Consider the following 113,198-nt stretch of genomic DNA (forward strand, 5'->3'; position numbering starts at 1 on the left):
CGCCGTGATCGTCCGCGAGCACTGCGAGACCCTCAAGGTCCCCTACACCGAGGTCGGCGTCGGCGCCTCCTACGCCGCCGTGGTCACCTACCTCAACCGGGTCGGCCTCGCGGCCCGCGACCCCTTCGACTGCCCCCTGGTCAACAAGTACCGCCGGCAGTAACCTCCGCTTTCAAGGACGTCCCGCACCCCTGGTGCGGGACGTTTTTGGGTTAAGGCACCCGGACAGGCGGCGGCAAGTCAATCATCAGCATGCTTTCTATTTTCTTCGGGTTAGGGGTAGCGTGGATCTCTCGGACCAATCCCGCGCCATTGAAGGAGCACGATGTTTTTCCTGTTCGGCCTCACCACGCGCGAGCGCGTCCTGTTCTCCCGCTCCGCCAGCTGCCACTTCTGCGGGCGCTTCGCTCCGCAGCAGGTTATCCAGCGGGCCACGAAGTTCACGCTGTTCTTCATCCCGCTGCTCACGGTGCGGCGGAGCCGCCTTCTGGTTTGCAGCAACTGCGGAGGGGCTTCCCCGCTCAGCGCACAGCAGCAGAGGGCCATGGCGGTCTAAGCCGCCGAAGCGCGACCTACCGGCTCAGGCGTTCCAGAGTCCGTAGGAGTCGGCCAGTGACGAGATCTTCTGCGCCCGGGCCAGCCGCGGAAGGTAGGAACCGTCCCCGACGACGGCGCCGGCGGCATGGGCGCTGAGCAGCTCAACGGCCCACTGGATCTCCGATTCACTCGGGGAGAGCGCCCTGTTGATCGTGTCGGTCGCCTCGGGTGAGAGGCACAGCTTGCCGGTCATCCCCATCGAGGCGGTGACCTTGCTCGCCTGCAGCAGGTCCTCACCGAGCGCCCCGACGGTCGGCCCGTCGATGGGCCCCGGGAGCTGGCCGACACGGGAGGCCACCACAAGCTTGGACCGCGCATAGGCCAGGGCCATGGGGTCGTCCGAGGCTCCGGTGTCCCGGCGGAAGTCACCGACACCGAAGGCCAGGCGGAAGGTCCCCGGAGCGCTCGCAATGGCCGTGGCATTCTCGATTCCAAGCGCCGACTCGACGAGGGCGAGGACCGGCGTGCCGGCCTTGAGGCGCATCGCGGTGTGGGTCACCTGCTCGGGCTTCTCGGTCATGGCCAGCATGACCCCGCGCAGCCCGGGCAGGCCGGAGAGGGCCGCGAGGTCATCGGCCCAGTACTCGGTCTCGATGCCGTTGACCCGCACCCAGGCGGTCATGCCGGAGGACAACGCCTCCACCACCCGCGCGCGGGCCTCGGCCTTCGCCTCAGCGGGCACCGCATCTTCCATGTCGAAGATGACGGAGTCGGCTTCGGAGGCCAGGGCGGGTGCGAAGTTGGCCTCGGAGGCCGCTGACGCGAGCAGCCAGGAGCGGGAAAGTTTGGCTGGGAGCGCAGCGGCGCGGCTGTTTCGAAGGGAGGCCATAGGGAAACACTACTGAGGGGGACTGCCCATTATCCAACGGGGCCGGGGCAGGCCCGGAAAAGCCCGGTCGGCAAACCGTTCCCAGGGCCCTCTTGCTCCTTGGGGAATTGAGTCGGGCGCGGTTCATCAACGGCACGCAGACCGCGGCCTCGGTAGTCTGAATGCCATGGCAAAGGATGAGACCGTTCTCGACCTCCTCGGAATCGACGAGGCCAGCGAGCGCATCTACCACCTCGTCCTGCGGCAGGGCGCGGCGAGCGTCCAGCTGGTGGCCGAGCAGCTTGGCATTCCCCACGCCGAAGCCGAACAGCGGCTGGACCTGCTGCGCGGCATGGGCCTGGTTGCCCGGCGCGCCACGGCGGAGGGCGACTACGCGCCGGTGGACCCCCGCTTTGCCCTGCGGATCCTCACCGACCGGTACAGCGACGGCCTCGCCCGCATCCGCGACTCAATCGGCGCCCTCGCGGACCAGTTCGACGCCGGCCGCTCGAGCCAGGCCGAGGCGCCCCAGACCCAGGTGCTCAGCGGCGCCGATGCCCTGGCCTCCTGGTATGTACGGCTTCAGCACCAGGCGGGCAGGGAGTTCCTTGCCTTCGACCGGCCCCCTTACGTCTCGGCCTCCTCGAACCCGCTCGAACCCGTGGTGCTGGACCGGGGCGTCTCGTGGCGGGCCGTCTACTCGGCGGCGAGCTTCGAGCACCAGGGCAGCTGGGAGGAGGTCCAGCAGCTCGTCGCCCGCGGCGAACAGGCGCGGGCGGTGCCCGAGCTTCCCCTGAAGCTCGCGATCGCCGACCGCTCAATGGCGATGGTCTCCCTCACTTTGGAGGGCGAACGGTTCGATGCCCTGGTGACCGAGTCTCCCCCGCTGGTTGACGCCCTGTGCAGCTTGTTCGAGTTCTACTGGCGCTCGGCCATCCCGGTTGCGGGGACCACCGAGGCCCTCGCGCGGGAACTGGCCACCCCGGCACAGCGGACGGAGCGGGCGCCCACCCCGGAGGAGCACGCGATGCTCACCCTGATCGGAGCTGGCCTGAAGGACGAGGTGATCGCCCGCCAGCTCGGCATGTCGGCCCGCACCCTGCGCCGCAGGAGCCAGGACCTGATGGCGGAACTGGGCGCGGCCAACCGGTTCCAGGCAGGGGCGGAGGCGGCCCGCCGCGGCTGGTTGTGACGGGTTGATGACACATTGGGCGCAGTGCAGGATGCGCAATTCTGGCCTCCTGCGGCCAGAGGCCGTGCGCGGCCAGTTTTCTGGTGAGGGGACACGTAGAGTTACGGCACGCCAAATGGCGATCGTGACGAAGGATGCCCATGTCAATGCTCGGTTCCCGTTCCCTAACCCATCTTGCCGGAGGCACGGCGGTCCTCGCTGTCATCGCGAGCGGCCTGGCCGCCGTCGACGCCCCTCCCGCCGCCGCCGGCGGTGAACCCCAACGCGTCATCATCGAATTCGAGGGGGAGCACGCGCTCGGTCGAATCGGTGATGCCCAGGCCGGCGCGCTGCGGGGAGGCGCCGGAAACGCCCGCTCCTCGGCGCGGGAGGCCTACCGCTCGGCCCGCACCGAGGTCACCGGAGCCCAGGAGGCGGTCCTCGCCGAGGCCGGGGCCCGCGGCATCCGGCTCGACGAGCCACGGCACGTCGCCGGCGTCCTGAACGCCGTCATCGCCACGGTCGATGCGGATCAGCTCGAGTCCCTGCGCGGGATTCCTGGGGTCGCCCGGGTGGAGCTGGACCGCCGGGTCCACCTCCTGGAGACCGCCCCCGCCACCCCGCCGGCCGAGCCTTCGGAGGAGCCGGCGGCAACCGACGGCCCCACCGCACCGGCCGGCGAGACGAAGGCAACAGCAGAACCCACCGCTCCCACCGGGAAGCCGGAAGCGACCGCGAAGCCCTCCCCCACGCCTTCCCCCTCGGCTCCCGCCGAAGCATCCGACCCGGCCGAGCCGGAGAAGAACGCCGAGACGCCAGCCGACGCCGCTGCCGGCGGAGGCTCGGTCGTCGCCATCCTCGACACCGGGGTGGACTACACGCTGCCCGAACTCGGCGGCGGCCTCGGTGAGGACTTCACCGTCGTGGGCGGGTACGACTTCGTCAATGAGGACGAAGACCCGATGGATGACCATTACCACGGCACGCACGTGGCGGGCATCGTGGCCGGGACCGGCCCCGCAGCCGGTGTCGCGCCGGAGGCCTCCCTCACCGCCTACAAGGTGCTCGATGCCAAGGGGGAGGGCTGGGAATCGACGATCATCGCCGCCGTTGAGGCCGCGGCCGACCCGCTCGGCCGCCACCCCGCCGATGTCATCAATATGAGCCTGGGTGGCGCAGGCGACGGCTACGACGCGCTCGGTGCCGCCGCCTCAAACGCCACCAGGAGCGGCTCCCTCGTGGTCGCCGCCGCCGGAAATGAGGGTCCCGGCGAGGGGACCGTCGGATCGCCCGCAGCGGCCCCTGACGTCCTGGCCGTCGGCGCATCCGTGACCGACTTCCGGGTCGCTACCGCAGCGCTCGCCGCTCCCGTGCAGCGTGGGCTTTCCACCTGGCGGGCGCCGTTCAGTGCGAATCCGCCCGAACAGGACATCACCGCACCGGTGGTCGCCGTCGGAGGGTCGGGAGGCCCGGCCGACTTCGACGCGGCCGGGGATGTCTCCGGAAAGATCGTCGCCTTTATGGGCGACCTCCCCCGGAGCGCGACCGAGTCCGCCGGCCCCCACATCACGAGGGCCCTGCTCGCCGAGGAGCGCGGCGCGGTGGCGATGGTCTTCTACTCCGCCCCCCCTACGAACGACACGGAAACGCCCGGCCCACCCCCGATTGGCGAGCCGGAGCCCGGCATCATCAACGTCGCTCCAAGCGGCGCCGGCTCCCTCGCCCAGGCCAACGATTCACGGCTGGAGTCGCTGGTAGTCCTTGGCATGAAGCACTCCGAGTACACCGCGTTCGCCCCCTCCGTGGAGGACGGGACGGCACGCGTGACAATTTCCTCGGTTGACGCGACCGACACGATCGCCGGCTTCAGCTCCCGCGGCCCGACGGTCCGCGGTCTGCTCAAACCCGAAATCGTGGCCCCCGGCCTGGACATCCTCTCCACGGTCCCTGCCTTCCAAGGGTTACCCGGCAACGTCCTGCGGCTCTCCGGAACGTCGATGGCCTCCCCGTTCGTTGCGGGAGCCGCGGCCATCGCACGTGCCCAGCATCCGGACCTTCCGCCGGCATCGCTCAGGTCGCTCCTGGTGGGCAGCTCCAAGGAGCTCACCGGAGCATCGGCACGGCTTTCCCCGACCGTGCAGGGCGCCGGCCGGGCGGACGTGGGAACCCTGGCGGCGGCAAGCGTCCTCGCCTCGCCGTCGTCCCTCGGGTTCGGCCAGGCCGATGCCGGTGAAGATCAGCCGGTCTCCCTCGGGTTCACTTTGGAGAACCTTTCGGGCGAGCCGGTCTCTGCCCGGCTTGAGGTCCTTCCCTCCAAGGACAGCGCCGGGAACCTGACGCTCAGCAGCACCGAACTCACTCTTGGACCCGGCGCCTCGGTTCCGGTCGAGGCACTGGCCTCCGCCGTGGTCGGTGATGCCGACTCCGAGCTCTCCGGAGTGATTCTCGCCCGCCTGAGCAATGGCACCGAGGTGCGCATCCCCTACCTTGAGCACTCACGCCGCCTCTCGGTTATCGCGACGCCACAACCCGCAGCGCCCGGAACGACGCAGGTCCTGGTCTCCTCCTTCCTCCGCCTCGACGAAGCACCGACCCTGACCGTCGCGCGCACCACCGATGGCGGCACCGAACCGTTGACCGTCGCCACCGTCCCGTCCCCCACCATGCCCGGCTGGTTCAGCGCCGACGTCGAGGCGCGCGATCTCGGTGCCTACACCGTGACTGCCGCCTCAACCACCGGCGGCCGGCAGATCGTCGGGACGGGCACGTTGGAGGTCGTCTCGGGCGAAACCGACGAAAGCACCTGGAAGCAGGTTGGCCGCAACGCCAGCTCGTACCAGTTGGCCGTGTCCCCGGCCGCACCCGGAACGGCCATGCAGACGACGTCGACCTCGGTCCGCCCGTTCGTCACCACCGACCGCGGCGCCTCCTGGCGCCAGGTGAAGTCCCTGCCGGTCGCGGACGGCGCCGGCGTCCCCATCGCCGATCCCAAGAACGGCAAGGCATTCTGGTACGCCGTCAACGGCGCGCCGGGCCAGCCAGCCCTCGATCCCAGCTACGCCGGGCGCCTGCTGCGCACGGAGGACCTGGGCAAGACCTGGAGCGTCCTGCCGATGCCCGACAAGCACTTCTCCGCGGTCGTCAATGACGGCAGCAAACTTGCCGTCCTCACGGCCGACGGCGTCGAGACCAGCCTCGACGGTGGGGCCAGCTGGTCCCACGTCCCGTTCCGCTGGCCCGGCCTCGTGAACGGAGCCACCCTGCAGCACGGCAACCTGCTCGTCGCCGGACGCAATACGGTCTGGCGGGTCGAGGGGATCTTCGGGAAGCCCGGCACCCCTGAGCAGGTGTACGAATCCCCCGACACGGTCTTCACCGGCATCGCCGCGACCGGATCGGTGGTGGCCGTGAGCGAGCGCGAACGGGTCTCCACCTCCACCGACAAGGGCACCACCTGGACGACGTCCGATCCGCTCGGGTCCTACTCCGTTGACATCCACGCCGTGGGCAATGAACTGATCCGGGCCACGAGCGACAACGGCTACGCCCGGTCCTCCGACAACGGCGCGACCTGGCAGACGTCCCCCTACCCGATCTACGGTGTGGGCAGCGATTTCGATCGGTGGCCCGATGACCGGCGATCCCTGCTCGTGGCCATGGAAGCCGGCGGCCTCTACGCCTCCGGCAACGACGGCCGCTCCTTCAAGCGGCTTGGGGTTTCCGCGACGACCGTCGGTGACGTGATCGCCTCGACCGATGCCAAGGGCAGTCCGCGGGTGTTCATTTCCGACGACCAGGGGACGGGGTCGCGGGACCTCCCCGCCGGGCGCACGCTGCCCGCCAACATCGTCGAATGGGGCAGAACGGGCGGAGAGGGCATGTTCGGTGTCCGCTCGGATGAACTTGAGCAGGACGCCGGCGATAGGAACACCCTGTGGCGGAGCCGGGTGGACGCCTGGTTCTCCCACGAAATCCAGGTGAGCACCGATGCGGGATCGACCTGGACCCAGCTCGGCCGCAAATCCGGCGGACAGGTGATCCACGACCTTGAGGCCAGCCCGACGGTGGCCGGCCACGGCGCGGGAAGCTACTCCCAGTTGGGCGACACGGGACTCTGGGTCACCCACGACGCCTGGCAGACCTGGACGACGTACGAGCACCCGATCACCATCCGGAACATCACGATCGACCCCTCCAACGACTCCCGGATGTGGCTTGCCGCCGACGAGGGACTCTACGTCTCGGACGACGACGGCCAGACGATCCGACGGGTCCAGGAGGGTGAGACCTCGACCGTCTGGGTCGATCCGGCCGATCCGCTGCACATTGTCGCCGGGGGTCGGGGTATCTCGGTCTCGACCGACGGCGGGAAGAGCTTCACCCGCTCGGACGTCGGCGGGATCGACATGTACACCAGTTCGATCACCTCGGCCACGGTGAAAGGCAAGCACGGAAACGAGACGGTGCTCTTCGCCGGATCGACGACGTTCCGCCCCAGCCCCCTGTGGGTCCACGGCCGCGGCGTGCTGGCAAGCCTCGACGGCGGTGCCACCTGGAAGAACGTGTCCGCCGGGCTGGCCTCCACCTCGGTGACGGCGCTCGATGCGAGCGACGACGGGAAGTGGCTGTTCATTGGAACCCGGCAGGGCGGCCTGTTCCGCGCCGCCACAAGCGAACTGATCAGCGCCGCCCGCTGATCGATTCGTGAGCACAGGGGCCCGTCCGGCAGCAGCCGGACGGGCCTTTGTGTTTCCCACCCCGGTGCCCGGGTGTGCGGGCGGGTCTCAGCCAAGCACCTCATCGAGGTAGCACCAGCGCCATGACTCACCCGGCTCGACGCTGCGCATCAGCGGATGCCCGGTGTTCCGGAAATGCCGTTCGGCGTGCAGCCCTGGCGAGGACTCGCAGCATGCGACTTCCCCGCATGAGAGGCACATGCGCAGGTGCACCGGCGTCGTTCCCTCCCGGAGGCACTCAAGGCACCGCGGCCGCTCCGGCGCCTGCTGGTCCGGTGCGTCCCGGAGGTGTGAACACCCGTCCCGGGCGGGCCCGGTCCGCGCGTCCACCGGGACCGGCGGAAGCGCCGTCGGGACGGCTTCGCCGGCCTCGTCCGCCTCCTCGGCGAGGAAGGTCTCAAGCATCGCCTCCTCGGAGTCGAGCCGTTCGAGGACTTCGTCGACCACCTCGGCGGCATAAGCGCCCGAACGGCGCAGGTTCAGCACCTCCCGCCGTTCGGCGTCGAGCATGACCATCCGCAGTTCGAAATACCGCTGGCTCGGCGTTTGGAGTTGGGATTCCGGCGGGCCGAGCCGCTCCCAGGCCGCGGCGCTCCACTCCCTGGTGCGGCCGCGGAGCATTCCGAGCATCTCGGGGGAATCCCCGTCAAGAATCCTGCCCTCGAGCTGCCCCAGCCCGGCGGCCGTCGACTGGCGCACCAGCAGGGCCCGCTGCAGCGCGTCCTCGCGGCGGTCGGGGCCGCGCAGCCCGAGCCGGCGCACCACCCAGGGCAGGGTAAAACCCTGGACGGCCAGGGTCCCGGCGGCCACCACGAGGGCGGCGAGGACGAGCACCGCCCGGTGCGGGACGTCCGGGGGAAGAACGAACACCGCCGCCAGCGTGACGACCCCGCGCATTCCGGCCCACGAGACGACGGCGGGCAGCTGCCAGGGCAGCGGGGGCTCGCTCTTCCGAATCGGCGGCAGGAGCCGCGGCAGGTAGCTGGCGGGGAAGATCCAGACCGGGCGCAGCACGATGACCGCCAGCAGGATGACCAGGCACACGGTCCAGACCCGCGGCGGGCCCATCGGATCCATCAGGGCGGCGTCGACGATCGAGCGGACCTGCAGCCCGATGAGCAGGAACACCGCGTTTTCGAGGAGGAACTGGACCGTGGCCCAGTTGGTGCGCTGGCTCAACCGAGAGGCGCTGCCGGGCATGGCAGGAGTCCGGGTGCCGATGATCAGGCCGGCCACGACGACGGCGAGCACCCCGGAGGTATGGAGGGCCTCGGCGGGGAGGAACGCCACGAAGGGAGCGGCCAACGACATCGCCGTGTTGATCGGCACGTTCAGCACCCGCCGGCGGATCGCCAGCAGCAGCAGCGCGGTGCCCGCGCCGATCAGCGCGCCGCCGGCGGCGGCCACCACAAGTTCGAAGGCGACCTCCAGCAGGCTGATACTTCCGGCGAGCGCGGCGATGGAGGAGCGCAGCAGCACCAGGGCCGTGGCGTCATTGATGAGTGACTCACCCTCCAGGATCGCCACTGCCCGCCGGGGCATTCCCACCCGGCGCGCGATAGAGGTCGCCGCCACGGCGTCCGGGGGCGCTACGACGGCGCCCAGGGCGAAGGCGGCCGGCAGGGGCACCTCGGGGATCAGCCAGGCGACGAGGAGGCCCACGGCGACCGTGCCGAAGATGACGTAGCCGACGGAGAGCAGCGCGATGGGACGCCGAAGGGCCCGGAACTGCACGACCGAGCTGCGCAGCGCCGCCGCGTAGAGCAGCGGCGGCAGGATGCCGATCAGCACCAGCTCCGGGATAAGGCGCACCGGGGGGATGAAGGGCAGGTAGGAGCCGATCACTCCGATCACCACGAGCAGCAGCGGGGCCGACATCCGCCACCGGGCGGCCAGGGCGCTTCCCGCGCAGATGACCGCCACGATGGCGAGCAGGACCAGGGCGGTGTTCATGCGGATCCGGATCCGGGTGCCACGGCGGGGCCCGCGCCGTTGTCCTCCGCGGCCTGGCGCAGCGGCAACCGCACCTGGAACCTGGTGCCCGGGCCGTGGACGAGCTTCAGGGAGCCGTGGTGCTTGTTCACGACGATCCGCCAGGAGATGTCGAGGCCCAGGCCGGTGCCGCGGCCCACCGGCTTGGTGGTGAAGAACGGCTCAAAGATGCGGGCGCGGATGTCCTCGGGGACGCCGGGGCCGGTATCCGCGATCTCCACGAGGACCGCCTCGCGCTCGCGGACCGCGCTCACGCTCAGCCTTCCCTGCCCTTCCATGGCGGCGACCGCGTTGTCGATGAGGTTCGTCCACACCTGGTTGAGTTCGGCCGGGTAACACTGCACCGGCGGCAGGTCGGCGTCATAGGTTTTCTCGACGGCGATACCGGAACCGATCCTCTGGTTGAGCATGACGAGGGTGCTGTCCAGCAGCATCCGCACATCGGCCACCTGGTAGGGCGCCCGGTCCAACTGGGCATACTGGGAGGCGGCTTGAACGAGGGAGGAGATGCGGGAGGTCGAATCCTGGATCTCGGTCATCAGCTGTTCCGTGGCCATCACGTTGGCCAGCCAGTGCAGGACCCCGTTGATGTCGCCGTCCGGAGCTGCTGTTGCGGCCTCCGCCAGCCACGCCTCGTCGACGCCGGCCTGGACGAAGGTCGCCGCGAGCTCCCAGCTTCCCTCGACGCCGCGGTCCTCCAGCCACTCCGACAGCGCGTCCTCCCGGTCCGAAACCCCGAGCGGGCTGAGTGTTCCGACGCGCCGTGACCGGCGCAGGCCCTCCTCCTGCAGGACGACGAGCCGTTCGAGGGCTTCCGGGGCCACGGTCAGGCCCGCCGCGAAATGGATGGTGTCGCGCAGGTCGGCGACCCGTTCGCGCAGTACGGCGGTGGCCCGCAGCGCCGAGGCGGCGGGGTTGTTGAGTTCGTGGGTGAGCCCGGCCGACAGTGAGCCAAGGGCGATCAGGCGCTCCCGCTGGGCGATCACCTCCCGCGTGTTCTCCATGCCGAGGAACAGCCCCTCGAGCAGGTGCAGGGCCATGGGGAACCAGTTGGCAATGAGGTTCCCGAAGTCGTCCGCCCCGATCTCCAGGAACCTGCTGGGCCGGCTCGTTCGGAACGACGTCGCGTATCTCTGCGGCACCCGGTCGCCCAGGTAGGCCTGCACCGCACCGGCGTACACGCCGCGCTGGCTTGTGCGGATGAGCTCGACGTCGTCGTCGCCGACCCGCCTGGTCAGGACCACCTCGCCCTCGAGCAGGACGTAGAAGCGCTCCGCCGGGGTGTTTTCCCCGTAGATCAGCTCCGCCCCGTAGGAGTGCACCCTGCCGATTTCGCAGATCCACGCGAGCTGCTCCTCGGTGAGCTTCTCGAACAGGAAGAGCGTGCGGATCTCCCGGGGATCGCAGCGTTCCGACCCGGTCACTGCGCGGCCAGGTAGCGGTGGGCGAGGGTGACGGCCATGGCGCCTTCGCCAACGGCCGAGGCCACGCGCTTCACGGAGCCGGCCCGCACATCCCCGGCCACGAACACTCCCGGGACGCTGGTCTCCAGGGGGTAGGGCATGCGGTCCAGCGGCCACCCCGCCGGGGGCCTGCCGTCGGTCAGCAGGTCATTGCCGGTCACAATGAACCCGCGGCTGTCGCGGACGAGGACGCCCTCCAGGCTGCCGGTATGGGGATCGGCTCCGATGAACACGAACAGCCAGTTCGCCGGCACCTCCACGGTGCCGCCGGTCCCCCGGTTCAGCAGGGTGAGTCCCTCAAGGTGGTCCTCCCCCCTCGCCGCCACCACCTCCCTCCGCAGCAGGAGCTCGATGTTGTCCGTCGCCTCGATCTGGTCGATGAGGTAGGAGGACATGGAGAGCTGGAGTGTCGAGGCGCGGATCACCAGCTTCACCGAGCGGGCCGAGCGGGCGAAGTAGACGGCGGCCTGTCCCGCGGAATTGGCGCCGCCGACGATGTACACGTCCTCACCGGCGAGGTCGGCCGCCGAGGCCGTGGCCGCACCGTAGAAGACCCCCCGGTCCGTCAGGTGGGCCAGCCCCTCACCCTCAAGGGTCTTGTACGCCACACCGAGGGCCAGGACGACCGCATGGCCGGCGATCTCGCTTCCATCGGCGAAGGTCACCACCCGCGCACCGCCCCTCGCCTCGAGCCCGGTCATGGTGCGGGTGGTGAGGACCTCGGCGCCGAACCGGGCGACCTGCCGCCGGGCACGGTCGGCGAGCTGGGCGCCCGAAACCCCGTCCGGGAAGCCAAGGTAGTTCTCGATCCGTGAGCTCTGCCCCGCCTGACCGCCGGTGGCGCTCTTCTCGACGAGCACGGTCCTCAGCCCCTCGGAGGCGCCGTAGACGGCGGCGCCCAGGCCCGCCGGGCCTGCCCCCACGACCACGAGGTCGTAGAAGTCCTCGAGCGGGGCGGTGCTTAGCCCCACGCGCTCGGCGAGTTCGGCGTCGGTGGGGGCGATGAGCACGTCGCCACCGGCGGTGACCACCACCGGAAGCACCGAGCCGTCGGTCCCCGCCGCCGCCATGATCCGTTGGGCCTCCGGTTCGGTGACCGACAGCCAGCGGTACGAGAGCTGGTTCCGGGCGAGGAACTCGCGCACCTCGAAGGACCGCGCGGACCACCGGTGGCCAACGAGGGTCGTTGTGTGGACCGGCCGGCGGTCGGCGGTGCGCCAGGACTCAAGCAGCGTGTCGACCACCGGGTAGAGCTTCTGCTCCGGCGGGTCCCATGGCTTGAGCAGGTAGTGGTCGAGGTCGACGACGTTGATTGCGTCGATCGCCGCGCTCGTGTCGGCGTAGGCGGTCAGCAGCATCCGTCGCGCCGCCGGGTAGATGTCGATGGCGGCTTCGAGGAACTCGATGCCGTTCATCTCGGGCATCTTGTGGTCGGCGATGAGGAGGGCGACCTCGTCGCCGCGGAGCTTCAGTTCCCGCAGCGCCTCCAGCGCCTCGGCTCCGGAATCGGCGCGTACGATCCGGTAGTGCTCACCGAAGCGCCGGCGCAGGTCCCGGGCGACGGCCCGGGAGACGCTCGGTTCGTCATCGACCGTGAGGATCGCGACGAGTCCCCTCGCGCCGTCGGCCCGCCGCTGGCCGGCCGCCTGCGCCGTCACGGCCGCCCCGGCGCCGGCCCGCGGCCGGATCCCGCACTTTTGTGTTGAGCAGCTTTCCTGCTCCCGCCCCCTGGAACAACAGTCGATCCCATTTCGGGGCCTCCCACCTTCGGTGCGCTTCGGGGCGCACGCGATCATCGAACCACCTGTTTCAGGGAGGGTCAAGAGCGCCGGCCCCGCCGGGCGCCTCCGGATATTCCGGAGGCGGTGCGGCGGGGCGGCCATTGGCCGGCTGCGGGCTCCGCCGGACCGGCCGCAACGCAGATGCGGCCTAGAGGTTGGCCTCGGCGTAGGCTTTCAGGGCATCCCGGACGAAGCCGGCCTTCTCCGGGCCCCCGTAGACGGCGCTGAAGCGGGGATCGGCGACGTACATCTCCCCCAGGCCGAGGATGTAGCCCTTCGCCGGCCTGCCGTCTTCGCGGGGAATCCCCGGCGCGTCGGACAACCAGGCGACGTGCCGGGCGGCCAGCTCCTGGGCGCGGGATCCCCCGGGCCGCTCGGAGCCGGACGCCGCGGCGGCCCAGTCCTCCGCAAGCTCCTTCGCCGCGGCCGAGTAGTCCCTGCGCTCCCCCTCGCTCTTCGCACGCCACCAGGCGTCCGCCGAGGCGTACGCGTCGGCGCCCCACCGCTGCTCCACCTCCTCCTTGAACTGGGTGTGGTCAAAACCGTCGAACATGTTCTCCGCCATCAGGGGTTCCCCTCTCTCAAGACTCCGCACGGTGCCGAGCACCGATTCGATCTGTTGCCCGATCCGCTGTTGTTCACGGCGCAGTTGTCCCAGGTGGGTGCGCAGGGCAGCGGCCGGGTGTTCACCGCCATCGAGGATCTCCTTGATGGCGGGCAGTGCCAGCCCGAGTCCGCGCAGGAGGAGGATGCGCTGGAGGCGGACCAGGGCGCCGTCGTCGTAGTACCGGTAGCCGTTGGCGCCCACGCGCGAGGGCGGCAGGAGTCCCAGCTGCCCGTAATGGCGCAGGGTCCTGCTTGTCGTGCCGGCAAGGCGGGCGACGTCCTGGATCGATCGTTCCACTGCGTGTTCTCCCGTTTGGATTCGTGCTTCATCCAACGTAGGAGTTGACGCAGCGTCAAGGTCAAGGGCGGTCCCCCGGGGCGGGGGAACCGGCCGGGGAGGGATCAGCTGTACCAGAACCAATGCGGCGGGCTCCAGTCCCCGGGCACCGTGTGCGCCGCGAAGCTGCCGCACTCCGAACACGAGTAGCCGGCGCTGGCGGGCAGGATGGCCCCGCCGCCGATCGGCAGCCGGGGTGGAACGTACTCTTCGAAGATCAGGAACTCGTCGGTGCCGCAGCCGTGGCACCAAGGCAGTTCGCCGGCTTCGATGGGGACGGTGCCTGTCCGTGCGGCACCCGGTGTGTGCGTGGAGTCGATTGTGGTCATTGCCTTCACCATCTCGCTTCAAGCGGCCGGAGCCGGCCGCGAACGGTAGTAAGGATACTGATCAACATAGGATACTCCCGGTCCAGACCAGCTGGTAGTCCGCGGTCCGGGAGTGGCCCTCCGTTCGGGCGCAACCCGGGGAACGGGTTTGCGGGAAAGTCCCGAACGGCTCCCTTCTTTGGCACAATGTCCCCATGCCGCCACGAGCCCCCCGCACCACCGACGCACTTCCTGCCGCCGAGGCCGCCCGGCTGGAGCGCGCACTGGCCGACAGCGCCGATGTCACGGTGTTCGTCGACGGCACGGCCTACCGCCTGCCGGCAGGAGCCCGTGAGGCGGTGGTCGACCTGCTCGGCCGGCTGGGGGCGGGAGACACCGTGCAGTGCACCTCGGTGGCCGAGCTCCTGACGACCTCGCAGGCCGCGGAACTGGCCGGGATCTCTCCGACTTACCTGCGGAACCTCACCGATGCCGGGGAGATCGCCGCCGAATACCGCGGCTCCCACCGGCGCATCCGCCGCAGCGACATCGAACAGTGGGTCCACCGGCAGGGTGCCCGCAGGGCCGGCTCAGAACCTCGGGCGGAGCATCCAGCGGCGGGCCTTTAGCGCAAGGTGCAGTTCGAGCCGCACGGCGCCGCTGAGCGGATCGGCCCCGATGATGGCACGGATCCGCGCGAGGCGGTTGTAGACGCTGCTGCGGTGCAGGTGCAGCTGCGCCGCGACATCCTGCACCGACCCGTTCTTGTCGTACAACAGCTCGAGCACCGGAAGCAGCTCCCCGGCCCGGTCCTGTTCCTCCAGCTCGGCGAAATAGATGCTGCGGGCCGCCGCGGCCTGCCACCCGACGGCCGCGAGCATCTGGTAGGCGCCGATCGAGCGGTATTCCACGATGGTGCCCAGCTGGGGTTCCACACCGGCCGCCTGCGCGGCGCGGCGGGCCTGGGCGTAGGAGTCGGCGAACCCGTCCAGGCCGGCGAAGGGCTCCCCCAGCCCCAGCACCAGCCGGTCGGCGGGGCGTCCCGCCCGCTTGGCCAGGCCCTCCCCGTAGCGCCGGAGGACATCGGTGTGGGCGGCATATCCGACGCCGGGCCGCAGGAGGAGCACCGCGTGCGTCGCGGTGCCGGCGCTGAACAGGAACGGCTCGACGCCGACCGTCGCCTGCAGGGCGGCCGTCCGGTGCACCAGCGTGCCGGCCTCGGCCGGGCGCGCGCGCTGGCTTCCGGCGTCGGCGATCACCGCGAGCTGCCACGGGCCGCCGTCGTCGATCTCCGGCCATCCCCGGAGGTCTTCGAGGGCCGCGGCGGTGCCGCCGCACGCGGCCAGGAAGTCGGCCTCCCGGCGGCTGCGGTGCTCCGAATCGGCGGTGTTGCTCTCCAGCAGGAGTTCGGCGAGCCGGTCCAGGTCCGGGCGGACCCGGGGAAGTGCGGCGAGGATTCCCGCGGCCGGGTCGTCCTCCGATTCCTGCTGCACCCAGAGGTACCCGACCCGGAAGCCCTTGACCAGCAGGGGGACGCAGACCCGCCCCAGCATCCCCAGGTCGGCGTTGGCCGGAACCACCACCGGGCGCACCGCGGTGCCAACGCCGTGCCGGAGCTGCCAGGCGCCGACGTCGGCGGGCACCTTCTTGCTCAGCAGGAAATTGACCCGGACGCGGTCGGCGGAGGTTTGGTGGCTGCTGTACGCCACCAGCACCCCGTCGAGGTCCTCCAGGGACAGGCCGCGGCGCAGCGTCCCGGCAATCCGCTCCACGACGGTCTCGATGGCGGGGGTGTGCATCCGGCCAGCCTACGGGCTGCGCCGGCAGCGGGGCGACATTTGCCGCCCCCGGACTCGACAATTGTCGATTGATTCCGGACGGCGGCGCTGGTAGTGATCCAGGGCACATTCCCTCCTCCGAGGAAACGCACGGCCGCGGCGGCCCCGCGAATGCGCGCCACCCCGGGAGCGGGTGCGCCCGCCGGCCGTGCGTGCGCAACCCCGGCGCGGGGCAGCGCGGCGCCGGCCGTGCGTGCGCAACCCCGGCAATGCGGCAGACAGCCGTTTCGGTGCCGCTCATACTTGAAGCACGCCCCACCGGGCGCCTGCCCGAACGACACCTGGAGAATCCCATGATCATCGGCGTCCCGAAAGAAGTTAAGAACAACGAGTTCCGCGTGGCCATCACGGCCTCCGGGGTCCACGAGTTCAGTACCCAGGGCCACACAGTGCTCATCGAAAAGGGCGCAGGAACCGGTTCGAACATCACCGACGCGGAGTACCAGGCCGCGGGTGCGCAGATTATTGAGGACGCCGACGAGGTCTGGGGACGCGCCGACATGGTCCTCAAGGTCAAGGAGCCCATCAAGGAGGAGTACCACCGCTTCCGCGAGGGCCTGATCCTCTTCACCTACCTTCACCTGGCGGCCGAGGCCGAGCTCACCCGCAACCTGCTGGATGCCGGGGTCACCGCCATCGCGTACGAGACGGTGCAGGACGGGCGCACCCTTCCGCTGCTCGCCCCGATGTCGGAGGTCGCCGGGCGGCTGTCGGTCCAGGTCGGCGCGCAGGTCATGACCGCGCCGGCCGGCGGCCCCGGCCTGCTGCTGGGCGGAGTCCCCGGGGTGCGTCCGGCCAAGGTCACGGTGCTGGGGGCCGGTGTCGCCGGCACCAACGCCACGGCGATGGCCGTGGGGACCGGGGCGGAGGTCACGATCCTGGACATCAACATCGCCCGGCTGCGTGAGATCGATGCGCAGTACGCGGGACGGGTGAAGACCGTTGCCTCGAACGCGTTCGAGATCGAGAAGTCGGTACTCGAGGCCGACCTCGTCATCGGCTCGGTCCTGATTCCGGGGGCGAAGGCGCCCAAGCTCGTCACCAATGACATGGTGTCGCGGATGAAGCCGGGCAGCGTCCTCGTGGACATCGCGGTGGACCAGGGCGGGTGCTTCGAGGACTCGCACGTCACCACGCACCAGGAGCCGACGTTCAAGGTCCACAACTCGCTCTTCTACTGCGTCGGCAATATGCCCGGCGCCGTACCGAACACCTCGACCTATGCGCTGACCAACGTCACCCTGCGCTACGCGGTGGCCCTGGCGAACCGGGGCGTGCGGGCGGCCTTCGAGGCCGATCCGGCCCTGGCCCGCGGGCTCAACACCGCCGCCGGCCGGGTGGCGCACTCGTCGGTCTCCGAGGCGCATGGGCTTGAGCTAGCGGCGGACTGGCGCGAGCTGGTCTAGGCGCCCGACAGCCGGTGGGCCTGCTCAATGAGGCGCAGGCCCGCCAGGGAATCCTCAGGATCCACCGGAACGGCTCCGCCGCGGCGGATCGCGCCGGCGAGCTGCCGGTAGAACGCGCAGTAGTCGCCGCGCTCGGTCTCAACCGGTTCGGCGGACGGGTCCAGGCCGAGCCTGCCCCACAGCTCCTGCGGTTCGCGCCCGTACTGCGGGTCCCCGGGAAGCATCCCCGCCTCGATCGAGGCCTCCTGCGGGTCCACCCCCCACTTCGTGTAGGACGCCTCCGTGCCGGTCAGGCGGAACCGGGGTCCGGCCTGGGGTGCGAGGAAGTTCATCGCCAGGTGGGACACCACGCCGTCCCGGTGGCGCAGGACCACGAACGCGTCGTCGTCGGGCCCGTCGGCGGAGCGCGCCGTTGCCAGCTCGGCGTGCTCAAGGGTCGCCGGGCCGAAAAGCCGCAGGGCCTGGTCGATCAGGTGCGGGCCCAGGTCGTAGAGGATGCCTCCGCCCTGGTCCGGGCCGGCACTCCTCTTCCACGGCTTGGCGACCTCGGGCTTGAAGAATTCCATCCGCGATTCGAACCTCCGCACCCGTCCCAGCGACCCCGCCCGGAGCAGCCGCTCGACGGTGAGGAAGTCGCCGTCCCAGCGCCGGTTCTGGAAAACGGTCAGCACCCGGGAACGGGACGAGGCAAGCTCGACCAGGCGCACGCCTTCGGCGCTGTCGACAACGAAGGGCTTATCGACGACCACGTGGAGCGCGGCCTCCAGTGCCGCCTGTGCCAGCGCTGCATGGGTGGCGGGCGGGGTGGAAATGACCGCCAGGTCGAGGTCCGCCGCCCCGGCGAGGGCCTCCTCCGCCGAGGAGACCACGACGGCCCCCGGGTACGCCAGCCGGGCCGACGCCGCGCGCCCCGGGTCGGAGGTGACGATGACCTTCAGCTCGAAGCGGGGATCGGCGGCGAGGAAAGGTGCGTGGAAGACCCTTCCGCCGAGACCGAAACCGAAGAGCGCCGTGCGGATCTTATGCATGGCCCCAGCCTACCGGGCCGGCCCCGGCCGCCCGCCTGGCCGCTCGGGGCCGGCGGGGACCGGGCCGGGCCGGGGTGCCCGATCAGCCCGGCAGGAAGCGCTCGACGAGCTCGTCCCAGCCGGCGATCAGGCGTTCGTTCGGCATCCCGCGTTCCTCCTTGAGATGCATCAACAGTCCCGCATTGAGGTAGGCGGCGAGTTCGTAGGCCGCAAGCTCAAGATCTCCGGCCGTGCCGGCCTGGCGGAGCAGCAGTGCAAGGTGCTGCCGCATGAGCTGCTGCGTGGGGTGGCCGTGCGACGCGGCGTCCTCCTGCGCGGCCCGCAGCAGGTGGCCCTCGAAATCGCACCGCCGGATGAACGCCGCACCGAAGGCCTTCAGCCGCTCCCCCGGGGGTGCGCCGGGGCCGAGAGGAGGCGGTCCGAACATGAAGGCCGCCTGGAAGTCCTTCCCGGACTCATTGAGCAGTGCCTGGATCAGCCCCGTCTTGCTCCCGAAGCGGCGGAACAGTGTGCCTTTGCCCACACCGGCATGGCGCGCCACCTCCCCCACCGTGAGTTTTTCGGCTCCCTCGAACTCCACGATCCGCATGGCGGCTTCCAGCAGCAGCCTGCGGTTTCGCGCAGCATCGGCCCGCTCACCGTCCCCGCCGGAGAACCGAAGCACTGTGTGACCGCCCGACATGGACCCAGCATAGCGGCGGAATAAAGTGGACCGCGGTCCGGTTACAACACTCAGCGGCCTCCGGGCCGGCCAGTTGACCCACTCAAGGAGTACCCATGACCACGACCATTCTCACTCTTGTAGGAAGCCTCCGCGGAGATTCCAACAACCGCCAGATCGCCGAGGCCGCCGCGGCGGTTGCCCCGGCCGATGTGAATCTCGTGACCTACGAGGACCTGACCAGCCTCCCGTTCTACAACGAGGACATTGACGTTCCCGGCAGCGTTCCCGCCGCCGCCGAGAAGTTCCGTGCCGCCGTCGCCGAGGCCGACGCCGTGCTGCTGGTGTCCCCCGAGTACAACGGCACCATGCCCGCCGTGCTGAAGAACGCCATCGACTGGGCCTCCCGGCCTTACGGCGCGAGCTCCATCTCCGCCAAGCCGGCCGCTGTGATCGGTTCCTCCGTGAGCCCCTACGGCGCGACCCGCGCCCACGATGACGGCCGCCGCTCGCTCGGTGTTGCAGGCGCCTCGGTGCTTGAGGACGCCCAGCTGTCGATCGGGGCGAGCATGGAGCGCTTCGCCGAGATCCACCCCAAGGACGACGCCGAGCTCGTCGAGCAGGTCACCGCAATCCTGCGCGCGCTCTCGGGTGCCGCCAACACGCCGGCCGCCGCGTAACGCAGCCGCGCAACTGGAAGGCCGGGCATCCGCCCGGCCTTCCGCCGTTTAAGGGGCGGGGAGGGCCCCGGGGCTCAATGCCACAGGCTGTCGGCCCAGGCCGCGTCGCGGAGGTAGTCCCGGGCCGGGCCCACCTCCCACAGCTCGCCGGAACTCGCCAGGACCCCGCGCTCCCGCAGGGAGGCGAGCGCCGCGGCGGAGCAGCCAAGGGCCACCGTCAGGTCACGGTCGTCGGCGGCGAGAACGATATCGGTGCGGTCGCTCATGGGAACCTTCTTCTGGTGGAGCAGGGGCGCTTCCGGGAGTGTTGGTCAGGTGGTGCCGGGCTGCCGGCGCCGGGGCCCGGCGGGGGACTGCGGGTTCCAGGACCGTGCATGCAGTCCCAGCGCGGCCTCCTCGCGGGGCACGAAACCCATCCGGTTGATGGTCATGTGGGCCTGGTAGACGGTCAGGTGGCGGGCGCCGCGGCCCACGCCGGCCTTTTCGGCGCTGCTGAGGTAGCCGTCGAGTGCCTGGAACCACCGCCGGCGCCAGTGTTGGACGCTCGCTTCCGCCGCCGTTGCGCCCATGAGGCAGTGGAACGCAGGACTCTTGGTGCGGACCTGCTCCGCCATGGCTTCGCGGACGGCCGCGCCGCGGACGCCCAGCTCGGCCGTGCAGGCCGCCAGGTGGTTGTCCCAGTAGGAATCCCAGGAGTCCCGCCGCCGCTCGGGCCAGCCGCCCGAGCGCGGGCCGCGCATCATGGCCTGGGCCGAATCGAAAAGAATCATCGCCCCGAGGGCGGACCGGCTCTGCATCCGGGCAAACCGCTGGACGGCCCAGAGGCCGAGTTCTGAACTGAGCTCGAAGATCTGTTCGGCCAGCTCGAGCCCGGCCGTTCCGCCGTAGGTGATCAGGTCCGCCTCGAGCTGGGGATCGGGCTCACCGGTCCCGCCGAAATAGTAGAGGTCCGCTGCCGGGCTGGAGGTGTGCTGCCGGACCGTGATCTTCGACCTGGCGCCGTTCCGGGTGGAATTCAAGTCCCGCTGGAGTCCCTGGAGCTTGTCCAGGACGCGGGGATGGGCCTGGATGTTGACCTGCACCTGGGTGGCCGGATCCCCGCTGCGGGAGAAGTACCAGCGCTTCGCGCCGAGTGCACGGGCCTGCGCCACCAGGGGGGTAACCAGCTCTTCGACGATGCCGTCCGCTACATCAAAGCCACCCGTTGTGAGGGTGAGGTGCCACCACTGAGTGCTCCCGGCCGTTCGTGAGGCGGTTCGAACGGTGGTGAGCTGACTCATGGGCCCTCTCCTTCAGGGTTAGTGGTTACCCCGCTGGGGCGGGATCGGGGGGAACGCCGCCGCACCAACTCGCACGGCGTTCCGTCTTACTTCGGCCAGTCCCAACTGGTGGCGGCAAGGTCTCCGCTCGGCGACTCGGCGCTGCCTGCCGCGAGGGCCGGACCCGCCGGTGACACCGTGCCCATGAGGATAAGGAATCCGGCGGCTGTGCCGAGGAGCTTCTTCATGGAGATCACCTTTCGCAGTGGGACTGAGTGCCGGAACGGATGGCCGACGGACCTGCGTGTCGTGCCGTTCGGTGCCGGCGAACCACCAGCACCGCCTTTCCGGTCTACCCAGAATGGTTGGAGAAGCCCCGGTGTGTCCAGCGCACCGGATGGCCGCTTCAGGACATGGCCGGAAGCGGACTCCGGGCCGTTCGGGCGGGTGCCGCGCGCCCCGGGAAACCCGCCGGAATCCCCGTCCTGGCGCGGGAAATCCGGGCCGCCCGGACGCCGCGGTTGCCCGCCCGATGCCGATGTCATTAACTGGACATGCCATGTTTTGCCACCCCGCGTCGGAGTGCTGCGCGCGCTGGTGGCCGGGCCCGACGGGCCTCCTCTGTACTCTGGGGAGGGGCGCCGGGACGCGCCGCCCGCCGTCCGTCCAAAAGGAGGTCTCGTGCTCGATGGTTCCTGCCTTGAGCTGTACCGCTACGCCGTGTCCAACCCCGGCTGGACCAAGGAGCAGGCCTCCGAGGCGCTGGGGCTGACCCTCCGCGAGATCGACAAGGCCATGGACGAACTGCGGGCCCGCAGGCTCCTCGGCCCGCAGGCCGCCGGCACGGCCGGCTTCGTCGCCGTCTCCCCCGACGTCGCACTTGCGGACCTCGTGGACGCCGACGAACGGTCACTGCAGGAGCTGAAGATGCGCATCAGTTCCCGCCGGCGGGAACTTTCAAGCCTTGTGCCGATCTTTCTCGAGGCACGCAAGCAGAGCATCTCGAGCACCTCGGTGGAGACCCTTGAGGACCCCCACCTGATCCACCGCGTACTGATCGACTACGGCCGGGACGTCTCCGAGAAGGTGCTCATCGCGCAGCCCGGCCAGGGCTCGACGGCCGACGTGCATGAGGAGAGCATCCGCAAGGACCTGGACCTCCTGAACCGGGGCGTCCAACGGCGCACCCTCTACGACGTGAGTACCCGGGACCACGTGCCCACCCGCAAGGCCGTCACGGCCATCCAGGCCGGAGGCGGCGAATTCGGGGCGCTCCCCTTCGTGCCGCTGCGCATGATGGTCTTCGACCAGAAACTGGCCCTGGTCGCCCGGCAGCTCGACCCGGGCGACAAGGCGGCCCTGGTGATCCGCGACCCGAGCCTCATCCACATCTTCACCCTGCTGTTCGACGTCGCCTGGGAACTGAGCGAGCCGTTCCTGGCCCCGGCCAAGAGCCAGACGCCCCTGAACAGCATGCAGCACGCGATCCTCCAGGGGCTGGCCGCCGGCCTGTCCGACGAGTCGATCGCTCGGCGCCTCGACATCAACGTGCGCACCTGCCGCCGGCACATCGCGTGGATGCTGGAGACCCTGCGCGCCGAGAGCCGCTTCCAGGCCGGGGTGAAGGCGCGCGACGCCGGGTGGATCTGACCCCGCGGCCCCCGCGGTTCCGTCGGACCCGCCGGCCGCGGCCGGAAGGGCCCCGCCTGCGCCGGTCTCCCCCCGGGCGTCACAGGGCAACAGCTGTTGCCCACCGGTGAACCCGCCGCCTAGACTCGGAGCGTGACGAACTCCAGCAATCCCAGCCACGAAGTGATCCCCGCCGAAACCGAAGCAGCCCTGGAGCGGGTTGCCGACTACGCGGCCCGCCACGATGTGCTCTACTCGGCCCGCGCCGCCAACATCAAGCAGTCGGCCGTCCGCGATGTCTTCGACATCTCGATCAGGCCCGGCCTGGTCTCCCTGGCCGGCGGCAGCCCGTACCTGCGCTCGCTGCCCCTTGAGGAGCTCGGCCGCACGGCCCAGCGGATCATCGCCGAGCAGGGCCTCGAAGCCCTCCAGTACGGCGGGGGCCAAGGCATGGAGGAACTGCGCGAACTGATCTGCGAGGTGATGGCCGCCGAAGGCATTGCCGATGCGGACCCGGCCGACATCGTCGTCACGACAGGATCCCAGTCCGCCCAGGACGTCGCCGCCAAGGTCTTCTGCAACCCCGGCGACGTGATCCTCTGCGAGGACCCCACCTACGTCGGGGCCCTCAACACCTTCGAGGCGTACGAGGTCGACGTCGTCACCGTCCCCATGGACGGCCAGGGCCTCGTTCCCGAGGAGCTCGAGCGCACCATCCTCCGCCTGAAGGAGGAAGGCCGGGCGATCAAGCTGCTCTACACAATCCCCAGTTTCAACAACCCCAGCGGGATCACGATGGCCGCCGACCGACGCCAGCGCGTGGTCGACATCTGCCGGGAACACAACATCCTGGTGCTCGAGGACAACCCCTACGGCATGCTCCGCTTCGACGGCCACCCCCTGGCGCCGATGCGGGCAGGCAACCCGAATGACGTCATCTACCTCGGCTCGTTCTCGAAGATCTTCGCCCCGGGTGTCCGGCTGGGCTGGGCGCTGGTGCCCCGCCACCTGCACCGCCGGTTCTATCTCGCCTGCGAGGCCGTGGTCCTGTGCCCGTCCCCGCTGACCCAGATGCTCGTCAGCGCCTACCTGACCGACTATGACTGGCGCGGCCACCTCGAGACCATGCGGGTGCTGTACCGCGAGCGGTGCGAGGCGATGCTCACCGCCCTCGCGGAGCACCTTCCCAAGGGTGTCCACTGGACCACCCCCGACGGCGGCTTCTTCGTGTGGGTCACCCTGCCGGAGGGTATCGACACCTATCCCCTGCTCTACGAAGCGATCGACGCCGGAGTCGTCTTCATCCCCGGAGCGGCGTTCACCCCGTCCGACGAGGCGTCGAACAAGCTGCGGCTGGCCTTCAGCGCCGTCTCCCCCGAGGACATCGCCGAAGGCGTAAGGCGGCTCGCGCCGATCCTGCACCGGGCCCTCGAGTCGGCCCCTGCGCGGGCAGCGGAGGCCAACAAACCCTGACGGGTGCCTCCCCGGGCGGGGGCCCAGGCCGCCCGGCGGCCCCGGCCATGCGGGTGCACGACTGAGCGTCCCACCGAAGTTCCTGCCACCCGGGTGGCAGCCTCGGCCCTGCCGCCGCCGGGCGCACCGGACCGGCGGAGGTGAAGATCACAGCGGGATCACAAACCCGCCCTCCCAGTTACAGTTCGGTGACAGTGGTTGTTGCCTCCCGACGAACGTGCCTAGGGTTGACGGACACAACAGGAGCCGCACCCCTCCAGCGGCGGCTTCGGGTCCGGCCTTGAAGACCGCATCAGCGTGGCCGGAAACATCAAAGAGGGCCAATAACGACACGCGCCCTGTCCATCGACCAGATCGAGCACCCTCGCCGTAAGGGCCGAGCAGTCAGCGTTCGCCCTGGGCTTCGAACTTCAACCAGCCACGGTGAAACCACGCAGGGAGAAGACAATGGACAACCAGCACACCACCGGGGCGTCGTCCCCTGAAGGCAGGCGGGACTCCGTCGTGGCCGAGGAACGGCGTCAGTTCGGCGGGATCAAATTCGGGTCGGCCTTCTTCGGTTGGATGACGGCCACCGGCATCGCCGTGCTCCTGACGGCGCTGCTCACCGCCCTCGGCGCGGGCGTCGGCGTCGCCAACAATGCCGAACCGGCCCAGGTCGCGGAGCAGGCCACCCAGAACGCACAGACCGTCGGCGTCGTCGGCGGTGTCCTTCTCGCAGTAATCCTGTTCATCGCCTACTACTGCGGCGGCTACGTCGCAGGTCGAATGGCCAGGTTCGACGGCCTCAAACAGGGCCTTGCCGTCTGGTTGTGGGCCATCGTGGTCGCCATTGTGCTGGCCATCATCGGCGCCGTCGCAGGCAGCGAATTCAACCTTCTCAGTGGCCTGAACGGGTTCCCGAGGATTCCGATCAATGAGGGCACGCTGACCACGGGCGGCATCATCGCCCTGGCTATAGCGGTGATCGTCCCGCTCCTCGGCGCCCTCCTTGGAGGCAAAGCCGGGATGCACTTCCATCGCAAGGTCGATCAGGCCGGCGTGGACCACCAGGTTGGCCTGAGCCGATAAGCCGGCCCCGCGGGACGGCCGGAGCGGGCGCGCGTCCCGGCACCCGCGGAAGTCCCGCCCGGCGCCCAGCCCCGGCGCCAGGAACCACCTGTTAATCGAGCAGCAGCGCCGGTTCCTCGAGGATCGAGGCGACATCGGCCATGAAGCGGGCGCTGAGGTCGCCGTCCACCACCCGGTGGTCGAAGGAGCCGCCGAGCGTGGTGATCCACCGTGGGATCACCTCGCCGTCCAGCACCCACGGCTTCTGCTTGATGGTGCCGAACGCCACGATTGCCACCTCGCCCGGATTGATGATCGGGGTTCCCGTGTCGATGCCGAGGGCGCCGATGTTCGTGATGGTCAGGGTGCCCCCCTGCATCTGGGCCGGCTGGGTCTTCCCGGCCCGCGCCGTCACCGCCAGGTCGTTCAAAGCAAGGGCAAGCTCCTTCAGGGACAGGTCCTGCGCGTCCTTGATGTTCGGCACCATCAGCCCGCGGGGGGTCGCTGCGGCGATGCCGAGGTTCATGAAGTGCTTCACGAGGATCTCGTCGTCGGTCCAGGTGGCGTTGACCGAGGGGTTGCGGGCGGCCGCCCAGATCACGGCCTTGGCCAGGATCAGCAGCGGTGACACCTTGATGCCCTCGAAGTCGCGCGACGCCTTGAGCCGCTTGACGAACTCCATGGTCCGGGAGGCATCGACGTCGACGAAGATGCTGACGTGGGGAGCGGTGAAGGCGCTCTGCACCATGGCCTTGGCGGTGGCCTTGCGCACGCCCTTCACCGGGATCCGCTCGATCCGGCCCGTGCCGGACTTCTTCTTATCGGCCCAGAACGTGTCCGCGCCGTCCTGCTCGGCGTCACGCTGGGCCTGGTAGCTGATCAGGTCCTGCTTCGTCACTTCGCCGGAGGACCCGGTGGCGGGCACGTCGGCGAGGTTGATGCCAAGGTCCCGTGCGGCCTTGCGCACCGGGGGTTTGGCCAGGACCCGGTTGATCAGCTGGTTCAGCGGCCCCGGCCGGGAATCCGGCGTGCCGGCCGGAGCGGCGCCGGCGGGACCGGTGCCGTCCGGTGCGGGCGGCACGGGTGGGCCCGGCGCGGCCGGCTCCGGCGTCGCGGGGGCCTGGTCTGCGGGGATCGGGCCTGCGGAGGTTTGGCCTGTGGGGCTCCCGCCGTGGGCGCGCCGCGGCCTCCGGCGGACGGCATCGGCCTTGGGCCCGGTGCCCACGAGGGGGCCGGCCTCCGGCCCGGCCACCGGCTCGGCGGGCGGCGGCGTTGTCAGTTCACCGGGCATCTCGGGTGCCGGCGCCTGGGCGGCGGGGGAACCGTCCTGAGAGGGCTGCCCGGCCGCGTCGGCGTCCTCGACGGCGATGATCGGGGTTCCGACCTCCACGGTTTCGCCTTCGGCCACCAGCAGGGCCGAGACCACTCCGGCGAACGGGGAGGGCAGTTCAACGAGGGACTTCGCCGTTTCAATCTCGACGATGGTGTCGTTGACGGCCACTACGGCGCCGGGCTGGACCTTCCACTGCACGATCTCGGCCTCGGTGAGCCCCTCGCCGACATCCGGGAGGGAGAAAGTGTTAAGTGCCATTCGGGTTGTCCTTAGTAGGCAAAGGCCCGGTCAAGGGCCTCGAGGATTCGGTCGATGTCGGGGAGGTAGTGTTCCTCGGTGCGTGCCACCGGGTAGGGCATGTGGAAACCGCCCACCCGGATCACCGGCGCCTCCAGGGACAGGAAGGCCCGTTCGGAGATGCGGGCGGCGATCTCCCCGCCGATGCCGCCGAAGGTCGGAGCCTCGTGCGCCACCACGAGCCGGCCCGTCTTGGCCACCGAGGCGGTCACCGTGTCGAAGTCGATGGGCGAGATGGAGCGCAGGTCGATCACCTCGACGCTGCGCCCGTCCTGCTGCGCGGCCTCCGCCGCCGCCAGTGCCACCGGGACCAGCGGCCCGTAGGCCACGACTGTGGCATCGGAGCCCTCCCGCAGGACCGAGGCCTCGAAGGGGCTGGCCGGGGCGTTGGCGGTGTCGACCTCACCCTTGAGCCAGTACCGGCGCTTGGGTTCGAAGACGATCACCGGGTCCTGGCAGTCGATGGCCTGCTGGATCATCCAGTAGGCGTCCTGCGGGTTGGACGGGGTGATGATCCGCAGCCCCGCGGTGTGGGCGAACAGGGCCTCGGGCGACTCGGAGTGGTGCTCGACGCTGCCGATGCCGCCGCCGTAGGGGATGCGGATGACGACGGGGGCGCCGAGCATCCCGTCGCTGCGGGTCCGGAGCTTGGCCAGCTGGGTGGTGATCTGGTTGAAGGCCGGGAAGACGAAACCGTCGAACTGGATCTCGCACACGGGCCGGTAGCCGCGCAGGGCCAGGCCGATGGCCGTGCCGATGATCCCGGACTCGGCAAGCGGCGAGTCGATCACGCGGTCCGCACCGAAGTCCCGCTTCAGGCCCTCCGTGATCCGGTAGACGCCGCCGAGTTCGCCGATGTCCTCGCCCATGAGCAGGGTCTTCGGATCGTTCCCAAGGGCCGCGCGGAGCCCCTCGTTGATCGCCTTCGCGACCGTCATTACTGCCATCAGGACGTTTCTTCCTCTCCGATGAAGCCTGCTTCATAGTCCCGCCACGCCTGCAGTTCCTCCTGCACCAGCGGGTGCGGCTCCGCATACACGGTGTTGAAGCGTTCCTCGAGTCCCGGGGCCTGCATGGCCTGCACATCGCGGCGCAGCTCGACGGCCATCGCCTTCGCCTCCGTGACCAGCTCCTCGAAGAAGGCGTCGTCGGCCTTCCCGCTGGTGCGCAGGTGCTTCTCCAGGCGGGCGAGGGGGTCGCGGGGATGCCAGTCCTCTTCCTCGCGGGAGAGCCGGTACTTGGTGGGGTCATCGGCGGTCGTGTGGGCGCTCATCCGGTAGGTGAACGCCTCGATCAGGACCGGGCCCCTGCCGCTGCGGGCGTGCTCGAGCGCCCAGTTCGTGACCGCCTCGACGGCGACGACGTCGTTGCCGTCGACACGGATGCCCGGGAACCCGTACCCTTCGGCCCGCTGCGCCAGCGGCACCCGGGTCTGCACGGAGGAGGGCACCGAGATGGCCCAGTGGTTGTTCTGGCAGAAGAAGACCACCGGTGCGTTGAAGGAGGCGGCGAACACCATCGCCTCGTGCACGTCGCCCTCGGAGCTGGCCCCGTCGCCGAAGTAGGCCACCGACGCGGCCGGCGCCAGGGTGGGATCGGCGGCCTGGTCGCGCTGAAGGCCCATGGCGTAGCCGACGGCGTGCAGGGCCTGGGCGGCCAGGACGAGGGTGTAGAGGTGGAAGTTGGTCTCGCGCGGGTCCCAGCCGCCGTTGGTGATGCCGCGGAAGAGGCGCAGCACCTGCGGAAGACGGACGCCGCGGGTCAGGGCAACCCCGTGTTCCCGGTAGGTCGGAAAGACGTAGTCCTGGGGGGCCAGCGCCCGCCCGGAGCCGATCTGGGCGGCTTCCTGTCCGGTCAGCGGCACCCAGAGGGCCAGCTGGCCCTGGCGCTGCAGGGCGGTGGCCTCCTGGTCGAACCGCCGGATGAGGTACATGTCACGGTACAGCTCCCTGAGCCGCCCGGCGTCGGTGCCGCCCGAGAAGGCGCCGAACTCGGCATGGTCCTCCAGGCGGCCGTCGGGGTCCAGGAATTGGACCATCCCCGGCCCGCCGTCGGGGACCGCCGGGGCGGCGGCGAGGGCGATCTCCTCCGATTCGAACTCAGCCGCAGGCAAACGGGTGCCACTCATGACCACTCCTCAGTCGACGTATGCCCTTGATGGAATGTCTCGTGGACGCATACACCGGGATACATATGTTCGTTAAACGTACGGCTCCCAGACTAACCAGTGACGGCGGTTGAACCTATTTGTGTCTGGTCAGGAGCGGCCCGGCGCAACCGGGTATCCTGCGCACAAGGCAAGAAACCGGGTGTTCGCCTCGGGCTCGCCGATGCTGACCCGGACGCCCTCGGTGCCGAAGGCGCGCACCGACAGGCCCTGCCGGTCGGCCTCCGCCGCGAAGTCCGGGGTGGATTCGCCCAGTGCGAGCCACACAAAGTTTCCCTGGGCCTCGGGAATCTCCCACCCCAGGGCCCGGAGGCCGTCGACGACCCGCACCCGTTCGTCGACGATGCCCTGGACCCTCGCGGCCACGTCGTCGAAGTGGCGCAGCGAGGCCACCGCGGCGGTCTCGGCGATCTGCGACACGGCGAAGGGCACGGCACTCATCCGCAGGTGGGCCGTCAGGCCCGGCTGGGACACCGAGTATCCAACACGGAGGCCCGCCAGTCCGTGTGCCTTGGAGAAGGTCCGCAGCACGATGACGTTCGGGTACCGGCGGTACATCTCGAGGCCGTCCACGACGCCGGCGTCCCGGACGAATTCCTGGTAGGCCTCGTCGATGACGACGACGACGGAGGACGGCACCCGGGCGAGGAAATCCTCGACAGCGGCGGCCGACAGCGCCGGGCCGGTGGGATTGTTGGGGGTGCAGAGCAGGATGACGCGCGTCCGGTCGGTGACCGCGGCGGCCATGGCGTCCAGATCGTGGGTGCCGTCGGCACGGACGGGTACCGGCCGCGACTCGGCGCCGGCGAGCCCGACGCAGATCGGGTAGGCCTCAAAGGAGCGCCACGCGTAGATGACCTCGTCCGGGGCATCGAAGTCGTTCTGCCCGGCGAACGCGGCAAGGATCTGGTTCAGGGCACCAAGGCTCCCGGCGCCGGTCACGATATCCTCGGCCGGCACGTCGAGGAAGGAGGCGAGTTCGGCGCGCAGGAGGGTGGTGGCGGGGTCCGGATACCGGTTGATGTCGGTGCGGGCCGAGATGGCGTCCAGGACCGCCGGCAGCGGGGGTAGGGGGTTCTCGTTGGAGGAGAGCTTGTAGCTCTGGACCCCTTCAAGGACCGTGGGGGGCTTGCCCGCGGCGTAGCGCGGAAGTTTTCCCAGCACGCTGCGCGGATGGATACCGGCGGCGGCCCCGGTGCTCTGGCTGTTGCTCGACGTCATGCCCATAGCCTAACGCCGCCCCACCGGGGAGGGGCGGGGGCCGGCCGGCGGTTCCGGTCCCGGGAGGCCCGGTGTGGGCCCGGCACCCCCGGCCGGAGGGCGGGGACGGGACGGCAGGGCCTGCCGGCCCTCCGCGGGGCTCCGGACCGCCCGGTAGAGGCGGCGCTGCGCCCCTCCCCCGGCGGCCGCCAGGACCGCCGCCGCCGGAGCGAGGGAGGGCAGGCTGCTGGCATCGACGAGCGCGGCCGCCTCCGTATAGGTGCCGAGCTTGTGTGCCGCGCCGAAGCCCTTGCCCTCCGCGCCGGGGCCGGTGGGCAGGGCGGGAACCGGGGAGTCGACCACGACGCTGACCCGGTTCGGTTCGTCCGGGCCGGGGCCGCCGTCCAGCCCCGGCACGGCGTCGGAGGCGTGTTCGAGGTGCAGGTACTCGGCGGTCCCCGTGGGTTCCCAGGCCGTTGGCGAGCCGATGGTGACGACGAGCCGGACGTCGTAGACGCCGCCCACTGCGTTCCCGGCGGCGAGGTTCATCGCGTGCAGCCCGCCCTGGCTGTAACCGGCGAGCAGCACCCGGTCGCCCGGCCGGGCCCCCGCGTCGGCGAGCGCCTGCGCGACGGCGGCCTCCACGAAGCGGCTGTCCTCGTTGACGGCCTCCGCGATGCCGGCGGCATCGAAGGGATTGCCGCCGGCCCCGGTGGGCTGGGTGCCGGGAAGGATAACGAGGTGCGCCGGCCCGTCGGGCCCGTCGGTGCGCAGGATTTCGAAGGACCCGGGGGGCGCGGCCTCGATGGCGGTGATGCGCCCGGAGAGCGCCTCGATGGTTCCGCCGAAGGGTACATGGTCGACCGCCGCCGGCGCGGAAAGGGCAAGCGGGCCCGGCACCAGCAGCCCCTCCCGGGCCGCTGCCGAGGCCGCGGCCCGCGCCGCGGCCTCGGCCGACCGCGTGGCGGCCAGGACCGCGAGTCGGGCGGCGGCGTCCGCGGCGAGATAGGCGAAGCGGCTCCTGGCGATCCGGTCGGCGGTGTCCCGCAGCTCGCTGCCGGACACCGCGGCGCTCCGGCGGGCCGCCTCGAGTGCCTCCGAGGCGGCCCTGCCGGCGGCACCGGCAGCCCCGGCGCCGGGGTGCCACGCAGCAGCCAGGCGGCTCCGCTCAAGCTCGGCGGCGAGGTAAAGCAGGCCGGAGCAGACCTCCTCCACCTCCCCCGCCAGCCGCCCCAGCACCTCCGCCGCCCGGTCGAGTTCCTCCCACTGGAACCGGATGCCGCCCACCCCGCCACGGATGCGCAGCTTCGGTTCGGACGGGGGAACCGGCGCCGGATCGAATCCCTCGGGTGGCCTCATGGAAAGGCGCTCCCACCCGGCCGGCCGGGTGTTTCGCCCAAGGCCGCGGCGTACGCCTCGGCCAGCCCGGCTGCGTGCTCGAGGAGGTCGGCGGCCGCCCCGATCGCCCGGGTGCGCTCCGCCAGGTACGACCGGAAGTTGCGGCCCGCCGGCGACTCCCAGTCCAGCGCCGCCACCGCGGCAGCCCGGTCCCGGATCTCCCGGAGCCCGTGGGCCTGCCGCCGCAGCCTGTCCCCGAGGCCGGCGGCATCGCCGAAGGCGGGGAAATCGCCGAAGGCGGGGAAATCGCCGAAGGCGGGGAAACGGGGAATCTCCTGGGCCGCCAAGGCTGCCTCCTGCGTCGTGCCGCTGCTGGGCTCCGATGCTAGGCCCGGGCGCCCCCGGCCGGGGCGGCCCCGCGGCCTATGTGGACGCCGGACGGCCGGCCCGCGCGCCCTGCAGGGGCGGTGCCGTGAAAGAATCGGGGCATGGCTGATACTTCCCTGTCCCGTGTTGACCTTGCATCCATCCCCCAGGGAGAGGCCCCCTCACTGGCCCTGGGACCGTTGGACGGCCGGTACCGGGAGGCCTCCGCCCCCCTGGTGAACCACCTGTCCGAGGCCGCCCTGAACCGGGACCGCCTCCACGTCGAGATCGAGTGGTTCATCCACCTCACCCGCAACGCCGTCGTCCCCGGCGCCGGGCCGCTCGAAGCCGGACAGGAGGACGCGCTGCGCGCCATCGTCGGGTCGTTTGACGCCGCCGCGGCCGCCGAGCTGGCGGACATCGAGAGGGTGACGGTCCACGATGTGAAGGCCGTGGAATACTTCATCGGGCGCCGGCTCCCGGGCCTCGGCCTGGAGCGCCTGAAGCCGCTCGTGCACTTCGGGTGCACCTCCGAGGACATCAACAACCTCTCCTACGCGCTGGGCATCAAGGGCGCGGTGCAGGATGTCTGGCTCCCCGCGGCCCGCCGCCTCGTCGGGGCGATCGAGGACCTCGCAAGGGACTCCCGCGCTGTGGCAATGCTCTCGCGCACCCACGGCCAGCCGGCGACGCCGACCACCCTGGGCAAGGAGATGGCCGTCACGGCGCACCGGCTCTCCCGGCAGCTGAGGAGGATCGAGGGCACCGAATTCCTCGGCAAGATCAACGGAGCCACCGGAACCTACGCCGCGCACTACGCCTCGGTCCCCTCCGCGGACTGGGAGCAGGTGGCGCGCAGCTTCGTCCAAGGGCTGGGCCTGACCTGGAACCCTCTGACCACGCAGATCGAATCCCATGACTGGCAGGCGGAGCTGTACTCCGACATCGCCCGGTTCAACCGGATCCTCCACAACTTCTGCACCGACGTGTGGAGCTACATCTCCATCGGCTACTTCGCGCAGGTGCCGGTCGCCGGAGCCACCGGGTCCTCCACCATGCCGCACAAGGTGAACCCGATCCGGTTCGAGAATGCCGAGGCGAACCTCGAGATCTCCTCCTCGCTCCTTGACGTGCTTGCCTCGACCCTGGTGACCTCCCGGTGGCAGCGCGACCTCACCGACTCCTCGAGCCAGCGCAACATCGGGGTGGCCTTCGGCCACTCCCTCCTCGCGCTGGGCAATGTCTCCAAGGGCCTGCAGCGGCTTGACGTCGCCGAGGCGGCCATCGCGGCGGACCTTGAGGGCAACTGGGAGGTCCTCGGGGAGGCGATCCAGATGGTTATGCGGGCCGAAGCCGTGGCGGGCACCGCCGGCCTCGACGACCCGTACGAGCGGCTCAAGGACCTGACCCGCGGCCGGCGGGTCGATGCTGCCCGGATGCGCGAGTTCGTCTCCGGGCTTGGCCTCGGGCCCGAGGCGGAGCAGCGGATGCTCGGACTGACCCCGTCGACCTATACGGGGATCGCCGAGCGGCTGGTCGACCACCTCGGTTCCGGCCGGGGCTGACCGGCGGCGCGGCCCGGAACCTCCTACCCGCTGAGGGGAACAGTCACCCGTGCGTGGCTGTCCCACCGGCGGGCTGCGACGGCGGACGCGGGGGCCGGCTCCGCCTCCACGGCCGCCACGGCCTCTCCCAGCTGACCGCCGGACAGGCTCCGGGCCAGCGTGACGTGCGGTGTCCAGTTCCCCGCTACGGTGGTGGCGAACTGCCCCGGCAGGCCGGCGAGGGCTTCCCCGACCCGCCGGTGCAGTTCGGTGAGCGCCCCGGAGACGACGACCTGACGCACGAGGATGAATTTCCGGCCGCCCCCGCCGAAGAGCAGGAGCCCGCCGAAACGCACCTCTTGGGGCAGGTCACCAAACGCGCCACGCAGGGCGGGGTCGAAGGCGCCGTCGATCACCGGCGCCGCGGCAAGGGTGACGTGGGGGCGGTTGCTCGCCGCAGTGTGCCGCGCCTGGCTTGGCAGTCCAAGCTCGAGCAACCGCTCCCAGTCACGGCGCACCGCCTCCTCCGAGGCGGTGTCCAGGAGCAGTTCGACGCTGTCGCTCACGCCCTCAGCGCGGCGGCCGCCGGGGATCGCCGATGCCGACGGATCCGTCCTGTTCGGTTGCCCCGGTCCGGGGGTTGCGCTGGGGCCGCTGGACCGCGAACTCCCCACCGTTGCGTCCGCCGAAAGGCCGGCCGTGGTCGGCGTACTCCTCCCGAAAGAAGGCGAAGCACCAGGAGCCCAATTGGACCCGCGCCCCGGTGCGCAGCACCGACGGCCCGGCGCCCCCGGCGCTGCCGCTGACGGCGCCGTGGGGAACGAGGACGTATTCGTCATTGGCGTCGTGCAGGATTTCCGCGTGCAGGTCATCGAGGCCGGCCAGCACGAGATCCGATCCCGGCGAGCTGCCGATGGTGGTCCTCTCCTGCCCGAGCGCGAATTCCCGGGGCACCTGGCCGTTCCACCGGGCGGAGTCCTGGACGAAAATCAGCCGGGGGCGCCCTCCGCCCGGGGCGTAGTGGGTGGTGGTGATCCGGCGGCTGATCCGCCGGTTCACCGTGGGCACCAGCGGCAGCGGTGTGGGCGGCGGGAGCAGGCTCCCCTGTCCGGAGCGCTCGAGGGACCGCCGCCCGAGGTGCAGCAGCGGGGCGAGGACCGAGGGCGAGCCCAGCCGCAGGTGCGGTGAACGGGTCAGGAGCCGCTGCGCCATTGAGCTTTCCACGGCGCCCAGGCTGATCAGGGGACCCTGCGGGCCGCTCACCGTCACGTCCAGGCCGGCGGCGGCCAGGACCTTCGCGAACGCCCGCACCCCGGACACTGAGGGAATGTCCCCGCGGAAGGCGCCGGGGTTGTCGCAGAAGACCTGGACGCTGGTTCCGGCCGCTGTCACCGTCCCGGAGATGGCCTCGTCCTGCCGACCGTCCCGCCCGGGTTCGGTGAGGGAGAAGGCGAGGTCGATGTCCAGGCGGAGCTTTGCCACCATGGCGGTGCCTCAGCCGCGGTGGGGGTCGGAACCGGGCGCGTCGTTGTCGCTCGTGGTGACGCGCAGGGTGCCATTGAACTTCCAGGTGGCGCGCGGGGCGTCCGGTCCGACGTCGCGCGGCACCTCGACGGTCATGTCGATCAAGCTGTAGTTGACCGCGGCGCCCTTCCCGGTGAGGTAGCTCCACATCTCTTCGGCGAGGTCTGCCCAGTCCCGGATGGAGCGCTCCCGGTCGGCGGCGGAGATGGGCGAGGTGAATTCAGTCATGGTTGATTCCTTAGGTGGATCGAACGATGACAGACGTCCTCTAACTCCGTCTGACGGGTGGTTCAACGATAGCCGACAGCGCCGGGGCAGGGAACCCCTCCCGGCTGCCCGGGGTCACCAGCGGGGTGGACGGCGGACAGGGGGTGGCGGTCGTACAGTTCGGTGACACCGCCGTGGAGTGCGCTTTCGAGAGCTGACCGACGCCCCTCACTTCAACCGGCTCTTCCGGGCAACATACGGCTGCGTGCCCGGTGAGTACCGCAGCTCGACGGCGGAGCCGCACGGACTGCTGAGGGCGGGCTGATCCCTGGTTTGGGGTAACGAGTGTTGCGTCCGCCACGGCGGATCCCGAGCCGCTCCAACGCGGGTCGTTCAGCGCGAGGGAGCTCGCAGTCGAGCCGATCTACGTCGCCCTGACGGATGCGGGATGCGGAGTTGGTCGACGCCCTGAAGGACACCCCGCTCGGGACCAGCAGCGGTCGTGCGACCGCTGCTGGTCCGGAGGTTGAGGCAGTCAGGGACGACCGCCTCGCGCTGTTCGTCGATCACGCGTCAGGCAGCGGAGTCCCACGAGTCGCTCAAGGCCGCGCGGTAGAGGTCCTGCATCTCATCGGGTGTCGGAACTCGAGGGTTCAGTCCAGGCCCTCCAGTCAGGAAGGCCTGCTCGACCATCGAGCCAAGGATCCCCAGGTAGCGCTCCTTGTCCACGCCATACTCCTGCAACGACGGCAGACCGAGATCGCGGTTCAGCGCACGCAGCGCCCGGCCGATCCCTGCTGCCGCCTCCTCGTCACCGACGGTCGAGTCCGCGAAGCCGAGGGCGCGCGCTGCGGTCGCATACCGAGCGACCGACGCCCCGGCGGACCACTCATGCACTGTCGGCGCGAACATTCCGTTGGAGACGCCATGCTGGATGTGGAACAGCCCACCGACCGGCGCCGTCATGCCATGGACCAGGGTGACGCCGGCGCTGGTGAATGCGTAGCCAGCCTGCGTCGCGCCGACCATCATCCGCTCACGCGCAGCCCGGTTCGTTGGCTCTCGCACGGCAGTTCGCAAGGACGGCCCGATCAGCGCCATGGCGCTCAGCGCCATGGCATCGCTGAACGGGTTGGCGCCCGTCGAGGTGTAGGCCTCGAGTGCATGCGAGAGCGCGTCGATGCCCGTCGACGCGGTCAGCTTGGCGGGCATGTCGAGCGAGAACTCGTAGTCGATGAGCGCGACCTGCGGAACACACGCCTGGCCCAGGTAGACCAGTTTCTCACCGGATGTGGAGTCCTTGAGGATGCACGCGTTGGTGACCTCGGAGCCCGAGCCGGCAGTCGTCGGGACGCAGATGATCGGCATCACCGAGCCATCGGGTGTGTTGGGAACGACATGGTCGGCATACGTCCCGCCGTACGCCTCGATGATGGCCAGCGCCTTGGCGGAGTCCATCGAACTGCCGCCACCGAAGGCGATGAGACCGTCGTAGGTCCCGTCCGCATAGTGGGCCCGCAGTGCGTCGATGGAGTCGGTCGTCGGCTCAGGGACCGTCTGGCTGAACACCCCGTACTGGATGCCTGCGGCGTCGAGGGGGCCGGTAAGGCGCTTCAGCAACGGGCTTGCGGCCATGAATGCATCGGTCACGATCAATGGTCGGGCGACTCCGACCGCGGCGCAGATGTCCGCGATCCGGTCGCTGGCCCCTTGGCCGAACTCGACCAGTTCGGGGGATCTGAAGGTGGTGAGCATCTCTTGCTACCTTTCTCGGTGTGTTGTACGGGACTTTCCAGCTGGGGCGAGCGCGGCGGACCCGGTCACTCGCCCCAGCGTGGAGTGCCAATCGCCACTTGGCATGCTCGAGCGCCGCTGAGCAGGGTGCACCCTCTCGGGGCTACGGCCAATCCCGGGGCTGGGCGACGGCGTCGGTGGCGGGGCGGCAGTGAGTGCGGGAGTCGGGCCTTTCGGTTAGGCCGCGTGGGTGAGGACGGCCTTGGCCGTGCGGCCTGCCTTCACATCGGCGACGGCGGTGTTGATGTCGGCCAGCGGGTAGGTGCTGATCATGCGGTCGAAGGGGAAGCGGCCCTGGCTGTGCAGGCCGATCAGGCGGGGGATGAGGACGCCGGGGGCCTGGTGTCCCATGACCGAGCCGGTGACGGTGCGGCCCTTGAGCAGTTCGAAGACGTTGGCGTGCAAGGCGGCGTCCAGGGCGGCGACACCGAGGATGGCGGCGGAGCCCAGGGGGGCGAGGGCGGCGATGGCGGTGTTCATCACCGCGACGACGCCCGTCGACTCGACGCTGTAGTCGACCCCGCGTCCGCCGGTCAGGTCGGCGATGGCCTCGGCGGTGTCGGCGGTTGCTGCGTTCACCAGGTCGGTGGCACCCAGCTCCTTGGCCAGGGCGAGGCGTTCGGGCTTGGTGTCCACGGCAATGACACGCGCGGCGCCGCAGGCGACGGCCGCCATCAGCGCGGAGAGTCCGACCGCTCCCACGCCGAAGACGGCGAGAGTGCTGCCTGCCTGGACCCGGAGGGAGTTGAAGACCGCTCCGGCGCCGGTGATGACGCCGCAGCCGAGAGGGGCCAGTGTCGCGAGCGGCACCTCGCCGTCCACCTTGATCAGGCCGCGCGGGTGGGCGAGGCCGTGGCTGGCGAAGGAGGACTGGCCGAAGAAGTGATCATGGACCGGCCCGGCACTGTCCGTGAGTCCGACCGAGCCGTCCGCGCGGCGGGCCTCGAAGTTCAGCGGGGTGTGTCGCTCGCAGTAGGCAGGCTGCCCGGACAGGCAGTTGGGGCAGGTGCCGTCGGAGTCGAGGCTGAGCACGACCCGGTCGCCGGGCTGGAAGCCGGTGACCCCGGAGCCGACGGCCTCCACGACACCGGCACCCTCATGGCCGAGGACGACCGGGAGCGGGGTGGGCAGACGACCCGCGGCGGCTTCCAGGTCGGTCTGGCACAGGCCGGCCGCGGTGTAGCGGACGAGGACCTCATCCGGACGCGGGTCCTCAAGTTCCAGCCGCTCGATCGAGAAGCCGTCCTGTCCGGTCCGGGCCACTGCAGCGGTGACGGTCGTGGGCATGGTCTTCTCGCCTTCTGCTCAATGGGTTTGCGGTGGTGAAGGTGCCGGTGCACGATCCGTCGGGCATCGCGTATCGCGCCCGGTAGGTGACGAGGCCCGCGGCGCCGCGCCGCCGCTCCACCTCGCCGAACCCTCTTCGCCGTGCCACCTCGATAGTTTAACCTCATAACGCTCTAGTTGTATCGACCTGAGAGGTTGATGACGCGGCTGGCCGGTGGAAGTCCTTTGAGTGAGGTGTGGCCTCAGTGGTGAGTGTAGTGGTGGAGCCAGCCGCTGAACGCGGTGATGCGTTCGGTTTCTGAGCGGTCGGGGTAGGGGTAGGCCCATTCCTCGAGCAGAGTGCGGTTGAAGCGCTCGACTTTGCCGTTGGTCTGGGGCCGGTAGGGACGGGTGCGTTTGTGCGTGATGGCCCCGCCCAGGGCGTCGGTGAAGGTATGGGAGCGGTAGCAGTTCCCCTTATCGGTCAGGACGCGGCGGACCGTGATGCCGCAGGAGGCGAAGTACGCGTTGGCGCGGACCCGGAACCCGGCGGCGGTTTGCCGTCGCGGATCCGCCCGAGCTTTTTGATGTCCACGTGCACCAGGTCCCCGGGGCGGGGGTGTTCGAAGCGGCGGATCACCCGGCCGGTGCCCCCGTCCAGCCGAGCGTCCGCTGTTCCATCCTCCGCCTATAGGCGGTGGCCCTCCCTTGACTGTAAGCATGATTAGTAGTGGGGTGGGAACCACCTACGGAGGGACGACGATGAGATCACTGTGGCTGGATACCGCACCGGAAATACCCGCAGAGCCGTTCTCCCCCGGGGCCGGATACGACTCCGTGGTGGTCGGCGGCGGGCTCACAGGGATGACCACCGCGCTCCTGCTGGCCCGGTCCGGGCACAACGTGGCGGTGCTGGAGGCCCGCCGGGCCGGAGCGGTCACCACCGGCAACACCACGGCCAAGCTGTCGCTGCTGCAGGGCACCGGAATCTCGCGGATCACCTCCCACCACGACGCCGATCTCGCACGGGCCTACGTCACCGGCAACTTGGAGGGACAGAGCTGGATCCTGCGCTTCTGCGACGAGAACGGTGTGCGCTACCAGCGCCGTGACGCCGTGAACTACGCCACGACGGCCAGCGGCGCGAAGAGCCTCGATGCGGAGCACGAAGCCTGCACGCAGGCGGGCCTGCGGACCGAACTCGGCAATGCCTCGACCCTTCCCTTCCCGGTGCGCCGCACCCTGCGGCTCGCCGACCAGGCGCAGTTCCACCCGCTGGAGGTGCTTGCCGCCCTGGCCTCCGAACTGCGCCGGCACGGCGGACGCCTCTTCGAGGGGGTGCGGGTCCAGGGCGCCTCCACCCCGAAGTCGGGCGGTGTGGAACTGAAGACGGACGCCGGGGTCGTGACGGCCCGCAACGTCGTGCTGGCCACAGGCATCCCCGTCCTCGACCGGGGCGGATACTTCGCCCTCCTGTCGCCCCAGCGCTCCTACTGCCTTGCCCTGGAGGTCACGGACCCGGTACCGCCGGAGATGTACCTCTCGGTGGACACGCCGACCCGTTCCCTGCGCACCGCACAGGTCGGCGGCAGGGACTACCTCATCGTTGGGGGAAACGGCCACAAGGTCGGCCACCACTCCAACACCCAGGGCCTCGTCGAGGACCTGACCCGGTGGGCGCGCGGTTATTTCCCCACCGCCCGCCCCGCCTACTCCTGGTCGGCGCAGGACTACCAGCCGGCCGCCGCGGTGCCCTACGTGGGCAGGGTGCCCGCCGGCGGCGGGCACATCTACGCCGCGACCGGCTACAACAAGTGGGGCATGACGAACGCCGTGGCCGCCTCGCTGGCCCTCTCGGCCAAGATCCTGGGCGGGCACATGCCGTGGGCCGACACCCTGTACAAGACCCGGGTGAGCCCGGCCGACGCCCTGTCGACGGCACGGGTTAACGCGGCGGTGGGCACGGATATGGTGACCGGTTGGCTGTCGGGCTTGGCGAAGACCAGCCCGGGGTCCCCGCCTGAGGGCCAGGGCGTGGTGATCCGCGGGGACCGGAGCCCGATCGGGGTCTGCACCGTGGACGGCGTCGAGCACCGGGTCTCTGCGGTGTGCCCGCACCTGCGCGGCATCGTGAGTTGGAATACCGCGGAACGGACCTGGGACTGCCCCCTGCATGGGTCCCGGTTCACCGCCGACGGGACGGTCCTCGAGGGGCCGTCAACCTCGAATCTGCGCGGCGGAACCTGACCACAGGCGGCGCCTTTGTGCCATAGAGTGGATCGCCTATGGAAAGATGGGGGTAATTATTAAGATGCCTGTCACCTTCCTGACACTGTCGCGCATAGGATTGAAACATACAATGACCACCCACGTCGGTCCCGAACGCCCACCATGGCGCCGCCTGTTCGGCGTTCCCCTGATCGTGACCCTGGCCTTCGCAGCCCTGATGGTTCTGACGGCCGGACTGACCGGGCTGCCCCTGCGCGATCCCGAAGGTTTCCTCGGCCCGAGCTACGTTCGGCTGCCGCTGACCATCCTCGGCGTCATGGCCGCCGATGTCATCCCGCGGGTGCTCCTGCAGCGCCCCGCCCCCCGGGACCTCGTGCGCGTCACCCGCAAAATCTTCAAGCAGCGGTGGACGGGGCACCGCATGTCGGTTGCGGCCGCGGGCCTGGCGAGCTTCTACCTCGCGTACGTCGCCTACCGGAACCTCAAGAGCTTCCTGCCCTTCCTCCAGGACCACCTCGCCGACCCGGCGCTGGTGGCGACCGACCGCTGGTTCGGCTTCGGAGGCAACCCCGCCGACGTACTCCAGCAGCTCCTCGGCACCGGCATCACGGCGGAGGTCCTCTCCTTCGTTTACATGATCTTCCTGATCTTCGTGCCGATCTCCCTCGCCGTGGCCCTTGTCTGGTCCGATGACCTGTCCCTGGGTGCCTGGTATGTGGGCGCACTGTGCTTCAACTGGGTGATCGGAACGGTGACCTACTACGCGGTTCCCTCGCTGGGTCCGATCTACGTCCAGCGGGCCTCCTTCACCGACCTCCCCGATACGGCGGTCTCAAGCCTCCAAGAGGCGCTGTACCGCAACCGCCTGACGGTGCTTGCGGATCCCCACTCCACGCAGTCGGTGCACGGTATCGCGGCCTTCGCCTCGCTGCATGTGTCGATCGTCTTCACCGCCGCGGTTATCGCCCAGCTGGCGCGCCTGCCGAAGGTGGTCCGCTGGGTGATGTGGGTCTACTTCGTCCTCACGGCCCTGGCCACCGTCTACTTCGGCTGGCACTACGTCGTGGATGTGTTCGCCGGACTCGCCGTCGGCGGCCTCTCGGTCTGGCTGGCCGCCGTCTCGGTCGGCCGGGCGCGCCTGCGGTTCGGGGCCGTCAAGGACAAGGACCAGAACCTGCTCGACGCGCGCACCGGCACCGCCGCGCTGCGCTGACAACCGGTCCCGGCCGAGCCGGGCACCCCGTTGGCCTGAAAAAGGGCCGGCGCCTTGGAAAAGGCGTCGGCCCTTTTTAGTGCCTGCCGGAGGACTCGGTGAGCTGGCGGAGCAGGTCCCGCATCTCGGTCAGCAGTGCCGTGTCCACGGGGACCGGCTGTTCCTCGGACGCCGCCGCACCAGCCCGCGCCCGGGTATGGGCGTTGATCCGGTTCATGGGCAGGACGACGCCGAAGTAGACCACCGCGGCGGTGATCAGGAAGGTCACCGCCGCGGTGAACACGGCCCCGATATCGACGAAGGTCTCGGGGTTGCCCGGCCAGATGCGGAATCCGACCCCCTCGGCGCTGACCCCGCCGGCCGCCGCGACCAGCGGACGCAGGACATTGTCGGTGACGGATCCGACCAGGGCCGTGAAGGCCGATCCGATGACGACGGCGGTGGACAGCTCAACGACATTGCCGCGCAGGATGAAGTTCCGGAACCCCTTAAGCATCGGCGCCGCCCGGTGGGATGCAGTGCTTGAGCACGATCAGGTCCACCACCGACAGGACCCGCTCGAGGTCCTTTTCGCTGGGGCCCGGGGCGCCCTCACCCGAGAAGAACGCCGCCTCGTAGTAGAGCCCGTCGCCGAGGAGCTTGATCGCCATGGCGGCGGTGCGGTCCCCCAGCCGGTCCTCAAGGGTGGTCAGCCACAGCTCCTGGATGCGCGAGAGCGTGCGCCGGGCCACCGGGTGCCCCTGCTGGGCGAGGCGCGCCATGGAGACGAGCGCCCGGTCCAGCGGGCTGTCCTCGTAGACGGAGGTCCGAACGTAGTAGCGTCCGGGCCCTTCGGGGTCGGCGGACATCTGCTCCCGGTCCTTCTCGACGAGCGCCAGCAGCCGTTCGGCGAGGGCCTCCACGAGGGCCTCCTTGGCCGGGAAGTGGTAGAGCAGCCCGCCCTTGGAGACCTCCGCAGCCGCGGCCACGGTCTCCATCGTGGCGGCGCGTTCACCGTCGCGGATCAGGGTGTCTTCGAAGCTGTCGAGGATGCGTTCTCGTGAACTTGCCATTCCTCAATGATAGGGGTCACTTAACTTGCACTGTACCGGCTGGACGGTATAGTATCCTCGGCATGACTTCGTCCATGCACACTCCCGCCGCCCTGACCGGGGTGAACTCAGCGCCGTCGCCGGCCTCCACCCGCACCGGGGTGAGAGGCTGGATCTCCCTCGCCGTCCTGATGCTCCCCGTGCTGCTCGTAGCGGTGGACAACACGGTGCTCAGCTTCGCCATTCCCGCCATCTCGCTGGCCTTCTCCACCAGCGGGGCAACCCAGCTGTGGATCATCGACAGCTACCCCCTCGTGCTGGCCGGGCTCCTTGTCGCCATGGGAAGCCTCGGCGACCGGTTCGGCCGCCGCCGCCTGCTCATCATCGGCGCCTGGGGCTTCGCCGCGTTCTCGGTCGCCGCCGCATTCGCCCCGAGTGCCGGCTTCCTCGTCGCCGCGCGGGTGGGCCTCGGCGTCTTCGGAGCGATGCTGATGCCCTCCACGCTGTCGCTGATCCGCAACATCTTCACCGACCGCAACCAGCGCCGCGTGGCCATCGCCGTCTGGGCCGCGGGCTTCTCCGCCGGCGCCGCCCTGGGCCCGCTGCTCGGCGGGGCGCTGCTTGAACACTTCTGGTGGGGCTCGGTCTTCCTGCTGGCCGTGCCCGTGCTGGTGCTGATGCTCATCCTCACCCCGATCTTCGTCCCGGAATCCCGTGATCCGAACCCGGGGCGGGTGGACATCCTGAGCATCGGGCTCTCGGTCGCCGCAATGCTTCCGGTCGTCTTCGCCATCAAGGACTTCGCCATGGAGGGTCCCACCCCGCTGGCCGTCTCCGCCGTCGTCGTCGGCCTCGCCGCCGGCACCATCTTCGTGCGCCGGCAACTGCGCAGGTCCGCCCCAATGCTCGATGTGCGCCTGTTCGCCGTCCGTGCGTTCACCGGTGCGGTGCTCGTGAACCTGCTGGCCATCTTCTCGCTGGTGGGCTTCCTCTACTTCGTCTCGCAGCACCTGCAGCTCATCCTGGGCTACAGCCCGCTCGAGGCCGGGGTGATCCTGCTGCCCGGGCTCCTGACGACCATCGCCGCCGGCTTCGCCGTCGTGCCCGTGGTCAAGCGCGTCCCGCCCCACATCGTGGTCCCGGTCTCCCTCGGGTTCTCCGCCGCCGCGTACGCGTTCGTCGCCTTCACCGGCGAGTCCGCCATGGCCCTGCTGCTCGCGTTCATCCTCCTGGGCGTCGGCGTCGGGGCCTCGGAGACCGTCTCCAACGACCTGATCCTTTCGACCGTCCCGCCGGCGAAGGCCGGGGCGGCCTCCGCCGTCTCGGAAACCGCCTACGAGGTGGGCTCGGTGTTCGGCACCGCGGTGCTCGGCAGCATCCTGCTCGCCTCCTACCAGGCCCACCTGAGCGTGCCCGCCGGGCTGACCGGCGAGCAGGTCGCGGAGGCCACCGAGACCCTCGGCGGGGCGGTGAACACAGCGGAACAGCTCCCCGCGGCGAACGCGGCGGCCCTGCTCGAGTCGGCCTTCGCCGCCTTCGACAGCGGAGTGGTCCTCACCTCGGGGATCGGTGCCGCCCTCATGGTCCTGGCCGCCTGGCTCGGATGGTGGTCCCTGCGCCCGGCCGCGGCGCGCTGAGCCGGCCCGGCCGGGCGGGGCCAACCCCGTCCGGCCGCCGGCACTCCCCCGGGGCCGCCGGTCCGGCGGCCGTGGCGGAGCGCCGGCAGCGGATCGGAGACAATGGAGTGTGCCCGTTCTTACCGAATCCCTCCCCACCGATCCCGCGGCCGTCCGGCGCGAAGCCTCCCGGCGCCGCACCTTCGCCGTGATCTCCCACCCCGACGCCGGCAAGTCGACCCTGACCGAGGCCCTGGCCCTGCTCGCCCGCGCCATCCAGGACGCCGGGGTGACCCACGGCAAGTCCAGCCGCCACGCCACCGTCTCGGACTGGATGGGCATTGAGCAGGAGCGCGGCATCTCGATCAGTTCCGCCGCCCTGCAGCTGACCTACCGGGACACCATCCTCAATGTCGTCGACACCCCCGGCCACGCCGACTTCTCCGAGGACACCTACCGGGTGCTCGCCGCCGTCGACTCCGCTGTGATGCTCATCGACGCCGCTAAGGGATTCGAACCGCAGACGGTGAAGCTGCTGGCCGTCTGCAAGGCCCGGAACATCCCCATCATCACGGTGATCAACAAGTGGGACCGCCCCGGCCTCGATGCGCTGGGCCTGATCGACGACATCGGCGAGCGGACCGGGATGACGCCGGTACCGCTGACCTGGCCGGCCGGGATCGCCGGGGACTTCCACGGGCTGCTCGATATCCCCGGGAAGCGGGCGTTTCGGCTCGAGGCCGTTGACGGCGGCGCCCAGGCCGCCACGGAGACGGAGGTCAACACGGCCGACCTTGACCAGCTCGAGGCGGCGCGCTGGCTGGAGGCCGAGGAGGAGGCCGGGCTCGTCGAGTCCTCGAACGGGGCCTTCGACGCCGCCGAGTTCGCCGCGGCCCGTCAGACCCCGGTCCTGTTCGCCGCCGCGGCCAAGAACTTCGGCGTCTCCCAGCTGTTGGACACCCTCGTCGACCTCGGGCCGGCGCCCTCGCCCCGGGAGACCCTCACCGCAGCGCCGCGCCCGCTGGAATCCCCGTTTTCCGGGTTCGTCTTCAAGGTCCAGGCCGGCCAGGACAGCTCCCATCGGGACCACATCGCCTACCTGCGGATCTGCTCGGGCAGCTTCGAACGCGGCATGGTCATCACGAACGAGCGCACCGGCAAGCCGTTCGCCACCAAGTACGCCCACCGCGTCCTGGGCCGCAGCCGGGAGGTGGTCGACACTGCCTGGCCGGGCGACGTCGTGGGACTGGTCAACGCCACCAGCCTGCGGGTCGGGGACAGCCTCTTCGCGGAGGAGCCCGTGCGCTTCCCCGACATTCCCCGCTTCTCCCCCGAACTGTTCGCCGTCGCCCGGGCCAAGGATCCGGGCCGGTACAAGCAGTTCCGCCGCGGGATCGAGCAGCTCGAACACGAGGGCGTGGTGCAGGTGCTGCGCTCGGACCTGCGCGGGGACCAGGCGCCGGTCCTGGCAGCGGTCGGTGCCCTGCAGTTCGAAGTCGCCGCGCAGCGGCTGGGCACCGAGTTCAACGCGCCCACCTCCCTGGACCACCTCTCCTACACCCTGGCCATGGCCGTGGCCCCCGGGAGCACCGGGGTGCCGGAAACCTTCCGCGGCGGCGAGATCCTGCGCCGGGCCGACGGCGAGATCATCGCCGTGTTCGGCGACAAGTGGAAGGTCGGGCATTTCCGCAAGGACTACCCGGGCGTGGTGCTGGAGCCGATCGGCGCCGCCATCGAGTAAGCCGCCGTCGACCAGAACGGCATCGAATAAAACGGCGGGCCCGGTTGTACCGGGCCCGCCGTTCTGCGTGCTGCTAGTCCTCTGTGCTGTTACTTCTCTGTGCTGTTACGGGGTGATGCCGCCGGAGCAGGTCGCGCCGGGCTCCGGGGTCTGCTCGCCCTGGATGTACTTCTCCATGAAGGCCGCCAGCCGGGGATCGTCGGCTGAGTCGACCTCGAGCTGCACACCCCACGCGCTGGCGGTGATCGGGGATTCCTGGTCCGCGTACGGGCTGAGGACCACGTAGCCGCGGGAGCCGACCAGCTCGGTCAGCGCATCGATCCCGGCCTTCTCCAGCTCGGGCTGGTAGCTGATCCACACGGCGCCGTGCTCGAGGGAGTGCACGGCGTTGGTGTCGGGCACCGGCTCGGTGTACACGCCGCAGTTGAGCCAGACGGGGCTGTGGTCCCCGCCGACCGGAGGCGACTGCTCGTAGGTGACATCGGCATCGGTGTGCTCGCGGCCGAGGTCCTCGAAGGTCGCCACGCCCTCGATCGGCTTGGCGGCGGCGGCCTTGGTGGCGTTGTTGACCTGCACCTGGTTCACGATCACCACGGTCACCGCGATGATGATCGCGAGGATGACCGCACCGATCCCGCCGAAAATCAGAGCGCTGCGCCTGCGTTCACCGGCCCGCTGCTGGGCCTGGATCGCGGCAAGCCGGGCCTGGCGGTCAGAGTTTTGCTGGGCTCTCTTCTTGTTCAACTGTTTCTTGTCCTTCGTGGCGGGATGTGGGAAGCCCTGCACAGGGCGAACCGGCTGTAGTCCAATCTACCGCCGGTGCCGGCTAACGCCGGTCGAGCAGGTCCTGCAGGGCACTGATTTCGGCTTGCTGCGCCGATGCCATTTTAGTGGCCAGCGCGCGCACCTGCTCGGTCTCCGCGAGATCGGCGCCCGCCTCGGCCATTTCCGCACCGGCGGTGTGGTGCTCAATCATGAGGTCCAGGAAGAGGCGTTCGGCCTCCACTCCGGTGGAAGTTTCGAGCTGGGCCAGCTGCTCGGGGGTGGCCATGCCGGGCATGAGCGCTCCGGGGCGGTGCGCCGGCCCGCCGTCGTCCTGTCCGCCGTGGTGGCCGCCGGCCGCGGAATCCAGCCACGCCATGGCCGGGACCGGGCTGCTCTGCGGCAGGCCCCATTCCTCCAGCCACGCGTACATCTGGCCGATCTGGTGCTGCTGGGTGAGCGCGATGTCGTAGGCCACGGACCTCAGCTCCTCGTCGGTGCTGCGGTCGCGGATCAGCAGCGACATCTGGACGGCCTGGGCGTGATGCACCTGCATGTCGCGGGCGAAGCCGGCGTCGGCGCTGGTCCCGCCGGGGTGGTCCTGCCCGGCGGAGATGCGCCCGGCGGTGAAGACCAGGCCCAGCAGCGCCAGCACGGCGACGCCGGCCAGGACGAGCAGCAGCCGTTTTTGCCAGGAGAGCAGGGAGTTCGTCATGGTTTCCTCGCTGGAAGGTGGGGTTCAACCTTCCACCGTAGGCCATCATGCTGGGCGTTCCCTTGATGCCCCTGTTGCAGGAGTGTAGGTGGCGCAGGAGTCTCAATGGCGCCGGGGTGCCCGCGGTGCCGGGTGGGCCGGCACCGCGGGCCGCCTGGGGAGGCGGGTCTCGTCCTATTCGGCCGGTGCCGGGATGAGCCGCAGGGTGCGCTCTGCGAGTTCGTCGATCGTGATGTGGTCGTAGCCGCGTACGTCGCTGCGCACGTGCTCGTGCGTGGTGCCCACGAGTTCGGCGGGAACCGCCTCCGCCCCGTGCAGCGCGCCGTAGGCGCTGCCCACCGTGGCCGCGGTGGAATCGGTGTCACGCCCGCCGGAGATGGCGATGGCCACGGCCCCGGCGAAGTCCCTGCCCCACAGCAGGCCGATCGAGATCAGGGCGGCGTTGTGGATGGTGTGCACCCAGCTGTAGTGCCCGAGCGTCTCGTCCACCCAATCCAGGGCCGCTTCATGGGAAGCGCCGCCGTCGAACAGCTCCAGGGTCCCGCGGAGGGCCTCGGCCAGCCGGGAGCGCTCGGGGACAACGCGGAGCGCGGTGGCCAGGGCCTCGCGCGCCGAGTCGGTCGTGAACGCCGCTGCCAGGAGCGCCGCGGCCCACATTTCGCCGTAGACGCCGTTGGCGGTGTGGCTGAGGCGGGCATCCACGAGGGCCAGCCGTGCGGCCTCCGCCGGGTCCCCGGGGTTCACGTACCCGAAGATGTCTCCGCGGATGAGCGCGCCGATCCACTCCCGGTAGGGGTTGGCCTCGGTGGCGGTGGCCGGCGCCTGCAGGCCGGAGATGAGGTTCCGGTAGGCGGCGCGCTCGGCCGTGTAGATCTGGGTGAACGGCATCCGTCCCAGCCATTCGGCGGCGATGTGCTCGGTCGTCAGGCCGCGGCCGTGGGTTTCGAGCAGGTTCAGCCCAAGGATCGTCCAGTCGATGTCGTCGTCGCGGGGCACTTCGGTGAAGGTCCCGGCGGACGCGGTCGGGGCCGAGGGGTGGAGCTGGCCCACACCGGCGGGCAGCGGGTCGAGCAGCCGGATGTAGCCCCTCTGGGGCCACTGGCCGGCGGCCCGCAGGTAGATTTCCACCTCGCGGCGGGTAAGCCCTTCGATCGGCTTCCCCATCGTGTTGCCCACGGCTCGGCCGAGCCAGGCCCCGCGGATCCTCCCGGGGAGTTCGGACGGCGCATAGGCGGTCTTTTCCACCGTGCCGGCCAGGGCGCGCAGGGCGTCCTCATCACCGGGCTCGTCGTAGGCCCAGTCGGGATCCCGCTCCAGCCCGGCAAGGGCCTGCGCGATCGAGGCGAGGCGGGGAAGGTCCGACGCCGCCGCCGCCTCCCGAGCCTGCTGTTCAAGGTCACCGACCGCGAAGCCGGAATGGGCCAGCTGTTCGGCCTCATCGGGGACGATGTCGCGGGGGTCGAGTACGTCGTGCATGTTTTCCTCGTTGCTGTTCGGGGGTGGGTCGGGGTGCCGGTGGGTCGGGGTGCCGCCTCCCAGGGGGCGGCGGGTCGGGAACGGCCCGCCCGGGCGGGCGGGCCGTTCCCCGGGGTTCTACTTCTTGGAGGCGGCGTCGAGGTCGGCGGCGACGTCCTCCGCGCTCTTTTGGTCGGTCAGCATGCCCTGCACGCCCTTCCACATCGCGTCGTTGAAGACGTCCGTCGACAGGACGTCGACGTTGGAGCCGAACTCGCCGGTGCCGTCCGAGATCTTCGAGGCGTCCTCGATGACCTGGGCGAACAGGGGGTCGGCGTCGATGCCCTCGGTCTCCACCGGGAACGGCGGGATGGTGTTGAAGTTCTCAACGGTCCACCGTCCGTGCTCGGGGGTCACCAGGTAGTCGAGGAACTTCTCGGCCGCCTCGGTGTTCTTCGACGCGGCCGAGATGAACGGGCCGGACCCGAGCCCGCCGCTGAAGATGCCCGGGCCGTCCTCGGCCGGGAAGGGGATGAAGCCGACCTCGAAGTCGGTGTTCTTGGCGATCTCGTCGGTGGCCCAGCTGCCGGTGGGCAGGATGGCGGCCTCACCCTTGTAGAAGAGGGCGTTGGCGCCGTCGTAGGTCAGGGACGTCGGGAAGTCGGGGAGGTAGCCCGCGGCATTGAAGGACTTCCAGGTGTCCAGGGCCGCGACAACCTCCGGGGAGGTCCAGGGCATTTCGCCGCTGAGCAGCTTGTCCACCCCATCGGCGCCCACCCGGCTCGACAACGCCATGCTCAGCAGGTGCCCGCCCTGCCAGCCTTCCTTGTCACTGGCAGCGAACGGGGTGATCCCCTCCTTGGCGAGGGTCGCCGCGGCGGCCTCGAGCTCCCCGAGGTTCGTGGGCTCGCTGATGCCGAGCCTGTCGAAGATCTGCTTGTTGTAGAAGAGGCCGACGGTCTCGATGTCTCCGGGCACCCCGTAGACCTTGCCGTCGAAGGTCACGCGCTCCTTGGCGAACTCGTAGACGGGCCAGTCGTGCTCCTCGTAGGCGTCCGTCAGGTCGTGGAGCAGCCCGGCGTCGGCCAGTGCCCCGGCGTAGCCGGGGCCCGATCCCCAGTTGAAGATGTCGGGGCCCTCGCCGGATCGCAGCTGGGTCTGGAGCACCGTGCGCATGTTGTCGGTGGGCAGGACCTCGAGTTCGACGTCGATGCCGGGGTTCTGCTTCTCGAAGACCGCGATGTCCTCGTTGATCAGGTCGACGGCGGACGAATCCTCGGGCTGCTCGATGAGGTAGCGGATCTGTTCATTGCCACCGCTGTCCTTCTCCGAGGCGGCGGAGGTGCCGGTGCACCCCGTGACGGCGAAGGCGAAGGCGGCGGTGACCGCGGGGATCCTAAGGGCTGCAAGGCGTTTCATGAGGTGCTCTCCTGGTGGGGGGGGTACGGACGGGAATGCCTGGGGTCCGGCCGTCAGGCCGGGAGGTGCTGGAACCAGCCGCGCGGCGGGTTGATCACCGCCGGCTGTTCCCGGGCGGTGGTGGGCGCCGCCCAGCGGACGCCGTTGGCCAGGACCTGCCGGATCTGCGGGTGGTGGTAGACGGGGTAGGCCTGGTCTCCGGGGCTGAAGTAGAAGATACGGCCGCGTCCCCGGGTGAAGGTCACCCCCGAGCGGAAGACCTCGCCGCCGCTGAAGGAGCTGATGAACACCAGGTCGTCCGGGGTGGGGATGTCGAAGAACTCCCCGTAGGTTTCCTGCTCATCGAGCACCAGCGGCCCCTCGATGCCTGCGGCGATGGGGTGGGTCGGGTTCACGTTCCAGACGATTTCCCGTTCCGCCCCGTTGCGCCACAGCAGTGAGCAGGTGGTGCCCATCAGGGTCTTGAAGATCTTCGAGAAGTGGCCCGAGTGCAGCACCAGCAGGCCCATCCCGCCCAGGACGTGCCGCTGCACCCGGTCCACCACCTCGTCGGACACCTGATCATGGGCAATATGGCCCCACCACAGCAGGACGTCGGTCTCGGCGAGCACTTCCTCGCTGAGTCCGTGGTCGGGATCGGCAAGGGTGGCCGTGCGGATCACCGGATCCCCGTCCAGGAAGAGCCGGAGGCCTTCGGCGATGGCGCCGTGGATGCCGTCCGGGTAGATGGCGGCGACCTCCGGTTCGGTCGCCTCGTGGACGCCCTCGTTCCAGACGGTGACCCGCAAGGGCGTGGTGGGGCTGTGCTGCGTCATGATGGTCCGATCCTCGCGGCTGGGCTAGTTCTTCAGGAGGGCCGAGACCTTCGGGAGCACGTCCCGGGCCGGCCCGCTGATGCGGCATTCCATGGCAAGCCAGCCGTCGTAGCCGATGTCCTCCAGCGCGGCCAGCGTTGCGGGCCAGTCGTAGTGGCCCGCCCCCGGCTCGAGCCGGTTGCTGTCACCGAGCTGGACGTGGCGGATGTGCTTTCCGGCGGCCCGGATGGAGGCGGGGATGTCCGCCTCCTCGATCGACATGTGGAAGGTGTCGGCGATGACGGCGACGCCCGGGGAGGCGACCTCCTCGACGATGGAGACGGCGTCGGCGAGGGTGTTGACCATGAAGTCCTCGTACCGGTTCAGGGGTTCGAGCAGTACGAGGGCGCCCTCGGCGGCCGCGTGCTCGCCCAGTTCCGCCAGTGCCTCGAGGAGGACGGTGCGGGATTCCTCGTCGCTGCGCGGCGGCTCGAAGGGAGGAAGCCGGCGGCTGAACAGCGCGTACGCGTTGGGCGTGACGGCGCCGAACCCACCGGCCTCGGCGATGCCCGAGAGCAGGTGCTTCATCTGCTCTCGCGCGTCCTTGGCACGGACGGGATCGAAGTCACCGATGAAGTGGTCCATGTTGACGCACACGCTGGGCATCACGACGCCGGCGGCCCGTGCCTCGCGCAGTTCAGCCGACCGTCCGGCGAAGATGTCATCGCCCTTGCCCAGCAGTTCGATGCCGTCGAATCCGCTTGCCTGCGCGAATTCGAACTTCTCCATCAAATTCCTGCCCTCCAGGAAGTGTTCCTGGACTGCGAGTCGGAAAGTCACTTGTTCTCCTCAAAGCTGAGGACGACCTGGAGGGCGTCCTGCGGGTTTTCATCGAGCATGCTGAAGGCCGCGCCGGCGTCGGCCAGCGGAACGGTGTGGGAGATCAGGTCCACCAGGTTCAGCCTCCCCGAGACGGCGAGGTCGATCGCGGTCGTGTTGAGCCGGTAGGTGTCCCAGCGGTGCTGCAGCGCCGGGGACACTCCGGAGATCTGCGAGGAGATCACCTGGATACGGTTGTGGTGGAATTCCTCGCCGAGGCGCAGGCCCATGCCGTCGCCCTGCAGGAAGCCTGCGGCGCACACGCGGGAGCTGTAGGCCACCGAGCGGATGGCTTCATGAAGGGCCCGGTAGTTGCCGGTCACCTCGAGGGCCGCGTCGGCTCCCCGGCCTCCGGTGAGTTCACGGATGCGTTCGGCGACGTTGCCGTCGGCCGGATCGAGGACGATGTCCGCCCCGAGGTCCTCGGCCAGCTTGCGCCGGCCCGCGATGCCGTCGACGGCGATGACGCGCGCGCCGTTGAGCCGCGCGAGCTGGGCCACGATCTGGCCGGGAACGCCCAGCCCGAAGACGGCGACCGTCTCACCGATGTGGATGTCGGCGTCGAGGACGACGTTCAGGGCGATGGCGCCGATCTGCGAAAAGATCCCGATGCGCGGGTCCGCCGCGGGATCGAGGATGCGCGCCGCGGCGTACTCCTCGGTCTTCACCGTCGACGACCGGTGGCCCCAGGTGCCCCAGATGCGGTCGCCGAGGGCGACCGAGGTGACGTCGGAGCCCAGCTCGACGACCTCGCCGACCTCCTCGTAGCCCCAGCCGTGGACCGGGTAGGACAGGGTCGATTCGCCGTCGATGAACAGGCGCCGCTCGGGGCTCCACTTTTTCTGCAGGTAGGGGTTGCTGCCGCGGTAGGCGGTGAGCTCGGTGCCGGCGGAGATGCCCGAGTAGAGGGTGCGGATGCGGACCTCGTTGCCGGCGAGTGCGGCTTCGGACTCGTCGGTGATTTCCGCAACGCGCGGAGAGGTGAAACTGACAACGGATGCCATGGAGCGCATGTCCTTCGTGTTGGTGGTGCTGGTTCTAGTGGGGGAAGTTGGTGCCGGCTCAGCCCTTGACGGCGCCGGAGATGAAGCCCTCGGCGACCTGGCGCTGCATGACCAGGAACAGGACGACGACGGGAATGATCGTGATCAGGGTTCCGGCCGCCAGCGGGCCGATGTCGAGGGAGCGCCCGCCGGTGAACTGGTAGAGCCCGGTGGTGAGCGGCCGGAACTCCCCGCCCGGCAGGTACAGCAGCGGTACGAGGAAGTTGTTCCAGTTCTGGATGAAGGTGAAGACGCCGAGGGCGCCCGCACCGGAGGAGACCAGCGGGAGCATGACCTTTACGAAGATCTGCCACTCCGACGCCCCGTCCATCCGGGCCGCCTGCTCGAGCTCGAGGGGGAGGTCCGAGAAGAACGCCCGCATGAAGAAGGTTCCGAAGGACACCCCGGTGGAGGTGAGCACCAGGATGGCCCCGGGAAGGGTATCGAGGAGCCCGAGTCCGCGGAGCTGGAAGTACAGCGGAATCATGTAGGCGAAGAACGGAACGAGGAGTCCGAGGACCACCAGGTAGAACGCCACGGTGCGCCCGCGGAAGGGGAGCCGGGCGAAGGTGTAGCCGGCCATCGTGGAGAGGATGACCACGAGCAGGGTGCTGGGCACGCTCAGCAGGATGCTGTTGAGCAGGTAGCTTCCGAAGTCTCCCACGACCCAGGCGTTCCGGAGGTTCTCCAGGGAGAACGAGGTGAACAGCCCGAACGGGTCGGTGCGCACCTCGGCCTCGGACTTCAGCGCCGTGGAGATCACCAGGATCACCGGGAAGAGCGAAACCACCGAGAGCACGATCAGCAGGAGGTGTTTTCCGGTCAGGGCGGTGCGGCGCCGGGGGGACATTCCGTTGTCTTTCCGGGATGCCCGGGCCGTCCGCCGGGGTGCGGGGTCCGTCTCGATGTGCTTCAGTGCCGTTGTGGTGGTCATGCGCCTGTTCCTTGGAGAGAGAGCCGCCGCTGCAGCCGGTTGAGCGCCACGGCGAAGGGCACCGAGAGCGCGGTGATCAGCAGCGCGAGGGTGGTGCCGTAGCTGATCTGGCTGAGCTGGAAGGCATTGGTGTAGGCGTAGGTGCCAATGACGTTCGTCGCATTGGCGGGGCCTCCGCCGGTCATGATGAAGATGATGTCGAAGACGCTGAACCCGCCGACGAGGGTCACCGTGGTGACCATGAGGAAGACGGGCATGATCTGGGGCAGGATGATGTACACCAGCTGCTGGACGGCGTTGACGCCGTCGAGCCGGGAGGCGTCCATGAGCGCCCCGTCAACATTGCGCAGCGCGGAGAGGAAGATGATGAGCACGAAGCCGGTCGTGGCCCAGATGGCGGTGGCCAGGACCGCGTAGAGTGCCGTGTTCGGGTTGCCCAGCCAGCCGGTGGCCAGGGAGTCCAGCCCGAGCACCTGCAGCGCCTTGTTGACCCAACCGCTGACCGGATCGTAGATCCAGCCCCAGACGATGCCGATCGCGACCTGGGGAAGGACGTACGGGAGGAAGAACGCGAGCCGGTAGAACACCCCGGCGTGGCGGACCTTCCAGAGCAGCAGCGCCTGGGCCAGGCCGATCAGCAGCGGGCCTGCCGTACCGATGACGATCCAGATGGCGTTGTTGCCAAGGGCGTGCCACACCTCGGGGTCGGTGAGCAGACGCGCGTAGTTCTGCAGCCCGACGAAGGCCGGCGTGGGGTCGATTCCGTCGAAGTCGACGAAGGAGTAGTAGATCGCGTTCCCGAGCGGGAAGAGGAAGAACGCGGTCACCAGAAGCATCAGCGGCGTAATGAGCGCGATGCCCAGGCGGGTCTGCGCCCGTCGGGTGACCTTGGGAGTCGTTAGCTGGAATTGGGTGCTCATGTCACTTTTCCTCGGCGGCTTGCTTGCTTGCGGTCTGGAGTGCCTGCGCGACGTCGTCGGCGGTCTTCTGGCCCGTGAGGATGCCCTGGAAGCCGTCCCACATCGTCTTGTTGAAGGTGTCGGTGGTCAGGACGTCGATGTTGTACCCGAACTCGCCGGAGCCTTCGGCGATCTTCGCCGTGTCCTCGATGACCTGGGAGAACAGCGGGGAGAGCTCGAGTCCTTCGGTGTCCACCGGGAAGGCCGGGATCGTGCCGATCTCCTCGACCTGCCAGCGCCCGTGCTCCTCGGACTGGAGGTAATCCAGGAGTTCGACGGCACCATCGGGGTTATCCGTGTCGGCCGAGACGAAGGTTCCGCCGCCCAGGCCGCCGGTGAAGATGCCCGGGCCGTCCTCGGCGGGGAAGGGCATGAACCCGACCTCGAAGTCGACCGTCTCCTGCAGGGAGGAGATCAGCCAGCTACCGGTGGGGTTCATGGCGGCCTTGCCGGCGTAGAACAGCGCGTTGCCGTTGTCGTAGGTCAGGGCGTTGGGCGAGTCGGGCAGGTAGTCGGACTTGGCGAACTCCGCCCAGGTCTCGAGCGCCGCGACGACCTCGGGTGAGGTCCAGGGCATGCTGCCGTCGAGCAGCTTTTCCATCCCGTCCGGCCCGATCCGGCTGGACAGGGCCATGCTGAAGAGGTGCCCGCCCTGCCAGCCTTCCTTGTCGTTGACGGCGAAGGGCGTGACGCCGGCGGCGCTGAAGGTTTCCGCCGCCTTTTGCAGATCCGAGAGGTTCTTGGGCTGCTGCACGCCGTGCTTCTCGAAGAGATCCTTGTTGTAGAAGATCCCGACCTCCTCGAGCTGGGTCGGCACGCCTGAGGCCTTCCCATCGAAGGTGACCCGCTCGCGGGCGAAGTCGTAGATCTTCCAGTCGTTCTTCTCGTACGCCTCGGTCAGGTCGTACAGGAGTCCCCCCTCGGCGAGGGTGCCGGCGAAGCCGGGGCCGGTGTCGTAGTTGAACACATCGGGCCCCTGCCCGGAGCGCAGCTGCGTCTGCAGGACGGTCCGGAGGTTCTCCAGGGGCAGGACCTCGAGGGAGACCTGGATTCCGGATTCCTTCTCGAACTCCTTGAGGTCGGCCTTGATCACCTCAAGTTCCGACGGGCGTTCCGGCTGGCTGATGAGGTAGCGAAGGCTGTCGGAGCCGTCCCCCGCGGAATCCGGCGCGCTGCCGGTGCACCCCGTCACCGCCAGGGCCAGGATCGCTGCGGCGGCGGCCGCCGCCCGGGTCGAAGGTGGTTTCTTCATGGTTGACTCCCTTGTCGTGGTGTTGTGCATTGGGGCCGAGGGGACGGATCGTCAGTTCCCTTGCGGGGCCGTCCCGCCCGTCGATGCCGTGAGCAGGTCCGCGGAGAAGTCCTCGACCTGCACCCAGGCGCCCCGCTCCGCGGAGGCCAGGACGGCCTCGGTGATCGCCGCCATCCGCAGGCCGTTCTCGAAGGTCGGCATGCGTTCCGCGGCGGCGGTCCGTCCGGAGGCGCTGGCGTAGGCATCTGCGACGAACGCCCGGAAGGCGTCGTGGTAGCCCTGGGGGTGACCTGCCGGAAGCGTCGAAAGTTCCGCCGCCTCGGGTGAGAGGGTGTTCGGGTCGCGGGTGACGACCCGGTTGGTTTCCCGCCCGCCGACCCAGAGGGTTTCGGGCTGTTCCTGGTCGAAGGCGACGCTCACGTTGGCGGCATTGACCTCGAACCACAGCCGGTTCTTCCGCCCGGGCGAGACCTGGCTGATGACCACCGACCCGACAGCGCCGCGGTCGGTCCGGAAGTTGACGCTGGCGATGTCCTCGGTGGAGACGGTTCCGGCGGTGCCCGCGCGGTCCGCGAAGGCCGCCTTGGTGAGGGCGGAGACCTCCCGGATGCGGTGGCCGCTGACCCACTCGACGATGTCGCACCAGTGCGAGCCGATGTCGGCGAACGCCCGGGACGCCCCGCCCTTGGCGGCGTCCACCCGCCAGTTGGTGTCCTCGGCGTTGGACAGCCAGTCCTGGAGGTAGGAACCATGGATCAGGTGGATGCCGCCGGCCGATTCGGCCTGCACGCGCGCCCGGGCCTCGGCAACGAGGGGGTGGTAGCGGTAGATAAATGGAACGGCGGCCGTCAGCCCGGAGGTCCGGGCCCTGCCCGCAAGTGCCTGCGCTCCGGCGAGGTCAAGGGCCAGGGGCTTTTCGCACACGACGTGCTTGCCGGCCTCGAGGGCGCGCAGCGCGAGCGGCTCGTGGAGGTGGTTCGGGACACACACGTGCACGACGTCGATGTCCGGATGGGCGAGGAGCTCCTCCACCTCGAGGGCGGCGCTTCCCGCGGCCCAGTCCTCTACGGCCCGCTCGGCGGACTGGAGCGAGGATCCGGCCACCGCGACAATGCGTGCGCCGACCCGGCGTGCGGCATCCGCGTGGATGCGGCCCATCATGCCCGTTCCCACGATGCCAATTCCCAGCTGTGTCACATAGCTCCCAAACTCGAAGAGATTCTCGCGGTATCACTGATCACACCAGCAACATCACGAGCATATGGTTGATTCGATTTGCTGACAAATGGTGAAAGTTCTTCAAATTTTGGATAAACAATGGAAGGATACTTTGCATGCCCCTTCCTGGTCTCTCCCACCCCGATGTCCCCTCGCTCTCGGCCCAGGCCGATCTCAGCGCCCTCCTCCATGCCATCGCCCGGCGGCCCCGGTGCACCCGGGCCTATCTGACGAAGCTCACCGGCCTGTCGCGCGGAACCGTGGCCAACCGGATCGACGACCTGATCGCCGCGGGCCTCGTGGTCGAGGAGGCCGGAGCCTCCAAGGGCGGCCGGCCCCCGGGGGAACTTCGGCTCAACGGGGCCTCCGGGGTGGTCCTGGGGGCTGACCTTGGCACCTCGCACTGCCGCGTGTCGATCAGCGATCTTGCCGGCGTTCCGCTCGCGGCCGCCGGCTACGACCTGCGCATCGCCGATGGCCCCACGGCCGTCCTGGGCGCCCTGGACGAGGCCTTCCAGGACCTGCTTAGTTCTGCCGGGAAGGGCGCCCCTGAGGTCCGCGCCATCGGCATCGGCGTTCCCGGCCCGGTCGAGCACAGCACCGGCACGGTGGTGCGCCCACCGATCATGCCGGGGTGGGACGGCTTCGCCATTCCCGGGTTCTTTGCCGGCCGCTACGACGCCCCGACCCTGGTGGACAATGACGCCAACCTCGCCGCGCTGGGCGAGTACTGGGCGCGCAAGGAGGACTCCGAGCACATCCTGTACGTGAAGATCAGCACCGGCATCGGTTGCGGCATCGTCAGCGGAGGCGCCCTTCACCGGGGAGCGCAGGGTGCTGCCGGGGACATCGGCCACATCCGTGTGCCAGGCGGGGAGGACTCGCTGTGCTCCTGCGGGAACCTTGGCTGCCTCGAGGCCGTCGCCGGCGGAGATGCGCTGGCCCGACGGCTGCGCGCCCAGGGGGTGAAGGAGGCCCTAACAAGCCAGGACGTGACCCGCCTGGCCGCCGAGGGCAACCCGTACGCGCGGCGGGCCGTGCGCGAGGCCTCGGAAAGCATTGGCAGGGTGCTGGCGACGATCGTCAGTTTCTACAACCCGAACGCCATTGTGGTCGGCGGACCGTTCGCCGAACTGAACGAGGAACTCCTGGCCGGGATCCGGTCGGCGGTCTACCACCGCGCCCTGCCCCTTGCCACCCGCTCGCTCCGGGTGGAGTCGAGCTCGCGGGCGGGCACCGTGGGGGTCCTGGGCGCCGAGGTGCTGGCCCTGCAGCAGGCACTGTCCCCCGAGGGCCTGCAGCGGCTGCTGACCGCCCGGGTCACCGCCTGAACCCCGGCGGCCGGAACCCCCGCCCGGCCCCGGCATCGGCTGGCGTGATGCGAGGCTTTCGCACAATACCCCCTCGGGGTATAGTTGACCTTAGGAGGCAGCCATGACCCAGGAAATAACCACCGAACCCACCGACGTTCGGCCCGACGGGCCGTCGACGCACGGCTACAGCGGCGACAAGGACGCCTACCTCAAGCGCCTGCGGCGGATTGAGGGACAGGTCCGCGGCATCGCCCGGATGGTCGACGAGGACAAGTACTGCATCGACATCCTCACCCAGGTCGCGGCCATCAACAAGGCCCTCCACGCCGTCAGCCTCGGCCTGCTCGAAGACCACATCGCCCACTGCGTCGTCGATGCGGCCCACGAATCGCAGGTTTCGGGAAACCCGGCCATCGTCCAGGACAAGGTCCAGGAGGCCGCGGCGGCCATCGGGCGCCTGCTGCGCTGAATCCGACCCATCACCCAGCCAAGGAGAACGAAGCATGAGCACCACCACAACCGTCAGCATCTCCGGCATGACCTGCGGGCACTGCGTTGACGCGGTCACCAGCGAACTGCAGTCCCTGGAGGGCGTGCAGGGCATTGAGATCGACCTGAACAAGGACGGCATCTCGACGGCCACCGTCACCTCCGCAGGACCGCTCGCTCCGGCCGCCATCGGCGAAGCCGTCGCCGAGGCCGGATACCTCGTGGTCTCCAACGACGCATGACCACCCGCGCTGACAGGCCGGCGCCGGTGGAGGAGACCCGGGTCGTCGAACTGGCCATCCAGGGCATGACCTGCGCCTCGTGCGTCAGCCGCGTCGAGCGCAAACTGGGCAAGCTGGAGGGCGTCGAAGCGAGCGTCAACCTCCCCCTCGAGTCGGCCGTGGTGCGGGTGCCCGCCGGCGTACCGGATCAGGTGCTGCTCGACACCGTGGAGGCCACCGGCTACTCCGCCCGCCTCAAGGACCCGGAGGACCCGGGCCCCCGGGACGGCTGGGACGGATCCCCGACGGCGGCGCGGCTGCGTCCGCGCCTGCTCACCGCCGCCGTCCTGACAGTGCCCGTCCTGCTGGTCTCGATGGTTCCCGCCCTGCAGTTCCCAGGGTGGGGCTGGATCGTTTTTGCCCTGTCGGCGCCGGTGGCCACCTGGGCCGCCTGGCCCTTCCACCGCGCCGCCCTCGTCAACGCCCGCCACGGCGCCTCCACCATGGACACCCTGGTGTCCATCGGGGTGGCCGCAGCCTTCGGTTTCTCGGCGTGGCAGCTCCTCTCGGTGCCGGACCTGACCGCCCACCCCGGCATGGACATGGGGGCGCACGCCCTGTACTTCGAGGTGGCCGCCGTCATCGTGACCTTCCTGCTCCTTGGACGCTACCTCGAGGCCAATGCCAAGCAGCGGGCCGGGAGCGCGCTGACGTCGCTGCTGAACCTCGGCGCGAAGGACGCCCGCGTCCTGCGGACCGTGGAGGGGAAACGCGTCGAACTCGGCATTCCCGCCTCCCAGCTCATCCCGGGGGACGAGATCGTGGTGCGCCCCGGGGAAAAGATCCCCACCGACGGCGTGGTGGCGCACGGGCACAGCGCCGTCGACACCTCCCTCCTGACCGGTGAGTCGATCCCGGTGGAGGTCGGACCCGGTGACCGCGTCACCGGCGCCACCATGAACACCTCGGGCCGCCTCGTCGTCCAGGCCACCCGGGTCGGCAGCGAAACCACCCTGGCGCAGATGGGCCGGCTGGTCAGCCAAGCCCAGAGCGGCAAGGCCCGGATCGCACGCCTCGCCGACCGGATCAGCGCCGTCTTCGTGCCGGTCGTCCTCGGCATCGCCGTTCTCACCTTCGCCGCCTGGATCCTCCTCACCGGGGACCTCCAGGGCGCCTTCACCGCGGCTGTCGCCGTGCTGGTCATCGCCTGTCCCTGCGCGCTCGGACTCGCCACGCCGACGGCCCTGCTGACCGGTTCGGGGCGGGGCGCGCAGCTTGGCATCCTGATCCGCGGCCCGCAGGTGCTCGAGGACACCCGCACCATCGACACCATCGTGCTGGACAAGACGGGCACCGTCACCAGCGGCCGGCTGTCCGTCAGCGGCGTCGAGGTGCTTGGCCGCTACGGATCCGACGAACTGCTGCGCCTCGCCGGAGCGGTCGAAGCCGCCAGCGAACATCCGATCGGCGCGGCCATCGCCGCCCGGACCGCGGCCCTGCCCGCCGTCACCGCATTCACCAGCGCCCCCGGCGGCGGCGTCCGCGGCACCGTCGAGGGGCTGACCGTGGTCGTGGGCCGGACCGGCTGGCTTCAGGAGCACGGCATTCTCCCCGGATCCGCCGAGGCCGCGGTGTTCGGGGCGGCCGAGGGCGCAGGCGCCACCGCCGTCTGGGTCGCCGTGGACGGCGCGGTGGCCGGGGTGATCTCCCTGACCGACACCGTGAAGGACGGGTCGGCACGGGCCGTCCGGCAGCTGAAGGACCTGGGCCTGCGGCCGATCCTGCTCACCGGGGACAATGCGGCCGCCGCGGCCCGCGTGGCCGCCGCGGTCGGCATCCCCCCGGCCGACGTGCGTGCCGGCGTCCTGCCGGAAGGCAAGGTGGCGGTGATCCGCGAGCTCCAGCAGGCGGGTGCGACAGTCGCCATGGCCGGGGACGGCGTGAACGACGCGCCGGCGCTCGCCCAGGCCGACCTCGGGATCGCGATGGGCTCTGGCACCGACGTGGCCATCGAGGCCGCGGACATCACCGTGATGGGCAGCAGCCTCGAACAGGTGGCCCAGGCCGTCCGGCTGTCCCGCCGCACCCTGGCCACCATCAAGACGAACCTGTTCTGGGCCTTCTTCTATAACGTGATCGGAATACCTGTTGCCGCGCTGGGCCTGCTGAACCCCATCCTGGCCGGCGCCGCCATGGCGGCGAGTTCCGTGCTGGTGGTGGCCAACTCGCTGCGCCTGCGCCGCTTCGGCCGCTGAAGCGCTGACCGCAGGCACCCCGGCCGGCCGCCGGGGTGCCTGCGGGCTCCTGGTATTCACTGGAGCTTCCCCCACCGGCCACCTTCCGGCCCCGGGCCATCACCGTAGGAGTGCGACGGTGATCCGGTGAGGATCGTGGTCGTCGCCGAAACATTCCTTCCCGCCGTCAACGGGGTCACCCACTCCGTGCAGAAGATGCTCGAGCATTTTGCCCTGCGCGGAGACGAGGTCCTGGTCATCGCGCCCTCCGCCGGCGGCCCTCCGGGGCCGGTGCCGGCGGCCGCCCGGGTCGTGCTGCTTCCATCGGTTCCCCTCGCCCGGTACGCCAGCGTCCGGATCGCGGTGGGCGGCGTCGCTCGAATCCGCCGGATCCTCGCCGACTTCGCTCCGGAAGTGGTGCACCTCGCCTCCCCCTTCGAACTGGGCTGGCGGGCCGCCCGCGCCGCCGAGCAGCTGGGACTACCGGTCATCGCTGTCTACCAGACCGACATTCCCGGCTACGCGGCCAGGTACGGCGTGCCGTTCCTTGAGAACTGGGCCTGGCAGCGGGTCGAGAACATCCACGGCGGTGCCGCCCGAACCCTCGCGCCATCGAGCGCCGCCATTGCCCAGCTGCAGGGCCGGGGCATTCCGCGGATCCGGTTGTGGCGGCGGGGCGTCGACACCCACCGGTTCCACCCCTCTCGACGCAGCACCACCCTGCGGGCCGGCATCGCCCCGGACGGGGCCCGGCTCATCGGCTATGTGGGACGGCTCGCCGCCGAGAAACAGGTGGAGGACCTGCGGGCCCTTGCCGGGATCGACAACACCCGGCTCGTCATCATCGGCGACGGGCCCCAGCGGCCCGCCCTTGAGGCAATGCTTCCCGGGGCCGCGTTCCTTGGGTTCCTGGGCGGGAATGCGCTGGCCGCGGCAATGGCCAGCCTCGACCTCTTCGTCCACCCGGGTGAGCTTGAGACGTTCTGCCAGACCATCCAGGAAGCGATGGCCTCGGGCGTCCCTGTCATCGCCACCGCCCGGGGCGGCCCGGTGGACCTGGTCGACAACTCCCGCACGGGCTGGCTCTACCAACCGGGCAACCTCGCCGAGCTGCGGCGCCACGTGGAGGACCTGGCCGGAGACGACGCGAAACGCGCGGCCTTTTCCGCCGCCGCGTTCGCAGGCGTCCAGGGGCGCACCTGGCCGGTCCTGTGCGAACTGCTGATCCAGCACTACGAAGAAGCCATCAACGACCATGCCCTCCTTCATCTCTGAGCTTGGGGAAACACCATGAAGATCTCCGTCATCGGCTGCGGCTACCTGGGTGCCGTCCACGCCTCCGCACTGTCCTCGCTGGGTCACACCGTCACCGGCATCGACACCGACCCGGCCCGGGCCGCGCAGTTGGCGGCCGGGTCGGTGCCCTTCCACGAACCAGGGCTTGAGCCGCTGCTGCAGGCAGGGCTCCGGGACCGTACGCTGCACTTCACCACGGATCCCGCCGCCGCGGCCGGCGCCGACGTCCACTTTCTCTGCGTTGGCACCCCGCAGGAGAAGACAACCCGGCGCGCCGACCTGGGCTACGTCACCTCGGCGGTTCGGGACCTCGCCGCCCACCTGCGCCCGGGGTCGACCGTGGTGGGCAAGTCGACAATCCCCGCCGGCACCAGCGCCATCCTCACCCGCCTCCTCGCCGGCACCGGGGCGGACCTGGGGTGGAACCCCGAATTCCTCCGCCAGGGCACCGCGGTCGCCGACTCCCTGCAGCCGGACCGGCTGGTCTACGGCGTGCCCGACGGCACGGCGGGAGCGCGGGTGGCCCGCGTCCTCGACGAGGTCTACGCTCCCCTGCTCCACGACGGCGTGCCCCGCCTCATCACCGGACTCGCAACGGCCGAACTTACCAAGTCGGCGGCCAACGCGTTCCTGGCCCTGAAGATCTCCTACCTCAACGGCATCGCCGAGCTGTGCGAGAACGCGGGCGGCGACGTCGTCCACCTGGCCCGGGCCCTCGGCCTCGACGCCCGGATCGGTCCGAGGTACCTGCAGGCCGGCGCCGGCTTCGGCGGCGGATGCCTCCCGAAGGACCTCCGCTCCCTGCAGGCCCAGGCCGAGGACGCCGGTGCCGGCTCCCTGGGTCGGCTGCTGGCCCTGGTCGACACCCTGAACACCGAAACCCGGCACCGGATCCACGAGTCGGCCCGCCAGATGTGCGGAGGGCAGCTGGCCGGGCGCCGCATCACGGTCCTTGGCGCCGCCTTCAAGCCCGACACCGATGACGTCCGCGACTCCCCTGCCCTCGACATCGCCCTTCGACTCGCCCGCTCCGGCGCGGTGGTCACGGTCACGGATCCCCAAGCGGCCGGCCAGCCGTGGTTCCGCTACCCGGAGCTTCGCTTCGAGCCTGACACCGCGGCGGCGCTGCGCGGTGCCGACCTGACGGTCCTGCTCACCGAATGGGCCGAGTACCTCGCGCTCGACCCGCGCGAGGTCTCGTCCCTGGTGGACCGGTGCGCGGTCCTGGACGGACGCAATGCGCTCGATGCCGCCGCCTGGCGGTCGGCAGGGTGGTTCCACCGGGGTATCGGGCGCGGCCGGCGGGCCGGACTCTCCACCGTCGAGGCGGCCCCCTCGGGCGTGGGGTCCTGAGGCCGGGGCCGACCATGCGCCTCCAGCCGCCGGGGCTCCCGGGGCGCTATGTCGCCCTCGGTGACTCCTTCACCGAGGGGGTGGGGGACCCAAGCAGGATCCTGCCCAACGGCGTCCGCGGCTGGGCGGACCGCGTGGCCGAGCGGCTCGCGAAGTCCGAACCCGGCTGGGAATACGCGAACCTCGCCATCCGCAGCAAACGCCTGCGGCACATCGCCGCCGAACAGCTCGGCCCCGCCCTGGCCATGGAACCCACCCTGATCACGCTGTACGCCGGAGGGAACGACATCATGGACGCGGGGACCAACGTCACCGAACTCCTCAACGCCTACGAGCGGCTCGTCGCCCCACTGGCCGCGACGGGGGCGCGGCTGCTGCTCTTCACCGGCTACGACGTCGAGGTCTCCCCGGCGCTGCGGCTGCTCCGGAAGCGCCACGCCGTCTACAACGACGGCGTCCGTGCCATCGCTGACCGCTATGGCGCAGCCCTCGTCGATTACTGGGCCATGGACGCCTACCAGGACCGGCGGATGTGGGCGTCGGACCGCCTCCACATGTCAAAGGCCGGGCATAAGTACATGGCCGCCCAGGTCCTGGACCAGTTGGAGGTCGGGCACTCCCTCAAGCTCAAGGCGTGGGATCCGGCGCCCAGGCGGACGCTCCGGGAATGGGAGCACGCCCAGCGCCGGTGGGTTCACGACTGGGTGCTGCCGCTGGCCCACCGGAAGATCCGGCGGGTCACCTTGGGCGATGACCTGCAGCCGCGCTGGCCCGAGCCGGTGCGCGTGCCGCCGAAGGGCGGCCTCCGGCGACTGGTGAACAGCGGGCAGTGACAGCGGGTCCGTCGGTGGGCAGGACGAAAGAGCCCCGCCGTTCAGCTGAAGGTCACGCCACCATCGGCCGCTGTTGGTCCCGCCTTGGAACCCTGAAAGTGCCCGCCCCCAGCGCCGCAGCGGCGGCGGAACTCCGTCCGCACCGCCGAGGAGACCGCTGATGCATTCCGTCCTGACCGGGCCCCTGCCCGGGCCGACGCCGCTGCGGCCCACATTGACCCGTTGGAACCTGCCGCCGCTCATCGACGGTGGAACCTGGCAGGCCGGGCATGTCCAGGGAATCGCCGTCGACCAGGCCGGGGGCTTCGTCTACTTCTCCTTCACCACCCTGCTGGTGAAGACAGACCTGTCCGGGACAGTCATCGGCTCCGTCACCGGATTCTCCGGTCATCTCGGCGATGTCGCCTTTGACCCCGACGACGGAAGGGTCTACGGCTCCCTCGAATACAAGGAGGCGGCGGCCTTCCATGTGGCCGTCATCGACGTGGACCGGGTGACGCGCCGGGACATGGACGCGGAATCCGACGGGGTGGTCACCAGCGTCTATCTGAAGGAGGTCACCGACGACTTCACCGCGATCGTGCGGGCCGACGATGGGCGGCGCCTGTTGCACCGGTACGGATGCAGCGGGATCGACGGGATCTCCTTCGGCCCCACCCCGGGCGACCCGGCCGGCCCGTGGCGGCTCATGGTCGCCTACGGCATCTACTCCGACACCAGCCGGACGGACAACGACCACCAGGTGCTGCTGCAGTACGACCCGGCGGCCCTGCGGCACTACGAACGGCCGCTGCGGCAGCACCGGCCTCACAGGAGCGGTCCGCCGAAGCCGCTGGGTAAGTTTTTCGTCCGCACCGGGAACACCCGCTTCGGGGTGCAGAACCTCGTGTACGACCCGCACACCGGGCACTGGTTCCTGGGCGTGTATCAGGGGGCGAAGGAGTGCTTCCCGAACTACCGGCTGTTCATCGTCGATGGAACCGTCCCACCGACTCCGCCGGGGCCGGCCGGCGGGCCGGAGCACAGGCGGGTGCTGCAGCTGCACCCCTCCGGGCTGCACGATGCCCGGTCGGGCATCAGCGGCTGGGATTTCCGCGCCGACGTCGGTTTCGAGGCGCTCGGCGACGGGTACTACTACGTCTCGGAGCACCGCACGGGCCCGGCGGGCAACGGAAGCCTCCTGCGCCTCCACCGGTGGACGGGGAACGCGCCGGCGCCCTTCGACCCGGTGGGCCGGACGGGCGCTTCGGAAGCCGGTTCGGCCGCTGACTTCCCGGCTGCGGCAGACTCAGGCGCGCGGCAGGGGCTCCACGACGTTGGGCTGGTCCAGCGGGTCGTGTTCCGCCCTTCCGGCGGCGCGCAGTTCGTCCACCCGCACGCACACCACACCGGCCACGATCAGCGCGCCCCCGGCGAGCTGGATCAGCGCGGGAAGCTCGCCCAGGATCAGCCAGGCCGCAAGGACGGCGAAGACCACCTCGGTGAGCGCGGCGAAGGACGCCACCTTGGAGCCGAGCCGCTGGGCCGCGACGATGCCGGCCACGTACGCGGCCACCGTCGAAATGAGGACCAGCCCGGCCACCGGCACGAGCCACGAGGTTGACCAGCCCGCCAGCACCACGTCGGTGAACACGAAGCGGAACGGCATGAGGCCGGTCAGCCCGAGGACCAGGATGGTCAGGGCCCCGGCGACCATGCCGCCTCCGGCCATGACCAGCGGCGGAAGGGAGTCCTGCACCTTGGCCGACATCACGAAGAAGACGACCAGGCAGACCGCCGCGGCGAGTCCGTAGAGCACGCCGACCGGGTCCAGCCGTTCCTCGGCGCCCAGGTCGAGGACGAGCAGCAACCCCAGGACGGCGACGACGGAGCCCAGGGCCGTAAGCCGGTGCGGGGCCCGCCGTGAGCGCATCCAGAGCCAGCCCACCAGCAGCACCGGAGCCAGGTATTCGAGCAGCAGGGCGACTCCGACCGACATGCGCGCCACCGCGTTGAAGTAGAAGAGCTGGCACAGGGCGATCGCCGTGACGCCGTAGATGGCCAGGGTCAGGGCGTTGCCGCGCAGGGTCGGCCAGCGCCCGCGCAGCGACACGAGCACGGGCACGAGGAGCACCAGGGCCGCCCCGCCGATCCGCACCCCGACGGCCGCACCCGGGCTCCAGCCGATCTCGAGCAGGGATTTGGCGAACGGCCCGGAGACCCCGAAGGTCCCGGCGGACAGCAGGGCCACCCAGATGCCGGACAGTGGACGCTGTGCCATTCGCCTACCCCTCACGTAACGCCCTGCGGGAAGATCGGGTCTCCCCGTGGTGTAATGACCAAAATATGGTTATGGTCGTGACAGTAATGGGCCGGATAGTCAGGGGTCAAGATGTCTTTCGCATATGACACGGAGGTTGCGCTGGTGTCGGCCGCGGCACTGATCAACACAGCACGGGAGGCCCCGGACGCACTCTCGTCGCTGCGCGACCTCGATGTCTTCCTCGCCGCCCAGCAGTTTTCCGGCTCGCGCACCCACACCCCGGGCGAGCTCGACGACGTGCGCGCGCTCCGCACCGAACTGGAGGCCATCTGGCATGCCTCCGAGGAGGACGCCGTCGAGCGGGTCAACCGGATCCTGCGCCGGGCACGCGCACTGCCGCAGCTGGTGCGCCACGACCACTGGGACTGGCATCTGCACGCCACGGGCCCCGAGGCGCCCCTCGCGGACCGGATGGCCACCGAGGCGGCCATGGCCCTCGCCGACGTCATCCGCAGCCATGAGCTCGACAGGCTGCGCAGCTGCGCGGCGGAGGACTGTGCCGCCGTGGTCCTTGATCTCAGCCGCAACCGCTCCAAACGGTTCTGCGACACCGGAAACTGTGCCAACCGGACCCATGTGAAGGCCTACCGGGCGCGCCGGGCGGGAGCCTGACCCGAGGGCGTCCCCCGCTTAGTCCCGGCGGTTGTAACGAGAACTCCTGGTGCTGAGGGCGTCAGGATCGGAGTTGTGCGGCACCGAAGGAGACGCCGAACTGGACGCACCACAGGTCGACGGCTTCATACCGGGAAAGGTCGACCTCCGGGGGGATGTCGTAGAGCTGGTTCCCCTGGTTGCCCTTGATCGGGCCCAGGTCGACGTAATCGGCACCGCCTGCGGTGTACCAGCCGTCGCGCCCCTCGACGACGTCCGCGGCGCTCAGCCAGACATGGACGTCGGGACCGGTCGTGGTATCAAGGCCGGTGATGGCCAGCAGGCGGCTGCCGTCGGGCTGCTCGATGATTGCCACGGCGCCCGTCGTTGGGTGCTCGTGGCTGATGAAGGTGCCGGCGCTGAGCTGACGCGGCTGCGCCGGAGGGGTCGTCACTGCCTCCGGGCTTTTAGCGGCATCCGGGGTGCCGGGCCGTGCCGGGGCGGCAGAAGCCGGCACCGGCCGCGCTTTGCCGGAGTCGAGGGGTTGGGCGACCTGCGGGATGGCGTCGTCGATCCGCGTGTCCACGAACAGCAGCCAGGGCTTGAAGAACAGGCCTGCCGCGAGGGCAAGGGCACCGGCGAGGACGGCCAGCACGCTAATGCCGCGGCGCGTCACCGGTGGGCCCCGTCCCGCATCGTTGGTGCCCTTAGTTTTCGGGCGTCCCGGAGCTGCGCTGCCCGTAGCGGGGCTCGCCCGCCGCGTCCTCGGAGTCGCTCCTGGTTGGAGCGCCGCCGGAGGCGCCCGGGGCGCCGGCCGCGGCCGAGGATCGGTTCACCCCGGAGCCCTTGCCCAGGTGTTCGGGGTTGGGCTTGGCGGAGATCATGAGCATCGCGCAGATGACCAGGGACACGATGAAGGCGATGCCGGCCGCCGTCATGCCAAGGTCCACGCGGAGAACCCTGCTGCCCCCGCCGGTGGCGAAGACCGTGGTGGCGGCGCCGGCGACGACCGCGAGGACCGCCGAAAAGACGAGGGGTCCCTTCACGCCGAGGCGCTCTGTGCCCTGGCCGGGATGTCCCGGTTGGCTCTTGGCCACTGTCAATCCTTCCGGTGGTGCAGAAATGGTTGGGGCTTCCACGTTCAGCAGAAGCGCCTCCCCTAGTTTACGGCGTTCCCGGCCGGGCGCTCACCGGGTTCCCGGGGCGCGGTGCGTCCGGGTGGTCCGGGCGGCACCGGGCCGCAGGTCAGGCCGCACTCCCTCCGGGGCCGGTGACCATCCATGCGTCGTTGCGCACGCGCCAGCCCAGCGTGCCGGCCCGCGCCGCCATGTAGCCGAGGGCGAAGGCGGCCCACAGCCAGACCAGGCCGGCACTCCCGGTGAGCCCGGTGCCGTGCAGCCAGGCGAGCAGCGGCAGGTAGACGATGAGGTTGAGGACCCCGGCGAGGGCGAGGTAGCGCGCGTCGCCGGCGCCGATCAGGACGCCGTCGAGCACGAACACCAGCCCGCACACCGGCTGGGCCGCCGCAAGCACCCAGAGGCCGGCGGCGAAGGCCGCCTGCACCGACTCATCCGGGGTGAAGATCCAGCCGGTGAAGGGCGCGGCCACGGCCAGCAGAACGCCGGTGAGCACCCCGAACCCGACGCCCCACACGATCATCCGCCGGGTCAGGGCGCCCGCGAGGGCCCTGTTCCCGGCCCCGAGTTCCTTCCCGATCAGCGCCTGGGCCGCGATCGCCAGGGCGTCGAGGGCGAAGGCGAGGAACGTGAACACCGTCATGACCAGCTGGTGGGCCGCGAGGGAGACCGGCCCCTGCGCGGTGGCGACGAAGACCGTGGCCAGGATGGCGACGCGCAGGCTGAGCGTGCGCAGCATCAGCCAGGAACCGACGGTGGCGGTGGAGCGCACGCCGCGCCAGGACGGCCGCAGCGGCACCGCGCCGGCGCGGGTGGACCGGAAGATGATCGCCAGAAAGGCCGCAGCCATTCCGCACTGGGTGATGCTGGTGCCCAGGGCCGACCCGGCGACGGACAGTCCCGCGCCGTACACGAGCACCAGGTTCAGCACGATGTTGACCCCGAAGCCCACCGCGGCGACGATCAGCGGCGTCCGGGTGTCCTGCAGGCCGCGCAGCACCCCGGTGGCGGCCAGGACCACGAGGATCGCGGTGAGCCCGGGCATGGACCAGCGGAGGTAGTCGACGGCGAAGGCGTGCACCTCACCCCGTGCCCCCAGTCCGGCGGTAAGCGCCGGGGCGAAGATCCAGCCGGCGGCGGACAGCACGACGCCCAGGAGCACAGCCAGGCCGATGCCATCGCGCCCGGCGGCGAGGGCTTCCTCGCGCCGGCCGGCGCCGAGGAGGCGGGCCACGGCCGGGGTGGTTGAGTAGGCGAGGAAGATCATCAGCCCCACCCCGGTCTGCAGGACGGTGGAGGCGAGGCCGACGCCGGCGAGCTCGGCGACGCCCAGGTGCCCGACGATGGCGGAGTCAGCCAGCAGGAACAGGGGCTCGGCGATGAGCGCGCCCAGCGCGGGCACGGCCAGGCGGAGGATGCTGCGGCTGAGCTGCCGGTTTCCGGGGAGGGTTTCACTCACCGGTTTAGCCTATAAGCCAAGCTAAAGCCTCACCGTCCGGCGTCGCACGGAGGGTTCTCATTCGACGGCGGTTGTACCGGTACACTCAATCTGCCGTGTTCTGGGGCGGAAATGCGTGGCGAGCGCATATCAGCGGCTCCACACGGTGGCGGGGGCCGATTCGGCGCAGCCAAAAGACACGAGAAATGAAAATGGTGGGGGTAGAGCAGTGGTATATCCGGTTGGCCGGCGCAGGCTTTTCGTCGCGGGGGTGGTCACCGCAGCCTTGGTGGGCGGACTGACCAGCTGCTCTGACTCTCCCGATGCGGAAGCCGGCAATGTCGTTCGCGTCATCGATGGAGACACGCTTGTCATCGAGGTGGGCGGTGATGAAAAAACCGTCCGCCTCCTAAATATCGACACCCCCGAGACTAAGCACCCAGACAAGCCGGTTGAGTGCCTTGGTCCCGAGGCGACAGAATTCCTCAAGGAGTTGACACCGCCAGGCACGCAGGTAGGCCTGGACTTCGATGTGGAGCGGGAGGACCGGTACGGCCGTACATTGGCAGCAGTATTTCTGACGGACCGGACTTTGGTTAATGCCGAAATTGCCCGCCAAGGGCTCGGCGTACCCGTGGTGTTCGAGCCGAACCGGAAGTACCTCGACGAGGTTGAAGCTGCGCTCCGCGAAGCCAAGACAGATCGTGCAGGATTGCACAGCGCGCAGACTGAATGTTCTCTTTCCACCCAGGTGGCGGATGCAACGGAGGCTCTAGCCGGGGCGACCGCGGTGCCGGTGGGCGGAACCGCGGCGACAGCAGCAGCGGCGGCAGCTGGTCTGGCCACGGCCTTGGCCACCGCCAAGGCCGTACAGGAAACTCTCGCGCTGGAGAAAAAATCTGTGCTCTGGCTCGCCCTCGGCAGTGCCAAGGCCCGTTCCCTAACCACCGACCTGACCGCTGCAATCAATACCGCAGAGTCGGAGCTGCGCGCCAGGGAAGATGCCGGACGGGAGTTCGCCCACGCGGAAGCCCAGGCTGCTCAGAAGGTCAAGGAGGCCGCTGAAGCGAACGCCGCGGCAAAGCGCCAGCAGGAGGCCGACCGGATCGCGGAGGCGGAACGAGTTGCGGCCGCGGCTGCTGCAGCGGAGGCCGAGCGCATTGCAGCGGAGGTCGCGGCTGCGGCGGAACGAGACAGGATCGCGAACCTCCCACCGGCTCCGGCGCCCTATGTGCCCGCCCCTGCCCCTGCCCCGGCGCCCGCGAATCCCTATCCGGGCTATAACGGACCCCGCTGCTACGCGCCCGGTGGCCTCACTTGGAAGCCTTGTTGATCAGCCGGAATCGCTGCCACCATCGGCGGAGCCTGCCCAGAACCGGCCCGGCGGCCGCGACCTCCGCCAGGAGCGCAGGACGGTTGGTGATGACGCCGTCCACCCCCAGGGCGATCAATTCGCGCATGCGGCGGGGAGTGTCGACGGTGTAGGGCCACAGCTCCATCCCGCCGCGATGGACGCGGCGGACCAGGTCGGCGGTGACCTTGGTGTTCTTCGGGTTGATGCAGTGCGCCCAGCCCGCCGCGCCGTCCAGCTCGGGCTGGGGCGGCGGCCCGCCGAGCAGGCCCACGGGGACCTCCGGCAGGAGGAGGTGGAAGGCGTTCACGAAATTCCAGTCGGCGGACTGCACCACCAGCCGCCCGGCCGGCTGCTCCCCCAGCCAGCCCGCGGCCTCGAGCACTCTCCGGAGGTCAGCGGCGATTCCCGGGGCGGCGGCGGGGTCCTTGACCTCGAGCAGCAGGCCCGCCCGGCCTGCGAGCACCCCGAGGACCTCGCGCAGGGTGGGGACCCGGACGCCCGCGAAGGCGGGCCCGAACCAACTCCCCGCGTCCAGGGAGCGGATTTCGGCGAGGGTGAACCCGGCGACGTCGTACCGGGCGCGGCCGGGGAAGACCCGGGCAGCATCGGTGGTGCGCTCCAGGGTGGGGTCATGGATGACGATCAGCTCCCCGTCGAGGGTCCGGCGTACGTCGATCTCCACGAAATCCGCGCCGTGCTCGACGGCGAGGTCGATGGCCGGCAGGGTGTTCTCCGGGGCCTCCGCGGACGCGCCGCGGTGCGCAATCACCTGGACCTTTCCCATGATGCCGGCTCCTCCCGTCGTGCCCGGACGCCCGGACGGCACCGCGTACCGGTGGACAGGCCACAGCCTAACCTGTCCAGTGCTGGACGGCCGACGGCGGAGGGGTCGATCCGGGCCGGCAGGCGGCTCCGGCGCGACAGGGAGGTCAGGGCAGCCGGATGGCCCGCCGCATCACCGCGACATGCGCCTGCTCCGGTTCCAGCGGGACGGGGCTGACCAGCACGGCCGGTCCGCGGTGCAGCAGGCCATCCGCGACCACCTGGCAGCGGATGCCTCCACGCCCGCGCATCGCGGCGTGGACGCCGGGGGCCATCACCCGGTCCATCCAGACACAGGGGTTGGCGGGCCTCCCACCGCGCAGCCGCACGCTTTCACCGCGGGATTCCAGCGTGAACTCCTCCCCCACCAGTGGGGCGAGCTGGGCGCCGCGGAGCACCACATTGCGCCGCGGAAGGAGCGGGTCGAAGTGCCCCACCCCCAGTTCATCGGCGATGGCGTCGAGGGCCTCGACCGCCAGCAGCGTGACGGCGGCATCCATATGGGCGGCCTTGCCGAAGAACCGGTCCCCCACGATCCCCTTGCCGGCCACGAGCTCCACCCGGTCGGCGTCCGTCGTGGGGACGTCCGCCACTCCTTCGCGGGCGCGGCCGAAGTAGGCGTGACCCGGTGAAACGAGCAGGTGCAGGACCTCCACCTCGTACCGGAAGGGTGCGTTCATGCCATCAAATTATCCTCCGGCCGCCCCCGCCGGCACAGCAGATGACGCATCGCGGTCGAACATCCCCTGCGGGTCCACCCGACGGCGGACCGCCTCGACCCGCGCTGCCACCGCGGCATCGAAGGACTCCTGCGGCGTATCGAAGCGGTCCACGAAGCTTGGAGCCGTCCGGCCGGTGTCCCACGGGCCGAGCGCGGCACGCAGCCCCGCCAGCTGGGATGCCACACGGGCCGCGGCGTCCGGGCCGGCCAGCACGCCCACGCTGAGTGACCCGTATGCACCGGGCAGGGAATTCACGACGCCTCCTCGTGGGTCCGCCTCGGCCAGGGCTCCGCCGAGCTGGCGCAGCTCGACGATCATGAGGTCCGCTCCGGCGGCGGTGCCGGCGATCGACAGCAGCGCCTCGCGACCGGCGGCGCCAAGGGTTGTCAGCATCTGGTGGTCGGTCTGGAACGGTATCGGCTCCGGCGGGTCCATGTGGGTGGCCGGCACCTCCGGCGGGGTCCCGGGGTGCCAGGTGTCGAGGAGCGGCTCGGCCCGCCGGCGGAGTGGCTCCAGCAGGTCCGCGGCGATCGCGGCCCCGGTGCGCCCCTTCCCGTCGAGGACTGCTCCGTCAATGCAGACGACCGGGCCCGCCGTGAGCTGGGGTGGAACCCCGGGCAGGGGCGGCAGGGTCATCACGCGGAACGCAGTGGAGGCCTCCGGTGGGGCGGTTTCGGCCCACTCCTCCCAGGCCTGCAGGAGGAACGGTGCCTCGGCGACCGGCCAGAAGGCCGCCCCGGTGAAGACCGTGTCCGCCGCGAACAGGGACACCGTCACCGAGACGACGACGCCGAACCCCCCACCCCCGCCGCGCAGGGCGTCGAACAGTTCCCTGTCGTTGTCGGAGTCCACTGTGACGAGGGCGCCATCCGCGGTGACGAGCGTGATCGAGGTGACCGAGTTTGAGGCGATGCCGTACCGCCTGCCGTAGAAACTCAGCCCGCCGCGCAGCAGGTACCCGATAGCCCCGACGGTGGGGGAGGATCCGTGCAGCGGAACCAGGCCGTGGGGGGCGGAGGCGGCCAGCACTTCGGCCCAGACCGCGCCTGCGGGAATCACCGCCGTCCTGGCCTCCGGGTCCACCGTAACGCCGCCTTCCAGCCGCACCCGGATGAGGACCTCGTCCGGCCCGTACTCCCGCGTTGAGGCGGCGGCATGTCCGGTGGCATGCACCCGCACCGCTAGGTTCTGCGCGGCCGCCGCCGCAACGAGTGCTTGAACCTCGGGGACGGTGGTGGCCGTCGCCGCGAACTGCGGGCTGACGTCCACGGCAAGGTTGTAACTGGCGGTGGCGGCGGCGTAGGCGCTCTCGCCGGCGACCGCCAGCGTCGGACGGGTGGCGGCTGAATCTTGTGCTGCGGTCACATTGGTCTCCTGGGTCCTTCGGCAGCACGCACGCGGCCGGGTGGGCCGTCTCGGATGTCCTGCCGGTTTACGGTCGGAAAGGAAAATTGGATGCGGCTGCCCGGGGTGCCGGGTCAGTAGCCCGGAACCTCCGACGGCGCGGCCGTCGGGGCCGCCTTCCTGCCGGCACCATCGACCGTGAACCAGGTGCCCCCAATGCCCTGGCCGAGCGCGTCGCCCGGGGCTGTGTCCCCGGCGAAGTAGTAGACGGGCCAGCCGCCAAGAGTCACCTGGCAGGTCCCGTCAGGACGTTCGACGTAGCCGACCAGGCCCGCGTCGAGGTTCTCAGTGTAGATTTTGGCGGTGGCGTCAACCAAGAGGGGTGGCCACTTCACTGCACAGTCACCGACACAGGTAGTCGCCGACGGATTGGCTGTGTCATTGTCGAAACGGTAGAGGGAAAACCCCTCCGCATCCGTGACGGCGGTACCGGCCGCCGGACCCGCCGTGAGCTGGATGGTGGTCCGCGCGGCGTACCTGACCACCGGCGCGCGCCTCACCGTGAGCGTGCAGCCGGCGGCCGGGTTCGTCAAGGTCAATGCCGCAGTGACCGGCATTCCGGCGGGGGAACGGTGCCGGCTCATCGTCGAGGGCCTCGACGGGAGCCGGGAGATCGCCGGGAGTTGGGTCATCTCCGAGAAGGGCGCCGTCGAAGGCACGGCCATCGCCGGAAGCGCGATCTTCGACCCCGCCAAGGTTCGGGCCGTCATGATCGAGAACTCCGACGGGAAGCGGTTCGCAGCGGCGACGCTCTAACCGGCGGCGGGCGTTGCACCGCGGGCGGGGGCGGAACACCGCCGTCCGGCGCCCCTGACGACCGCCCGGGAACCGGCGGTCACGGCAGGGGCCGTGACCGCCGGCGGAAGGCCGCGCCTACTCGGTCCCCCGGGTGGTCTGTTCGGCGAGGGTGTCCCAGAAGGAGGTGTCGGCGGTGTTGATTGAGCCGTCGGCGATGGCACGTGCCGTGGCTTCGAGCGTGACGACGGTCTGCCGGATCAGGTAGCCGTTGCTCTTCTGGCCCAACACCGCCGACTCGGCGGTGTTGTCCGACATGCCGCGCATTTCGAAGAGCAGCGTCGAGATGCCGTACTCCACGGCGATCCCGTTGCGGCTGATGGTTTCGGCCGTTCCTCCGACGTACCGGCCCAGATGCCCCCACCCGGTGGAGTCGACCGCGTCGAACACGACGGAGCCAAGGCGCTTGGACCCCTCAAGCACCGCCGGCTCAACGTTGGCGGTGGTCGGGTAGAGGATGGAGCCCGAGACCAGCTGCCCGTCCCGTTCGCTCTGCGTCCCCTGGTGGTGCAGGTCGATCATGTAATCGACGTCGTAGGCGCGCATCACGTTGTTGTGGAGCGCCTGGGTTTCGGGCTGGAACTTGTTCACGTGGTCGCGGTTGAGGTCCACGCCGTTGGCATTGGCCCGCGTCAACGTCCGTCCCCCGTCGGCGATGTAGCCATCGAGTGGGAAGTTGACGTCCCCCATCGCTCCGTCGGGATTGAGCATCGGCACCACCAGGACGTTCACGCCCCCGAGGACCTCGCGGGACTTCCCGGTTCCCAGGTGCTTGATGAATTCGAGCGCGCCCTCGGTGGTGAGCTGCTCGTTCCCGTGCTGCTGCGTCAGATAGAGGATCGTGGGATTGTCCGGATTGGAGATGTACTTGGCGAGATACAGGTCCCGGCCCTTGACGGACTGCCCGATCACTTCAAGCTCCAGCGCGGGCTGGCGGGCGTCCTGGTCCTTGAGCTCCGCGACGACCTCGTCGTAGGAGCGAAGGATGGACGTGTTGACTGTCTCATGGCCGCCGTAGCCGGGTCCCTCGCCCACGGCGTAGGCCGGAGCCGTTGTCCCGGTGGTGAGCAGGACGGCCAGCGAGAGGGCGGCGAATTTTCCGGATGACATCATGGTGTTCCTCCCCAAGGAGCGGATGTGATGTCCTGAGTCAACCGTTACTAATTGCCTGTGTCAACCTTTTTGGCCGGGCCGCCCGGCACAATGAACCGGTGCCGGATCGTCCGGCCCGTATAGGCCGCGAACGCGAACAGCGGCCACATCGCGACGGCGAAGACCGAGGGCACCAAGACCCGCAGGAGCAGGAAAAACCCGACGGCGATCAGGGCCGCCACCACCAGACGGGCCCACCACGGCATCCGCCGCAGCCGCCTTACCCGCTCCCGGAAGGACGACGTCCGCTGGGGCCGAACGCCGGGGGTGGCATCCTGCAGGGCCCGCCCAAACCCGGCGAGCGCTGCGGCGCGCGCCGGACGGTCCTCCTCGAACCACCGCTCGAGTTCATCGCGGGATTCGATGATGGCAAGGGCCCGGGCGACCACCTCCCGGGACGAATACCCGCTCCCGTGGTGCACCGCGGCAAGGGCCAGCCACGCATTGTTGTCGTCAGCGCCGCGGGAGTCCGCGGCGTCATCGTCAAGACCGAAATCCCGGCAGATCCTCGCGGTGGCCTCCTCCGGAGTGGCTCCTTCCGCAAGGTGTTCTTCGAAGTCGCCCCGCACGTCCAAAGCATCGTCGTTGTCAAAAATTTCCGTCCCCCAGGAGCCCATCCGACGAGCCTAAGGGCGGGAAGTCCCGCAGCAAACCCGGTGGGCCGAAAATGCGCAAATCCTGCGCACCCGGGCCGCCGGAATCCGGTCCGCACGCCGGCGGCACAGACGTCCAGCGGCGCACGCGGCGCGCCCCGGCCCCCCAAGGAGTTGGCCGGCACGCACCGGAAGCGGTGTAATGGGCTAAACGACCAGTCGACGGTGCCTGGCGCTATTCCTGCGTCCCATCCGGCTGGATGAGTACGCGCCGGTGCTCCCGGCGCAGTGAGGGACACAGTTGACGCACCACGATCCGACCACGAGCCGCGGGACCTGGATGGACCGCGAGGCGCTTGCCGAGGCGATGATTCCGCTGATCGGCCGCCTGTACCGCACGAACAACGTGGTCACGAGCATCCACGGCCGCAGCCTGATCAATAAATCCACGATGAACATCCTCAAGGCGCACCGCTTCGCCCGGCGGATCAGCACCGAGGAACTCCGGCTCGAGGACACCCTGCCGATGCTCGAGATCCTCTCCCGCCTCGACCTCGGCGCCGCGGCCATCGACATCGCGAGGCTGCGCCTGAAATACGACCTCGAGGGCGGGGACCGCTCGCTCGAGGTCTTCCTCCGGGACGAACTGGCCGACGTCGTCGGGAAGGGCGGCCGCGACGAGAGGACGAGCACCGATGTCGTCCTCTACGGCTTCGGCCGCATCGGCCGGCTGCTCGCCCGGCTGCTCATCGAAAAGGCCGGTGGCGGGCACGGCCTGCGCTTGCGCGCCGTCGTCGTCCGCCGGGGTGCGGACAACGACCTCACCAAGCGGGCGAGCCTGCTGCGGCGCGACTCGGTCCACGGGTCCTTCGAGGGGACGATCCAGGTGGACGAAGAGACCGACACCATCACCGCGAACGGGATCCCCATCCAGGTGATCTACTCGAACGATCCCGCAACCATCGACTACACCCGGTACGGCATCCACGACGCGCTCGTGGTGGACAACACCGGCCGCTGGCGCGACGCCGAGGGACTGTCCCAGCACCTGCGCAGCAAGGGCGTGGCGAAGGTGCTGCTGACCGCCCCGGGCAAGGGCACGCTGAAGAACATCGTCCACGGCATCAACCACGGCACCATCAGCGACGACGACACCATCATCACGGCGGCATCGTGCACCACGAACGCGATCACCCCGGTCCTGAAGGCCGTCAACGACCGGTTCGGCGTGGTGCACGGCCACGTCGAGACGGTCCACTCCTTCACCAATGACCAGAACCTTATCGACAACTTCCACCGCGGGGACCGGCGGGGCCGGTCGGCGGCGCTGAACATGGTCCTCACGGAGACCGGGGCGGCGAAGGCCGTGGCCAAGGCGCTGCCCGAACTCGAGGGGAAGCTGACCGGCAGCTCCATCCGGGTCCCCACCCCGGACGTCTCCATCGCGATCCTCAACCTCACCCTGCGCACCGGGACGACGAAGGAGGAGGTGAACGCCTACCTGCGCGAGATGTCGCTGCAGTCGGAGCTGCGCAAGCAGATCGACTACATCGACTCCCCGGAAGTCGTCTCCACCGACTTCGTCGGCTCACGACGCGCCGGAATCGTCGACGGCCTGGCCACCATTGCCAATGAGACGTTCCTCGTGCTGTACGTCTGGTACGACAACGAGTTCGGCTACAGCTGCCAGGTGGTCCGGGTCATGGAGGAGATGGCGGGCGTCCATCCCCCGGCCTTCCCGGCGAAGGAGAGCGGCGCGCGGGTCGCGGTCGGCGGCTGAGGCGCGGGGGCGGGGTCGCGGGTCGCCGTACGCGCCTTTACAACCCCGCTCCGCCGCGCGCAGAATAGCTCGCATACCAGCCTCCACTGCTTCGACAGCGCGCTGCCACCCGACCCGAACAGCAGAGGGGCACCGAGATGGAGAACGTGACAAGTAAGTCCGAAGCGGACCGGGCGCTCAAGGCGAAGCACCGGGCGATGTGGGCCCAGGGCGACTACCCGACCCTCGCCAGCGACCTCATCTCCGAGCTCGGAGCGGTCCTCGTCGAAGCGAGCGGAATCCGGCCCGGGCAGCGGGTCCTTGATGTGGCAGCCGGTGCGGGCAACGCGGCCATCCCGGCGGCCATGATGGGCGCGGAGGTGATCGCCGGCGACCTCACCCCCGAGCTGTTCAACGCCGGCCGCGACCACGCCGCGGCCCGGGGCGCCGCTCTCGAATGGCGGGAAGCCGACGCCGAGGCGCTGCCCTTTTCCGACAACGAATTCGACGTCGTGATGTCCTGCGTGGGGGTGATGTTCGCACCGCACCACCAGGCGGCCGCCGACGAGCTGGTTCGGGTGTGCCGGCCGGGCGGCACCATCGGCCTGCTGAGCTGGACCCCCAGCGGGTTCATCGGGAGGATGTTCGCCACCATGAAGCCGTTCGCTCCCCCGCCCCCGCCCGGCGCCCAGCCGCCACCCCTGTGGGGAAGCGAGGACCACGTCCAGGAGCTCCTGGGCGCGCACGTCACCGACGTCCGCGCGCTGACCCAGACGGTGGTCATCGATAAGTTCGCCGGGCCGGAGGAGTTCCTTCATTACTTCAAGGACTTCTACGGACCGACGATCTCGGTGTACAAATTCATCGCCGACGACCAGGACAAGGTGGGTGCCCTGGACAAGGCCCTGGTCGAACTGGCCGGCGGCGCCAACACCGCAGAGGAGGGCGCGCCGCTGCGGATGGAGTGGGAGTACCTGCTGCTTACCGCGAGGAAGATCGACGCCGAAGGATAAGCTGGCCTCCCGGGTTCCCTCCCCCGGGATGCGGAGCCGCCGGTGAACAATCCACGACCCCATGCCCACACTGCCGGGACCGCCGGCCGGGTGGGCCGATGAGCCGCGGCCTGTCACTGGGGGCGGGAGCCATCCTCGTGACCTCGTTCCTGTGGGGCACGACCGGCACGGCGGCGACCTTCGCCCCCGATGCCGGTCCCCTGGCGATCGGCGCGGCCGCCCTGGGGATCGGCGGGCTGCTTCAGGCGGTGATCGCCGTCCCGGCGCTTCGCCGCTCGTCGGGCGCACTCCGCCGCCACGGCCCCCTGGTTGCCGCCGGCGCGGTGTCCGTCGCGCTCTACCCGCTGGCGTTCTACAGTTCGATGCACCTGGGCGGGGTGGCGATCGGCACCGTGGTGTCGCTGGCCTCGGCCCCGCTGGCCTCGGGGGTGCTCGAGCGGGTGCTCGAGGGGCGTGCGCTCAGCCGCTGGTGGATGCTCGCCGCGGCGCTGGGCACCGTGGGAAGCGTCCTGCTGTGCCTGTCCCGCATGGACGGCTCGCCCGCCGGCGCCGTCCCGCTGGCCGGAAGCATTGCGCTCGGCCTGGTCGCCGGCGCCACGTATGCCCTCTATTCCTGGGTGGTGCACCGCCTGATGGTCCATGGAGTGGGGCGGGCCGCCTCGATGGGCGCGGTGTTCGGCGCGGGCGGGGCCCTCCTGCTGCCGGTCCTGCTGGCCACCGGCGCACCGCTGCTCGCTTCCGGGCAGGCGTTCGCCGTTGCGGCCTACATGGCGCTGGTGCCCATGTTCCTGGGCTACCTGCTCTTCGGCTACGGCCTCACGCGGGTGCGGCCCAGCACGGCCACCACGCTCACGCTCAGCGAGCCGGCGGTCGCCGCGGTCCTCGCCGTCGTCGTGGTGGGGGAACACCTGACCCCGACCGGGTGGGCCGGCCTGGCAGCCATCGGTGCGGCCCTGGTGGTGCTCGCCGTCGCCCCGGCGAACAGCGGGCCCGGCGCGCACCCCGGCAGGGGCCGGAGCACGGACACCGATCGGATCAGGAGTGTTCCTGCCCGGCCCCATCGACCGTGATGAGGCCCTCCGTGCCGTCAATCGTGCGGTCCGGCCCGATGGCCGCCCCGGCATCCACGATGGTGCGCGTGAGCCGGGCTCCGGCGGCGACGGTCACGCCCTCGAGCAGCACCGAGTCCCGCACGACGGCCCCGGCCTCGACGATGGTGTCGGGGCCGATGACGCTGCGGACCACCCGGCCGTGCACCGTCGAGCCCGGGGACAGGAGGGAATCCTCGACCTGCGCGCCGGCGGTGACGAACGCCGGCATCCGGCGCGGGGCACCGGTGAGCATCGGCCACTGCGGGTCGTCGAAGGCGAAGCCCCGGCCGTCCACCAGGTCCATGTGCGCCCGGTGGTAGTTTTCGGGGCGCCCGAGGTCCCGCCAGTAGCCCTCAAGCCGGTGCTCGGCGACCTTGGCGTTCTCCACGAGGTAGGGCACGAGCTGGTGGCCGTAGTCCTGAAGTTCGCCGTCTTTGGCGTGGAGCATTTCAAGGGTGTCCAGCAGCGCCGAGGTGTCGTAAAGGAAGACCTCCGCCGTGACGATATCGGTCGCGGGCCGGTCCGGTTTGTACTGGAACCCCGTGACCAGTCCGTTCTCGGCCTCCACCACCCCGTGCTGGGAAGCGTCGCCGTCGAAGCGGGTGGTCACCATCGTCAGCACCGCCCCCGAGTCCGAATGGGCCTGCACCACGTCCCGGTAATCCAACCGGTACAGGTGGTCGGCGCTGAGGACGAGCACGAGGTCCGGGGCGTATTCGCGGATGTAGTCGGCCTGCCGGAAGATCCCATCGGCGTTGCCTTCGGCGAATCCCTCGCCATCGTTGCCCTGGAAGGGCGGCAGCACCCGAAGCCCGCCATTGGTGCGGTCAAGGTCCCACGGCCGGCCGCTGGCGAGGTGGTCGTTGATCGATTTGGGCTGGTACTGCTCCACGATCCACACATCGGCGAATCCGCTGTTGTGCAGGTTCGAGAGGGGAATGTCGATCATCCGGTAGGTGCCGCCGACGGGAAGCGCCGGCTTTGCCCGGTTGTCGGTCAGGACACCCAGCCGGCCACCGGCACCGCCGGCCAGGATGAGGGAAAGGACCCTGGGCTGATGCATGTGCTCTTCCTCCCGCGCTCAGGCCCCCATGGATAGTTAATTGGACCAAACCACGGCTGACGAAGACACCCTTTTTCGTTTCCCGGTGCGGATCAGGTGATGGACGCGCTCGCCGCCTCGATCGCCTCCGGAGAGAGCACGTGGGTGATCGCCATCGTCGCGGCGCCCAGCACGCCGGCCCGCTGGCCGGCGAGGGAGGGCACCACCCGAAGGTGTTCGGTGGCCAGCGGCAGCGACCTGCGGTACACCACCTCCCGGATCCCGGCCAGGAGGTGCTCCCCGGCCTGGGCGAGGCTGCCGCCAATCACGATGACCGAGGGGTTGGTCAGGTTCACGCAGGTCGCCAGGACGTCTCCAATGTCCCGGCCGGCCTGGCGGATCACCTGGATGGCGGTGCTGTCACCGGATCGGACCAGCCGGATGACGTCCTCGCTCGAGGCAAGCGTCTTCCCGGTTTCCGCGGTGAGGGCGGCGGCGAGCGCCGGCCAGCCGGCCAGTGCCTCCAGGCAGCCGGTGTTGCCGCAGCGGCACCAGACCTCCCCGCCGCGGGGCACCCGGACATGGCCGAGGTCCCCCGCGGTGCCCTGCGCTCCGCGCTGGAGGGAGCCGCTGGAGATGATCCCGGCCCCGATGCCGGTGGCGACCTTGATGAACATGAATTCGGTGGTGTCGGGCCAGTGGAACCGCTGCTCCCCCAGCGCCATGATGTTGACGTCGTTATCCACGAGCACTGGGACCGGGAAGCTGCGCTGGACGAGGGCGGGAACGTCGATGCGGTCCCACCCGGGCATGATGGGCGGGTTGATCGGCCGGCCCGTTTCGTGCTCGACCGGCCCCGGCAGCCCAATGCCGATCGCGGCGAGTTCGGAGACGCTGCGGCCGCCCCGGGCGAGGAGCGCGCCGATCGTATCCGCGAGCCAGCCCAGGACGCATTCGGGGCCGTCGGCGATGAGGAGGTCAGCCCGCTCGCTCTCCAGTTCGGTGCCGGAGAGGTCGCTGAGGACCACCAGGGCGTGGGTCGCGCCGATGTCCGCGCCGATGACCACCCGCGCTCCGGGGTTCAGGGCGAACAGCGACGGCGGACGCCCTCCGGTGGAGACGGCCCCGCCGTACGGGGCCACGAGCCCGAGCCGGATCAGGGTGTCGACGCGCGAGGCGACGGTGGAGCGGGCGAGGCCCGTGAGCTGTGCCAGTTCGGCGCGCGTGCGCGGCTGCCCATCCCGAAGCAGTTGGAAGACCTGGCTGGCCCCCGGCGCGGGAAGCGTAGAGGGCCGGGCTCCCGTCCATGGGGGCGCTGGGAAAGATGACACGCGTTCAGTAAAGCACGCCGGCTTTCAATCGTCACTCGAGCAGGTATCGACCAAGTAGTAGAAGACTTTTGAACGAGTATCGACAGAAGTTGTGGCCTCTGTCACAGTGAGTGCATGAACGCGATCGAGCAGCGGCCGGTGCTCCGTGTGACCGGCCTGTCGAAGGCCTTCTTTGGGGTGCCGGTCCTCCAGGAAGCGGAGCTTGAGCTGCACGCCGGGGAGGTCCATGGACTCGTCGGCGAGAACGGGGCCGGCAAGTCGACGCTGATGAAGCTGCTGGCCGGGGTCTACCAGCGCGACGCCGGAACCATCGAGATCGACGGCGAGCCGGTGGAATTCCACCACCCCACCCAGGCCCACCTCGCGGGCCTGTCCACGGTGTTCCAGGAGTTCAACCTGCTGCCCGACCGCACCGTGGCGGAGAACATCTACCTGGGCCGGGAACCGCGCAGGGGCCCGTTCATCGACATCAAGGCGATGAACTCACGGACGGCGGAGCTGCTCGGACAGCTGGGGATCGGCAACATCCGTCCCACGGCGGCGGTCAGTTCGCTCTCGGTGGCCCAGCAGCAGATCGTCGAGATCGCCAAGGCCGTCAGCTACGACGCCCGCATCATTTCCATGGACGAGCCGACGGCCGCACTGGCCGGAGCCGAGGTCGACCTCCTCTACACGATCGTCCGCAGGCTCAAGGAACGCGGGACGGCCATCCTCTACGTCTCGCACCGGCTGAAGGAGATCTTCGACCTCTGCGACACCATCACCGTGCTGAAGGACGGGCGGGTCGTGGGCACAAGTCCTGCCTCGGACCTCAACGACGCCGCCCTGGTGCGCATGATGGTCGGCCGGCCCATCGCGGCCTACTACCCCGATGAGCACCCGGGCACCACGGTCGGCAAGCCGCTGCTGACGATCAGCGGCGGCGGAAACCACCAGCTCGACTCCATCGACCTGAGCCTGCGGGCCGGGGAAATTGTCGGTGTGGCCGGACTGCAGGGGTCGGGGCGCACTGAACTCGTCGAGGCGGTCTTCGGGGCCGCGCCCTTCAGCCGGGGCCGGATGGAGCTGGACGGCCGGCCCTTTGAGGCCGCCTCCCCCCGGCAGGCCATCCGCCGGCGCGTTGCGCTGATCACCGAGGACCGCAAGGCGCAGGGCCTGAGCCTCAACCAGTCGATCCTCAACAACGCCCTCGGCGTGATCCGCTCGGTGTTCCCGTCCCGCACCCCGGAGGCACGGGCCGGCACCCCCGGCATCCTCTCCTCCCTGGAAGTCGTCGCGCGGGACCTCGACCAGGAGGTGCAGTACCTCTCGGGCGGGAACCAGCAGAAGGTGGTGCTGGCCAAATGGCTCGCCATCGACCCGCTCGTGGTCCTGCTCGATGAACCGACGCGCGGCATCGACGTGGGCGCGAAACTCGCCGTCTACAACCTCATGCGGGCACTCGCCGCCGAAGGCAAGGCGCTGCTCATGGTCTCGAGCGAACTGCCGGAACTGCTCGGGATGAGCAGCCGGATCGTCGTGATGCGCGACGGGCGGATCGCCGGTGAACTGCCGGCGGGCGCCAGCGAGGAACAGGTCCTTCAACTTGCCACCGGGGCGCGGAGCGAAACGGTACTTCCATGAAAATCACCTCACGGCTCACCTCGACCCACATCGTCTACCTCGTGGTGCTGCTGACGATCATCGCCGGAACCATCCTGGTGGCCGCCGCCGGGCGCAACTTCTTCAGCGCCGGCAACGTCTCCTCGATCCTCACCGGCACCAGCGTCCTCGGCTTCATCGCCATCGGGCAGACCCTGGTGATCCTCGTGGGAAGCCTGGACCTGTCGGTGCCCTACGTGGTGAGCCTCAGCAGCCTCCTCGCGGCCGGGGTCATGGCCAACCAGGCAGGCAACATCATCCCCGGCGTCCTCCTCGCACTCGCCGTGGCGGCCCTCATCGGCCTGGTCAACGGCCTCGTGGTCTCCGGGCTGAAGGTCCACGGCTTCATCGCCACCCTCGGCACCGGCCTGATCATCAGCGGTTACCTCGCCACCAACTACAAGGGCAGTTCCGGCCAGGCGCCGCTGGCCTTCCGGCTCGTGGGGGCGACGGGCCTTGGGCCCGTGCCCATCTCCACCCTGATTATGCTCGCCTGCGCCGCCGTCGTCCTGCTGGTGCTGAACCGCACCCGGCTCGGGCACTCGATGTACGCCGTCGGAGGGGACCTCAACGTGGCCCGCATGTCGGGCATCCGCACCAGCACCCCCATCATCGCCGCCCACCTCATCTGCTCCGTCCTGGCCGGGATGGCCGGGCTGCTGCTCGCGGCACGGCTCGGCGTCGGCAGCCCCACCATCGGCACCCAGGGCGGCTACGACCTGCTCTCGATCGCCGCCGTCGTCCTCGGCGGGACCCTGCTCGCCGGCGGGAAGGGATCGCTGATCGGGACCCTCGGGGGCGTCCTTATCTTCGCCATGATCGACAACATCATGAGCGTGATGCAGATCAACCCGTTCCTCAAGGACGTGGTGCGCGGCATCGTCATCGTCGCCGCCGTCGCGGTGTACGCCGGGCGCAGGGTCATCAGCCGGCCGGCCCGCTTCGACGACTCCGCGCGGGAAACCACTTCGGCACGGCAGGAGGTGCCCGCATGAGCACCCTCACCACGGACCGGAAGGCCGAACTCCGCGGGGACCGCTCGCCGCTGAAGGACCGCCTGCTGCGCGGCATGCGCACACCGGGAGGCGCCGTCTTCATCCTGCTGCTGGTCCTGCTCGCCGCGGTGATCGCCGTCAACCCGTCCTTCGGGGAGCCGGGCTCGCTCATCCGCTTCATCGGCCGCACCGCCCCGATCGCCATCGCCGCGATCGGCCAGTACTTCGTGATCGTTTCGGGTGAATTCGACCTCTCCATGGGCTCGGTCGTCACCGCCCAGGTCATCATCGCCGGGAACCTGATCGGCCAGGACGACGCGAAAGTCCTTCCCGTGCTGCTCCTGATGCTCGTCTTCGGCGCCCTCATCGGCCTGATCAACGGCCTCGTCACGACGCTGCTGAGGATCCCAAGCTTCATCGTCACCCTCGGGATGATGCTCGCCCTGCTGGGCCTGGTGCTCTACTGGACCGGCGGCGCCGCCACCGGGAACCCGGCCGACAGCTTCCGCCAGATCGGCCGCGGCGGCATCGAGGGCATTCCGGTGCTCGAGATCCTGCCCTACCCGGTGCTGATCCTCCTGGCCACGGCCGCGGGAGCGTTCTGGCTGATGCGCCGGCCCTACGGGCGCACGCTGATGGCCGTCGGTGACAACGCCCGCGCCGCCGCCCTGACCGGAGCGCGCGTGTGGTGGATCCGCACCCGCGCCTTCATGCTCTCCTCCCTCGCGGCCACGGTCGCCGGCATCATCCTCGTCGGCTACGCCGGGGTGCACCCCTCGGTGGGGCGCGGCTACGAGTTCACGGCGATCACCGCCGTCGTCCTCGGCGGGGTGGTCCTGGGCGGCGGGCGGGGCTGGGTGCTCTCCGCGGCGGCCGGGGCGTTCGCCCTGGAGATGCTCTTCACGCTGCTGAACTTCGCCGGCGTCGAATCGACCTGGCGGGACACCGTCCAGGGCTTCATCATCGTCGCCGCCGTCGCGGCCGGAGCGCGCACCTGGGAGCGCCGGAGGCGAGGGGCGTCGAGCGCCACCCACGAAAAGCAGAAGGCAATTGCACAGCCGCCCGCAACGGGCACCAATGAGGGAGGAAAATGATGCGCCGAAGCATCCAGTCAAAGGTCACGGCGGTCGCAGCCGCGACGTTGCTCGCCCTGACCGCCTGCACCACCGATCAGTCCATCGAGGACCCGCCGGCCGCCGAAACCGGGGCCGGGGAAGCCCCCGCCACCCCGGCCGAGGAGGGAGGCGACGAGTGGTTCAACCAGGAGGCGTACGACACCCAGTCCGAGCAGCGCTCCGCGTCGTTCACCGGCGACCCGGAGCAGCCGTGGCTGCAGTACCTCGACGGTGAAATGACCGACACCTCGGGATTCGCCTCCGAGGGCGCCAAGAAGGTGTGCTTCGCCAACGCATCGATCTCCAACCCGTGGCGCCAGACCGGCTGGATCACCATGAACCAACAGCTCAAGGTGCTCCAGGACCAGGGCGTGATCTCCGAAATGGAAACCCGGGACGCGCAGGACGACGACAACACCCAGATCGCCGACATCGACTACTTCATCGCCGAGGGCAACTGCGACGCCTTCATCATCTCGCCCAACTCCACGGCGGCCATGACCCCGGCCGTCGAACGCGCCTGCGAGACCGGGAAGCCCGTCATCGTCTTCGACCGCGGCGTGGAGACCGACTGCGCCACGACCTTCATCCACCCGATCGGCGGCTTCGCCTGGGGCATCGACACCGCCGAATTCCTCGTAGACAACCTCTCGGAGGGCGACAAGGTCGTGGCCCTGCGGATCCTCCCCGGCGTCGACGTGCTCGAGCAGCGCTGGGCGGCCGCCGAGAAGATCTTCGAGGAAAACGGCATCGAGGCCACCGACTACTTCACCGGGGCCGACCCGACCGAGATCAAGAAGATCATCTCGGACGAACTGGCCACCGGCGACGTGCAGGGCGTGTGGATGGACGCCGGCGACGGCGCCGTCGCGGCCATCGAGGCCTTCGAGGACGCCGGGAAGGACTACCCGGTCATGACCGGCGAGGACGAGATGAGCTTCCTGCGCAAGTGGGAGGAGACAGGGCTCACCGGACTCGCGCCCGTCTACTCCAACTTCCAGTGGCGCACCCCGCTGCTGGCCGTCGAGAGGATCTTCGCCGGCGAGGAGGTGCCCAAGGAATGGGTGCTCCCGCAGACCCCCATCCCCGAAGAGGAACGGGCCGACTTCCTTGCCTCGAACGAGGGCATGCCGGACGGCCACTACGCCAAGTTCGGCGGCACCGACCTCCCGGGCTACCCCGAGGTCTGGCAGGAACGCCAGATTCCGTAACCGGCCGGTGGCACGTTCAGGAGGCAGGGCGGCATGCACCGCACAATCGGCGTCAACACCTGGGTGTGGGAATCCCCGCTCACCGATGCCACCCTGCCTCCGCTGCTCGCCCGCATCGCGGCCATGGGCTTCGACGCCGTCGAACTGCCCTTGGAGAACCCAGGAGACTTCTCCGCGGAGGTGGTGCGGGACGCCCTCGGCGGGCTGCGGCCCTTCGTGGTCGGGGCCATGGCCCCGGGCCGGGACCTCGTCTCGGCCGGTGAGGCGGTGATCGGGGAGACCCAGCGCTACCTCCGCGCCTGCATCGCCCTGGCCCGGGACATCGGGGCCGGGGCGGTGTGCGGGCCGTTCTACTCCTCCACCGGACGGGTGTGGCGGATGGACGGGGCGGCGCGGCGCGACGCCTATGCGCAGCTGCGCCGCAACCTCGCCCCGCTGGCCGAGGAGGCGCTGGAGGCCGGCGTCGTCCTCGGGATTGAACCGCTCAACCGGTACGAGACCTCGCTGATCAACACCACCGCCCAGGCCCTCGAGGCGCTCGGACCGCTGCTGGGGCGCGGCGTGGGCCTGGCGCTGGACACCTACCACCTGAACATCGAGGAGCGTTCCTCGGCCGAGGCCATCCGCGCTGCGGGAGAGCACCTCGTCCACCTGCAGGTCTGCGGCAACGACCGGGGAGCCCCGGGCGGTGACCAGACCGACTGGACCGGAATCTTCACGGCCCTGGACGACATCGGCTACCGGGGCGCGGTGAACATCGAAAGCTTCACGGCGGACAACGCCAGCATCGCCACGGCCGCCTCCATCTGGCGCCCGCTCGCCCGGTCCCAGGACGCGCTGGCGCAGGACGGGCTGCGGTTCCTGCGCTCCGTCCCCGCCGCACTCTAAGGAGATCACCCCATGACCACCACCGTTCCGGCGCCCGCCACGTCCCCCTCCGGAATTCCGGCGGACGCCCTGGGGGTGGCCGTCCTCGGCTATTCCTTCATGGGCAAGGCCCACTCCAACGCGTGGCGCAACGTTAACGCGTTCTACCCCTCCCCCCGGGTCGCGCAGAAGGTCCTTGTGGGCCGGGACCCGGCACAGGTCCGGGCGGCGGCACGCCAGTTCGGCTGGGAGGAAAGCGCCACGGACTGGCGCCCGGTGCTGGAGCGCGATGACATCTCCATCGTGGACATCTGCACCCCCGGCCACCTCCACGCCGAGCTGGCCATCGCCGCCCTGGAGGCGGGCAAGCACGTCCTGGTGGAGAAACCGCTGGCGAACTCCGTCGAGGAGGCGGCGCTCATGGCGGCGGCCGCGGCGGCGGCCCGCTCCCGCGGGGTGCAGTCGATGGTCGCCTTCAACTACCGGCGGCTGCCGGCGCTGGCCCTGGCCCGCCGGCTCATCGCCGGGGGCCGGCTCGGGGAAATCCGCCAGGTGCGCCTGAGCTACCTGCAGGACTGGCTCTCCGACGAGGGCGCCCCCATGTCCTGGCGGCTGCGCCGGGAGACCGCCGGCTCCGGGGCCCTCGGCGACCTCGCCTCCCACGCCGTGGACCAGGTGCTGTTCCTCCTCGGCACCCCCGTCGTCTCGGTATCCGGCACGGTCAACACCTTCGTGACCACCCGGGACGGCGACGCGGGCCCCGAACCGGTCACGGTGGATGACGCGGCCTGGGCGACACTGCGGCTGCGCACCGGCGCCGTCGCCAGCCTTGAGGTGTCCCGGGTGGCCACCGGCCGGAAGAACTCGCTGCAGATCGAGGTATTCGGCTCCCGCGGCGGACTGCGGTTCGACCTTGAGCGGCTGAACGAGCTGCGGTTCTTCGACGCAGCGGCCCCGGCCGACGCCCAGGGCTACAGCGTGATCCTCGCCACCGAGCCCACCCACCCCTACCTCGAAGCGTGGTGGCCGCCCGGCCACCTACTAGGCTGGGATTCGACGTTCACCAGCCAGGCCGCGGACCTGCTCCGGTCGATCGAGGCCGGGTCGGCGCCGTCCCCCTCGTTCGAGGACGGGCTCGCGGTGCAGCGGGTGCTCGGGGCCCTGCAGGTCAGTGCGGCCCAGGGCAGCCGCACGGTGGACCTGTGACCCCGGAGGCCGGGCCCCGCCCGCCTCCCGAACCGAGGAGATATTAGTGGGACGTAACTACACGCTGTTCACGGGCCAGTGGGCCGACCTGCCCTTTGAGAAAGTGGCCGAACTGGCCGGGCAGTGGGGGTACGACGGGCTGGAGATCGCCGTCTCCGGGGACCACCTCGACGCCTGGCGGTGGGACGACGACGCCTACATCCAGGACCGGCTCGACATCCTCGAACGCAACGGGCTGAAGGTCTGGGCCATCTCCAACCACCTCAAGGGCCAGGCGGTATGCGATGACCCGATCGACTTCCGACACGAGGCGATCGTCGGGCCCAAGGTCTGGGGCGACGGCGATCCCGAGGGCGTGCGCTCCCGGGCCGCCGAGGAGATGAAGCTGACGGCCCGCCTCGCGCAGCGGCTCGGCGTGAAGACCGTCGTGGGCTTCACCGGCTCCTCGATCTGGCAGTACGTCGCGATGTTCCCGCCGGTCTCCGCCGAGGTGATCGAAGCTGGGTACCGCGACTTCGCCGACCGCTGGAACCCCATCCTCGACGTGTTCGACGAATGCGGCGTCCGCTTCGCCCACGAAGTCCACCCCTCCGAAATCGCCTACGACTACTGGAGCACCCAGCGCGCCCTGGAGGCCGTCGGGCACCGCGAAGCGTTCGGGCTGAACTGGGACCCGAGCCACTTTATGTGGCAGCAAATCGATCCAGTGGCCTTCATCTCCGACTTCGCGGACCGGATCTACCACGTGGACTGCAAGGACACGAAGATGCGGATGGGCGGTGGACGCAACGGCATCCTCTCCTCGCACCTGCCCTGGGGGGACCAGCGCCGGGGCTGGGACTTCGTCTCAACCGGCCGCGGAGACGTGCCCTGGGAGGCGAGCTTCCGGGCGCTGACCGCGATCGGCTACGACGGGCCGATCTCGGTCGAATGGGAGGACGCCGGCATGGACCGACTGCAGGGCGCCCCGGAGGCCCTGGCCTTCCTGAAGTCCTTCGACTTCGCCCCCTCCGGCGCCGCCTTTGATGCCGCCTTCAAGCAGTAGCCGGGATCCCGACGATGGGCCGGCCGGGCTCCTGACCGCCCGGCTGGCCCTGCGGCCGCCGCGCACCTCCGACCTCGCCGAGCTGCACGCGCTGTACGCGGATCCGCAGGTGTGGGGCCCGGACCCGCTGAGCCGCCATTCGACGCCGGTGCAGACCGAGCGGATGATCGGGCGCTGGCAGGCGGGGTGGGACCGCAACGGCCTGGGCATGTGGCTCGCGCACTCGACGGTGCCCGGCACCGAGGGGCAGTTCGTCGGCATCGGCGGCTGCACCCTGCGCCACGACGCCGCCTGGAACCTCGGATTCCGCCTGTCCCCTGCGTTCTGGGGGCTCGGCTATGCCCAGGAGATCATCGGCGCCGCGGTGTCCGCCGCACGCCGGAACCGCCCCGACCTTCCCATCACCGCCTACCTCCTCGAGGGCAACGAGCGGTCACGGCGGACGACGGAGGGCGCCGGGCTCCGGTTCGTCTGGCGCGGGCCCGACGCCGGCAACCCCAACCCGGGCGCGACGCGGCTGCTGTATGCCGACCGGCCGCTGGCACCGGCCCTGGTCGAGGTGCTCACTGCGGACTGAGCGGCCCTGCGGCGCCCGGTACCGCCGGTCCACCTCGGCTCCCACCATGCGTCCAACCCCACTTCATCGCCGAGTCTGCAGGTCACCACGCTTTACCCACTCCGGAACGTGGTGAGCTGCAGTTTCGGCGGGAGAGCCGCCGTGCGTCCAACCCCACTTCACCGCCGAGTCTGCAGGTCACCACGCTTTACCCACTCCGGAACGTGGTGAGCTGCAGTTTCGGCGGGAGAGCCGGTGGCAGGTCGGACGACGGCGAAGCCCCGCAAGGCGCGCTTACCCGTCGGATCGGCAAACTATCGAGGAGGGTGGTCGAGGTCGATGAAGGGGCGCAGTTCTGCTGCAACGTCCTCCAGGATTTGGGATAAGGACACGCCCTTCGCCGATGCGCTTCTCTTCATGGACTCGATCGTGCTGTGGGCAAGCGCGGTAACCAGCAATGGCATGTCTGCTCCCGCTATGGCGGCGACAATTGCCTGCCGAAGTTCCCGTTCCGACGTCAGACCCTCGTCATAGTACTGGTAGGCGCGCAGCACCTTCATCACCAGTTGGGCATTCTCGATGATGTTTTGGGGAGGTTTCGCCTTGCCACTCATCGGACCAATTTCCTTTGAGTCGGACGGGATGAGCCTCGGAATTGTGCGGGGCCGACCTGTGCCGGGACTTCCCCCGGATGAGCCCATCACTGGCATCAAGGGTGCTGACACAACCTTCGACACCCTTACGTCCGCGTATCGCAAGCCTCACATTTCACGCAGCGGTCTTCCGCCGCGATGGCCACCTCCGTGTTGGGAACCGGCGCTGTGGCCCTCATCGAGCGCCTAGGACCGACTGGCACGCGCTCCTCTGCCTGATCCATCCCCCACCAGCCAAAATTTACACAAGTGGACCGGAGTGTGGTAGTGGAGACGGTACTTGACAAGTTGTGGGGTTACTTGGGTGAACGCAACCCCTGAAGGCGGCACTGGCAACCGCCGTCGTGCCTCCAGCAGAGGCCAGCGGCCGCCGGACCGCCTGCCTTGACGACAGGCCCCGTGTACTGCGGGTTCATCCCCGCCGTCAGCACCGTCTCACCTCCGGCCTCCTCGTCCCACCACCCGTACCGCACCGGGCGCTGCCCAGCTTTCCGCCTTGACAGTCGTGTCCTCCGCTGTAATCTGGATCACAGCAGAAAACCGGTTTTTCAGCCGTCGAGGTGAAGAGCGCGCTCCGCGCCGCCGGAATACTACTGAGGAGATACACACATGGGATCACTTGAGGGCAAGGTAGCACTCATCACCGGCGCGGCGTCCGGCATGGGCAAGGCAATGGCCATGGGCTTCGCCGGAGAAGGCGCGCACGTCGTCATCGCCGACCTGAACCTGGACGGGGCGAAGGACGCCGCCGAAGCCATCCGGGCCACGGGAGGATCGGCCTCGGCCGTCTCCCTCAACGTCGCGGATCCCCAGCAGTCCAAGACCGTCACCGAAGACATCGTCAACGAGCACGGCCGCATCGACATCCTCGTGAACAACGCGGGCATCGGCCTGATCAAGCCGCTCTGGGAAACCACCCCCGAAGAGTGGGACCGCATCATGAACGTCAACGTCAAGGGCCTGTTCTTCCTCACCCAGGCGGTCTGCGAGCCCATGCGGAAGCAGCGCAGCGGCAAGATCATCAATATGGCCTCCATCGCCGGCCGCCGCGGTGAAGCACTCGTCGCCGCCTACTGCGCCTCCAAGGCCACCGTCATCTCCATCACGCAGTCCACCGCCATGGCCATGGCCGAGTACGGGGTCAACGTCAACGCGATGGCGCCGGGCATCGTCGACACCCCCTACTGGAAGGAAGTCGACAAGCAGTTCGGCGAGATCACGGGGAAGGCCGAGGGCGAAACGTTCAAGGGCGCCGCCGCCAACATCCCGCTGGGCCGGACCTCCGTCCCCGAGGATGTGGTGCCGCTGGCCATCTTCCTCGCCGGCCCGGGCTCGGACTACATCACGGCCCAGACCTACAACGTCGAGGGCGGCATGGTCATGAGCTGAGCCCCCCGGCTCAGCCCCATCCCGAACCCGCTTCCGAAAGGACAGTCGTGAGCTTTTCCATCCTGACCGAGAACTCCCTGCTTGGACCGACGCCCGCCATGCTCGCGGGTGGACGGTGGGTCTCCACCGAGGAGACCCGCCCCGTCGACAACCCGGCCACCGGCGAGGTGCTCACCGAGGTCCCCGAGGCCGGCCCGGAACACCTGGAGGAGACCCTCGCCGTGGCCTACAAGGCCCAGAAGGACTGGGGCCGGCGCACCTACGCGGAGCGTGCCGACGTCCTCGCCGCCGTCATCCGCACGGTCGAGGAGCACGCCGAGGAACTGGCGCAGATCGTCGTCGCCGAGCAGGGCAAGACCATCACCGAGGCCCGGGGGGAAATCGGCGGGGTCAAGGCCTTCTTCGACTTCGCGCTCACCCAGAAATACCGCAACGTCGGCGAGGTGGTCGCCTCCTCGGCCGCCAACCGCCAGCTGGTCGTGCGCGAGGAGCCCATCGGCATCGTCGCGGCGATCATTCCGTGGAACTTCCCGGCGGCGATCTTCGCCCGCAAGGTGGCCCCCGCCCTGATGGCCGGCAACGCCATCGTGCTCAAGCCCAGCGAGCTGACCCCCCTGTCCGCACTTGCTATGGCGAAGGTCTGCGAACTGGCCGGCGTCCCGGCGGGCCTCGTCAGCGTCCTCACCGGAGGCGGCCGCAGCATCGGCAAGGCCCTCGTCGAACACCCGCTGGTCGGCATGGTCACCGTGACCGGATCCACCCGGGCCGGGCGCGAGATCCTCGCGCAGGCGGCCCACAAGGTGATCCCGGTGTCCCTTGAACTGGGCGGCAAGGCCCCGGTCATCGTCTTCGACGACGCCGACCTCGACCTGGCCGTGCAGGAGGCGTTCGAGTCCCGGTTCTGGAACTGCGGGCAGGTCTGCACCTGCAACGAGCGCACCTACGTCCAGCGCGCAGTGCACGACGAGTTCGTGCGGCGCCTCCTGGAGAAGGTGCGCGGGCTCGTCGTCGGGGACCCGCTGGATGAGGGCAGCCAGATCGGCCCGAAGGTCTCCCAGGCCGAGTGGGACAAGGTCAAGGCCTTCGTCGACGGCGCGGTCGACGCCGGCGCGCGGCTTGAGACCGGCGGCGGCCGGCCCGAGGGCCTGGCGGACGACAAGGGGTTCTGGTTCGCCCCCACGGTCCTGACCGGCGTCAGCAACGACATGGACATCGTCCAGCAGGAGGTGTTCGGCCCGGTGCTTCCGATCATCCCCTTCGACACCTACGACGAGGTCGTCGAGTACGCCAACTCGACCGACTACGGCCTGACGGCGTACGCCTACACCGAGGACTTCCGGACGGCGCACTCACTCACCGAGGACCTCGAGTTCGGTGAGGTGTACATCAACCAGACCGGCCCCGAACAGGTGCAGGGCTTCCACACCGGATGGAAGCTCTCGGGCCTGGGCGGCGACGACGGCCAGCACGGCTTCGAGCGCTACACCCGCAAAAAAACCGTTTACCTCGACTACCGGCGCGGCAACTAGCTGACCGGTCCCGCGGCCCGCCCGGACCGGCCGGGCCGCAGCCGAGCACGTCACTCAACAAGGAAGTTGGAATCATGAACAAGCACGCCACCCCGATCCTCAAGTCCCTGGCCTGTGCCGCCGTGCTGGGCTTCGCCCTGACCGGGTGCACCAACACCGGAACCACCACCGCCGGCGGCGGTGGCGGCGGCGGCGGCTCCGAGACGCCCGAGGGAACCCAGCAGTCCGTGGCCTCCTCGGAGGGCCCGACCTGCTCCATCGAGGATTACGGAGCCGAGAAGATCGACCTGAAGGACGCCGTCGTCGGGTTCTCCCAGTCCGAGAAGGAGGACAACCCCTTCCGCATCGCCGAGACGCAGTCCATCAAGGACGAGGCCGAGAAGCTGGGCGTCAAGAAACTCATCACCACCAACGCGCAGTCCACCCTGTCCAAGCAGATTTCGGACATCCAGGACATGATCTCCCAGGGCGCCCAGGCGCTCATCGTGGCCCCCCTGAACTCCGACGGCCTGGAGCCCGCCCTGCAGGCGGCCCGCGACAAGAACATCCCGGTCATCACCATCGACCGCAAGGTCAACGCGACCCCGTGCGAGGACTACGTCACCTTCCTGGGCTCGAACTTCGTGGAGCAGGGCAAGCGGGCCGCCGACCAGTTGATCGAGGGCACCGGCGGGGAGGCGAAGGTCGCGATCCTGCTGGGCTCCTCCGGCAACGCCGTAACCACCGACCGGACCAAGGGGTTCAAGGACCAGGTCGCCGCCGAGGCGCCGGGTGTCGAGATCGTCGCCGAGCAGACCGGCGACTTCGCCCGCGACAAGGGCCAGTCGGTCACCGAGCAGCTGCTCCAGGCCAACCCTGACATCACCGCGATCTACGCGGAGAACGATGAGATGGGCCTGGGCGCCCAGGCGGCGATCGTCGCTGCGGGCAAGACCCCGGGCGAGGACATCCAGATCTACTCGATCGACGGCACCCGGAACGCCGTCGAGCAGATTACCGCCGGCGCCTACAACGGCGTCATCGAATCCAACCCCCGCTTCGGTCCGCTGGCGTTCCAGACCCTGGTCGATTTCATGGACGGTAAGCCGGTGGGGCAGAACATCATCATCGCCGATTCGGAATACGACCCCTCGAACGCTGCCGACAGGGTGAATTCCGCCTACTGATTCATCCGGGGCGGGGCCGCACCGGCCCCGCCCCCCGCACCACCGTTCCAGAAAGGCAGCTAGCGTGACAGAACAGCTCAGCACCGACCCGCCGGCCTCCGTGCTCGAAGCCCGCGGCGTGGGCAAGAACTTCGCCGGCGTCGCGGCCCTGCAGGGGGTCGATTTTCGTCTGCGGGCCGGGGAGAGCCTCGCCCTGATGGGGGAGAACGGCGCCGGAAAGTCGACGCTCATCAAGGTCCTCACCGGGGTCTACCAGCCGGACGAGGGCGAACTGTTCCTCCACGGCAAGCCGGCCAGCTTCGCCCAACCCGTGGACGCCCAGCACGCCGGGATCAGCACCATCTACCAGGAGGTCAACCTCGTCCCCCTGATGACGGTGGCCCAGAACATCTTCCTCGGCCGCGAGCCCCGCAACCGGTTCGGGCTGATCGACTTCCGGAAGATGCAGGAGGACGCCCGCGCCCTCCTGGCCACGTACGACATCCACGTCGACGTGCGCCGGCCGCTGCGCAGCCTCGCCCTGGGCATGCAGCAGATGGTCGCGCTGGCCCGGGCGGTGTCCATCGACGCCCGCGTCGTCATCATGGACGAGCCGACGTCGTCCCTCGAGGCCCGCGAGGTCGAGACCCTCTTCCGCGTCATCGGGATGCTCCGCTCGCAGGGGATCGCGATCGTCTACGTCAGCCACCGGATGGATGAGATCTTCACCATCTGCGAAACGGTCACCGTCCTGCGCGACGGCAAGGTCGTCCACAACGGCCGGCTGGCCGACCTCTCACGGGTCGAACTCGTGGCGCTGATGCTTGGACGGTCCGTCGAAAAGGTCAAGCGCGGCGGCGTGACCGCCTTCGGCGAGGCCAAGGAGGGCGAGGGCGAACCGGTCCTCACCGCCCGGGACATGAGCCGGAAGCACCAGATCAACGGCATCGGCCTGGATATCCGGCCCGGCGAGGTGGTGGGCCTGGGCGGCCTGCTCGGATCCGGCCGCTCCGAGACACTCAAGGCCATGGCCGGGGTCATGCAGCTCGACGAGGGCAGCCTGACCGTCGACGGCAAGCGCGTCCGCAGCGGATCCGTCGCGGCCGCCATCAAGGCCGGAGTCGTGATGCTCCCCGAGGACCGGAAGGCCGAAGGCATCATCCCGAACCTCTCAATCCGGGACAACATCGTCCTGGCGGCCCTGCCGCGCCTCTCCCGGGCCGGGTTCACCTCCCGCGCCAAGCAGGACGCCATCGTCGACGTGTTCATGAAGCGCCTGCGGATCAAGGCCTCCAGCCCCAACCAGGTGGTGTCCGAACTCTCCGGCGGCAACCAGCAGAAGGTCATGATTGCCCGCTGGCTGGCGATGAACCCCAAGGTCCTGCTGCTCGACGAGCCCACCCGCGGGATCGACGTCGGCGCCAAGGCCGAAGTCCAGGCGCTCATCAACGAACTGGCCGATGAAGGCCTGGCGATCGTCCTCGTGTCCTCCGAACTCGAGGAGGTCGTCGAGGGATCCGCGCGCGTCGTGGTCCTGCGCGACGGCACGGTCGAGCGGGAGCTGCGCGGCAGCGACGTCACCGAACAACACCTCATGGCCGCGCTGGTCGGCGAGAGCCACGCGCCGGCCGATGCAACACCAGTTGAGATTAAGGAAAGCCTGTGAGTACCGTAACGACTGCTGTCCGCCTGCCGGGGAAGGGATCGGCGCTGGTCTTCCTCCAGCGGTACGGCGTGTACCTGGCCATTGCGCTGCTCCTGCTGTTCAACCTGTTCTTCACACCGAACTTCATGACGCTGGACAACTTCCGGGTCCAGTTCATCCAGGTGGTTCCGGTGCTCATCGTGGCCCTGGGCATGGCCCTGGTCATCGGCACCGAGGGCATCGACCTCAGCGTCGGCGCCGTCATGGCGCTCTCCGCGGCGGTCATCCCCCTGTACATCGGGTACGGGCCCCTGCCGGCGGCGCTCATCGCCATCCTCGCCGGCTGCCTGATCGGGCTGGCCAACGGCACCATGATCGCGCTCATCGGCGTGCAGCCGATCGTGGCGACCCTCGCCCTGATGGTCGCCGGGCGCGGCATCGCTCTGCTGGTGGCCGATGAACAGCTCAAGTCGGTCATCGACCCGGGCTTCCTGGCCCTGGGCCGCGGAACCGTCGCCGGGGTGCCCTACAGCGTCCTGGTCGCCCTGATCCTCGTCGGGGCGGTGGCGGTGCTGGTGAACCGGACCACCTTCGGCAAGCAGCTCGTGTCCATCGGCGGCAGCCGGCGCGCCGCGGAGCTCGCCGGGCTTCCGGTCAAGCGGGTCCTGATCACCATCTACATCCTGGCGGCAGCGCTCGCGGCCGTCGCCGGCATCATCCAGACCGCACGGCTGAGCGCCTCGGTGCCCTCCACCGTCGGCAACCTCATCGAACTGTCCGCCATCACCGCCGTCGTCATCGGCGGCACCCCGCTCAGCGGCGGGCAAGTGAAGGTCCTCGGGACCGTCGCCGGCGCCCTGCTCCTGCAGCTCATCGCGGCGTCGCTGATCAAGCACAACGTGCCCGATGCGTACTCCCAGATCACCCAGGCCGTCATCATCCTCCTCGCGGTCTACCTCCAGCGTGGAAAGGCGGTGCTCAAGTGAGCCTGGCCCTTGAACCAAGTGTCGGACCGACGACGACCCAGCAGGTCACGCGTGAACGCATCGCCGGGAACGTGCAGCGCTACGGCGCCGCGATCGTCCTGGGACTGCTGCTGGTCATCGGCAGCTTTGCCTTCCCCACCTTCCCCACGGTGAGCAACTTCACCAATATCGCCACGCAGTCCTCGTTCCTGCTCATCGTCGCCGCGGGCATGACCTTCGTGATCCTCACCGGCGGAATCGACCTCTCGGTCGGTTCCGTCTACGCGCTCGGCGGGATCCTGGCCGCCTACGGCTCCACCTGGGGCATCGCCGGCGCCGTGCTCCTGCCGCTGCTGGTCTGCGGTGCCGTCGGCATCCTCCAGGGCCTGCTCATCGCCTACGGCGGGATGGCGCCCTTCATCGTGACGCTGGCGGGCCTGCTCGGCATCCGCGGCCTGGTCTTCGCCCTGACCAATGAGGGCGCCGACACGCCCCTGATCAAGGACGCCGCGGTGACCGGCATGGGCCAGGGCAGCATGGTCGGCCTGCGCTGGCCGGTGATCATCGCGATCGTCGTCGTGATCATCGGCTCGGTGCTGCTCGCCCGCGGCCGGGGCGCACAGACGGTCCTCGCCGTCGGCGGCTCCGAAAGCGCGGCGGTGCTCATGGGCCTGCCGGTGGCCCGGGTGAAGTTCAGCGTCTACGTGGTGAGCGGCCTGTGCGCCGGCCTCGCCGGCGCACTGAACGCCGCCTACTCCTCGTCCGGGGTGCCGACGGTCGGCGTCGGGCTCGAGCTGAGCGCGATCGCCGCCGTCGTCATCGGCGGCACGCTGCTCACCGGCGGCCGCGGCAACCTCATCGGCACCACGGCGGGCGTGCTGCTGCTGACCGTGATCCAGAACCTGATCAACCAGGTCGGCTCGCTCACCTCGTCGGTGCAGTCGGTGGTCTCGGGCATCTTCCTGGCCGTCGTGGTGATCATCCAGACGGTGCTCTCCCGCACCCAGCGGCTGTAACCGAAGCGGTTCCGGGGCGTCCCACCAGCGGTCAGCGCAGGTAGGACGCCCCGTTTGCGTCCACCACGGTTCCGCTGACCCACTCCGGCGCCCCGGTCGCCAGCCACAGCACGACGGCGGCCACCTCCTCCGGCTCGGCGACCCGCCCGAACGGGCTCTGGGCACGGACGGCGTCGCCCTGGGCGCCCTGCAGCACGGGCCGTCCCATCCTGGTGTCGACGAACCCGGGGGCCACGGCGGCCGCGAAGATGCCGTGCGGCGCCAAGGCCACGGCGAGCGACTGGGTCATTGAGTGAAGCGCCGCCTTGCTCGCACCGTAGGCGGGGGTGGTCGGCTCGCCCCGGTAGGCCCCGCGGGAGCCCACGCTGATCAGCCGTCCGCCCACGGGTCCCCGGGAGCGGTGGAGCAGGTGGTCGGCCAGCAGCCAGGACAGGTTGGCGGGGCCCATCAGGTTGACCTCAAGGGTGCGGCGCCACGCCTGCTGCCACTGCTCATAGGAGGTGCCGTCGACCGGGTGCGAGGTAAAAATCCCGGCATTGTTGACCAGCACGTCGATGCCGTCGAGCTCCCGCACCGCCTCGGCGAAGACCCGCCCGCAGCCCTCGGGCGAGGCTAAATCGCCGACGACGACGGCGTGGCCGCCACCGGGCAGACCCGCGCGCACCCGCTCCGCGGCGTCGGCGTCGTGACCTGCGTGCACGGCCACCCGCTGTCCGGCGTCGGCGAGCGCATACGCAATCGCGGCACCGATGCCCCGCGCGGCGCCTGTCACTAGGGTCGATGTCGTCATTTCCGCGACGATACCGAACCCGGGCCCGGCTGGCTATCGGGGGGCCTTGGCGTCCTCGGCCGGGTGGGGCAGCTTCATCGACTTCCCGGCGAAGACTCCAACCGGCGGGGAGACACGCCACGTGGCCGAGGGGTACCGCCGGCGTGGTGACGTGCGGCGGGAGGCGGATGCGCCGTGTCCCGGTGGCGGACCGCTCCCCGCCCCGGCACAATGGCGGGACATCCCGCACCGACGCGAAGAGGAGCCGTGGCAGCTGAGACGATACGGGTGAGGAACCCCGCCGACCTCGAGCGGTTCCTCCCCCGGCCCGACGACGGCGGGCCGGCCCTCCTTGGCATCACCGGGTCCCCGGGCGCGGGCAAGACGACCCTGGCCCGTGCGCTCGCCGGAGCGCAGCCCGGCGGACGCGGATACATCCCGATGGACGGGTTCCACCTGGCGGACCGGGAATTGGCCCGGCAGGGACTGCTCGGAAGGAAGGGCGCCCCGGAGACCTTCGACGCCTTCGGGTACGCCGAACTCCTGGCACGGCTGCGCCGTGGACCGGGCCACACCGTCTACGCGCCGGCCTTCGAGCGGGAGATCGAACAGCCTCTCGCCAACGCACTGCCGATCCCTCCCGGGCTTTCCCTGCTGATCACGGAGGGCAACTACCTCCTCGTGGACGCACCCGGCTGGCGCGAGGTACGCGCGCAGCTGAGCGAGGTGTGGTTCGTCGGCGTCGATCCGTCGCTGAGGGTGGAGCGGCTCCTCGACCGGCACGTGCGGTTCGGCAAGTCCGAGGGGGCCGCCCGGAGCTGGGTCGAGGGGGTGGATGAGCAGAATGCACGGCTCATCGAGGGCACCCGGGCGGCCGCCGACCGGGTCTTCGACCTCACGGACCTCACCGCCCCGGGCGTCGACGTCCTGCCGGAGCGCCGGCCCGCGGACAGCTGAAGGCCCGGACGGTGCGTGCCCCGGGCCGGTGGCCGGCGGGCGTGCCGTTACGCGGTTCCGAGGTGGTGCTTGAGCGCGGCGAGGGCTTTCACCGGCCAGGGTACCGGGTTCTGGTGCTTACGCGTCCGCCGTCACGCTCTGCGCCGCGGCGCTGGCCTTGCGCTGTCGGTAGGAGCGCATGGACATCTTCGCGCCGCAGGGATTCGCACTGCAGTAGGCGCCGGCTGAATTCCTGGTCCGATCGTAGAATGCCGTCCTGCACTGCGGGTTGCCGCAGGCCTTCACCCGGTGCCACCGCCCTTCGATCGTGGTGACGGTCAGGGATGCCACCAGCTGGCCCAGGATTGCGGCGAATCCCGATTGGAGCGGAACAAGCTTCTGCCCGTGCGCGAAGGGCGTGGCGGTGAGGGGGTGGGCTGCACCAACCTTCGCGATGACCTCCCGCGCCCGGGTTACCTCCTCCTCGGAAACAGCATGGGCCGCGTTGTGGAGCATGCTCACGACCAGGGCATCGCGGAGTTCTTTCGCCGCGGCGAGGTCCGCAGGCGTAATGGACAGGCCCTTGGGTGCCCCCATGTTCCGGGCCAGCCAGCGGGAGAGCTCTTCGGGGTCCGCCCATTCCTCGTCTTTGACGGCGGTCGCCTTGGTGTTGGTGAAGGCCAGCAGGGCTTCCGCTCCGGGGGTGGGTGCCAGGACCGAGGCGCTAGATAATGTACTCACCCGTCCAGTATACGACAAGGGATGAGCGAAGACGTTTTGAACCTAACAAAGTTCAGCTAGGGGCTTGTATGTAATGTTCTAAGGTACTACACTCCTCACCATGATTTCCTCACAGACGCCCACCGAGGCAAAGGCATGGTTCATCACTGGGGCATCGAGCGGCATCGGCCGGGAGCTGGTTCTCGCCGCATTGGGCCGGGGAGATAGCGTCGCAGCACTGTCGCGCAGGACCGCGCCGCTGGACGACCTCGCGCGCGAATACCCGGACCGCTTACTGCTGCTGAATGCCGACGTCGCCGACGAAGGGGCGGTCAGCGCCGCCGTTTCGCGCACTGTGTCGGATTTCGGAACGATCGACATCGTGGCGAACAACGCCGGGTACGGGCTCTTCGGCGCCGTGGAGGAAGCAAGCGATGCGCAGACGCGTGCCATCTTCGACACCAACGTCTTCGGCGTCCTCAACGTCCTGCGTGCCACCCTTCCGGTGCTGCGGGCCCAGGGAAGAGGGCTGATCCTGCAGGGTTCATCGCTCTACGGACAGTTCGCACACTCGGGCGTGGGCATGCTCGCCGCGACGAAATTCGCAGTGGAAGGACTCTCGGAGGCCCTGGCCCAGGAACTTGCACCCCTGGGCATCAAGGTCAGCATCGTCGAGCCGGCTGCCACGGAAACACCGTTCCTCGCGAACCTCGCGTTCGCCGAGCCCATCGGGGACTATGACGGAACCGTGCGGGCAGTTCAGAAGGCACTCGGGGAGATTCCGGCCGGGTCCGGAGTCGATCCCACCGCCGCTGTCGCTGCGCTGATGGCCGTGGTCGACTCCGACACCCCTCCCCTCCGGATCGCCCTGGGCACGGACGGTGCGAACAAGATGCGCGAAGCATTGAAGGGGCGTCTGTCCGAGATGGATGACTGGGCCTCCGTCGCCGCTTCGGCGGACGGGAACTGACACCTCAGCAACCACACACCCGGTGACAGGCCGGCGTCCGCCGGCCTGTCACCGGACTCGACGGCGCCGCGGTTCCGGGCTCGACGGCGCCGCGGTTCCCGGCGGGCAGACCCGCCGGCTCTTCACCTCCCCCGGAGTTGAAGGGCCGGGCCCGGCTATGCCGGCCGGAAGGCTGGAGTGGCAAAGACTCCTGCTGGGTCGACCCGGGCCCGGATCTCGGCCAGCCGCGCGGCGTTGGTCCCGAAGTAGGCGGCCCCCGGGTCGGCCAGGGTTGAGTCCGAGTAGTTGAAGTACGCGCCGTCCCCCCAGAACGGGACCATACTGGAGCGCGATTCCCGGACGAACCCGTCGAAGGGAGCCGGGTCCGCGCCCTCATCGTACGTGGCGGTGTACTGGACGGTTGCGTAGGCGCCCCGGTGGCCGAAGCCGGTGGAGGCGTCCGGCAGGTCGCGGACCGCGCCGCCGAGGGCATCCATCGACACCGCCGCCTCGACGGCACCGAGTTCGTGGCCGCGCAGGCACCTCTCGACGAGCGCGGCGGCACCGTCGGCGTCCAGCAGTTCGTACGGGACGTGGGAGGTGGCGCTGAAGGCCTCCCGCTGGAGCGCCCCGCCCTCGCCGGTGGTGCACTGCTCGACGAGGACCCCCGTGCACCCGGCGTAGCCGAACATGACGTCGGTGTAGGTCCGGTCCGGCTGCACGCTGTTCACCAGCGGCAGTGCCCTTGAGGCCTCATGCAGGCCGGCGAGCTGGCCGTCGATCTCGGCGGACGGGCCGGTCCAGGTCGCCGTCAGCTGGATCGTCGGCCCGTCGTGGCGGGCCCCGCTGAGCAGCTTCAGCGTCGACCACAGCCGGGGATCCGCCCCGGGCGCCCACCGCTGCCAGGCGAGGATCACCGGCACCGCATCGGCGAAGGCCCACTCGAGGAACACCGTGGTGATGGTGGGAGCGGGCACCGTCTCGAACGTCAGGGAGGTGACGATGCCCACCTGGCCGCCCCCTCCGCGGCAGGCCCACAGGAGGTCCTCGTTCTCCCCGGCGCCGGCGGTCACCACCTCCCCGCCGGCCGTGACAATCTCCACGGACCGCAGGGCGTCCGAGGTCAGCCCGTACGCCCGGGTCAGCACTCCGACGCCCCCGCCCACCGTCAGTCCGGCGACGCCGACCGTGGCGCAGGAGCCACCCGCGATCGCCCGGCCCCTGGCGCCCACCGCGTCATAGACCTGGATCAGGGAGGCCCCGGCCCCGACGACGGCCGTACCCGAGTCCCCGACTGTAATGCCGGACAGGCCCCGCAGGTCGATGACGAGCGACGGCGCCAGCCCCGCCTGGCCCACCTCGCCGGAGGAATACCCTGAATAGCCGTGCCCTCCGGAGCGGACGACGAACGGCACCCCCTCCTGTTCAGCGAAGCGGACGGCCTGCGCGACGTCCTCGGCCGTGGCCGCCGCGAGCACGGCGAGCGGCAGAGCGCCGTCAAAGCGCGGATTCTCGACCCTCTTGGCGTCGGCGTACCCCTCCGCACCCTCCAGGTACAACCGCCCGCCGATCCTCGACCGGAGGTCCTCCCAGTCGGGCCCGGCAGGCGGCTGATTCGGGGTGGGCGGGGGCTGGGTAGGCGCGGCCGGCGGCTTGGGAGGCAGGGAACAGGCGGCCAGCACGGCGGCGGATCCGCCCAGGATCACCGAAGCGAGGAAGGTCCTCCGGTTTGTGAAAAGCATTATTCGAGCCTACGCGCGTGGGGTCGGGCGTCAGCGCGGGTCCCCTCAGGCGGGAGGGGGCGGGATCTCCTGAAGGACCCACCGGTTGCCGTCCGGATCGGCGAAGAAGGCGAAGGCGAATCCGCCAAGGTCCTGGGGTTCACTGATGGGGGCTCCGCGGCTGACGAGCTCGGTCCGGGCCGCCGTCATGTCCGGCACCACGAGCTGGAGTCCCTCAAGGCTTCCGGGCACCATGCTGTGCATGCCGGTGCCGATCACGATCGAGCAGGACGATCCCGGCGGAGTCAGCTGAACGACCCGCATCCCGGGGATGTGCTCGGCGTCGTGGTCGAGCTGAAAGCCGAGGACGTCGGTGTAAAAAGTCTTGGCCCTGTCCACATCGGCGACGGGCACCTGGACAACCTCAAGGCGGAGTTCCATGACCGCCACCCTACGGCAGAACGGCGGGCCGCGGGCGTAATTGTGCGGCCCGCCCGGAACCCGCTGTGCCGGCCGGGCCCCGGAGCGGCCACCGGTTCCCTGCGGACGATGCCGCCTGCCCGCGTAACCCAATGGTCGTGCCGTTGACCGTTCAAATCGGCGCGCCGGATAATGAACCCGCCGCGTTTCCCCGCGGACTCAGACGGAGCCCGGACGCAGCCGTTGGGTGGATCATGCACACTCCCCTTATGCCCAGCCATGACGGGGCGGCGGCCGCCGTCCTCGCCCTCAATGCGGCCACCTCCGGGGAGGTGATTGACGAATACCATCCGGAGTACGACAGCGCCCGGCGCGTCTGGAACGCCATGATCGACCGCCGTCCCGCCGCCATCCTCCGGGTCGCGGGCGAGGACGACATCGCCGCGGCGATCCGTTGCTGCATCGAACACCAGATGCCCCTCGCCGTCCGCGGCGGCGGCCACAGCGTGGCCGGCAACGGTACGGTCGACGGCGGCATCGTGCTCGACCTCGGCGCACTGTCCGCGGTGGACGTCGACGCCGACCGGGGATTGGTGCGGATCGGCGGCGGGGCGACGCTGGCGCAGGTTGACGCCGCCACAGAACCCCACGGGCTGGCCGTACCCCTGGGCGTGGTCTCGGCGACGGGCGTAGGGGGGCTCACCCTGGGCGGGGGCATGGGATGGTTGACCCGGCCCTATGGGTTGAGCATCGACAACCTGGTCTCCGCGCGCGTCATCACCGCGTCGGGGGAAGTAGTCGAGGCGGACGACCGGCAGAATCCCGACCTGTTCTGGGGCCTGCGGGGCGGGGGTGGCAATTTCGGTGTCGTCTCCTCCTTCACCTTCCGGGCGCACCGCCTCCCCCGGCCGCTCTACGCCGGCAACCTCGTCTACACCCCGCGTACCTGGGAGACGGCGCTGGCCGCCTACGCGGCCTGGACCGGGACCCTCCCCGATGAGTTGACCAGCATCCTGACCTTCATCACCCCGCCGCCGCACTGGGAGATGGGCAGCGATCCGCTCATGGTCGTCGGGTTCCTATGGGCCGGCGGCGACCAGAAAGCCGGGGAAGCGCTCATTGAGAAGCTGCGCGCAGCGGCGCCTCCGGAGATGGAGGAGGTGGGGGAGGCCACCTGGACCGGCTGGCAGTCCGCCGTGGACGAACTTTTCCCCAGGGGCGTGCGCGCCTACTGGCGCAATGCCGCGCTGAAGCATCTCTCACCGGAGGTCCAGGCGATCCTGCTCCGCCGCGCCGCCGAACAGACCTGGCAGGGCACGGCCTTCGACGTCCACCACATGGGCGGGGCCCTCGCCCGGGTGCCGGCCGGCGCCACCGCCTTCCCCGACCGCCAGGCGCCCTACTGGTTGAACATCTACGGATTCTGGACCGACGACGGCGACGACGGGCGCAACGTGGGGTTCGTCAAGGCGCTCTCCGGGGACATCGCCCCGCATGCCGCGCCCGGCCGGTACGTCAACTTCATGGGTGCTGAGGAACCGGCCGAAGCCGACCCGGGCACCCGAGCCCCGGACGAGACGGCCGTCTACCGCGGGGAGGTCTTCGACCGCCTCACCGCGCTCAAGACCGAGGTCGATCCGCGGAACGTCTTCCGGCTCAACCACAACGTCGCGCCCCGCTGACGGGAGGGCGGCCTTACACCCGCCGCCTCCCGGGGCGCGGCGGGTTGCGCCCGGAAGGGTAATGTTGCGGCGATTTGGGTGATCCTGAGGGGCCCTTGAGGTCCCGCCGGAATAATGTCCGTCATTCACAGGTTCCAACAGCATGCAGAAAACGGGGTCGGCCACATATCACTCAAATGAGTGGTCGGCCACGTTCGAGGGAGCGGATCAACCTCCGCGGCGTTCCCTGCAGCCCCCGGCGGGAACCGGCGGCACCGCCCCAGACACGGGCATCAACCACACCTTCCAGCTCTTCCCCTAATACCTAGATTCTAAGGACGCATCATGAAAGCGCATCTCCTCAACAGCTACGGCCCCGACTCCCTCACCCTCGGCGAGGCAGACGAACCCACCACGGCGGCCGGCCAGGTGAAGGTCTCCATCGAAGCCATCGGCATCAATCCACTGGACTGGAAGTTCAGCAACGGCTACCTCGCCGAAATGTTCCCGCTGCCCCTGCCGGCCGTGCTCGGGACCGACATCGCCGGCACGGTGCTTGAGGTCGGGGACGGCGTCGAGGGCTTCGCCGTCGGCGATCGGGTTGTCGGCTTCGCCGACAGTGGAGCCTTCGCTGAGAACGCCGTCACCGGCGCCGCCCGGCTCGCGCCGATCCCCGACGGCCTGACGGCCGAGCAGGCGGTCACCCTGGCCACCTCCGGTGAAACCTCACAGCGTGGCCTGTCACTGCTGGCGCCGTCGCCGGCGTCCACCGTCGTCGTCAATGGTGCGGCCGGCGCCGTGGGCAGCGCCGTCGTGCAGATCCTCGTCGCGGACGGCCACACGGTCATCGGCACCGCCAGCCCCGAGAACCACGACTACGTCCGCTCCCTGGGCGCAAAGCCGGTGACCTACGGCGAGACCATGGTCGACGAGATCACGGCCGTGGCACCCCAGGGCGTCGACGCCGGGTTCGATACGGCGGGACAGGAATTCATCGCACGCCTCTCCGGGCTCGTGCCGGCGTCCCGAATCGTCACGATCGTTGACTTCGCCGCCGGCGCCCAAGGTGCGATCGTCGCAGCCGGCGATCCCACCGCCCTCACCGCCGAGACCCTCCCCCCGGTGCTCGACCTCGCCGCCCTCGGCGCCTTCCGCACCGAGATCGCCCGGAAGTTCCCCTTCGAGCAGGTCCCCCAGGCCCTGGCCCTCAGCCAGGGCGGACACCTCCGCGGCAAGATCGTCGTCTCCGGAGCCAACCCGGCCTGAGCCCGGGCCTCCCTCCCCCACCTCCAACTTTCAAAAGGAAAATCATGACCACCACCCCCATCCGCCCGCCGTACGACCCAGAACTTGCCGAGCTGCTCGACAACAGCCCGCTGCCCTCGACAGTCACCGCCGAGATGATCGATTTCCTTCGGGCCAACCCGTTCGGCCCCACCCTCGAGGACCTCCTCGCGGTGCGCCCCCTCTCCCACCGCGAACACGCCATTACCCGCCCGGGTGGTGACATCACCGCTTCGGTGTTCACCCCGACGGATAAGGATGCATCGGCTCCGGCGATCTACTTCCTGCACGGCGGCGGAATGATCATCGGCAACCGCTTCACCGGCATCGGGCACGTGCTCGACTGGGCCGTTGAGCACCGTGCCGTCGTGGTCTCGCTCGAGTACCGGCTCGCCCCCGAGAGCCCGGCCCCGGGCCCGGTGGAGGACGCCTACGCTGGACTGCTCTGGCTGGTCGAGAACGCAGACGAACTCGGGGTGGATCCCGAGCGGATCTTGATCGCCGGGACCTCCGCCGGTGCAGGCCTCTCGGCCGGCGTGACGCTGCTGGCCCGTGACCGGAAGGGCCCGGCCCTGATCGCGCAGATGCTGCTGAGCCCCATGCTCGACGACCGCGACGCCACCGCCTCCAGCCACCAGTACACGCAGACCGGGTCGTGGAGCCGGGAGAGCAATTCCACGGGCTGGGACGCCCTGCTGGGTGAGCGCCGCGGGACCGATGACGTCGACATCTACAGCGCCCCGGCGCGGGCGACGGACCTCACGGGCCTGCCGCCGGCGTTCATCGACGTCGGATCGGCCGAGGTCTTCCGCGACGAGGACGTCGCCTACGCGTCCCGCCTCTGGGCGGCCGGGGTGCAGGCGGAACTGCATGTCTGGGCCGGCGGTTTCCACATCTTCGACGGTGCGGCACCCGAGGCGCTGTTGTCGGTCGCCGCCGTCGCCGCGCGGGACTCCTGGATGGGGCGCACCCTCGGGCGGCTCCCTTCGGCCGACGCAGCCTAGGGGCTCCTGGCCCTTTGTCGGTGCCGCGCGGCCGACGACACCGATAAAGCGGGCCCTACCCGTCCAACGCGGACGGCGCGCCACTCGAGGTGGAGCCGGCAGCAGCGGTGGTCATGATTGTCTGCTTCGTCGTCAGGGATCAGGCAGAGCGCCGGGCCAGGAGCTCCAGAGACAGGTCCCAGAGCCGGTCGGCGTTTGCGGCGTCGAGGGCATAGACCGCGACGCCGGTGTAGTCGGGGCTGCGGTGGTCGACGACGGGTGCTTCGTTGACGTCCTCGAAGTAGCGCCCGCCGACGCCCTCAAGGTCCGGCGAGGTCGCCACGTACAGGGAGGTGGCGGCTCCCTGCTGCGGGGTCTTCTGGCGTTCGACCGGTGTGCGCAGGCCGCCGGTGTGGCGCTGCAGGTTGGTGGCGATAGCACCCGGCATGACCGCGTTCGAGGTGATGCCGTCCTTCCCCCACCGACGGGTCACCGCCACAGCGAACAGGGCCGAAGCGGTCTTTGACTGGCCGTACGCGAGGAACGCGTCGTAGGGAATGAAGTTGAAATGCGGGTCGTCGAAGAGGACCGGGGCGAACAGGTGTCCGCTGGAACTCAGCGACACGATGCGGGCGTCGCCCGCCGCGGCCAGTGCCGGATGGAGGACCTGGGCGAGGGCGAAGTGGCCGAGATAGTTGGTGGCGAACTGCATCTCCCACCCCTCGGCGGTGCGTTCCAGTTCGGGCAGGGCCATGATGCCCGCGTTGTTGACGAGCACGTGCAGGGGCCCGGTCCACGCGTCGGCGAACTCAGTGATCGAGGTGAGGTTGGCGAGGTCGATCCGGCCGAGGGAAATGTTCCGGTTGCCCGTCGAGGCACGCAGTTCCTCGACGACCGGGGCAGCGGCCTCCAGGTTCCGGACGGCGAGGGTCACCTCGGCGCCGATCCTGGCGAACGCGCGGGCGGTTTCAATGCCAATGCCGGAGGCGCCGCCGGTGATGACGACGCGCCTGCCGGCGAAGTCGATGCCCTCGGTGACATCCGAGGTGGTCGAGGAGAAACCGAACGGGGTGGTGATGCGGGTCATGATGGAGAACTTCTTTCATCGGGGAGAGGATCGTGCGGAGGGGCCCGGTGTCCTGCCGGTTGCGCCGGAATGTGCTGATGGGCGGCGGGTGGGGCTCCGGATAGAAGTGTGCTCTCACCCGAAGGCGGTAGGTAGAACCCTGTCTTTCATGGGAATGCCGGGGCTACCTTCGGCCGCTGACCCTCTCCTGGGCAGCGGCCGGCTCCTGCCGCCGAGAATCCGCTACAGGAGCCGGGCGAGCCGTTCCAGGGCTGCGGCGGAGGGGCTGCCGGGCGCGGCATGGTGGATGACGAGCAGGTGGCCGTCGGTTCCGGTGACGGCGAGCTTCTCGTGGAACAACTCCAGGTCGCCGACCGCGGGGTGGTGCAGGATGCGGTGCCCGGCGACCTTGGGGCGGACGTCATGCCGGTTCCAGAGCTGCAGGAAATACGCGCTGCGTCCGGAGAGGTCTGCGACCAGGCGCACGAGGCGGGGATCGTTGGTCCGTTCTCCGACCGAAGCACGCAGCCCTGCCACGGCTTCGCGCATCACCTGGTCGTAGTCCTCATAGAGTTCGCGTTCGGCGGGATCGAGGAAAGCCTCCCGGAGCACATTTGTACCGGGTGCGTTACGGGGCGAGAGGGCGATCGCGAGCGGATTGGCGGCCAGCACGGTCATGAACCGGTCCTGCACGAAGGCCGGCACGTTGCCGATGGTGCCCAGAAGCTGCATCAAGCCCGGCGCAACAGTGTCCGGGGCCGCCACGCCCTCCGCGGTTGGTACGGGGGCGGCGGCGCCGGAGCGTGGCTGGGCCAGCCGGTGGAGGTGCAGGGTCGAAGGTGGGTCGAGCATCAGGGCCCGTGCCAGTGCATCGAGGATCTGCGGTGACGGGTGGTGGTCCCTGCCCTGCTCGAGGCGGACGTAGTAGTCGACGCTGATTCCCGCCAGCTGCGCGACTTCCTCCCGCCGCAGCCCGGCGACCCGGCGCCGGCCATAGGTGTGGAGATCGACGTCCTGGGGACGTACGAGCTTCCTCCTCGCCTTGAGGTAGTCGCTGAAGGCCGGGTTCTTCTGCACGAACCCAATCTAGACCTGCGTCCGGGCCCATCGCTCCGCTCGGGCAAGGCTGCGCCAATCCAGAACCAGCTGTGACGGACCATCCGGATCCACCCCGACACCGAACCTCACCTAAGCGAACCCACGGGCAGCACACAGGTTCGATGAGACTCGACGGGGAGGCCGCCATCAGTACTTTCACTGAGACACGCACACTGTGGCTGGACAGCTGCCGTGGCGTCGCCATCCTCCTGGTCGTCGTGCTGCATGCGGGCGAGGTCCTTCGAATAACCGTCGGCCCGACTCCGGGCGTCGACCAGTTCAACCTCTTCCTCGAGCCGTTCCGCATGCCCGTGCTCACGTTCCTGTCCGGGGTCCTGCTGCCACAGTCGATGGCCAAGACCGGGCGGGAGTACTTCGCCGGCAAGGTCTCCAGGGTGGCCTGGCCGTACGTTCTCTGGTCCCTGATCATTCTCGCTGCAAGCGGCGACCTCAGCCCTGCAGCGGTGACCCAAATCTTCCACCATTCGCCGACCTACCTCTGGTACCTCTCGTTCATCCTCGTCTTTTACGCCCTCGCCTATCCGCTGCGACGCGTCCCGCCGCTGCTGATCGCCGGCACCGGAATGGGCGTGTCGTTTGTGTTCACCGACGGCAGCCGCCCGGAGACCATGGCCTTTCTCTCAGCGTTTTTCTTCTTCGGGGCCTGGTGCGCCCAGCACTTGCAGGAGATCGCGGGATTCATCGGGAAGTCATGGGTCCTGGCTGTTGCCGGTGCGTGCGCGGTGGCAGTCGGCGTATTGAACGTGGCGGGGTGGGAGGTGCTGTACCAGGGGGAGTTCACGTGGGGGGTGGCCGGGGCGCTCGTGATCGTGTGCTGGTTCTTCCCCCGGCTCCCCGCCGGACCGGTGACCGCTGCACTCGAATTCGTCGGACGCCACTCGATCGTGTTCTACGTCGCCCATCTCGGACCGATCATGATCACCCTCGCCCTCGCCGACGCGATCGGCTCCGCCGGGGCATGGTACGTTTTGCCGCTGTTGCTGCTGGTTGGCATTGGCGTCCCGCTCGGGCTCGCCTGGGTCTACTCAACCCGCCAGCACGCCTCAGTGACGCTGTTGTTCGAACTGCCCGCGTTGAAGCAACGCCGGGGGCAACGAATAAGGAGCCTCTGAGCCAGTGCAGAAGTCCGCAAAGTCACCTCAAAGCTCATCAAGGGCGGGATTCCCCTTTGTTGAAAATAGCTGATGTG

Annotated in this window: 102 protein-coding genes and 3 pseudogenes; 48 read left to right on the plus strand and 57 right to left on the minus strand. The window is 69.7% G+C overall.

Going from position 1 to position 113,198, the window contains the following annotated elements:
* Both ACX80W_RS06040 and ACX80W_RS06045 read left to right on the plus strand, forming a co-directional pair.
* Positions 1 to 163, plus strand: a pseudogene (locus ACX80W_RS06040) (acyl-CoA desaturase); the annotation flags it as partial.
* Positions 164 to 325: 162 nt separating this feature from the next.
* Entirely contained in the window at positions 326 to 556 is a 231-nt protein-coding gene (locus tag ACX80W_RS06045) for a zinc-ribbon domain-containing protein (RefSeq protein WP_459281376.1), read from the plus strand.
* A gap of 24 nt (positions 557 to 580) precedes the next feature.
* On the opposite strand, the gene ACX80W_RS06050 is transcribed toward ACX80W_RS06045, so the two are convergent.
* Positions 581 to 1,426, minus strand: coding sequence for an HpcH/HpaI aldolase/citrate lyase family protein (locus tag ACX80W_RS06050; protein ID WP_459281378.1), 846 nt, complete (start codon positions 1,424 to 1,426; stop codon positions 581 to 583).
* 166 nt (positions 1,427 to 1,592) lie between these two features.
* Between ACX80W_RS06050 and ACX80W_RS06055 the strand changes: the two genes are divergently transcribed.
* Both ACX80W_RS06055 and ACX80W_RS06060 read left to right on the plus strand, forming a co-directional pair.
* Positions 1,593 to 2,597, plus strand: a complete 1,005-nt coding sequence (locus ACX80W_RS06055; protein WP_459281380.1) for a helix-turn-helix transcriptional regulator — start codon at positions 1,593 to 1,595, stop codon at positions 2,595 to 2,597.
* A 140-nt stretch (positions 2,598 to 2,737) separates the two neighbouring features.
* Positions 2,738 to 7,273 carry a S8 family serine peptidase gene (locus tag ACX80W_RS06060; RefSeq protein WP_459281382.1) on the plus strand — a complete coding sequence of 1,512 codons (4,536 nt, stop codon included), beginning with the start codon at positions 2,738 to 2,740 and terminating at the stop codon, positions 7,271 to 7,273.
* Between the two features lie 87 nt (positions 7,274 to 7,360).
* Here ACX80W_RS06060 and ACX80W_RS06065 read toward each other — a convergent pair whose 3' ends face one another.
* The 5 genes from ACX80W_RS06065 to ACX80W_RS06085 all read right to left on the minus strand — a co-directional run bounded on the left by ACX80W_RS06065 (position 7,361) and on the right by ACX80W_RS06085 (position 13,820).
* A complete protein-coding gene (locus tag ACX80W_RS06065; RefSeq protein ID WP_459281384.1) occupies positions 7,361 to 9,265 on the minus strand; it encodes a cation:proton antiporter domain-containing protein in 1,905 nt (634 codons plus the stop codon).
* Positions 9,262 to 10,728, minus strand: a complete 1,467-nt coding sequence (locus tag ACX80W_RS06070) for an ATP-binding protein (RefSeq protein ID WP_459281386.1) — start codon at positions 10,726 to 10,728, stop codon at positions 9,262 to 9,264. Before ACX80W_RS06070 ends, ACX80W_RS06065 begins: the two co-directional genes overlap by 4 nt.
* Positions 10,725 to 12,425 carry an NAD(P)/FAD-dependent oxidoreductase gene (locus ACX80W_RS06075; RefSeq protein WP_459281388.1) on the minus strand — a complete coding sequence of 567 codons (1,701 nt, stop codon included), beginning with the start codon at positions 12,423 to 12,425 and terminating at the stop codon, positions 10,725 to 10,727. The genes ACX80W_RS06070 and ACX80W_RS06075 overlap by 4 nt, the downstream gene beginning before the upstream one ends.
* A 271-nt stretch (positions 12,426 to 12,696) precedes the next feature.
* The gene (locus tag ACX80W_RS06080; RefSeq protein ID WP_459281390.1) at positions 12,697 to 13,452 is read right to left on the minus strand and encodes a MerR family transcriptional regulator; all 756 of its coding nucleotides are present in this window, start codon (positions 13,450 to 13,452) and stop codon (positions 12,697 to 12,699) included.
* Between the two features lie 104 nt (positions 13,453 to 13,556).
* Positions 13,557 to 13,820: a hypothetical protein gene (locus ACX80W_RS06085; protein WP_459281392.1), complete on the minus strand. Its 264-nt coding sequence runs from the start codon at positions 13,818 to 13,820 to the stop codon at positions 13,557 to 13,559.
* A 194-nt stretch (positions 13,821 to 14,014) separates the two neighbouring features.
* On the opposite strand from ACX80W_RS06085, the gene ACX80W_RS06090 reads away from it, so the two are divergent.
* Positions 14,015 to 14,428 (plus strand): helix-turn-helix domain-containing protein, encoded by a 414-nt coding sequence (locus ACX80W_RS06090; protein WP_459281394.1) that lies wholly within the window; start codon positions 14,015 to 14,017, stop codon positions 14,426 to 14,428.
* On the opposite strand, the gene ACX80W_RS06095 is transcribed toward ACX80W_RS06090, so the two are convergent.
* Positions 14,390 to 15,598, minus strand: coding sequence for a PucR family transcriptional regulator (locus ACX80W_RS06095; RefSeq protein WP_459281396.1), 1,209 nt, complete (start codon positions 15,596 to 15,598; stop codon positions 14,390 to 14,392). The two genes, ACX80W_RS06090 and ACX80W_RS06095, sit on opposite strands and share 39 nt — an antisense overlap.
* 332 nt (positions 15,599 to 15,930) lie before the next feature.
* Between ACX80W_RS06095 and ald the strand changes: the two genes are divergently transcribed.
* Positions 15,931 to 17,043 (plus strand): alanine dehydrogenase, encoded by a 1,113-nt coding sequence (gene ald / locus ACX80W_RS06100; protein WP_459281398.1) that lies wholly within the window; start codon positions 15,931 to 15,933, stop codon positions 17,041 to 17,043.
* On the opposite strand, the gene ACX80W_RS06105 is transcribed toward ald, so the two are convergent.
* The gene (locus ACX80W_RS06105) at positions 17,040 to 18,071 is read right to left on the minus strand and encodes a Gfo/Idh/MocA family protein (RefSeq protein ID WP_459281400.1); all 1,032 of its coding nucleotides are present in this window, start codon (positions 18,069 to 18,071) and stop codon (positions 17,040 to 17,042) included. The two genes, ald and ACX80W_RS06105, sit on opposite strands and share 4 nt — an antisense overlap.
* A gap of 82 nt (positions 18,072 to 18,153) precedes the next feature.
* On the minus strand, positions 18,154 to 18,753 hold the full coding sequence (locus tag ACX80W_RS06110; RefSeq protein ID WP_459281402.1) for a TetR/AcrR family transcriptional regulator: 600 nt from the start codon (positions 18,751 to 18,753) through the stop codon (positions 18,154 to 18,156).
* 95 nt (positions 18,754 to 18,848) lie between these two features.
* Here ACX80W_RS06110 and ACX80W_RS06115 point away from each other — a divergent pair, with 95 nt between their 5' ends.
* Positions 18,849 to 19,412 carry an NAD(P)H-dependent oxidoreductase gene (locus tag ACX80W_RS06115; protein WP_459281403.1) on the plus strand — a complete coding sequence of 188 codons (564 nt, stop codon included), beginning with the start codon at positions 18,849 to 18,851 and terminating at the stop codon, positions 19,410 to 19,412.
* Positions 19,413 to 19,486: 74 nt separating this feature from the next.
* Here the strand turns inward: ACX80W_RS06115 and ACX80W_RS06120 are convergent, their stop codons facing one another.
* From ACX80W_RS06120 to ACX80W_RS06130, 3 genes are all read right to left on the minus strand, one after another.
* Positions 19,487 to 19,678, minus strand: a complete 192-nt coding sequence (locus ACX80W_RS06120) for a hypothetical protein (protein ID WP_459281405.1) — start codon at positions 19,676 to 19,678, stop codon at positions 19,487 to 19,489.
* Between the two features lie 45 nt (positions 19,679 to 19,723).
* On the minus strand, positions 19,724 to 20,692 hold the full coding sequence (locus ACX80W_RS06125) for a lantibiotic dehydratase C-terminal domain-containing protein (protein WP_459281407.1): 969 nt from the start codon (positions 20,690 to 20,692) through the stop codon (positions 19,724 to 19,726).
* A gap of 86 nt (positions 20,693 to 20,778) precedes the next feature.
* The gene (locus ACX80W_RS06130; protein WP_459281409.1) at positions 20,779 to 20,919 is read right to left on the minus strand and encodes a hypothetical protein; all 141 of its coding nucleotides are present in this window, start codon (positions 20,917 to 20,919) and stop codon (positions 20,779 to 20,781) included.
* A gap of 433 nt (positions 20,920 to 21,352) precedes the next feature.
* On the opposite strand from ACX80W_RS06130, the gene ACX80W_RS06135 reads away from it, so the two are divergent.
* The 3 genes from ACX80W_RS06135 (at position 21,353) to ACX80W_RS06145 (ending at position 24,844) form a co-directional block, all read left to right on the plus strand.
* On the plus strand, positions 21,353 to 22,321 hold the full coding sequence (locus ACX80W_RS06135; protein ID WP_459281411.1) for a LuxR C-terminal-related transcriptional regulator: 969 nt from the start codon (positions 21,353 to 21,355) through the stop codon (positions 22,319 to 22,321).
* 132 nt (positions 22,322 to 22,453) lie between these two features.
* On the plus strand, positions 22,454 to 23,773 hold the full coding sequence (locus tag ACX80W_RS06140; protein WP_459281413.1) for an aminotransferase-like domain-containing protein: 1,320 nt from the start codon (positions 22,454 to 22,456) through the stop codon (positions 23,771 to 23,773).
* A 447-nt stretch (positions 23,774 to 24,220) separates the two neighbouring features.
* Positions 24,221 to 24,844 carry a hypothetical protein gene (locus tag ACX80W_RS06145; RefSeq protein ID WP_459281415.1) on the plus strand — a complete coding sequence of 208 codons (624 nt, stop codon included), beginning with the start codon at positions 24,221 to 24,223 and terminating at the stop codon, positions 24,842 to 24,844.
* Positions 24,845 to 24,935: 91 nt separating this feature from the next.
* On the opposite strand, the gene ACX80W_RS06150 is transcribed toward ACX80W_RS06145, so the two are convergent.
* The 6 genes from ACX80W_RS06150 to ACX80W_RS06175 all read right to left on the minus strand — a co-directional run bounded on the left by ACX80W_RS06150 (position 24,936) and on the right by ACX80W_RS06175 (position 31,505).
* A complete protein-coding gene (locus ACX80W_RS06150) occupies positions 24,936 to 26,414 on the minus strand; it encodes a dihydrolipoamide acetyltransferase family protein (protein ID WP_459281417.1) in 1,479 nt (492 codons plus the stop codon).
* 11 nt (positions 26,415 to 26,425) lie between these two features.
* Complete coding sequence (locus ACX80W_RS06155) at positions 26,426 to 27,400, minus strand: alpha-ketoacid dehydrogenase subunit beta (protein ID WP_459281419.1); 975 nt, start codon at positions 27,398 to 27,400, stop codon at positions 26,426 to 26,428.
* Complete coding sequence (pdhA, locus tag ACX80W_RS06160) at positions 27,400 to 28,581, minus strand: pyruvate dehydrogenase (acetyl-transferring) E1 component subunit alpha (RefSeq protein WP_459281420.1); 1,182 nt, start codon at positions 28,579 to 28,581, stop codon at positions 27,400 to 27,402. Before pdhA ends, ACX80W_RS06155 begins: the two co-directional genes overlap by 1 nt.
* 129 nt (positions 28,582 to 28,710) lie before the next feature.
* On the minus strand, positions 28,711 to 29,841 hold the full coding sequence (locus ACX80W_RS06165; RefSeq protein ID WP_459281422.1) for a histidinol-phosphate transaminase: 1,131 nt from the start codon (positions 29,839 to 29,841) through the stop codon (positions 28,711 to 28,713).
* 9 nt (positions 29,842 to 29,850) lie between these two features.
* Entirely contained in the window at positions 29,851 to 31,179 is a 1,329-nt protein-coding gene (locus tag ACX80W_RS06170; protein WP_459281424.1) for a hypothetical protein, read from the minus strand.
* Positions 31,176 to 31,505 carry a hypothetical protein gene (locus ACX80W_RS06175; protein WP_459281425.1) on the minus strand — a complete coding sequence of 110 codons (330 nt, stop codon included), beginning with the start codon at positions 31,503 to 31,505 and terminating at the stop codon, positions 31,176 to 31,178. The genes ACX80W_RS06170 and ACX80W_RS06175 overlap by 4 nt, the downstream gene beginning before the upstream one ends.
* A gap of 141 nt (positions 31,506 to 31,646) precedes the next feature.
* Here ACX80W_RS06175 and purB point away from each other — a divergent pair, with 141 nt between their 5' ends.
* A complete protein-coding gene (purB, locus tag ACX80W_RS06180) occupies positions 31,647 to 33,089 on the plus strand; it encodes an adenylosuccinate lyase (RefSeq protein ID WP_459281427.1) in 1,443 nt (480 codons plus the stop codon).
* Between the two features lie 23 nt (positions 33,090 to 33,112).
* On the opposite strand, the gene ACX80W_RS06185 is transcribed toward purB, so the two are convergent.
* The 6 genes and pseudogenes from ACX80W_RS06185 to ACX80W_RS06210 all read right to left on the minus strand — a co-directional run.
* On the minus strand, positions 33,113 to 33,634 hold the full coding sequence (locus ACX80W_RS06185) for a 2'-5' RNA ligase family protein (protein ID WP_459281429.1): 522 nt from the start codon (positions 33,632 to 33,634) through the stop codon (positions 33,113 to 33,115).
* A 4-nt stretch (positions 33,635 to 33,638) separates the two neighbouring features.
* The gene (locus ACX80W_RS06190; protein ID WP_459281431.1) at positions 33,639 to 34,553 is read right to left on the minus strand and encodes an FHA domain-containing protein; all 915 of its coding nucleotides are present in this window, start codon (positions 34,551 to 34,553) and stop codon (positions 33,639 to 33,641) included.
* Positions 34,554 to 34,562: 9 nt separating this feature from the next.
* A complete protein-coding gene (locus ACX80W_RS06195) occupies positions 34,563 to 34,820 on the minus strand; it encodes a hypothetical protein (protein WP_459281433.1) in 258 nt (85 codons plus the stop codon).
* A gap of 552 nt (positions 34,821 to 35,372) precedes the next feature.
* Entirely contained in the window at positions 35,373 to 36,554 is a 1,182-nt protein-coding gene (locus ACX80W_RS06200; RefSeq protein ID WP_459281434.1) for an iron-containing alcohol dehydrogenase, read from the minus strand.
* Positions 36,555 to 36,770: 216 nt separating this feature from the next.
* Positions 36,771 to 37,880, minus strand: coding sequence for an NAD(P)-dependent alcohol dehydrogenase (locus tag ACX80W_RS06205; RefSeq protein ID WP_459281436.1), 1,110 nt, complete (start codon positions 37,878 to 37,880; stop codon positions 36,771 to 36,773).
* Positions 37,881 to 38,053: 173 nt separating this feature from the next.
* Positions 38,054 to 38,517: pseudogene (locus ACX80W_RS06210) on the minus strand (integrase core domain-containing protein); the annotation flags it as partial.
* 104 nt (positions 38,518 to 38,621) lie between these two features.
* Between ACX80W_RS06210 and ACX80W_RS06215 the strand changes: the two are divergent.
* Together ACX80W_RS06215 and ACX80W_RS06220 are read left to right on the plus strand one after the other, a co-directional pair.
* Positions 38,622 to 40,106, plus strand: coding sequence for an FAD-dependent oxidoreductase (locus tag ACX80W_RS06215; RefSeq protein WP_459281438.1), 1,485 nt, complete (start codon positions 38,622 to 38,624; stop codon positions 40,104 to 40,106).
* 112 nt (positions 40,107 to 40,218) lie between these two features.
* A complete protein-coding gene (locus tag ACX80W_RS06220; RefSeq protein ID WP_459281440.1) occupies positions 40,219 to 41,301 on the plus strand; it encodes a phosphatase PAP2 family protein in 1,083 nt (360 codons plus the stop codon).
* Between the two features lie 76 nt (positions 41,302 to 41,377).
* Here the strand turns inward: ACX80W_RS06220 and ACX80W_RS06225 are convergent, their stop codons facing one another.
* Positions 41,378 to 41,797, minus strand: coding sequence for a large conductance mechanosensitive channel protein MscL (locus tag ACX80W_RS06225; protein ID WP_459281442.1), 420 nt, complete (start codon positions 41,795 to 41,797; stop codon positions 41,378 to 41,380).
* Positions 41,790 to 42,353, minus strand: coding sequence for a TetR/AcrR family transcriptional regulator (locus tag ACX80W_RS06230; RefSeq protein WP_459281444.1), 564 nt, complete (start codon positions 42,351 to 42,353; stop codon positions 41,790 to 41,792). Before ACX80W_RS06230 ends, ACX80W_RS06225 begins: the two co-directional genes overlap by 8 nt.
* A 62-nt stretch (positions 42,354 to 42,415) precedes the next feature.
* On the opposite strand from ACX80W_RS06230, the gene ACX80W_RS06235 reads away from it, so the two are divergent.
* Both ACX80W_RS06235 and ACX80W_RS06240 read left to right on the plus strand, forming a co-directional pair.
* Entirely contained in the window at positions 42,416 to 43,969 is a 1,554-nt protein-coding gene (locus tag ACX80W_RS06235) for an MFS transporter (RefSeq protein ID WP_459281446.1), read from the plus strand.
* Positions 43,970 to 44,078: 109 nt separating this feature from the next.
* On the plus strand, positions 44,079 to 45,689 hold the full coding sequence (locus ACX80W_RS06240) for a peptide chain release factor 3 (protein WP_459281448.1): 1,611 nt from the start codon (positions 44,079 to 44,081) through the stop codon (positions 45,687 to 45,689).
* A gap of 105 nt (positions 45,690 to 45,794) precedes the next feature.
* On the opposite strand, the gene ACX80W_RS06245 is transcribed toward ACX80W_RS06240, so the two are convergent.
* The 11 genes from ACX80W_RS06245 to ACX80W_RS06295 form a co-directional block, all read right to left on the minus strand.
* Positions 45,795 to 46,433 carry a thioredoxin-like domain-containing protein gene (locus ACX80W_RS06245; RefSeq protein WP_459281450.1) on the minus strand — a complete coding sequence of 213 codons (639 nt, stop codon included), beginning with the start codon at positions 46,431 to 46,433 and terminating at the stop codon, positions 45,795 to 45,797.
* An 82-nt stretch (positions 46,434 to 46,515) separates the two neighbouring features.
* Positions 46,516 to 47,166: a DUF305 domain-containing protein gene (locus ACX80W_RS06250; RefSeq protein ID WP_459281452.1), complete on the minus strand. Its 651-nt coding sequence runs from the start codon at positions 47,164 to 47,166 to the stop codon at positions 46,516 to 46,518.
* Positions 47,167 to 47,340: 174 nt separating this feature from the next.
* Complete coding sequence (locus ACX80W_RS06255) at positions 47,341 to 48,642, minus strand: ADP-ribosylglycohydrolase family protein (protein ID WP_459281454.1); 1,302 nt, start codon at positions 48,640 to 48,642, stop codon at positions 47,341 to 47,343.
* A 117-nt stretch (positions 48,643 to 48,759) separates the two neighbouring features.
* A complete protein-coding gene (locus ACX80W_RS06260; protein WP_459281456.1) occupies positions 48,760 to 50,040 on the minus strand; it encodes an ABC transporter substrate-binding protein in 1,281 nt (426 codons plus the stop codon).
* 53 nt (positions 50,041 to 50,093) lie between these two features.
* Positions 50,094 to 50,855: a ThuA domain-containing protein gene (locus ACX80W_RS06265; RefSeq protein WP_459281458.1), complete on the minus strand. Its 762-nt coding sequence runs from the start codon at positions 50,853 to 50,855 to the stop codon at positions 50,094 to 50,096.
* A gap of 24 nt (positions 50,856 to 50,879) precedes the next feature.
* Entirely contained in the window at positions 50,880 to 51,674 is a 795-nt protein-coding gene (locus ACX80W_RS06270) for a TIM barrel protein (protein WP_459281460.1), read from the minus strand.
* The gene (locus ACX80W_RS06275; RefSeq protein ID WP_459281462.1) at positions 51,671 to 52,717 is read right to left on the minus strand and encodes a zinc-binding dehydrogenase; all 1,047 of its coding nucleotides are present in this window, start codon (positions 52,715 to 52,717) and stop codon (positions 51,671 to 51,673) included. Before ACX80W_RS06275 ends, ACX80W_RS06270 begins: the two co-directional genes overlap by 4 nt.
* 58 nt (positions 52,718 to 52,775) lie before the next feature.
* Entirely contained in the window at positions 52,776 to 53,690 is a 915-nt protein-coding gene (locus ACX80W_RS06280; RefSeq protein WP_459281464.1) for a carbohydrate ABC transporter permease, read from the minus strand.
* Complete coding sequence (locus ACX80W_RS06285) at positions 53,687 to 54,610, minus strand: carbohydrate ABC transporter permease (protein ID WP_459281465.1); 924 nt, start codon at positions 54,608 to 54,610, stop codon at positions 53,687 to 53,689. Before ACX80W_RS06285 ends, ACX80W_RS06280 begins: the two co-directional genes overlap by 4 nt.
* Position 54,611: 1 nt before the next feature.
* Positions 54,612 to 55,901 (minus strand): ABC transporter substrate-binding protein, encoded by a 1,290-nt coding sequence (locus ACX80W_RS06290; protein ID WP_459281467.1) that lies wholly within the window; start codon positions 55,899 to 55,901, stop codon positions 54,612 to 54,614.
* Between the two features lie 51 nt (positions 55,902 to 55,952).
* A complete protein-coding gene (locus tag ACX80W_RS06295; protein WP_459281469.1) occupies positions 55,953 to 57,098 on the minus strand; it encodes a Gfo/Idh/MocA family protein in 1,146 nt (381 codons plus the stop codon).
* A 137-nt stretch (positions 57,099 to 57,235) separates the two neighbouring features.
* On the opposite strand from ACX80W_RS06295, the gene ACX80W_RS06300 reads away from it, so the two are divergent.
* The 7 genes from ACX80W_RS06300 to ACX80W_RS06330 all read left to right on the plus strand — a co-directional run bounded on the left by ACX80W_RS06300 (position 57,236) and on the right by ACX80W_RS06330 (position 64,858).
* Positions 57,236 to 58,450 (plus strand): ROK family transcriptional regulator, encoded by a 1,215-nt coding sequence (locus tag ACX80W_RS06300; RefSeq protein WP_459281471.1) that lies wholly within the window; start codon positions 57,236 to 57,238, stop codon positions 58,448 to 58,450.
* A gap of 103 nt (positions 58,451 to 58,553) precedes the next feature.
* The gene (locus ACX80W_RS06305; RefSeq protein WP_459281472.1) at positions 58,554 to 58,901 is read left to right on the plus strand and encodes a metal-sensitive transcriptional regulator; all 348 of its coding nucleotides are present in this window, start codon (positions 58,554 to 58,556) and stop codon (positions 58,899 to 58,901) included.
* A gap of 34 nt (positions 58,902 to 58,935) precedes the next feature.
* Positions 58,936 to 59,163, plus strand: a complete 228-nt coding sequence (locus ACX80W_RS06310; protein ID WP_459281474.1) for a heavy-metal-associated domain-containing protein — start codon at positions 58,936 to 58,938, stop codon at positions 59,161 to 59,163.
* Entirely contained in the window at positions 59,160 to 61,397 is a 2,238-nt protein-coding gene (locus tag ACX80W_RS06315) for a heavy metal translocating P-type ATPase (protein WP_459281476.1), read from the plus strand. The genes ACX80W_RS06310 and ACX80W_RS06315 overlap by 4 nt, the downstream gene beginning before the upstream one ends.
* Positions 61,398 to 61,523: 126 nt before the next feature.
* Positions 61,524 to 62,651: a glycosyltransferase family 4 protein gene (locus ACX80W_RS06320; RefSeq protein WP_459281478.1), complete on the plus strand. Its 1,128-nt coding sequence runs from the start codon at positions 61,524 to 61,526 to the stop codon at positions 62,649 to 62,651.
* 15 nt (positions 62,652 to 62,666) lie between these two features.
* Positions 62,667 to 64,025, plus strand: coding sequence for a UDP-glucose dehydrogenase family protein (locus ACX80W_RS06325; protein WP_459281480.1), 1,359 nt, complete (start codon positions 62,667 to 62,669; stop codon positions 64,023 to 64,025).
* 14 nt (positions 64,026 to 64,039) lie between these two features.
* Positions 64,040 to 64,858 (plus strand): SGNH/GDSL hydrolase family protein, encoded by an 819-nt coding sequence (locus tag ACX80W_RS06330; RefSeq protein WP_459281481.1) that lies wholly within the window; start codon positions 64,040 to 64,042, stop codon positions 64,856 to 64,858.
* Between the two features lie 1,288 nt (positions 64,859 to 66,146).
* On the opposite strand, the gene ACX80W_RS06335 is transcribed toward ACX80W_RS06330, so the two are convergent.
* Positions 66,147 to 67,118 carry an EamA family transporter gene (locus tag ACX80W_RS06335; protein WP_459281483.1) on the minus strand — a complete coding sequence of 324 codons (972 nt, stop codon included), beginning with the start codon at positions 67,116 to 67,118 and terminating at the stop codon, positions 66,147 to 66,149.
* A 111-nt stretch (positions 67,119 to 67,229) separates the two neighbouring features.
* Between ACX80W_RS06335 and ACX80W_RS06340 the strand changes: the two genes are divergently transcribed.
* A complete protein-coding gene (locus ACX80W_RS06340; RefSeq protein ID WP_459281485.1) occupies positions 67,230 to 67,772 on the plus strand; it encodes a CGNR zinc finger domain-containing protein in 543 nt (180 codons plus the stop codon).
* 61 nt (positions 67,773 to 67,833) lie between these two features.
* On the opposite strand, the gene ACX80W_RS06345 is transcribed toward ACX80W_RS06340, so the two are convergent.
* The 3 genes from ACX80W_RS06345 to ACX80W_RS06355 form a co-directional block, all read right to left on the minus strand.
* Entirely contained in the window at positions 67,834 to 68,427 is a 594-nt protein-coding gene (locus ACX80W_RS06345; protein ID WP_459281487.1) for a DM13 domain-containing protein, read from the minus strand.
* A 31-nt stretch (positions 68,428 to 68,458) separates the two neighbouring features.
* On the minus strand, positions 68,459 to 68,848 hold the full coding sequence (locus ACX80W_RS06350) for a hypothetical protein (RefSeq protein WP_459281489.1): 390 nt from the start codon (positions 68,846 to 68,848) through the stop codon (positions 68,459 to 68,461).
* A gap of 148 nt (positions 68,849 to 68,996) precedes the next feature.
* Entirely contained in the window at positions 68,997 to 70,346 is a 1,350-nt protein-coding gene (locus tag ACX80W_RS06355) for an MATE family efflux transporter (protein WP_459281491.1), read from the minus strand.
* A gap of 250 nt (positions 70,347 to 70,596) precedes the next feature.
* On the opposite strand from ACX80W_RS06355, the gene ACX80W_RS06360 reads away from it, so the two are divergent.
* Complete coding sequence (locus tag ACX80W_RS06360; protein WP_459281493.1) at positions 70,597 to 71,658, plus strand: thermonuclease family protein; 1,062 nt, start codon at positions 70,597 to 70,599, stop codon at positions 71,656 to 71,658.
* On the opposite strand, the gene ACX80W_RS06365 is transcribed toward ACX80W_RS06360, so the two are convergent.
* From ACX80W_RS06365 to ACX80W_RS06385, 5 genes and pseudogenes are all read right to left on the minus strand, one after another.
* Positions 71,639 to 72,463 carry a glycerophosphodiester phosphodiesterase gene (locus ACX80W_RS06365; RefSeq protein WP_459281495.1) on the minus strand — a complete coding sequence of 275 codons (825 nt, stop codon included), beginning with the start codon at positions 72,461 to 72,463 and terminating at the stop codon, positions 71,639 to 71,641. The genes ACX80W_RS06360 and ACX80W_RS06365 overlap by 20 nt on opposite strands.
* A gap of 145 nt (positions 72,464 to 72,608) precedes the next feature.
* Positions 72,609 to 73,181 (minus strand): MOSC domain-containing protein, encoded by a 573-nt coding sequence (locus tag ACX80W_RS06370; RefSeq protein ID WP_459281497.1) that lies wholly within the window; start codon positions 73,179 to 73,181, stop codon positions 72,609 to 72,611.
* Positions 73,182 to 73,190: 9 nt separating this feature from the next.
* Positions 73,191 to 74,588, minus strand: coding sequence for an FAD-binding protein (locus ACX80W_RS06375; RefSeq protein WP_459281499.1), 1,398 nt, complete (start codon positions 74,586 to 74,588; stop codon positions 73,191 to 73,193).
* Between the two features lie 113 nt (positions 74,589 to 74,701).
* A complete protein-coding gene (locus ACX80W_RS06380; RefSeq protein WP_459281830.1) occupies positions 74,702 to 74,944 on the minus strand; it encodes a COG4315 family predicted lipoprotein in 243 nt (80 codons plus the stop codon).
* A 57-nt stretch (positions 74,945 to 75,001) separates the two neighbouring features.
* Positions 75,002 to 75,085 (minus strand): annotated as a pseudogene (locus tag ACX80W_RS06385) (hypothetical protein); the annotation flags it as partial.
* Here ACX80W_RS06385 and ACX80W_RS06390 point away from each other — a divergent pair.
* A complete protein-coding gene (locus ACX80W_RS06390; RefSeq protein ID WP_459281842.1) occupies positions 75,045 to 75,383 on the plus strand; it encodes a hypothetical protein in 339 nt (112 codons plus the stop codon). The pseudogene ACX80W_RS06385 and the gene ACX80W_RS06390 sit on opposite strands and share 41 nt — an antisense overlap.
* 117 nt (positions 75,384 to 75,500) lie before the next feature.
* Here ACX80W_RS06390 and ACX80W_RS06395 read toward each other — a convergent pair whose 3' ends face one another.
* Positions 75,501 to 76,535 carry a M14 family zinc carboxypeptidase gene (locus ACX80W_RS06395; protein ID WP_459281501.1) on the minus strand — a complete coding sequence of 345 codons (1,035 nt, stop codon included), beginning with the start codon at positions 76,533 to 76,535 and terminating at the stop codon, positions 75,501 to 75,503.
* A gap of 47 nt (positions 76,536 to 76,582) precedes the next feature.
* Positions 76,583 to 77,191, minus strand: coding sequence for a DUF4259 domain-containing protein (locus ACX80W_RS06400; RefSeq protein ID WP_459281503.1), 609 nt, complete (start codon positions 77,189 to 77,191; stop codon positions 76,583 to 76,585).
* A gap of 277 nt (positions 77,192 to 77,468) precedes the next feature.
* On the opposite strand from ACX80W_RS06400, the gene ACX80W_RS06405 reads away from it, so the two are divergent.
* From ACX80W_RS06405 to ACX80W_RS06415, 3 genes are all read left to right on the plus strand, one after another.
* Positions 77,469 to 78,947 carry a glyceraldehyde-3-phosphate dehydrogenase gene (locus tag ACX80W_RS06405; protein ID WP_459281505.1) on the plus strand — a complete coding sequence of 493 codons (1,479 nt, stop codon included), beginning with the start codon at positions 77,469 to 77,471 and terminating at the stop codon, positions 78,945 to 78,947.
* A gap of 137 nt (positions 78,948 to 79,084) precedes the next feature.
* Positions 79,085 to 79,939 carry a class I SAM-dependent methyltransferase gene (locus ACX80W_RS06410; RefSeq protein WP_459281506.1) on the plus strand — a complete coding sequence of 285 codons (855 nt, stop codon included), beginning with the start codon at positions 79,085 to 79,087 and terminating at the stop codon, positions 79,937 to 79,939.
* A 98-nt stretch (positions 79,940 to 80,037) separates the two neighbouring features.
* Positions 80,038 to 81,009, plus strand: a complete 972-nt coding sequence (locus ACX80W_RS06415) for an EamA family transporter (RefSeq protein WP_459281508.1) — start codon at positions 80,038 to 80,040, stop codon at positions 81,007 to 81,009.
* Here the strand turns inward: ACX80W_RS06415 and ACX80W_RS06420 are convergent.
* Both ACX80W_RS06420 and ACX80W_RS06425 read right to left on the minus strand, forming a co-directional pair.
* On the minus strand, positions 80,975 to 82,093 hold the full coding sequence (locus ACX80W_RS06420) for a glucose-1-phosphate adenylyltransferase family protein (RefSeq protein ID WP_459281509.1): 1,119 nt from the start codon (positions 82,091 to 82,093) through the stop codon (positions 80,975 to 80,977). The two genes, ACX80W_RS06415 and ACX80W_RS06420, sit on opposite strands and share 35 nt — an antisense overlap.
* Positions 82,094 to 82,185: 92 nt before the next feature.
* A complete protein-coding gene (locus ACX80W_RS06425) occupies positions 82,186 to 83,403 on the minus strand; it encodes an ROK family protein (protein WP_459281511.1) in 1,218 nt (405 codons plus the stop codon).
* A 114-nt stretch (positions 83,404 to 83,517) separates the two neighbouring features.
* Here ACX80W_RS06425 and ACX80W_RS06430 point away from each other — a divergent pair, with 114 nt between their 5' ends.
* The 8 genes from ACX80W_RS06430 to ACX80W_RS06465 are packed head-to-tail and all read left to right on the plus strand — an operon-like array spanning position 83,518 to position 92,060.
* A complete protein-coding gene (locus tag ACX80W_RS06430) occupies positions 83,518 to 85,026 on the plus strand; it encodes a sugar ABC transporter ATP-binding protein (protein ID WP_459281513.1) in 1,509 nt (502 codons plus the stop codon).
* On the plus strand, positions 85,023 to 86,039 hold the full coding sequence (locus tag ACX80W_RS06435) for an ABC transporter permease (RefSeq protein WP_459281514.1): 1,017 nt from the start codon (positions 85,023 to 85,025) through the stop codon (positions 86,037 to 86,039). The genes ACX80W_RS06430 and ACX80W_RS06435 overlap by 4 nt, the downstream gene beginning before the upstream one ends.
* Positions 86,036 to 87,133 (plus strand): ABC transporter permease, encoded by a 1,098-nt coding sequence (locus tag ACX80W_RS06440; RefSeq protein ID WP_459281516.1) that lies wholly within the window; start codon positions 86,036 to 86,038, stop codon positions 87,131 to 87,133. The genes ACX80W_RS06435 and ACX80W_RS06440 overlap by 4 nt, the downstream gene beginning before the upstream one ends.
* On the plus strand, positions 87,133 to 88,365 hold the full coding sequence (locus ACX80W_RS06445) for a substrate-binding domain-containing protein (protein WP_459281518.1): 1,233 nt from the start codon (positions 87,133 to 87,135) through the stop codon (positions 88,363 to 88,365). Before ACX80W_RS06440 ends, ACX80W_RS06445 begins: the two co-directional genes overlap by 1 nt.
* Positions 88,366 to 88,398: 33 nt before the next feature.
* Positions 88,399 to 89,253: a sugar phosphate isomerase/epimerase family protein gene (locus ACX80W_RS06450; protein ID WP_459281520.1), complete on the plus strand. Its 855-nt coding sequence runs from the start codon at positions 88,399 to 88,401 to the stop codon at positions 89,251 to 89,253.
* Positions 89,254 to 89,265: 12 nt separating this feature from the next.
* On the plus strand, positions 89,266 to 90,438 hold the full coding sequence (locus tag ACX80W_RS06455) for a Gfo/Idh/MocA family protein (RefSeq protein WP_459281522.1): 1,173 nt from the start codon (positions 89,266 to 89,268) through the stop codon (positions 90,436 to 90,438).
* A gap of 46 nt (positions 90,439 to 90,484) precedes the next feature.
* Positions 90,485 to 91,483: a sugar phosphate isomerase/epimerase family protein gene (locus ACX80W_RS06460; protein ID WP_459281524.1), complete on the plus strand. Its 999-nt coding sequence runs from the start codon at positions 90,485 to 90,487 to the stop codon at positions 91,481 to 91,483.
* On the plus strand, positions 91,464 to 92,060 hold the full coding sequence (locus tag ACX80W_RS06465) for a GNAT family N-acetyltransferase (protein ID WP_459281526.1): 597 nt from the start codon (positions 91,464 to 91,466) through the stop codon (positions 92,058 to 92,060). Before ACX80W_RS06460 ends, ACX80W_RS06465 begins: the two co-directional genes overlap by 20 nt.
* Positions 92,061 to 92,353: 293 nt before the next feature.
* Here ACX80W_RS06465 and ACX80W_RS06470 read toward each other — a convergent pair whose 3' ends face one another.
* Positions 92,354 to 92,653, minus strand: a complete 300-nt coding sequence (locus ACX80W_RS06470; RefSeq protein ID WP_459281528.1) for a hypothetical protein — start codon at positions 92,651 to 92,653, stop codon at positions 92,354 to 92,356.
* A gap of 648 nt (positions 92,654 to 93,301) precedes the next feature.
* On the opposite strand from ACX80W_RS06470, the gene ACX80W_RS06475 reads away from it, so the two are divergent.
* The 6 genes from ACX80W_RS06475 to ACX80W_RS06500 all read left to right on the plus strand — a co-directional run bounded on the left by ACX80W_RS06475 (position 93,302) and on the right by ACX80W_RS06500 (position 100,381).
* Positions 93,302 to 94,081 carry a glucose 1-dehydrogenase gene (locus ACX80W_RS06475; RefSeq protein WP_459281530.1) on the plus strand — a complete coding sequence of 260 codons (780 nt, stop codon included), beginning with the start codon at positions 93,302 to 93,304 and terminating at the stop codon, positions 94,079 to 94,081.
* Between the two features lie 47 nt (positions 94,082 to 94,128).
* On the plus strand, positions 94,129 to 95,610 hold the full coding sequence (locus tag ACX80W_RS06480) for an aldehyde dehydrogenase family protein (protein WP_459281532.1): 1,482 nt from the start codon (positions 94,129 to 94,131) through the stop codon (positions 95,608 to 95,610).
* A gap of 74 nt (positions 95,611 to 95,684) precedes the next feature.
* Entirely contained in the window at positions 95,685 to 96,776 is a 1,092-nt protein-coding gene (locus tag ACX80W_RS06485) for an ABC transporter substrate-binding protein (protein ID WP_459281534.1), read from the plus strand.
* A 64-nt stretch (positions 96,777 to 96,840) separates the two neighbouring features.
* Positions 96,841 to 98,421 (plus strand): sugar ABC transporter ATP-binding protein, encoded by a 1,581-nt coding sequence (locus tag ACX80W_RS06490; RefSeq protein WP_459281536.1) that lies wholly within the window; start codon positions 96,841 to 96,843, stop codon positions 98,419 to 98,421.
* Positions 98,418 to 99,386 carry an ABC transporter permease gene (locus ACX80W_RS06495; protein WP_459281538.1) on the plus strand — a complete coding sequence of 323 codons (969 nt, stop codon included), beginning with the start codon at positions 98,418 to 98,420 and terminating at the stop codon, positions 99,384 to 99,386. The genes ACX80W_RS06490 and ACX80W_RS06495 overlap by 4 nt, the downstream gene beginning before the upstream one ends.
* Positions 99,383 to 100,381: an ABC transporter permease gene (locus ACX80W_RS06500; protein WP_459281540.1), complete on the plus strand. Its 999-nt coding sequence runs from the start codon at positions 99,383 to 99,385 to the stop codon at positions 100,379 to 100,381. The genes ACX80W_RS06495 and ACX80W_RS06500 overlap by 4 nt, the downstream gene beginning before the upstream one ends.
* Positions 100,382 to 100,412: 31 nt before the next feature.
* On the opposite strand, the gene ACX80W_RS06505 is transcribed toward ACX80W_RS06500, so the two are convergent.
* The gene (locus ACX80W_RS06505; RefSeq protein ID WP_459281542.1) at positions 100,413 to 101,171 is read right to left on the minus strand and encodes an SDR family NAD(P)-dependent oxidoreductase; all 759 of its coding nucleotides are present in this window, start codon (positions 101,169 to 101,171) and stop codon (positions 100,413 to 100,415) included.
* 246 nt (positions 101,172 to 101,417) lie between these two features.
* Here ACX80W_RS06505 and ACX80W_RS06510 point away from each other — a divergent pair, with 246 nt between their 5' ends.
* Positions 101,418 to 102,107 (plus strand): nucleoside/nucleotide kinase family protein, encoded by a 690-nt coding sequence (locus ACX80W_RS06510; protein WP_459281543.1) that lies wholly within the window; start codon positions 101,418 to 101,420, stop codon positions 102,105 to 102,107.
* Between the two features lie 117 nt (positions 102,108 to 102,224).
* On the opposite strand, the gene ACX80W_RS06515 is transcribed toward ACX80W_RS06510, so the two are convergent.
* Positions 102,225 to 102,827 carry a CGNR zinc finger domain-containing protein gene (locus ACX80W_RS06515; RefSeq protein WP_459281544.1) on the minus strand — a complete coding sequence of 201 codons (603 nt, stop codon included), beginning with the start codon at positions 102,825 to 102,827 and terminating at the stop codon, positions 102,225 to 102,227.
* Positions 102,828 to 102,927: 100 nt separating this feature from the next.
* On the opposite strand from ACX80W_RS06515, the gene ACX80W_RS06520 reads away from it, so the two are divergent.
* Positions 102,928 to 103,776 (plus strand): SDR family NAD(P)-dependent oxidoreductase, encoded by an 849-nt coding sequence (locus tag ACX80W_RS06520; RefSeq protein WP_459281545.1) that lies wholly within the window; start codon positions 102,928 to 102,930, stop codon positions 103,774 to 103,776.
* Between the two features lie 155 nt (positions 103,777 to 103,931).
* Here ACX80W_RS06520 and ACX80W_RS06525 read toward each other — a convergent pair whose 3' ends face one another.
* Both ACX80W_RS06525 and ACX80W_RS06530 read right to left on the minus strand, forming a co-directional pair.
* Positions 103,932 to 105,497 carry an FAD-binding oxidoreductase gene (locus ACX80W_RS06525; RefSeq protein WP_459281546.1) on the minus strand — a complete coding sequence of 522 codons (1,566 nt, stop codon included), beginning with the start codon at positions 105,495 to 105,497 and terminating at the stop codon, positions 103,932 to 103,934.
* Positions 105,498 to 105,542: 45 nt separating this feature from the next.
* The gene (locus ACX80W_RS06530) at positions 105,543 to 105,917 is read right to left on the minus strand and encodes a VOC family protein (RefSeq protein ID WP_459281547.1); all 375 of its coding nucleotides are present in this window, start codon (positions 105,915 to 105,917) and stop codon (positions 105,543 to 105,545) included.
* A gap of 248 nt (positions 105,918 to 106,165) precedes the next feature.
* Between ACX80W_RS06530 and ACX80W_RS06535 the strand changes: the two genes are divergently transcribed.
* From ACX80W_RS06535 to ACX80W_RS06545, 3 genes are all read left to right on the plus strand, one after another.
* A complete protein-coding gene (locus ACX80W_RS06535; RefSeq protein ID WP_459281549.1) occupies positions 106,166 to 107,578 on the plus strand; it encodes an FAD-binding oxidoreductase in 1,413 nt (470 codons plus the stop codon).
* Positions 107,579 to 107,902: 324 nt separating this feature from the next.
* Positions 107,903 to 108,823, plus strand: a complete 921-nt coding sequence (locus tag ACX80W_RS06540; RefSeq protein ID WP_459281551.1) for an NADP-dependent oxidoreductase — start codon at positions 107,903 to 107,905, stop codon at positions 108,821 to 108,823.
* Positions 108,824 to 108,867: 44 nt separating this feature from the next.
* Positions 108,868 to 109,845, plus strand: coding sequence for an alpha/beta hydrolase (locus tag ACX80W_RS06545; RefSeq protein WP_459281553.1), 978 nt, complete (start codon positions 108,868 to 108,870; stop codon positions 109,843 to 109,845).
* A gap of 139 nt (positions 109,846 to 109,984) precedes the next feature.
* Here ACX80W_RS06545 and ACX80W_RS06550 read toward each other — a convergent pair whose 3' ends face one another.
* Both ACX80W_RS06550 and ACX80W_RS06555 read right to left on the minus strand, forming a co-directional pair.
* Entirely contained in the window at positions 109,985 to 110,911 is a 927-nt protein-coding gene (locus ACX80W_RS06550; protein ID WP_459281554.1) for an SDR family NAD(P)-dependent oxidoreductase, read from the minus strand.
* A 222-nt stretch (positions 110,912 to 111,133) separates the two neighbouring features.
* Positions 111,134 to 111,967: a helix-turn-helix transcriptional regulator gene (locus tag ACX80W_RS06555; protein ID WP_459281556.1), complete on the minus strand. Its 834-nt coding sequence runs from the start codon at positions 111,965 to 111,967 to the stop codon at positions 111,134 to 111,136.
* A 143-nt stretch (positions 111,968 to 112,110) separates the two neighbouring features.
* Here ACX80W_RS06555 and ACX80W_RS06560 point away from each other — a divergent pair, with 143 nt between their 5' ends.
* A complete protein-coding gene (locus ACX80W_RS06560; protein WP_459281558.1) occupies positions 112,111 to 113,121 on the plus strand; it encodes an acyltransferase family protein in 1,011 nt (336 codons plus the stop codon).
* Positions 113,122 to 113,198 lie beyond the last annotated feature (77 nt).

It is taken from the genome of Arthrobacter melezitosi, from assembly GCF_054511055.1.

Bases quoted from the DNA above. Each gene is read 5' to 3' on its own strand.
- ACX80W_RS06045 (WP_459281376.1), top strand. From the start codon at position 326: ATGTTTTTCCTGTTCGGCCTCACCACGCGCGAGCGCGTCCTGTTCTCC.
- ACX80W_RS06050 (WP_459281378.1), bottom strand. From the start codon at position 1,426: ATGGCCTCCCTTCGAAACAGCCGCGCCGCTGCGCTCCCAGCCAAACTT.
- ACX80W_RS06055 (WP_459281380.1), top strand. From the start codon at position 1,593: ATGGCAAAGGATGAGACCGTTCTCGACCTCCTCGGAATCGACGAGGCC.
- ACX80W_RS06060 (WP_459281382.1), top strand. From the start codon at position 2,738: ATGTCAATGCTCGGTTCCCGTTCCCTAACCCATCTTGCCGGAGGCACG.
- ACX80W_RS06065 (WP_459281384.1), bottom strand. From the start codon at position 9,265: ATGAACACCGCCCTGGTCCTGCTCGCCATCGTGGCGGTCATCTGCGCG.
- ACX80W_RS06085 (WP_459281392.1), bottom strand. From the start codon at position 13,820: ATGACCACAATCGACTCCACGCACACACCGGGTGCCGCACGGACAGGC.
- ACX80W_RS06090 (WP_459281394.1), top strand. From the start codon at position 14,015: ATGCCGCCACGAGCCCCCCGCACCACCGACGCACTTCCTGCCGCCGAG.
- ACX80W_RS06095 (WP_459281396.1), bottom strand. From the start codon at position 15,598: ATGCACACCCCCGCCATCGAGACCGTCGTGGAGCGGATTGCCGGGACG.
- ald (WP_459281398.1), top strand. From the start codon at position 15,931: ATGATCATCGGCGTCCCGAAAGAAGTTAAGAACAACGAGTTCCGCGTG.
- ACX80W_RS06105 (WP_459281400.1), bottom strand. From the start codon at position 18,071: ATGCATAAGATCCGCACGGCGCTCTTCGGTTTCGGTCTCGGCGGAAGG.
- ACX80W_RS06110 (WP_459281402.1), bottom strand. From the start codon at position 18,753: ATGTCGGGCGGTCACACAGTGCTTCGGTTCTCCGGCGGGGACGGTGAG.
- ACX80W_RS06115 (WP_459281403.1), top strand. From the start codon at position 18,849: ATGACCACGACCATTCTCACTCTTGTAGGAAGCCTCCGCGGAGATTCC.
- ACX80W_RS06120 (WP_459281405.1), bottom strand. From the start codon at position 19,678: ATGAGCGACCGCACCGATATCGTTCTCGCCGCCGACGACCGTGACCTG.
- ACX80W_RS06125 (WP_459281407.1), bottom strand. From the start codon at position 20,692: ATGAGTCAGCTCACCACCGTTCGAACCGCCTCACGAACGGCCGGGAGC.
- ACX80W_RS06130 (WP_459281409.1), bottom strand. From the start codon at position 20,919: ATGAAGAAGCTCCTCGGCACAGCCGCCGGATTCCTTATCCTCATGGGC.
- ACX80W_RS06145 (WP_459281415.1), top strand. From the start codon at position 24,221: ATGGACAACCAGCACACCACCGGGGCGTCGTCCCCTGAAGGCAGGCGG.
- ACX80W_RS06150 (WP_459281417.1), bottom strand. From the start codon at position 26,414: ATGGCACTTAACACTTTCTCCCTCCCGGATGTCGGCGAGGGGCTCACC.
- ACX80W_RS06155 (WP_459281419.1), bottom strand. From the start codon at position 27,400: ATGGCAGTAATGACGGTCGCGAAGGCGATCAACGAGGGGCTCCGCGCG.
- pdhA (WP_459281420.1), bottom strand. From the start codon at position 28,581: ATGAGTGGCACCCGTTTGCCTGCGGCTGAGTTCGAATCGGAGGAGATC.
- ACX80W_RS06165 (WP_459281422.1), bottom strand. From the start codon at position 29,841: ATGACGTCGAGCAACAGCCAGAGCACCGGGGCCGCCGCCGGTATCCAT.
- ACX80W_RS06170 (WP_459281424.1), bottom strand. From the start codon at position 31,179: ATGAGGCCACCCGAGGGATTCGATCCGGCGCCGGTTCCCCCGTCCGAA.
- purB (WP_459281427.1), top strand. From the start codon at position 31,647: ATGGCTGATACTTCCCTGTCCCGTGTTGACCTTGCATCCATCCCCCAG.
- ACX80W_RS06190 (WP_459281431.1), bottom strand. From the start codon at position 34,553: ATGGTGGCAAAGCTCCGCCTGGACATCGACCTCGCCTTCTCCCTCACC.
- ACX80W_RS06195 (WP_459281433.1), bottom strand. From the start codon at position 34,820: ATGACTGAATTCACCTCGCCCATCTCCGCCGCCGACCGGGAGCGCTCC.
- ACX80W_RS06200 (WP_459281434.1), bottom strand. From the start codon at position 36,554: ATGCTCACCACCTTCAGATCCCCCGAACTGGTCGAGTTCGGCCAAGGG.
- ACX80W_RS06205 (WP_459281436.1), bottom strand. From the start codon at position 37,880: ATGCCCACGACCGTCACCGCTGCAGTGGCCCGGACCGGACAGGACGGC.
- ACX80W_RS06215 (WP_459281438.1), top strand. From the start codon at position 38,622: ATGAGATCACTGTGGCTGGATACCGCACCGGAAATACCCGCAGAGCCG.
- ACX80W_RS06220 (WP_459281440.1), top strand. From the start codon at position 40,219: ATGACCACCCACGTCGGTCCCGAACGCCCACCATGGCGCCGCCTGTTC.
- ACX80W_RS06225 (WP_459281442.1), bottom strand. From the start codon at position 41,797: ATGCTTAAGGGGTTCCGGAACTTCATCCTGCGCGGCAATGTCGTTGAG.
- ACX80W_RS06230 (WP_459281444.1), bottom strand. From the start codon at position 42,353: ATGGCAAGTTCACGAGAACGCATCCTCGACAGCTTCGAAGACACCCTG.
- ACX80W_RS06235 (WP_459281446.1), top strand. From the start codon at position 42,416: ATGACTTCGTCCATGCACACTCCCGCCGCCCTGACCGGGGTGAACTCA.
- ACX80W_RS06250 (WP_459281452.1), bottom strand. From the start codon at position 47,166: ATGACGAACTCCCTGCTCTCCTGGCAAAAACGGCTGCTGCTCGTCCTG.
- ACX80W_RS06255 (WP_459281454.1), bottom strand. From the start codon at position 48,642: ATGCACGACGTACTCGACCCCCGCGACATCGTCCCCGATGAGGCCGAA.
- ACX80W_RS06260 (WP_459281456.1), bottom strand. From the start codon at position 50,040: ATGAAACGCCTTGCAGCCCTTAGGATCCCCGCGGTCACCGCCGCCTTC.
- ACX80W_RS06265 (WP_459281458.1), bottom strand. From the start codon at position 50,855: ATGACGCAGCACAGCCCCACCACGCCCTTGCGGGTCACCGTCTGGAAC.
- ACX80W_RS06275 (WP_459281462.1), bottom strand. From the start codon at position 52,717: ATGGCATCCGTTGTCAGTTTCACCTCTCCGCGCGTTGCGGAAATCACC.
- ACX80W_RS06280 (WP_459281464.1), bottom strand. From the start codon at position 53,690: ATGACCACCACAACGGCACTGAAGCACATCGAGACGGACCCCGCACCC.
- ACX80W_RS06285 (WP_459281465.1), bottom strand. From the start codon at position 54,610: ATGAGCACCCAATTCCAGCTAACGACTCCCAAGGTCACCCGACGGGCG.
- ACX80W_RS06290 (WP_459281467.1), bottom strand. From the start codon at position 55,901: ATGAAGAAACCACCTTCGACCCGGGCGGCGGCCGCCGCCGCAGCGATC.
- ACX80W_RS06300 (WP_459281471.1), top strand. From the start codon at position 57,236: ATGCCCCTTCCTGGTCTCTCCCACCCCGATGTCCCCTCGCTCTCGGCC.
- ACX80W_RS06305 (WP_459281472.1), top strand. From the start codon at position 58,554: ATGACCCAGGAAATAACCACCGAACCCACCGACGTTCGGCCCGACGGG.
- ACX80W_RS06310 (WP_459281474.1), top strand. From the start codon at position 58,936: ATGAGCACCACCACAACCGTCAGCATCTCCGGCATGACCTGCGGGCAC.
- ACX80W_RS06315 (WP_459281476.1), top strand. From the start codon at position 59,160: ATGACCACCCGCGCTGACAGGCCGGCGCCGGTGGAGGAGACCCGGGTC.
- ACX80W_RS06325 (WP_459281480.1), top strand. From the start codon at position 62,667: ATGAAGATCTCCGTCATCGGCTGCGGCTACCTGGGTGCCGTCCACGCC.
- ACX80W_RS06330 (WP_459281481.1), top strand. From the start codon at position 64,040: ATGCGCCTCCAGCCGCCGGGGCTCCCGGGGCGCTATGTCGCCCTCGGT.
- ACX80W_RS06335 (WP_459281483.1), bottom strand. From the start codon at position 67,118: ATGGCACAGCGTCCACTGTCCGGCATCTGGGTGGCCCTGCTGTCCGCC.
- ACX80W_RS06340 (WP_459281485.1), top strand. From the start codon at position 67,230: ATGTCTTTCGCATATGACACGGAGGTTGCGCTGGTGTCGGCCGCGGCA.
- ACX80W_RS06365 (WP_459281495.1), bottom strand. From the start codon at position 72,463: ATGGGAAAGGTCCAGGTGATTGCGCACCGCGGCGCGTCCGCGGAGGCC.
- ACX80W_RS06370 (WP_459281497.1), bottom strand. From the start codon at position 73,181: ATGAACGCACCCTTCCGGTACGAGGTGGAGGTCCTGCACCTGCTCGTT.
- ACX80W_RS06395 (WP_459281501.1), bottom strand. From the start codon at position 76,535: ATGATGTCATCCGGAAAATTCGCCGCCCTCTCGCTGGCCGTCCTGCTC.
- ACX80W_RS06400 (WP_459281503.1), bottom strand. From the start codon at position 77,191: ATGGGCTCCTGGGGGACGGAAATTTTTGACAACGACGATGCTTTGGAC.
- ACX80W_RS06410 (WP_459281506.1), top strand. From the start codon at position 79,085: ATGGAGAACGTGACAAGTAAGTCCGAAGCGGACCGGGCGCTCAAGGCG.
- ACX80W_RS06415 (WP_459281508.1), top strand. From the start codon at position 80,038: ATGAGCCGCGGCCTGTCACTGGGGGCGGGAGCCATCCTCGTGACCTCG.
- ACX80W_RS06420 (WP_459281509.1), bottom strand. From the start codon at position 82,093: ATGCATCAGCCCAGGGTCCTTTCCCTCATCCTGGCCGGCGGTGCCGGT.
- ACX80W_RS06430 (WP_459281513.1), top strand. From the start codon at position 83,518: ATGAACGCGATCGAGCAGCGGCCGGTGCTCCGTGTGACCGGCCTGTCG.
- ACX80W_RS06435 (WP_459281514.1), top strand. From the start codon at position 85,023: ATGAAAATCACCTCACGGCTCACCTCGACCCACATCGTCTACCTCGTG.
- ACX80W_RS06440 (WP_459281516.1), top strand. From the start codon at position 86,036: ATGAGCACCCTCACCACGGACCGGAAGGCCGAACTCCGCGGGGACCGC.
- ACX80W_RS06445 (WP_459281518.1), top strand. From the start codon at position 87,133: ATGCGCCGAAGCATCCAGTCAAAGGTCACGGCGGTCGCAGCCGCGACG.
- ACX80W_RS06450 (WP_459281520.1), top strand. From the start codon at position 88,399: ATGCACCGCACAATCGGCGTCAACACCTGGGTGTGGGAATCCCCGCTC.
- ACX80W_RS06455 (WP_459281522.1), top strand. From the start codon at position 89,266: ATGACCACCACCGTTCCGGCGCCCGCCACGTCCCCCTCCGGAATTCCG.
- ACX80W_RS06465 (WP_459281526.1), top strand. From the start codon at position 91,464: ATGCCGCCTTCAAGCAGTAGCCGGGATCCCGACGATGGGCCGGCCGGG.
- ACX80W_RS06470 (WP_459281528.1), bottom strand. From the start codon at position 92,653: ATGAGTGGCAAGGCGAAACCTCCCCAAAACATCATCGAGAATGCCCAA.
- ACX80W_RS06475 (WP_459281530.1), top strand. From the start codon at position 93,302: ATGGGATCACTTGAGGGCAAGGTAGCACTCATCACCGGCGCGGCGTCC.
- ACX80W_RS06485 (WP_459281534.1), top strand. From the start codon at position 95,685: ATGAACAAGCACGCCACCCCGATCCTCAAGTCCCTGGCCTGTGCCGCC.
- ACX80W_RS06505 (WP_459281542.1), bottom strand. From the start codon at position 101,171: ATGACGACATCGACCCTAGTGACAGGCGCCGCGCGGGGCATCGGTGCC.
- ACX80W_RS06520 (WP_459281545.1), top strand. From the start codon at position 102,928: ATGATTTCCTCACAGACGCCCACCGAGGCAAAGGCATGGTTCATCACT.
- ACX80W_RS06525 (WP_459281546.1), bottom strand. From the start codon at position 105,497: ATGCTTTTCACAAACCGGAGGACCTTCCTCGCTTCGGTGATCCTGGGC.
- ACX80W_RS06530 (WP_459281547.1), bottom strand. From the start codon at position 105,917: ATGGAACTCCGCCTTGAGGTTGTCCAGGTGCCCGTCGCCGATGTGGAC.
- ACX80W_RS06535 (WP_459281549.1), top strand. From the start codon at position 106,166: ATGCCCAGCCATGACGGGGCGGCGGCCGCCGTCCTCGCCCTCAATGCG.
- ACX80W_RS06540 (WP_459281551.1), top strand. From the start codon at position 107,903: ATGAAAGCGCATCTCCTCAACAGCTACGGCCCCGACTCCCTCACCCTC.
- ACX80W_RS06545 (WP_459281553.1), top strand. From the start codon at position 108,868: ATGACCACCACCCCCATCCGCCCGCCGTACGACCCAGAACTTGCCGAG.
- ACX80W_RS06550 (WP_459281554.1), bottom strand. From the start codon at position 110,911: ATGACCCGCATCACCACCCCGTTCGGTTTCTCCTCGACCACCTCGGAT.
- ACX80W_RS06560 (WP_459281558.1), top strand. From the start codon at position 112,111: ATGAGACTCGACGGGGAGGCCGCCATCAGTACTTTCACTGAGACACGC.